A 110,670-nucleotide genomic window follows, 5' to 3' on the forward strand; every position below is an offset into this window, starting at 1 on the left:
TGTATGTACTGTTCCTCCAAAATCTTTTTTTCCTTCCCTAATTCCTCTAAACGTTCCTATTCTACCATCTGCCCATATTCCTGTTACTATATCTGTACTTTCTGTATAAGCTCTCGTAACACTCTTACATCCCGTCCCCATAATAGCAAAGAGCATCTCTACACCATGTATCCCATACCAAAATAAATCAGGATGTGTTAGTTCTATCATAGCAGGACTATAAGTATCAGCACCTATAACTTTACCTGTTTTTCCTGCTGACAATTCTGATATTCCTTCTATATATCTTAATGAGGATGCTGAAAATAACGGGGTTTTATATTTTTCTGATACTTCGAATATCTTTTTCGCATCCGACAATGATGCCGCTATTGGTTTATCGATAAACATCCGTTTACCTGCTTTTAAAACAGGTAAAGCTTGCTCTAAATGTAGGCGGCCATCATTGGTTTCCAATAACACCACATCTACTTTTGAAATTAATTCTTTAATGGATTCTACTATCTCTACTCCATATTTTTTAACCTCCTCAATATAGCCTGGAATCCTTTCATAACTGGATTTAATATCTTTACTACCATAAGGATAAGCTGCCACTACCTTATAGCCTGAATATTCATCGCTTGTTGTAGTATTCAACGTTTTGGTAAAAGCAGTTGAGTGTGAAGTATCTAGCCCTATAATCCCCACCCGTTTACCCTTCGGTATTGATGTTTGCGCTGATAACGGTTTTAATATTCCTGACATTGCTAAACCAACACTTGTTAGCGAAGTCGCCCTTATAAATTCTCTACGCTTATATTTCATATTTTCTTTTTATGTTCTATTTAGCTTGTTAACTGGTTATATGATATTCTTTACTTAACCGTAATTCCAATATTGTGTTACACCTGTTTCTACTGCTGCATTCCCCATGTGTACTGCTATTGCTGTATCTTTACCTGTATGTACATCCGAAAATGGCTTTTTACCGTTTTTGATACAGTCAGCAAAAGCCATCAGAGAATAAACCGTAGGCTCCTGATTTAGTCCATCAGGACTACTATATTTTATTTCTGTTTTCCCTTTAGATTTTACGGCTTCTAGTGTCGCTCCTGTTACACCATCTACTTCTCCCAATATAACTTTGGAAGGTTCAGGAGAAAAATACGCTTTATTCCTGCTTATTTCTATTGTCCCTTTTGAGCCCAATATTCGCATGGCATAGCTATTATGCTGATTGCTCAGCACCGAGGTAACACTTGATTTCACTCCATTATCGTACTCATAAATAGTACGGATATTATCAAAGGTTTCTCGTCCGTCTTTCCAAAAATCCACTCCACCCAAACCAACTACTTTTTTCGGATGACCGTCCAGCAGCCAGTTTACCACATCTATCTGGTGGGCACAGAGCTCCGCTATTATCCCTCCCGAATATTCTTTATACATCCGCCAATTTACAGCTCGTTCGAACTCTCCGGAGCCAACAGGTCGCCTCCAATTATTATTCATATTATACTGGCTTTCTATATGTGTTACTTGTCCCAGCCAACCTTGCGATACAATCTCCTTTATCTTATGATACATATCATAGTACCTATATTGATGACCTACCTGTAGCACCAGATTACTGTTTTTCATTCTCTTTTCTAGATCTAGTGCTTCCTGTATATTATAAGTCATCGTCTTTTCCACATAGAGGTGTTTTTTTGCATCCAATGTATCTACCGACATGCGATAGTGGAGATACAATGGTGTGGCTATAATTACTGCATCCACCTGTCGGTTAACTAACAGATCATGATAATCGGTATAGAACTTGGCATTGCTTTCTGCAAATTTCTTTACTTTTTCCAATGCTGTCTTCGATATATCACAAAAACACACCACTTCCATGTCTTTTATGTTTTTAATGGTACTCGCTATTCCTTGACCTCTCTGACCGCAACCTATGATACCTATACGTATTTTCCCTTCTTTACCAAAGGTACTCATGGGTATTCCAGACAAAGTTATTCCTGCTAGTGACATCGCACTTCCTTTTATAAAATCCCTTCTATTAAAGCTCATATTCTTATATTAATTTTGCACTATCTTTATCCAGATAAAGCGTTGCATTTGGATGTTTTCTCAAAATGGTAGATGGAAAATTATCCTGAATATCCTCGTTCAATGTTTGGTAAATTGCCTGTGCTTTCTTCTCCGAGGGCACCATGCAAAAAACATATTTTGCCTTTACTAATGCCGGCACCGTTAATGTTAGTGCATGAGTGGGTACGTTTGCTATTTCACTAAAACATCCATCGTTTACTTGCTGCTGACGACAGGCTAGGTCAAGATCTACTATCTTAACTAATTTTTTATCATTAAAATCTGCCACATGTGGATCGTTGAAAGCTATGTGTGTATTCTCTCCTATACCCATCAATACAATGTCTGCCGGATATTCTGCTAATAATGCTGAGTATCGCCTTGCTTCTTGCTCTGTGTCTGCAGCGTTGCCATCCAAACAGTTTACACTTTTGAAAACCACCTTACTGAATATCTTTTTCCTTAGGAAATTAGCAAATCCCTGAGGGGCGTCTGGATGCAGGTCTACATATTCATCCATATGAAAGGCGTTGATTCGGTTCCAATCTATAGTTTCTTTCCGAAGAGTTTCAAGAAACTCGTTCTGGGAAGGTGCTGCAGCAAATATGGCATTAATACTTTCTTTTTCTTTCAACAACTGGTTGATAATCGTTGTGGCATCTTTCGCCGCCGCCACCCCCATTTCTGCCCTTGTGCTATGTACTTTTACTTTCAGTTTGTCTTTCTTAAATTCTTTCAGCATGTTGTCATATTTTTAAATAGCCAGCGTATCTTCTTTTACTGATGAGCGATATTTGACATCACCCTTTACTATGGTCATTTCTATATTTATATTATCGTCAAATAGCACTATATCTGCATCCTTACCTACTTCTAGGCTACCTTTTTTATCTGATACACCCATGATACGGGCAGGAGTCTGCGTTATCATTTTTATAACATCTACCAAAGGTACCTCTCCCTGGTTTATCATGGTTCTTACCAAACGGTCTGCCGTTGCTACACTTCCTGCAAATGCTGTTCTATCTGGTAATTTAGCTACACCATCTTCTATGATCACTTTCAGCCCTGTATGTATATTCCCTAATATACTTTCCCCTTCCGGCATGCCTGCTCCTCGCATGGCATCGGTAATCAGAGCTATCCTGTCTGGTCCTTTTATTTTATATATCAGCTTCAATAGTGGAGGCGGCAGGTGTATACCGTCTGCTATTGCCTCTACATCCATATCATCTATCAGGTAACCGGCCTCTACTGCTCCGGCATACCTGAAAGCATTCCTTCTGGTTACTCCTGCCATAGCCGAGTAAAAATGGGTAGCTAGGCTATAGCCATTATTATAGCCTTCCAACACTTCTTCATATATCGCATCGGTATGGGCTAGTGCCAACACTTTTCCCTTCGATTTCACATAACGTCCAAATTCTATAGCTCCTGTCAACTCAGGCGCTGCACTCCATCTTACAATGTCATCCGAGTAATCGAGTATCTTTTTATATTCTTTAGGGTCAGGATTGCGAATGTAACGAGGGTCTTGTGCACCACGCTGACTGAGTGCAAAGTATGGTCCTTCAAGATGTACACCTAAGAATTGTGATCCTTTGGTGTTCTGTTTATTAGCTTCTCTGTAATTATCTAATGTATTAAACAAATCGTCTACTTCGCTGGTCAAAGTAGTAGGATTCATAGCTGTAGTACCGTATTGTACGTGTGTCTCGGCTATCTTTAAGAACGCCTCTATCGTTCCGTCCATAAAATCATACCCTCCACCACCATGCACATGAATATCTATAAACCCTGGTGAAATGTACTTTCCTTCTGCATCTATGACACATGTATCTTCCGATATTTCAACATCTCGCCTACTAACCTCTAGTATGGAACCGTTATTAATCAAAATAGTTCCATTTTCTATAATTCCATCAGGAGCAATGATCTTACCATTAACTATTTTTATTTTCATTCCTTTTTATATTCTGTCTTTTCTATCTAATAGTTGTTTATGCAATCTTATTTCTTCAAAAAATAATCAAAAAAAAGATATGCTTGTTCATTTGAGTCTCGGTTAGGAGAATGTTCGGAACGGTTTGTCATGGCCACCCTATTTTCATAACCTAATAATTTATTAACCTGAATAACATGATTTAGGGCTACCCATCGCTCAATAGGATCAGACGAGCCGCCGGAAACAAGAAACGGACGTGGCGCCATCAATGCCATAACTTCATGTAAATCGTATCCATGTCTTAAGAGTTGGGGATAGCTCCCCTCAGCTCCTGCTATATTTCCTTTTTTTCTCCATGTATTTTTCCATGGAGGCTGATAATAACCCAGATACCAGGGCTCCCAATAATTGACTGCACCTGCCTTAGTTTCATCAAACACCACTCCCGGATCTGACCATACCCCACAAGCAAACTTATCGAAAAAGCAAGAAGCAAACATGGCCCATTTCCCCCCGAAAGAATGCCCCATAATCCCTATCTTCTTATTATCAACATACGGCAAATCCGACAATATATACCAGGCATTTCCCGCCGCATATGCCAGCATCGATAAGGGCTCTACCTCTGCTTTTTCTATAGAAGGATAATAAATAGAATACGTTTTCGCTTTCGAAGCTTCTGCTGTACCAATAGACAATGTTACATACCCTCGTTTTGTCAACTGATAGGCGAAATCACGATTCGATTTACCCAATCCAATTGCCGATTCTGGTTCATAAAAAGTGGTAATAACCGCAGGACGCTTCCCTTTTCCTTCTGGGACGAGTAGATAAGCTATCGTTTTTTCATTGGGTGTCCAATTAAACCGAATACGGTACTGAACAAACCCTGTTCTTTGGGTAGTTTCCAACACTTCCATCTTCTGCTTCTTAATAAATGGCGGCCATTTCCCCATCATTCTATGCCATTGGGATTCAATTTCTGTTCTCCTTTTATACCAATCTTTTTTTGTTACAACAGTATCTCCATTATAAAATCTCAAAAGGGGACGGTATTTACCATAGACATCAAGAAATTCGAAATCCGGAAGGAAAAAAGGAGATATTTTATGCCAAACATCTTCTTTCCCTATCTTCTGCCCTTTAGTCAAAAAAGGAAAAACACCTAATAGTAATAGTAAAATTATTGTCTTCGATTTCATTTGCTTCAAACCCCTCTTATTATATAATTACACTTAGTTCTATTTGAATTATTTCATACTAAATGGCCTTCTGATGTATTAATAAATCAGAAAATCACCATCTAGATTAGAACTTTTAATATTAGAGTCCCTTTTTTCTTTAACAACGCACATAGATTTTAAGAATAGTTTAGTTTTTCAACATCTATAATTATTTCATCGAGCTCAGATTAGCATATTTTGAATATTATATACATTTCTGTATAATCAATTAATCTAAAAATGCTCCCATAGGACTTTTACCTGGTTGCAATGCTTTTCCTCCCAAGTCTTTATCTGCAGCAGGTAACCAATAAGCATCCTGCTCTAATACTTTTACATTGATACCTTTGTTTAAATAAGGACTTGTGCTCTTTAATTTGAAATTTTTAATATTTTCCATCCCTATTTGTATGTTAGATGGATTAACGATAAAAGGTTCTTCTAAAAACGGACTAGGATCTGGAATATTTGAAGCTTGTCCATATCCTATATAAACATTATTCTTAAATAGAGCGGTTGTATTTTTCGATTCAATAAAAAGTTTTCCTTTTCCTGCTTTGTTGTAAAAAATATTATTATAAAATCTACTGGTTTCTAAAGCCTCATTTACTACTACACCGTCAAGTCCTTCAGGAACAATAACTGTATTATTATGAAAAATACCCGATCCACGTGGTGCTACCCATATAGGAAAATAAAAAACATGCTTTTTACCTATTTGCCCATCGTTTACGCTAACATTATAACGCACAATAGCATCGTTGGCCGATCCTGTCATCAATAAAAATCCACCTTCATTACCGTGACTGTAGTTGTATTGTACAATAGTCCTATAAGCATCTAAATCTGCATCAAATGCTTGTCCATCCATACTTCCTCTTGTATTATACACTTCATTATATTCAAAAAGGGCTTCGTCTGTACTTCTACACCATAATGCAACACCTGCTTTTACAAGCTCTTCCGGCCCGTTATGATTTTCCCAGGCAATATTGTGAGATATTATTGGTTTATGCGCTCCACGAATAATTGCCCCATCTCCGGTACAATGATGAATTTTATTTTTCCGCACCACTAAATTGGTTATAGGTCGTTTCCCCTGAACCGAATTTAGCTGTATAGTATTGGCCTGGTTCATCATGGTAGTATATATTCCTACACGGTTAATATGCCCAATCTCGTTACCTTCTATTAAAATATCGTCAAACTTTGTTTCTTCTCCGCCTATTACACCTATACCTCCGGTATTTTTTCCTTTTGTCAACATAGAATAGTCTCCCATTACATCATGAACATAACAGTTGGTAATATGGAAATGTCTTCTTAATCCCGGCTGAAGACACTTAACTAAAATACCTATTCTATTGCCTATTTCAGTAGCCTTATTACTCACCTCTATACCATTGACTACCCAATAGTCTACTTCTTCCAATAAAATAACCTGGTCTACTTTTCCATTTCCCATAATATGAGGCATAGTTCCTTTTCCGTACGCTGTTAATACGATAGGTTTACCCACAGAGCCAGAGCCCTTTAATACCAAGCGGCTTTCCCAGGACGATTCTTTTTTTAGAAAAATAGAATCTCCGGGCTGATATGTTCTCAAATTCACATTATACAACGTTTTCCAAGGAGTTTTTTCTGAAAAACCATTGTTTTTATCATCTCCGCTTTGGGAGTCTACATAATATTTGCCTGAAGGGCTATTCTTTAAAGGATCTTGTTTATCTGTATGAGCAGGCTTGCTGCAAGCCATTGTTAAACACATACTAAGTATGATAGTACAGATTGGGATTTTTATTCTTAACATGATATTTTATTAAAATTTATACTTTTTAAAGTGTTTTTTCTATTATAAAATTATCTACAGCAAAGCTTGGTCTGCCATCAGAATGCTCTACTTTTCCTGATATGTATTTTGTTATCCACCTAAGTTGAACTACTGGTTGATTACTACATTCTTTAGGTAACTCAAATGTGAAATTCTTTATATCAGCTGGTTTTATTCCTATTGTTTGTTTATTTTCGCCATTCCTTATTGTTTCTTTTAAGTTGATAAAGTCTCCTGTTTCTCCAATCCTATACTGTAAAACAAGTTCATTTATCAACGTATTATTTGTTCCATCATACAGATTACGCATTACCATAGCGTCAAATTGGCCCTTTATACTTTTCGAAGTTTTTACTGATTTGGTATTTAACGACACTAAAAGTGCATAGTCACTGCTACTTCCATTTTTAAAGCCTAGTTTACCTCCAAAATTGTAAACAAAGTTTCCTTTACTGGCTGCTGTACCCATCATCAATTTTGGAGCATTGGCTACAGGAGCTTGTGTACGTGGATTTTTATTTGGATCTGTTCCAGTTTGTCCTACCCGGGCTACCATAGACATAGTCCAACCTGCTGGATAGCTATTCTCGATATTATCAAAATGCTGTGCATATCCATTAGCTATATCAATCGCTGCTGGAACAAAAACTTCTTTATCCGGATTAGACTGCTTTTTCATCAGTCTATTTTCTAGCCAACGGTAAGATAATGTTCTTGAATCGTCAGTAAAATCATGCCCTTGACCATGGAAATAAACATTATAATCTATTTTTTTGGTACCACTAATAGAACTATAATAATTGTAAATTGCTCTGTGAGCTTCAACTATATTTGGTTCCCAATATGCTGGATCTGCTATTGAATACTGATAAAGTACTGATCTTGGTGCGGCCATCATGACATAAAAATTCATGTGTTTATCCAATCCTCCCTTTATATCTGGATTTTGTAGATATGTTCTCAATTCATTTGAGTTCATATCCCACCAGGCGGCTTCGTATCGTATTGGAGAGCCCGAATTTACAACCGCTGCTTTTACACGCTGATCAAACCCTGCAAGCATAATTGCATCTATGGCGCCTAGAGAATGTCCAATAATTCCTATATTTTCTGGATCAACAAAATCCAATTTTTCTAATATACTTAAGGCTATTTTAAGATCGTATACACTCTTTCCTGATAGTGTAAAACCTGGATATTTGGCAGATAAATATTTTTGGAAAGCATTCATTTGCAATGTAAATCCTCCGTCTTTCTCCAAACGTCTTTCTCCGTAAGCGGCTCTATCTGGAGCAAAAGTCACAAATCCTTTTTTAGCCAGTTCAACAGCATACAACCTATTGGCTCTACTTTGTTCCTCAGCTGGAGATTGTGCTGGTCCTTGATAAATCCCCACTACCCTATCCTTACCTATATTTGCCGTAGGATGCGGGCATAATACCGCTGGTCGTTTAACTCCTTTAGGAATATTATTAGGTATTAATAGGTATGCGTAGCAATATTCATTTTCATCTACAAGATACTTTACATGCCAACGTTCATAACCATCTTCCTTAAACTTCTTTATCACCTCCATTTTGGGATGGGCATATTTATTATAATCCGGTCCCATACTTAAAAGATGCTTCTCCATAGAAGCTCTTATATCATCTTGTGTAATGGGTCTGTTTTGTGCATAAGTTAATGTTATAGATATTATACTCATTAAGCTAACCATTGCACAGTAGTTCCCTAGCATTTTTAATTCAGAATGACTTATTTTAAATTTCATTTGACTATTATTCTTTTTCTATTAACCTATTATTTTGTTTTTCTATAACACTTGTAGTTTGGCTGTTTTCATTACGTTTGTACCCTGTATTTCTATAATATATTGACCTGCAGCTAATTTTGGTTTTAAATCAAGAGTGATGGTATTAGTTTCTTTTTTCAGGGTATATTGTTTTTTATAGACCATTTTCCCAGACGTGTTATACACGCTTATTTTTGCTTCACTAATATCTAGCTCTCCTAAATCTATATTCACGATATCATACGATGGATTAGGAAATACCAGCAAAGTATTGGAAGGCTTATTCAAATTGTAATTGATTAACACAATTCCTTTTTGTTCTGACTTACTGTCATTATTATATTGAATAAGTTTATAATAATTGGGTCCTATATAAGGCGTATAATCATATATAAAATAATCCTGAGGTCTATCAATCGTATTCTTTCCGTTTACTCTTTCGAAAAAGTTATAGTTTTTCCCATCTTCTGATTTAAAAATTTCGAAATGGGTATAGGGATTCTCTGAAGAAATACTCCAATTTAATTTTATAGCATTTCCGTCTATGCTTCCTGTAAACCCTGTTAAATCAACTGGTAAAGGATTAATAGGTGCATCTACTTTGAAATTATCTATGGCAAAACTGGGATTATTGTTGGAGTCAGCTGGATAAGGTCCTGAAATAAACTTTGCAATCCATCTTAACTGTACTACTGGCTTATTACTGCATGCTAAGGGTAACTCAAAATCAAAACGCTGAAGCCCCACAGGGTTTGTACCTGACGTTTGCTTGATTGCTCCATTTCTAACTGTTTCTCCTAAATTGATAAAATCACCCTCTGTCCCTATTCTGTATTGTAAAGCCAATGCTATTACCAACTTATTATTTACCCCATCATACAGGTTACGTATAGTCATAGCATCAAAAGATATTTTCACTTTTTCTTCGGGCGGAACAGAGCTGGTTTTTAAAGCTACTACAAGTGCATAATCATGACCTGTACCGTTTTTAAACCCTAGTTTACCTGCAAAATTATATGGATAATTACCTGTTGATGACGCACTTCCATAACTTAATGAAGAAGCATTCGCAGCTGCAGGCTTAATACGTGGGTTTAACTCTGGATACCCCCCTGATTGACGAGCTGTTTGTACCATCCATGTAGTCCACCCTAAAGGATAGGCTGTTCCTGTTCTATCAAACTGCTGTGTATAGCCTGCTGATATATCTATAGGTTCTGGATTATATATAGCTTCTTCTGCAACAACATCTAAGTTTTTCAACTTTTCATCTAGCCATGTACAAGATAAATCTCTGGATACTTTATTAAAATCATGTCCTTGTCCATGTATAAAAAAGTCATAATCTGTTTTTGTTTTACCTGTTAATGAGCGGTAATAAGCATCTATCTTTCTATGTGCTTCTATTTGGTTTGGTTGCCAATTTGATGGATCGGCAGGTGAAACCTGATACAAAACAGGTCGTGGTGCTGCCATCATCATAAACAGATTTACATGTTTATCCAGCATACCATTTTTGGATGGTTTTTTAAGATATGTAGCCAGTTCATCTGAATTCTTATCCCACCACGCATCCTCAAAACGCATCATGGCACCCGAATTTACAACTGCTGCTTTTATGCGAGAATCAAATGCAATCAGCATCAATGCATCCATAGCACCTAAAGAATGTCCCAGTATGCTAATTTTGTCTTTATCTACAAAATCAAAGGACTCCAGTACATTCAAACCTATTTTAAGGTCATAAACATTTTTCCCAGTTAAAGTAAAACCCGGATGTTTTTCTGTAAGATAGTTCTGAAATGCAGCTGTTTGCGCTTCGTAATTTCCGTCTGGTAAAAGCTGTCTTTCTCCATAACCTGCTCTATCAGGCGCAAAGGCTATATATCCTTTCTTTACTATATCTAATGCGTACATCCTGTTTTCCCGTGATATTTGTTCGGCAATAGTTGTTGCCGGACCGGGATAAATGCCTACAACTTTATCTTTTCCTATTTCGGTAGTAGGATGCGGACATATAACTACCGGCAACTTTGCTCCCTCTTGCATATTAGCAGGAACCAACAGATAGGCGTAACAATATTCGTTTTCGTCTACTAAATATTTTATATGCCAGCGTTCGTACCCTTCTTCGGTTATTTTTGAAAGAATATGTACCTGAGGGTGTTCATAGTTTGCATAATCTGGTCCCATCGCTATATACAGTTCTTGCATAGACAATCTAATATCATTTTGAGTGACAAGTGGTTGCTGTCCTAACACCATCTTCACACTGCTCAATAAAATGAGTAAACAAATTGTTATTCTGTAATAGTTAGGCATTTTATGTAAAACCTCACTCATTTTTATTGATATAACTTCATCATTTATCTCTTTCTGAGAAAATGGATAACTGCTCTGGATATTGTTCATAAGTTGGTTATTCATTTAATCTGCAGCTATTATTCGCTATTTTTTAAGACCGTGGTTACTACTGTACTTCGTTTTCCGGAAGGGCTTATGGTAACTGCCTTTAGTTTTCTTTCTTCGCCTTTTGGCACCCATACATTAAAAGGGCTTTGATATTCATTATCAAAATCATGAGGTGTAAAACCGTCTATCGTATAATAAATTTTAGCTCCTTTAACTGGTTCTTTCAATGAGAAAAGAAATTTTTCACCTGTCACTGTTCCTTCTTTCAAACCTAATGGTTCGGGAACATTGTACCTTTTACCCTCTCTATCTCTTATAGCAAGATGTTCTGGCACTCTGTTTTCAGAAAAATCAGTCCAGTTTTTATTGGCCAATGGTGTCCATGCTATTTCTGAAAGGGCGTATACTCTTGGGAACAACATATACCAAACCTTCTCTGGTGTTTTCGTATATTCTGCCCACAGATTTGCCTGAACGCCTATTATATACTTCTGTTCTTCGGCTGTTAATTCGGTAGGTGTAGGGTCATAAGAATAAACTTTTTCCAAAGGAAGAAAACCGCCCTGTAATACTGTTTCTTCCCCTCCTTTTCTTTCTTTATGATCAAAATACAAATGGGTATGTGGTGTCATAATCACATCATGCTTTTCTTTTGCTGCTGCTATTCCACCTTTTGTACCTCTCCAACTCATTACAGTAGCATTTGGTGCAATTCCACCATCCAATATCTCATCCCAGCCTATTATATATTTTCCTTTAGCATTAAGATGTTTCTCTATTCTTGTAATAAAATAAGATTGGAGATCATTTTCATCTTTTAAATTTTCGTCCTTTATGCGCTTTTGACAATGCTCACAAACTTTCCATCGATCTTTGGGACATTCGTCTCCTCCAATATGTATATAACGCGATGGAAAAAGAGGAATCACCTCATCCAATACATCTGTTAAAAAATTAAATGTTTCTTCTTTTCCAGCACAGTACACATCTTTTATGACTCCCCATGTCTCATGTGTTTTAAATGGACCTGGATTATCTCCGCATCCTAAATAGGGATAAGCTGCCAGAGCTGCCATAGAGTGTCCCGGCATCTCAATTTCCGGAATAACAGTTACATATCTAGAAGCCGCATAAGCCACTACTTCTTTAATCTCTTTTTGCGTATAATAGCCTCCATATTTTATTCCGTCATAACGTAAAGGAGGTATTCTGGAATGCCCCACTACAGTTTGTGCCCTAAAAGCTCCGGTTTCGGTAAGTTTAGGATATTTCTTTATTTCGATACGCCACCCCTGATCATCTGTTAAATGCCAGTGAAAGGTATTGAGTTTATAAAATGACAGTATATCTATATATTCTTTTATAAAATTGACAGGAAAAAAGTGTCTGGACACATCGAGATGTAGCCCTCTGTAACTATATCTGGGATAATCTTTGATTTCTACAAATGGAAATGCATGCGAATTATGATCAAACAGCTGTATCAAAGTTTGTATTCCATAGAATATTCCCTGTTCCGTCGCAGCTGTAATACTAATACCTGTCTGATTTACAGAAAGCTTATAACCTTCTGTCGGTAAATCCATCTTTTTATCAATAGCCAACAATAAACTTCCGTTCTTTTTTTTATTTCCATTTCTAAAAACAACAGTCTTAGCTCCTGCTGACTCTAATAAAGATTTTGAAAAATTTAATAGGTTGTTACTACTAAAACCTATTGTCTCTAAAACAGCGCTTTCTTTCAGTTTATAACTACCCGATAAAACCTTCACTTCTGCCGGATAAGGAATAATACTTACGGTTCTATTTTCCTGCGCTTTTATATCGGCTTGAAAAAAACTCCCTATTCCCAAAAACAAGACACACAAAATGCCCCTGTTAAAAAATAACTTAATCATAGTATATTTACGTTCAATTTATATCTCTCAAATAGAGCTATCTTATACAATACAGATAGCCATGTGGGGTATCAGCTTATTTTTTACGTAGTTGGTACATGGCTTCAGCATATCTTTTCCCTAATTCTCTTGCTGATTTGGTATCCAAATGCACTCCATCGCTTATGGGAGTAAGTCCTTCTGCTGTTACTAATGCAGAATTTTCTATTTCTTTTGCTACATTCTGAAGAACACTATTAAAATCTTTGAAATTTTCTTTGTAATACCCTAACTCTCCTACTACAAATGGAACTCCAGGAGCATTCAAATCTTTACGAAAATCGGCAACCAATTTTTTCAAACGATCCATATATTTTGCTTTCCTTATTTCATTGGTATCACTTTCTCCCTGATGCCATAAAATACCTTTAAGAACACCTGATTTTAAAGCTATCTCTGCTCTTTTTATGGCATCATCGTAAGGATAATCAGGAAAGTCTTTTGAAAACCTAATCCCTTCTCTCCACGACTCTATACCAGATCCTCCAACGGCACAGGGTATCAATCCTATTTTTATTTTTTTGTTATTCTCCAGACCCAATAAAGTATTTGCAAAACTCAATCCTGGGCCAACACCTACGTAGCCTGGCCTGTCAAAATGTATAGGATCTTGCGCTACAACCCACTTTCCCTCCTTATTCAAGGACAGTATATGAGCATTTGTTTGTTTGCTTATCTCATCTATCGAACCTCTGCCAGCCATATTAGACTGACCAACCAGTAAATACAAATGAAAATTTTTATCTATTCCATTCGTTTTACCCTTTGTAGGTGCCTCTTCTTTTTCAACTTTAGCAAGTGTTGCCTCTTTATCTTTAACAGCGCTGCAACTTGATGATACAGTACTAATGCCTATAAGCATCAGTACTGTATATTTAATAAATCTTAGGTTCATGTTAATGTATGTATCGTCGGTTTTAATATTCTTAGCTTAACTGTAAACTATCTCTTCGCTAAACAGTTTTATACCTATTAACCATATAGCTATTCTTCCCAGATTGATTTCAATGTATATATATACATGTCTTTTATTTCTAAACCTCCAGTCCATGAATGAAAACGAAAACCCTCTTCGTTTTTCATTAATTTTTGATTATAAAATGAAAAAGCTCCACCATCAATAAAAGTTTCTATAGAAGCTTTATCAATAATGATATCAACATCTATTTCTAAGCTTGTAGGGTCAGACGGTGAATAAAAAACATCATTTACAAAACTATTTCTTAAATCAACTTTTAATAGGTCCTGCCCATTTAAACTAAATGTTCCAGCTTGTGTAGTTGTTATTCTTGATGCCAGTTTAAATTTCAATCTTAAAGGTGACTCATTATTAAACTTTTTTAAAATCGTATTAGCCTCATTCTGAGTAATATTCTTATAAACATGCTTTTGATCATATAATTTTTCTATTTCCTTTACAGGATAACTATATAATCGAACTCCACTCCTAGTTGTACGCAATGTCAATTCTGTTGGGAACATCATTTGCTGATTAAAAGGACTTCCTTTCGTATTAATCCCCTTTCCCCAGCTTATTTGAACCCTACGATTGGGATCTTCCATATTATTAAATGTCTGTCCTCCATAAGATGTACCTTTAACATAATTCAATCTTTCTGATTCCGGAATAAACACTTTCCCATCAAAGTTTCCTACCATATAGACTCCCGACCCTCCAGACATAACCCATTTCTTATTTTTAATATTTCCATCTACAGGTAATTCATAAAGCTCTGGACACTCGTAAAATCCAGCTATATGACTTTGGTAATTCCAATTTTTTAAATTTCCAGAGTTATATATAGAAAGACCGTCTTTTTCATACAAAACCATAACCCATTTTTTTGATGGCTCATGCCAAAACACTTTAGGATCGCGGGTCTGTACCGTATTCAATTTTTCACCAGAATTCAATATTGGATTTTGATCATATTTCGTCCAAGTACGTCCATCATCAGAGCTATAAGCCATACATTGTGTTTGTATATCCTTTCTATTCCAACTAGTATAAAAGACTACCATAGATGGTTTATTATTTTTATTGAAACCTGCTGTATTATTATTATCCACTACGGCTGAACCAGAAAAAATCATTCCTCCTTCATCTGGATAAAGAGCAACAGGAAGCTCTCTCCAATGAATTAAATCCTTGCTTACTGCGTGTCCCCAATGTATTTCAGTCCACCTGGTATCATAAGGATAGTGTTGATAAAACAAATGATACTCTCCATCATGGTATACTAATCCATTCGGATCATTAAGCCATCCCCTCATACTTGTATAATGAACTTGAGGTCTATTTTTTTCCTTATACATACTATCAATTCCTGCAATTTTTCCAGATTGATAGATTTTCGTTAAATTATCATCTACAGAAGATGATGACACCTCTATATCTTTCCCTTTAAACTGTGAAACATCAGTGAAAATCCAGTAATCCGGTTTTTCATTTGTAAATCGAGCTTCGAAACTACGAACAGTCTTTCCGCCTATTTTAATATCCAATTTTTTAATATTACCTGCCATTGACACAGGGATATTTAAATAATTGTCCTTTAATTTCATTTTTAAAAGTGATGGTTCCTTTTCTGGAGCAGGTGCCTTAACTACAACCTCAAAATTATCAATTGCAAAACTCGGTATGTTGTTAGAACTTACAGGATATGAACCCGAAATATATTTGGTTATCCATCTTAAATGAACAATAGATTTATTGCTGCATACTTCCGGTAATTCAAAGCTAAAGCGATTACTAGCAGCAGGTTCGTTACCTGAAGTTTTCTGAAACTCACCATTTCTTATAGTTTCTCCTAGGTTAATAAAACTACCTGTATCACCTATTCTATATTGTAATGCCAAAGCCAATATAAGATCTCCACCATCGCCTCCTAAAAGGTTACGCATAATCATTGCATCAAAAGAAACATTAACCCGCCGATTATTTGGTATTCCTTCAGTATTAAGAGCTGTATAGATTCCATAATCTGTTTGGTTACCATTTTTAAAACCAATGGCCTTATTAAAAGTATAAACAGAAGCCAAAGTAGTATTAGCTCCTCCTCCCATATTAAGTTTAGCTATATCAGAATCCTTTATATTTACTTCGATAACACGAGGATTTGTTCCTGTTTTCACTGCAGAAGCGACAACATTCCATGCACCCCAACCGGAAGGATATATTCCACCCTTTATTTCATCAAAACTCTGAAGATAGGTTTTCGACTCTATTATCTTTATAGAGGATAAATTATTCGGTTTAATTTGTGAATAAAGAAAATTACTTACAAATAGTAATAAAATCGGTATAGTACTTTTCTTAATAGATTCTTTTTTCATACATATTAAATATTATTTTACTTGTAATTTCCCAGTCTTGCTGCTGCCATTGCCATCTACTTTTATAAAATATTGCCCTGCCGGAATTTGACCACCTAAAGCAAGTCTTAATGTATTATTCCCCTTATCTAATGAATGTTTTTGATGGTAAACTTTTCTGCCAGAAACATCATACAGCTGAATACTAAAAAGCCCTCCTTTTAGATCCTCTATTTTTATATTAACCTCATTATAAGCCGGATTTGGATATATTATTAAATCTTTTGAGGAGTTAATTAAACCAAAATTTACAATGGATATTCCTTTCTCCTGCGCTGTACCATCTCTATCGTACTGAATAAGTTTATAATAATTAGCCCCCACTTGCGGTGTTTGATGGTAAACAGAATAAGTATTTACATTAGCAGTTGTAGCATTTCCTTCTACTCTTTCTAAAAAGTTAAATGTTTTTCCGTTTTTTGAGTAGAATAGCTCAAAATGGCTATTATTACTTTCTGACAGCGTAAGCCAGTTTAAACGCACTTTATTTGCCTCTACTTCTCCTTTAAAATACTTTAAGTTTACAGGTGTTGTTGTTACTACCTCGGCCATAAAATTATCTATAGCGAAGCTGGGGATATTGTTAGAACTTAAAGGATATGAACCTGAAATATATTTAGTTATCCATCTTAAATGAACAATCGAATTACCACTACACTCTGCAGGTAAAACAAAAGAAAACGTTTGCTGACTAGCCGGAATTATTCCCAAATTCCGCTGTATTTCCCCATTTCTTATAGTTTCCCCTATATTAATAAAATTACCTGTATCACCTACTCTATATTGTAATGCCAAAGCCAATATAAGGTCTCCGCCATCACCTCCTAAAAGGTTACGAATAACCATTGCATCAAACGAAACTTTAACTCTCCGATTATTTGATACCTCCTCAGTATTAAGAGCTGTATATATTCCGTAATCTGTTTGATTACCATTTTTAAAACCTATAGCCTTATCAAAGGTATAAACAGAAGCAAAAGTAGTGTTAGCCCCTCCTCCCATATTAAGTTTAGCAATATCGTAATCCTTTATATTTATCTCGATAACACGAGGATTTGTTCCTCCCATTACTGCGGATGCGACAACATTCCATGCACCCCAACCGGAAGGATATATTCCACCTGCATTAGGTGTTGATTCAATTATTTCATCAAAACTCTGAACATAAGATTCCTCCTCTTTTATTTTTATAGGCACAAGAGAAGTGGGTCTGGTTTGCGAACTCACAAAAGTTGCAGTACACATCATTAACGTAAAGGATAAAAAACTCTTTTTCAGCAAATTACTTTTCATACATTTCAGTATTATATTATCTTAACTGTAATTTCCCAGTTTTACTGCTACCGTTACCCTCTACTTTTATAATGTACTGCCCTGCGGATATTTTCTCTCTTAAAGCAAGTGTTAATGTATTGCTTCCTTTATCTAATAAATATTGCTGACTGTATACTTTTCTTCCTGAAATATCGTAAACCTGAATATTGAAAGTTCCTCCTTTTACATCTTCTAATTTTATATTCAACTCGTTATAAGCTGGGTTTGGGTATAAGATTAAATCTTTAGAAGAAGAAACCAGGCCAAAGCTTACAGCGATTAAGCCTTTCTCTTGGGCCGCTCCATCTTTGTCATACTGAATAAGTTTATAATAATTTATCCCGGTTACAGGTTGGTTATGGTAAATAGCATAGTTATTTACCTGACCGGAGGTACCTTTACCTTCTATTCTTTCCAAAAAATCAAACGATTTACCATCTTTTGAGTATAATACCTCAAAATGGCTATTAGTGGTTTCTGATAACGTAACCCAGTTTAAACGCACTGTATTGTTTTCTACTTCCCCTTTAAAATACTTTAAATCTACAGGTGCGGTTGTAACTACTTCAGCTATAAAATTATCAATAGCAAAGCTGGGCATATTATCTGAAGGATCAGGACGTGTTCCTGAGATATGTTTTGTGATCCATCTTAAATGAACAATAGCTTTACCGCTACACTCGGCAGGTAAAACAAAAGAAACCGTTTGCTGATTTGCCGGAATTGATCCTGATGTCTGTTGATTGGTACCGTTTTTTATTGTCTCATCAATATTTATAAAATCTCCTGTGTCGCCAATTCTGTATTGAAGTGCTAAAGCCAACATAAAATCGTTGGTAGTACCATCATATAAATTGCGTATCACCATTGCATCAAAAGAGATTTTAACGCTTTTCCCTGTAGGCACAGATGTAGTGCTTAAAGCTGCATAAATAGCAAAATCTGAGCTGGTACCATTTTTAAAACCTAATCTCTGACCAAAAGTATAGACAGAGGCTGTTGTTGTAGCTGCCGATCCCCCTATATTAAGTTTAGCAATACTATTAGTCGTCGGGCTCTCTATAATACGAGGATTAGGTAATCCTCCTTGTTGAACGGCACCTATATTCCATACCCCCCACCCAGAGGGATATATATCAGTTCCGCTTGTCCCAGTTATCCCATTAAAATTCTGTACGTAAGGTTCCTCTTCCGTTATTTCTATAGGAGAAAGAGAAGTTGGTCTGATTGTTTGCGAACTCACAAAGCTTGCGGCACCTATTATCAACACAAATGATAAAACACTCTTTTTTAGTAAATTAGTTGTCATAATTTATCTTTTTAGGTTCAACAATAAAAACAATATAGAAGCAAGGCTGGTTAAAAACCTTGCCTCTATAACTTAATTTTATAAGCAGTTATTTTTGTACTTCTGCGACAAAGTTGTCTATAGCAAAGCTTGGTAGACTTGCTGTATCTTCTGGAATTGCACCGGATATATGCTTAGTAATCCAACGTAGCTGAATAACTGGTTTTCCTGCACATTCATCTGGTAAAATAAAGGAAACTGTTTTTTGTACGGCTGGTATTCCTCCGGTCTCTCTTATAGTTGCATTATTTTGGATAGCTTCATCAATTGTTTTGAAGTCACCTGTGCTTCCTATTCTGTATTGCAAAGCCAGCGCATTGATAAGATTACCTCCTGCAGCACCATATAGGTTACGCATAACCAATGCATCAAACGTCACTTTTATCTTTTTAGAAGCAGGAACAGACGAAGTATTAAATGACGCATAAATCCCTACATCTGAAGAACGACCATTTTTAAATCCCAATCGTTTGTTAAAAGTATATACTGAAGCTACTGTAGTAGCTGCACTGCCAGACATAAATAGTTTAAGCATATTCTCTTTTTCAGGAGCTTCTCTAACACGGGGATTGTTGTTTTGTTGATGTCCTTGCTGTATAGCACCTACATTCCAAGCTCCCCAACCTGACGGATATTTCCCATCTCTTACCCCATCAAAGTTTTGGACATATGCTGCATTTTCTTTTATTTCAATAGGTTCGAGTGCATCGGGTCGTATTGTCTGAGCATACACAAAACTTGTTAAACCTGATGTTAACACAAGCGCCAACGCACTTTTCTTAGAAAAAATAGATCTCATAAAAGTTATATAATTAAATGATTAATAAGTTTAGAATTAGAAACAGTTGGTTATTTGATAGCCACTGCCATATTTATAATTTGATCGTATATACCTCCCTGAAAGTCTCTTGCTTCTAAAGAGAAAGCATCAGCAGCAGCTATATCATCGTTATACAAATATTTCACTACTCCCTTACGAATTTGTTCTTGAGTAAATGAGGTATTTACGGTTGCTGGTAAACTATTAATCACCAGAAATCCTTTTTGTGGCAGAGTAGTTACTGCATAAGAAATATTCTTATCATCAGTCCCTTTAAAACGCAGATCATCTAGTGTAAGTACCTTAACTTTACTATTTAGTGGTACCTCTACTGTATTGATATTTTCTGGAGACAGAATAGATATACCCGGATTATACATGATGATACGGGATTTAAATTTCCCATTATTAAATTCTTTGCTTCGGAAAGAGATTCCATTATCAGCAACAGTGTAGGCTCCTATATTTATAAATGTCTTCCCCTGTTCCAGATAGGAAATATAATGTGACGAGATATCAACTTTCTGCCAGGTATTTAGCTTTCCTTTTGCATCTAATCCTCCTATGGGAACTGAACCAAATGCCGGAGCATTCCCCCAGTTGACTGCCATTTCATTAAAATCATCATTATTGCATTCATAAAAATTCACATAAGAATCTCTTGAAGAAACTTCTATTTTGTTAATGTACACTTCTAATTTAACAGAACCTATCCTACCACCGGCATAAGTCGGAGCTTTAACGGGTAGCTGTACTAGCATTTTTTTGGCATAGGAGATGTTCACACCAGTTTCGTTCGCTAATTTTGAAGTAATCATGTCCTCGCTACCAAAGTTGGTAGATTTTCTTGCGCCATTACCCAGATAAGTATCCTTTGACACATATAATGTATCTGTTAAATACCCTACAGCAGATTCATCAGGTTTATCTGGAAAGCTGGTACTAGCAATATAATGGGTAACCATCTTAACAACATGAGCCACCCCGTTTTTAAATTCCAGGTTTTGTGATCTTACCCCTGTACTTTGAGAATTGGATGTTTGAGAAGCATTTACTGTCAGTATATATTCATCCGAAGATGATGCTGTTCTTCTAAGATATAAACTGTCTCCACTTAAGCTGGGATATGAGTTTGTTTGCCCAATATTCAGGTCAAAAGACCTTACTCTTGTATCTATTATAGTATTGAGTAAAAAATTCTTAAGTACAATAGGCGGAACATCACCGATATTACTGTACCCCAGATTATTGATAAATGTTTTTAAACTGGCATTTTGAGGAATAATAACTGTTAGATTGACATTATTATCATCAAATAAAGACCTTAAACCGGCTTGTTCTACTGCCCTTCCGTACAAACCTATATTTGTCGAATCGTTTTCATGGAAATTATTCTCTGATAAATACTCCCACATAGTTTTGTCTAACAATTGGTATCCGGCTGGATTATGTTCTGTTTTTGCATCTTTTAATAGAGAAAACTTCTCACAAGAAGACATACATACAATTATTACCGCAACAAAAACACTTTGTATAAATTTTAATCTTTTCATAACGCTTTCGTTTATTTGTAATACTCATTTTGTTCTATTAGGGGGTTTTGCCTAATAATATTCAGGTTAATAGGAAACAGTATATTTTCCTGACTTTTAAGCCCGTTAATAGATTCCATTTTAGAGATAGCTTTACCTGTTCTTACCAAATCAAACCACCGTTTTCCTTCAAAACAAAGCTCTTTTCTACGCTCCTCAAGTATAACCTCATGCGCATCAGCAATTGTCATAGCCTTAAAATTAGATTCTGTAGTACTTCCAGTTGGACCTGTCAAATTATTATTAGAAGTATTTGTAGCACTAGCTACGCCAAAAACTCTTTCTCTTACTCTTTTTAACAATGTCCAGGCTCCATTTAAATCACCTTTTAAAACCAATGCTTCTGCTCTTAATAAAATGATATCCGCCAAACGGTATAAAATCACATTTTTATCATTCTCTTTTGCTCTGTCAAAGGTGCCCTTAGGAAACATCTTGAATATTTGGCTTTCTGATTTAAAATTGTTTCTCAGCCTTAAATCAGTTGATGAAAATATAGAGACAAATGCAGGGTGCACATAGTAAAACACTACAGCAGAACCACCTCCAAATAATGATGCTAACCCTGAGTTTGTTCCCTCAGCATAACTAAAGGCTATTTCAAATATGGACTCTGCGCTAAATCCTTCAATAAACATTTTAGCATATTCCGTATTGTCTATATCTACATGTGGTTTTGAGAAAAAATCGATAGACGAATCATAAAGATTGGCCAACTTGTATTGAGTGGTATTACTTAAAATTCTATTCGAGGTTATTAATGCACTATCCAGTTTATTTCGCCACATATAATAATCTGTGAGCATAGCATCTATAGCTCCTTTAGTTAAAGTTGCCCTTGTTTTTCTGTTATCAGTATAAGAGGCGGGTAACAGCGGTTGTGCTCTTAATAAGTCTGTAGAGATTTGATTGTACACCTGTAAAGTATCTGTACGAGTTCTTTTAAAAGCATTAATATCTCCATCGTACTCTACCGGATCTGTTACCAATGGTACATTCCCCCATACTTTTACCATCCACAGATAACATAATGCTCTTAAACCTAAAGCCTGACCCAAAATTCTATTATATTCTGCATCTTTATTTACATACAAACCTTTAGCTTTCATCTCCTGCACATTTTTAATTATAAGATTCACCTGTCCTATAACTCTATAAAAATTCCCCCAGTCTGTATATGCATAATCTGCATTTAATGTATTATTGGCTAATGCATAAGTACCCGCATTATATAATTTAACATCCAGGTTATCTGCTCTGGCTTCTCCATAAGTTATAAACTCTGTATTAAGTGTTGTTTGCAATCTGAAATAAGCTCCATTCAACGCTGCGCTTGCTTGCGCCGGTTCATTCCAGAAGTTCTGATACGAGTATCCTGTTATAGGTTCTTTATCTAAAACAGATTCACAGGAACAACAGATTAACAGACATACACTTAAAAATATATTCGATATCTTTTTCATTTTACTAAAACTTTATGTTTAGAGATAGGTTATACGATCTGCTTTTAGGAAAAGCACCGTTGTCTACACCAAATCCAAATGGATTAACACCAGCACTCACTTCAGGGTCATAACCTGTATAGCTTCCAAAAGTCAACAGGTTTTGTGCGTTAATTCCAATGTTGGCACTTGCCATGTTCAGCTTTTTTGTGATACTGGTCGGCAAATTATAGCTTAGTGCTATATTCTGTAACCTGATAAATGAGCCGTCTTCGATAAAAAGACTACTTACCGCATAATTCTGCATCGGGTCTCCTAAAACCAGTCTTGGTATATCGGTAACATCTCCTTGTTTTTTCCACCTGCGCAGTTGTTTGTCAGAATAATTTGGTTCCCATTGGTTACTATCCTGGTTTCTCCACAACTGATTAAATATCTTGTTGCCGAAAACATAATTAACAAAAACGTTTAACGTAAATCTTTTGTATTCAAACTTGTTTTGTAAACCGCCAAAAGCTTTAGGAGTAGGATTACCTATAATTTGCCAATCGTTAATATCAATAACACCGTCATTATTAACATCTTCAAATATGACATCTCCTCCTTTATAAATATCTCCATTCACAGATCCTTTCCTATATTGGGACGAAACCCCATTATGGTCTATGTAGACATTATCTTCATCACGAGCATACACTCCAAGAGCCTTATAACCATAGAAAACACCTACTGCTTCCCCTACTCTTGCTAAACTGTAGGCATTCGGACGATAGTCTTCTCCGCCCGGTAAAGAGGTTACCGTATTTTTATTGGTGCCAAAAGTAAATGTTGATGTCCATTTTACGCCTTTATTGAGGACTACTCCATTAATATCAAATTCAAATCCTTTATTACTTAAATCACCTAAATTAAAGGGCATACTATTATACCCTGTTTGGGAAGGTATTAGCACATTAAACAACAAGTCATAGCTATTCTTTACATAATAATCTGCTGTAAAATTTAACCTTCCTTTTAGAAAAGATAAATCAGCTCCTATATCCAATTGTCGGGTAGTTTCCCATTTAAGATCCTTATTGGGCATAGTATTAACTGTTAAAGCAACCTCTTCCAAATAAGAACCAGCTCTTCCAATAGCCCCTTGTGATGCATAATTACCTATAAATTGGTTTCCTGTCACCCCATAACTGGCTCTTATTTTACCATCATATAACCATTTATAAGCTTTCATGAATTTTTCCTGAGAAAACCGCCACCCTCCTGATACTGATGGGAAATATGCATTTCTGTTATCTTCTCCAAAACGAGATGAACCATCTCTGCGCATTACAAATGAAGCAAGGTATTTTCCTTTATAATTATAGTTAAGTCTTGTGAAATAAGAGAGCAAGGCATTTTCTTGCATATTTTGACTAAAAGTCCTGATTCTTGCGGAACCATTTATAGAAGTAATTTGATTATCAATATTGTCAAGCCCCCTTACATAAGTAGAGTTAGTTTTAACCAATCTGTAAGACTGACCTAATAATGCTGTTAAATTATGACCCCCTTTTATTTTTTTAGTATAGGTCAATGTATTAGACTGATCAAATAAAGTGGTCATTTCTGGGCGATAATCACTATAAGTTGGTGTTGCAGAAGAACTTGGTGACAGTATAGGAGGCCAATAATAAAATGCCTCTGTATCACTAACATTTAATGCAAAAACAGTTTTGAAATCTAAGCCTTTAATAATATTTACTCCTACTTCTTGTCGTCCTATAAAATTCCATCGTTTTATATCGTTGGTTTCATATTGTACCCTGGCAATAGGATTGGCTTTAGACCCCTCAAATAGAGGTATTAATTGCCCTGTAATAGGATCATAAGGCGAATAAACCGGCATAGTGGTGAGATACCTAAAAACAACCCCATTATCCTGCCTATTGTATTGGAAATTGGAAAGATTAAAACTTGTTGTCCCACGGATAGACTTATTGAGTTTATAATTAACCTTTGCTGTTCCAAAAACCTGCCTATATTTTGTTTCTATCATCACAGGAGGTAAATTTCTGTACCCCACACTAACAAAGTAGTCTACATTTTTTTCTTTCGAACTCCCCCCAATACTAAAATCAAATTTTTGCTGATAAGTGGTTCTGTACATAATATCCTGCCAGTTATAGGAATTACGGTAATAGGGATGTAACGAGTCATATAAAGGAATACGATCTTTAGGGGTCCCTCTAGCATTCAGATTAGCTTCATAGTTAGCTTCACGAAACTGCGCAGCATTAAGAACTCCTATTTTTCTGGAAATTTCAACAAAACTGCTATTATATGAAAAATTAATAGTTGGTTTTTTAAATGTTGAACCACTTTTTGTAGTAATTAAAATTACACCATTAGAAGCCATTGCACCATAAATAGAGGCTGTTCCGGCATCTTTCAATACTTCAATGGAGGCTATATCTGATGGGTTGATATCATTTAATGGACTAAAACTGGCGCCGTCTTCAGAGAGAGACGTAAAAGCTGTATTTTCCATAATTACTCCATCAATAATATACAAGGGTTGGCTTGCCCCATTTATGGATGATACTCCCCTTAATGTTATATTAGCTCCAGCTCCAGGTTCTCCTGAATTGGTAGTTATCTGTAACCCTGCAATTTTCCCCTGCATACTTGTTACCAAAGAACCTCCGGCAAATTGGTCCATTTGTTCTTCTTTTATAGAAGATACCGCTCCCGTAAGCTCTCTTTTAGATTGAGTACCATACCCTACTACTACTACCTCTTCCAATTTTTTAAAGGTTTTTCTCATGGATACATTAATCACATTCTTGTTTCCTACAGTGACTTCTGAGTTATCAAAACCCATAATTGAGAAAACCAATATGGAGCCTTCCTCAGGCACTTTTATAGAGTATCCTCCGTCTACATTAGTTTGAGCATAAGTCTTTGTATTTTTAACTGCAATAAGAACTCCTGGCAAAACCTCTCCCGTATCGTCAGATACTATTCCGGTTATAGTTTTTGGTAATTGCTTGATACTGTTTAAGGTGTTTACCTCTGTTTTTATCCCTCGCTTGTAACTAATTGCTATAGTTTTTTCCTTCATAAAATAGGTTAACGATAGCGGAGTTAATACACTTTCTAAAACATCTTCCAGAGATTTATTATCTGCATTAACGGAAACTAATGTATTAGGTCTTACATAACGATCATTATATATAATCAGATATCCTGTTTGTTTCTCTATAGTTTCCAGAATTTTGGTTAAAGGTTGGCTTTTAACTTTTAATGTAACTGTTTGCGACAGTGATGCAGCACTTATATGCAAGCAAAAACATAGCAATAACAATGATGTTAGCTTCATAATTCGCAATAATTGGTTAGACTCACTAGATCTTTTTTGACAGCCTAATGAGCGAATAACATAATTTATCATTACGTTTGTACGTTTGGATGGTTTAAATAATATTTCGTTTAATACTTGGTCTATCCGAACAATAGGGGAAGTGTTAGCCGCACTTCCCTTTCTTGTACTGTTTGTTTTGGTTAATACTTTATTCCCCCATACTCTATATATTTTAAATACCTATTAAATATGTTAAATGATTATTTTTTTAATTTACAATGAGCTTCTTCCCCTCTAAACGAACACTAATATTCGAAGCATTTAGCAATTCAACGATTGATTGTATAGGTAAATTTTTACTCATCTTACCAGTAAAAGTCTCTTCAGGAATCCCCTTAGTGTACACCACTTTTAAATCATACCAGCGAGCTATTTGCTTCATCATTTCATCTAAAGGAGTATTCTTAAAGTGGAATAGGTTCTCTTTCCATGCAATAAACGAGGTAACATCTACTTCTTTTACCTGAATAGCTCCATTTAGACCTTTCTTACTTTGTTGATTAGGTTTTAATATAATTTCTTGCTTATCAATTTCACCTGATTCTTTGGTAGTTACTGGGCGAATAGCAACTATCCCTTCCACCAAAGTGGTTGTTATATCAGTATCTCCCTCATAAGCCGACACATTAAACTGGGTGCCTATGACTCTTAAACTTTGTCCGTTAGTTTTAACTATAAAAGGAACTTTACTTTTTGTTACTTTATTAATTTTTGAAGCCACATCAAAATATGCCTCTCCCTGTAACTCTACTATACGTTCTTCATCCTCAAATTTTGCTGGAAGAGACAATGTAGTTCCCGCATTAAGCCAAACCTGAGTCCCATCTGAAAGAATTACTTTGTAACTCACTCCTTTCGGAGTTGTAAGAGTCAAGTATTCTTTTTTTGAGTTATTTTTAAGATCTCTTTTTCTGTTTATAGAGTATACATCATTATCTAATACCATAGAACTATCCTGATAAAGGATATTGTCGCTGATAATTATTCCTTCTTGTTCTGTATTCAGACTAATCTTTTGCCCGTCAGCCAATGTTAAAACTGCACCGTTATCTATAGAAGGGATCTTTTTAAGATTAATACTTATAGGTTGCTTTTCCCTCGTTAAATGATAATGATTTAGCATCCAAAGCCCGACACACACGGTAATACCAACAAGAATAGCAGCATAAGGCAACCACTTCTTCCAAATACTTTTTACGGGAACAGATATACGGGATAATACAACCTGTTCCATTTTTTTGGACTTTTTTGCACCATCTCTATTTTTCCACAACTCATCAAATAACTTTAAATCAGCTACCAACAGTTCTTCGTTAGACAATTCATCCAACAACGTACGGTTCTCTGGTGCCACATTTGTCCACTCTTCCAATACAGACAGTTCTTCAGAGGTAATCGTTCCTTGAAGCTTCCTAAAAATCAATACCGAAATTTCAGTCCGTACGTTATGCATCTTTTCTTTTTCGTATTTTCTAATAGAAACAGGAAAAGTCAAAGAACCTGTCTTAAAATTTTATTTTTTTTTATTAGACCGAATTTTAGGGATAGAAATGGAATAATAAGTACAGCAGATTAACTCATTAACACACAAATAATAAATAAAATAAACCTATCTAACAGGGGTAGAAAGAATATATAAGAATATAATGTAATACAACAAACCTTTATTCTTAAAGAATTTTTGTAAAGTTTGTGTCGCTCTGGAACGAGCTAGAAATACGGCATTTGGAGAAATACCCAACTCTAAACAAATTTCTTCTGTAGAAAGTCCTTCAAAATAAGACAACCTAAAGACCTTAGCTTGCTGTGTAGGTAACCGTTCTAATTCCTGATAAATAAGGGCTATGGTTTCTGTATGAATAATTCCTGTCAACACATCATTACCTGGCTGTAAAATTTCTTCTGACAATTCATCATAGTTAGTACGCCGGCGTGTATCTGCTAATTCTAAATGATTAAAACAGGCATTTCTGGTAGATATGTATAAAAAAGCCTTTATATTCTCTAAGGATTTAAAATTCTTTCTCGCCTCCCATACTTTTACAAAAGTGTCTTGTACAATTTCTTCCGCGACTTCTTCCCTTTTCACAATACGTTGTGCAAAATAGGTTAGCTCACGCAAATGTTTTTGCATAAAGTATCGAAGCCCTTTTTGCTTTCCTTCTCTTAACAAATTTAAATGGGAATCTATAGTCGTCATTGTAAACGCAATTTAATGCAAAAAAAATCAAAAAACATACTACATAAATAAAATACCTAATAAGCAATAAAAATCTAAATTACACAGATTGTCATGAAATCTCTCTCTATAACATTATTCAATAAGTTAGAGGTACTACATTTTCAATTAAAAATAACATTGTGTATAAGTACACTTGCTACATTTACTAAATGTAAATTGATGATATACTAAAATAAAAAAAGGCAAAAGATTATTAAAATCTTTTGCCTTTTAGCGGGTAAGCAATGGGGCTCGAACCCACGACCCTCAGAACCACAATCTGATGCTCTAACCAACTGAGCTATGCCTACCGTGTTTTGTGACGACAAAAGTATAACAAAAAAGCAGATTAAACAACTTTTAAAGCTTTTTTTTCATTTTTTCAATTAATCATCTGATTATAAGACTAAAAAACTTTTACCCTACAGATTTTAATAGCAATGCTTACCTTCGCTACATGATTCAATTGTATACAGACGGTGCTTCAAGCGGTAATCCGGGTCCTGGAGGATATGGTGTAATCCTACGTTCAGGTCCTCATTATAAAGAAATTTCTGAAGGATTTAGGATAACCACCAACAACAGAATGGAGCTACTTGCAGTATGTATTGGACTGGAAGCAATTAAGAAACCTAATCAGACGGTTACTGTATATTCTGACTCTAAATATGTGATTGATTCAGTAGAAAAAAAATGGGTATTTGGTTGGTTAAAAAAAGGATTTGAAGGAAAAAAGAATAAAGATCTTTGGTTAAGATTTTTACAACTTTATAAAATTCATAAAGTAAGCTTTATTTGGGTAAAGGGACACGCCGGGCATCCTGAAAATGAAAGATGTGATCAGTTAGCGGTTTTGGCTTCTAAAAGCAAAGATTTGAAAATAGATACTGTATTTGAGGCTACAAATGGGAATACTTAAAAATAAAATTCAAAAAACCTGAAGACAGTTTACTATACCATCTTCAGGTTTTTCAAAAAAGCTTATACAGATTTTTTACTCATTGCAATTCCGTGCTCCAGCCCTCTCAATTCGGCCAAACCTCTTAAACGCCCAATAGCAGAATAACCCGGATTAGTTGTTTTATTCAAATCGTCCAGCATTTGATGTCCATGATCTGGCCGCATAGGAATACACTCTCCCCTCCTTTGCATTAAATCTACAATTTCATTTACTACGGCGAACATATCTACATCTCCTTCTAGATGATTGTCTTCATAGAAATCACCAAATTCATTTCTCCTGGTACTTCTTAAATGCAGGAAATTAATGCGGTCACCAAATTGTTTTACCATTTCAGGAAGATTATTATCTGCTCTAACACCAAATGATCCGGTACAAAGACATAATCCATTACTTAATGAAGGTATTGCATCTACCAGAGCCTGAATATCCGAAGCTGTGCTTACCACCCTTGACAATCCCAAAATACTATAGGGAGGATCGTCAGGGTGTATTACCATTTTCACACCACATTCTTCTGCTACAGGTATAATCTGCGAAAGAAAATAAATCAGATTTGCCCTCAGCTGCTCAGCATCAACACCTTTATACTGATCTAAAGCATTTTGAAATTTCTCTAAAGTAAAGCTTTCCTCGCTTCCCGGCAAACCGGCTATAATGTTTCTTTGCAGAAGCAACTTCTCATCCTCTGACATGAGCTTAAAACGCTCTTCTGCCCTCTTGATCTCCTCAGCGGTATAATCAGACTCCGCTCCCTTTCTTTTCAGGATAAAGACATCAAAAGCAACAAAAGCAGCTTTCTCAAATCGTAAAGCCTTAGATCCGTCTTCCACTTCGTAGGCCAGATCGGTTCGGGTCCAATCTAAAACAGGCATAAAATTGTAAGTCACAGTACTGATACCACAACTCGCCAGATTTCTGATAGACGTTTTATAATTTTCTATGTGCAGAATATAATCTCCGGTTTGTGTTTTTATAGCTTCCGAAACCGGCACACTTTCTACTACATTCCATACTAAACCTGCATTTTCTATTATCTCCTGACGTTTTTTTATCTCTTCACAAGTCCACACTTCTCCATTAGGAATATGATGTAAGGCACTTACTACTCCTGTACAACCCGCCTGCAAAATATCAGATAAACTAACGGGATCATTAGGTCCATACCAACGCATGGTCTGGATCATTCTATAATTCATTCTTTTTCGCTAAATCTTAAACACCACCAAAAACGGCAAAACCTCCGTCTACATTAACTACCGTACCTGTCACAAATTTAGAAGCATCGCTTAATAACCATACCAATGCACCTTCTAATTCTTCTGCTTTTCCAAAACGTTTAAACGGAGTTTGCTTAACCACTAAATTTCCTCTTTCTTTATATGTTCCATCCGGATTGGTCAATAAATCTCTGTTTTGTTCAGTAAGGAAAAATCCCGGAGCAATAGCATTCATTCTGATAGCATCTCCGTAACGGTTTGCTAACTCTACAGAAAACCATTTTGTATAACTATCTATAGCTGTTTTTGCCATACTATAGCCTAATACTTTTGTTATTACTCTTTGGGCAGACATAGATGAGATATTAACAATAACACCATTGCCTGTACTTACTATATCTGGACCAAAAACTTGTGTAGGTATTACAGAACCAAAAAGGTTAAGGTTTAATACTTGTTGCAATGCCGGAATATCCAGTTTAAAAATATCGGCTCCTGGCTCCACTACCGCTCCTGGCATGTTACCTCCGGCTCCATTTACCAAAGCATCTATTTTTCCAAACTCTTTAAGAATAATTTCTTTAGCTTGGATCATACTTTGCTCATCTAAAACATCTGCGGCAACACCTATTGCCTGGCCTCCACTGGCATTAATTTCTGCTGCCCTGTTTTTAGCAACATCTTCTTTTCTGCCTAGTATGGCTACTTTACCTCCTGCCTGTGCTATGGCACTTACAAAAGATTTCCCAAGTACACCGGTTCCTCCGGTTACGACAACGACTTTCCCTTCTAAAGAAAATGGATTATTATTCATATATCTATAGTTTTTTATTTTTGAAATAATGGTTCTTTTTAACGGAACAGATAATATTATCGATGAATTTCCTTATTTTTTAGGTATTTTAGCCTATATTTTTAGTATTTTTTTACGTAATCCATTACGTTCTTTTTTCAGATGAAAAATATAACGCTTAAAGAACTTGCTAAACAGCTTAATTTATCGGTGCCAACTGTATCCAGGGCACTCAATGATAGCTATGAAATTAGTCAGGAGACTAAAGATAAGGTTAATGCTCTTGCTCAGGAACTTAATTATCGCCCTAATCCTTTTGCTTCCTCATTACGTAAAAACAGAAGTAAAACTATTGCTCTTGTAATTCCAGAAATATCCAGCGTATTCTTTTCTCAGATAACCAAAGGTGTAGAAGCTGTGGCCAACAACAAAGGTTACCATGTAATTATTTGTTGTTCTGATGAAAAAATTGACAAAGAAACTGAGATTGTACAACATCTTATTGATGGACGGGTAGACGGTATTTTATTATCTACGTCTGCCGAAACTACCGACGGCAAGCACCTGGAAAGCTTTGTTGAACGAAAAATACCTGTGGTATTATTTGACAGAACCATAGAAAATATGCCTTTTTCTTCTGTTACCAGCAACGATTACGAAAGTTCTTACGCTGCTACAGTACATTTGATTGAAAATAATTGTAACAGTATTGGTTTTTTAAAGTTTGGCAAAAACCTTCAAAATATTGAAAAGCGATTAAAAGGTTACCAGCAGGCTTTAACTGATTATAACCTGAAACCAAACAACAATCTGATATTAACTTTGGAGCAGGATGCTGATGAAAATATTGAAAAAATCAAAAGGTTTATCCTAAATAAAAAACCTGATGCTTTATTCGCTTCTGTTGAACACCTTGCAATGGCTACTTATGATGCCTGTAAACAGATTGACTTAACAATTCCCAACAACCTTAAATTACTGGCTTATTCTAACTTAAATATTGCCCGACATTTTAGCCCTCCATTAACAACAATTGTGCAACCAGCCTACGAAATTGGAGAAAGTTCGGCTACTTTACTACTTAATTTACTTAAGAACAAGCATCTTGACGAAATTGAGGATCTGATGATAGATTCTGAAATATCGTTCAGAGCATCAACAGAAAATTAAATAATCTAAATAGACTATTTTCTATTCCCAACTTCCTGTAATCAGACTCCCCTGATTGGCGTCATTCATCACTTTTAAGAATACATCTATCTCTTGTTGTAAATCTTCTACGTGTGAAATGACCCCAACTACTCTATTTTCTTTTCTTAAAGATTTTAAAGTATCAAACGCTACCTGTAAAGCTTCTTTATCTAAAGATCCAAAACCTTCATCCAGAAAGAAAAAATTCTGTTCTGACTTGTTTTGCTTCTGCACACTTTCTGCCAATGCCAGAGCTAGCGAAAGCGAAGCCTGAAAGGTTTGCCCCCCCGATAACGTTTTTACACTTCTCAATTTCCCGTCGTTTAAATAATCTCTTATTAAAAAATCGTTCTTATCAGAGAGTTCTAATTTTAATTGCTGACGGCTTAGTTTATAAAAACGTTCATTAGCAGCAGCACATAATTGTTGAAGGTAAAAACTTGATATATAATTCACAAAACCACTAGATCTAAATAAATTCTTTAGTTTATCTATATTTTCTGAACGGATCTTTAATGTTTCCAGATTTGCCAGCAAAACCTGTTTCTTTTCAAGATCTTCTTCTTGTCTTTTCAAAAAAACGTCTTCTTTTATTTTCTGCGCATTCTGTGTTTCAAAAACCTCGGTAACAACTTTTAACTGTTCTTTTTCTAATTGGTAATTCTCTTCATCAAACAATTTCCCTTCCAGTTCTTTAGCCAATCTTTGGGTGTTCTGTTCTGCATTGTACAGTTGCGCATTAAATTGCTGAATTGCTTTATCTTGTTCCTGAACATTCATAACCTCAGACAGCACTTCTTTTACCTGATTAATATCTGCAAATGGAGAATTAGAGAGATTTTGTCCTAATTGTGCAGCTATGTGCTCCAGCTCATCGTTAATCACCTTCAGCTGAGTAGATAAATTATGCTTACGTTCTGAAAAAACTATCTGTTGCTGTTTCTGTTCCTCTATCTGTTGAGTCAGTTTTTCATACTCGGTTTGTATGGTTAAGATACGCTGAGTCAAGGCAGATTTCTCTTCTTCTAACTGAGTTAAGCTATAATTAGCATTTAACAAATCTTTAGTAACCAATTGTTGCTTTAAAAGTGCTACCTGCCCCTCTTTTTCCCTGTAACTTAGCAATATTTTATCCAGCGCAGCTCTGTATTTACTTATCGTGTCTTCCTCTGCTTTTAATTGCTGTCTCTGTTTTTCCAATAACAATTCCTTACTATCTAATACACGCTGTAATTCTTCGACCTCCTGTTCTTTCTTTTCAAGTAAGGCTTCATCATCTGCATTAAAATCCTTCCATATAAAAGTTTGTAAATGCTTTTCTAAATCCAGGTTATGTTGTTTAAACCTCAATAAGAGCTTTTCTTTGGCTTCTTGTTGATTTTTTAAAGCATATTCCAAGTTTTGAAAACTAATTAAAAGATCTCCTAAAGTTTTTTTGTTTTTTTTGAGCTCTACTAATTTCTCTTGTTCTTCCTGCTGATGCGAAGCAACGTCCTCTACATGTAACGTTTGCGGATGATCCGACGAACCACAAAGAGGACAAGGTTCATTAGGTTTTAAATTAGCAACATATTCACCCAACTTGAGTTGTAACTGATAATGATTAAACTTTTCGTTGATTAAAACCTCTTCTTTTTCTAGTAATTCGAGCTTATTTCGGATTAACTCTAAAGAAAAAACAGAATTTAACACACTATTAATCAACAACTCACCTTTACTTATCTCTAGTATTTGTTCTTTTATATTATTAATCTGATTCTCGACAATATGCAATTCAGAAGCATCCTGATCTACGAAACTTTTCAGATGTTTTTTATTGAGATACCATTGCTTTAATACGTTTAGATAGCCCAAATCAAGCAATTGCTTTTTAACATGCTTCTCCTCTTCTGCAAGCATATCCAGAGATGCATTCAACTGAATACGCTCGGTTTCCTTATCCTGGAGAAGCTTTTTTCCCTTATCTACTCTTATAGCTAATTCCGCAGTTTCTTCTTCTAATTTTCGCACTGCAGACAATCGCTCAACATCCTGTAATTGTATCTTTAAATCATCTACTTTATCGTATGACAATTTGACATTTGACAATTTCAACACATTATTATTCAGCTCATTTAAAACTTTATCTAAACTTATTATTAGCGAAGATAATTCCTGATTTATCTGACCTTCTTGCTGTGTTAATTTCGACTGCTGTACCAGATCTGTCTTAAAATATTGAAGACCATAACTGTATTGTTCAAGCTTTTTTTTCAGATTTTCAAAGTATGCTCTCCTACCTTCCAGTTCTTGCTGATGACGCAACTGAGATTGATACTCTGTATAGGTTTGCCTTAATTTCTCTAAAGACTGTACTTGCAAAACTTTGCTTTCCATTTGTAATTTAGCTTGAGACACTTGCTTAGTCAATTCTACCAAACGTTGTTTGCTATGTTCAATCTCTTCAACAGACACATTTTGATAATTTGCAAGCTCTCCATTCAAATGCTGTACATTTTCGGTATTCTTTTTCTCTAAAGAAGCTGCCTGATAAAAGAACTCATATTTTTCCAACTGAAATATCTCCCGCAGCATCACAGTTCTGTCCTTATCGCCCAATTGCAAAAACTCCTGAAATTTACCCTGAGGAATGATAATAGTTCTTCTGAAATTATCGTAGCTTAATCCAATTACTTTTTCACCATTAGCCCCTTCTAAAGGTTGCCAGCTACCATCTTTTTCCAACTTATAAGACGTACGTTCTAACGTCCCTACCTTATCATGTTGTTTCGAATTCCTTTTCCCCCTAACCACAAATCGATACTGATGTTGATCATAATTGACAAAAACAAAATCTATCAGTAACTCGTTAGATCTTAGGTTCATCATATTATAACTTCTGTTATCAGTACGGTTCAATCGCTCTGTATCACCATATAAAGCATAAGAAATAGCTTCTAAAACAGAAGACTTACCCGATCCTACTGAGCCAAATATCCCAAAAAGCTGACCTTCCAGCAGTTTGGTAAAATCTATGGTTTGCTCTTGTTGATAAGAATATAAACCTTTTATTGTTAATGAAACGGGAATCATTCGTTAATCTGCTCTGCTTTAATCTCCTTAAATAAATTCATTAAATCCTCATTTGGGGCTTGACCATTATTACGGGATTTAAAATAAGCAACAAACAGATCATCCATTTGAAGACTTAAGTCTATTCCCGACTCATTTTCTACTTCGTTCGCTGATGCTTTCTTTCTGATTTCGGGAATTAACGTTATAATACCATCATGACTCTGATAAAGCAACCGTCGTTCTTCTGCCTTTAAAAAATCGTCACTTATCAAAGTGAGCTCTACTAAAGCATTAGGATGATCTACAAGCCAATTTACCGCTTCCTGAATATCTTCAAATCTTTTTCTGTATAACGTTCTACCAGATTGTAATTCTATTTTCTGATAGTTTATAGGTTTGTTTGTCTCCGCCTCTATATAAACCAGGTATTTTTTTTGTTCAGCTTCCGAAAAACTATAAGCTAGTGGGCTACTACTATAAACAATGGGACACGGCTCATTATCTATACGCTGAAAGCGATGCAAATGCCCCAATGCCACATATTGCATTTGTGATGGTATATTCTCTGAAAAAACAGCTTGTGCACCTCCCACATGTAATATTGGCTTTTCATCTTCCGGCTCTTCTGGAGGTACCGTTCCTTTTTTCATAACAAAAAGATGTGTCATCAGCATATTAACCCCTTCATTATCACAATAAGTTTCTGCCAGTTTACCCCAATGTTGTTCTAAAACTTCTCTTAAAGATTCATCTGTATTTTCTAATCCTAAATAGGTTTTCAAACGATATTCATTAGCGTAAGGTGTCACTAACAAACGAATGGGATGGGCTATATCAGGAAATAATACTTCTAAAAAGCCAGGTTCGCTCTTAGTAATTGCTATACCGCTTTCTAGCTTAAAGGGAGCTACTTGCGAATAAGGATAACCAATAAAAATAATTCCACATTCTTTAGCCAAAGGATCTGGCGCTTCTATACGGTCTGGCGAATCGTGATTACCTGCAATAGCTATCACTAAACGTTTTCCATTATTGGTAAGCTTTTTTAGTGTTTTGTACAGTAATTCTACAGCTTCTGTTGCCGGATTAAAATTATCGAATAAATCTCCGGCTACTAAAATCAAATCGACATTTTTTTCATCAGCAACCTTTACAATTTCTTCCATTACGGATAATTGTTCCGACATTCTGGAAAACTTTTCTAGCTTTTTACCTAAATGCCAATCTGCTGTATGTAGAATCCTGATCATGCTCTAAAGATACTAAATGCTTCTGTTTTGGTTACGAAAAGTCATAAATACACAACTTGAAACCGTAAACTAAAAAATAATAGCTTTGTTTTGAATGAATTGCGATTTTAGGTTAAAAAATATTTTAAGATATGCTTAGAATTCCCTAATATTGCATCGCAAATCAGAAATGATTTCGGCTCCTATAGCTCAGTTGGTTAGAGTAGAAGACTCATAATCTAACTGGTTAAGGCGTTGAAAGTCAGGATTACATAGTAAAAAAAGTGTTCTGATTGACATTGAAAAGTTAGAGTTTGAAAAAACTCAACAAGTTTAAAAAAATTACCTGTTTGACGACAGGTAAAACAACATAAGCGCCTATAGCTCAGTTGGTTAGAGTAGGAGACTCATAATCTCTTGGTCGCTGGTTCGAGCCCAGCTGGGCGCACAAAAAGCCGTTTCAGAAGAAATTTTGAAGCGGTTTTTTTTTCATTTCTTTGAGCCGATTTCTTCGGCGAGACGGTCACGGGTAAATCGCCCCTATGGCTGGTTTTACATAGTTTTTTGTTGAACTTCACGCAAAACCGAAACAAATAGGTAACGGAAATTTTTGCGTGCTAATTGAAAAAATTATGGCAACCGTAAGCGCAAAGGTTTATGAACACCACAAGAAAGCAGATGGAACTTACAATGTAAAAATTTGTGTCCATCACAAAAGTGAAAGAAAGTTTATTGACACCAATCACTTTGTTGTCAAGAAGCAACTGACAAAGGATTTTAAAATCAAAGATCCTTTTATTGCAGACAAGGTCGAACAACAGCTAAGAGATTATCGGAAGATGATAAGCGACCTCGACGACCGACTTGATTATTTTACAGCTACATCACTGCGAGATTACTTGCGTGATAAGGACGAGGACATCGACTTCATTAAGTTTTGTACTCAACACATCGAACGCCTAAAAAAAGAGGGACGCGGTGGATCGGCCAAAAATCAAGCAGTAATCCGTAACAGCCTTGTCGATTATTTTAAACGGCCATCCGTTTCCATTAAGGAGATCAACTCCAATATGCTAATGGCCTACGAGCGTTATCTACGATCCGAGCGAACAATGACACGCTACAATCAAGACAATAAGCCAGTAGTTACCACCGAAAAAGGTTTATCGGATAGTGGATTACATAATCACATGCGCGACTTACGGACATTATTCAATGCTGCACGAGAACTTTATAATAACGAAGACCTCGGAATATACCGTATCAAGCACTATCCATTCAAGAAATATAAGGTTGGTTCCCCGCCCCTCACTAAGAAAAGGAATAATACACTTGAACAGGTGTTGATTATTCGGGATTGTGTCACTAAACCCGGAAGCCGTGCAGAATTGGCCAAAGAACTTTATATGCTTTCGTTCTACCTCTGCGGAATGAATGCTGTAGACCTTTATCAAATAACAGAACGTGATATTAGGAACGGTCGTGTAGATTATAATCGCTCCAAGACGGAGGGTAAACGCAAAGACAATGCCTTTATCAGTATCAAGATTGTTGACGAGGCAAAACCTTTATTGGAGAAATATTTAGGAAAATTGCGTGAGCGTTATTCAAGTGCCAATTGCCTTAATTGGGCATTGTCAAAAGGCATGGAGCAATTGCGTAAGTTGACGGGAATACCCGAACTCACTTTATATTGGGCAAGGCACACTTTTGCGAATACGGCTCGTAACGATTGCCGAATGAGCAAGGACGATGTGGCTCTTGCGCTCAACCATGTCGACGAGGGCAACCGTACGACGGATATTTATATTGCCAAAGACTGGAAGATTGTGGATGACGTACAACGCAAAGTCATTGCACAGCTAAGAAAAGTCGAAATCAAGGTGATGAAGAAAATACAAGCAATGGACGAAACGGAAAGCATCGCCGCTTAATTATAATAACCGGATTACATGAGGTTAACTCCTCATGTAATTCTTTGTAATATTTTAAAATTGTAAATTTGATTGATTATGAAAAATGTAATTTGGTTTTTTATTACCTGCATCATTGCAACGATAGGCTTCTTTGCTGCTTTGTCTATGAAAACACCGTGGATTGGATTTGGGGTGGCTTTTGGTGTATGGTTGATCTTTTTATGGACGACAACAAAGCCGAGACGACGATGAAAGGATTTGTTTGGAATCAAATTAAGCGTTAAGAATGTAAAGGAAATAAAGATTTTAAGCCACCATTCTTCCAATACTTTATAATTTCTATAATTATCTTTTCCGAACTTTTTATATCTTTGCTGTAATGTTGCGTAAGTACTCTGCCATATTATTTTTAATAGTTGCCCAAATTGTTATTCTGGGTCATGGCATTGTATCGCACCACCATCACACCGATATTGTCAATGATGGACATCATAAAGACAATGATAATCATCATAAAAACAGTAAGGAAACTCCTTTGGAGATTGCGTTTTCGGGTTTTATGCACACTGGTGAACATGCAGCATTTACCACTGCTGATGCCACTAAAATTGTAGTTTCCAAAGATGCAGAAAAATCAATAAAGGCATTGCCTGCCGATTTCAAGGCTCCGGTTGCATATATTGTCATCTATCAAAGACATACCTTTCCACCGGATAGGCATACAGTTTACCAATCACCGCTCTACGGCGCATATTCCCTCCGAGGTCCTCCCTTTATCATCGTTGCTTAACTTTCATCCTCGAAAGTTAAAATTTGACTTTTGCTCTTGATATCACAGGGCAAATAATTTCTTTTTTACAATCAAATTTTTAAAACGATGAAAAAATCATTCATAATAGCAGCATTCGCTGCCCTTACTCTTACAGCTTGCAATAACAGCGAAAAGTCTTCGACTGACAACAATTCCAGTTCAGCACCATCTTCAACCGCTCCTGCGATTAATCAGGATAGTATTGATAAGGCTCATGGACATTCCCACGACCCGGCAGACAATCAAACCCCTGCTGTTAATAAGGATAGTGCGGATAAGGCTCATGGACACTCCCATGATGCACCTGCTGTAAATCAGGATAGTATTGACAAAGCTCACGGGCATAAACATTAATTAATCCCCGGAACATTCTTCTACCACTTATATTATGGCATTCCATCGCTATAATATAGGTGTGTGCATTCTTATAAGCAGTTCCTTGAAGTTTGTACCGATTTAAATTCACTGTTCTAAATGAGATATATAAAAATAGTCTTATCAATAACCTTGTTATTATTGATAACAGGGTCGGTGTATGCTCACGGAGTTGATGAGGATACCCAGACCTTTCTAAGCGGAAATTCGGGAGTAGCCTTTGTGCCGTTTCTCTATATCGGGGCAAAGCACATGCTTACCGGATATGACCACCTGTTGTTTCTTGTTGGTGTCATCTTTTTCCTTTACCGACCAAAAGAAGTATTGCTTTATGTGAGCTTTTTCACCATTGGACACAGTATAACCCTTTTGTTGGGCGTACTGGCAGATATGGCAATCAACGCTTATCTGATTGATGCAATCATTGCACTGTCCATTGTATATAAAGGCTTTGACAATTTGGGGGGCTTCCAACGCTTTTTAGGTTATCAGCCTAATACAAAAGCAGCAGTTCTAATTTTTGGTCTTTTTCATGGTTTTGGATTAGCCAGTAAGTTACAGGAATTAAGTTTTGACAGGACGGGACTTCTGACAAACCTTATCGGCTTTAATATTGGCGTAGAAGTAGGTCAATTTATAGCCTTAGCCCTTGTGCTTTTCATCATAACCAATTGGAGACGGTCGCCAAGTTTCATGAAGTTTTCAACCCTCACCAATACCCTGCTTATGGCAGCAGGCTTCTTATTATTCGGCTATCAGTTAGTCGGTTATTTTAACTCTTAAAAAAAAATCAAAATGGCAGAAATAACGCATCAAATATTAGACAAAAAATCCATAGTCAAGCAGGTACTAATTGCTTTGGTTGTAGGAACGATACTCTTGGTAAGTGCCGTACTTCCGGCTGAATATGGTATAGACCCCTTGGGTATAGGCAAAGCAACAGGATTTAGCAAGTTGTATGTTGGAGAGGCAAATACGGAGACGTTGGCTTCGGTACCGCATAAAATATTGCAACTTGAAAACGTTGGTTCAGGTGCAGAGGTACCCAAACCTGCAGCCGCAGACAATCCGGCTCCTGCTACGCAACTTGCAGAACGCACAGACGAAGTTAATGTGGTCATACCAGCAGGAAAAGGACTGGAATATAAGGTGGACATGCTGAAACACGGAAATCTTCGCTATGAGTGGATTACGGACAAAGGAGAACTGTACTTTGATTTTCACGGTGAAGTAAAGAATAACAATAACTACTTCGAAAGCTATACCATTGCCTATTCAAACAATATGGTGGGGTCATTGCTCGCACCGTTCGAGGGTCCACAGGGATGGTATTTCAAAAACAATTCAAATGAGGACATAACTGTCAAAATCAGAATGAAAGGACAGTATCTCCTTAAACAATAAATTCTAACAACATTATGACATGTTAAATAAAATCATTCATTTTTCAATTAAGAATAAGTTGGTAATAGGACTATTTACCCTGGCATTGATATGCTGGGGTACATATTCCCTTACCAAACTTCCGATAGATGCCACACCTGATATCACAGACAATCAGGTCATGGTCATCACGGTGTCGCCTACGTTGGCGGCACAGGAAGTAGAACAACTGGTAACCTTTCCCGTGGAGCAAACGATGGTCAGTATTCCGGGGATTAAGGATATGCGTTCCTTTTCACGTTTCGGACTATCCATTGTCACCATCGTATTTGAAGAAAAGGTGGACATCTATTGGGGCAGACAACAGGTGCAGGAACGTCTGACCATAGCCTCAAAGAATATTCCAGAGGGGGTTGGGACACCTGAAATGGCACCTGTTACAACAGGTTTGGGCGAAATATTCCAATATGTAGTCCACCCCAAGAAAGGCTATGAAGATAAGTACGATGCAACGGAATTGAGAACCATTCAGGACTGGATTATCAAAAGGCAGTTATTGGGAACACCCGGGGTTGCCGAAGTGAGCGGTTTCGGTGGTTTCGTAAAACAATATCAGATAACCGTTGACCCCGATAAGCTGGCAAGTCAAAGTATAACCATATCCGATATATTCACTGCACTGGAAAAAAATAACCAGAATACAGGGGGAGCTTATATTGACAAAGGTCCGAATGCCTATTTTATTCGGAGTGAGGGTTTGGTAAAGAACATTGACGAAATTAAAAGCATCGTTGTCAAAAAAGAGAGCGGTACACCCGTGTATATCCGTGATGTCGCCGAGGTGGGTTTTGGCAATGGTCCACGCTACGGTGCAGCCACCAGAAACGGACAGGGTGAAACGGTTACGGGTATCGTTATGATGCTGAAAGGAGCCAATTCATCGGAAGTTATTTCCAATGTAAAGGATAAAATCGAGGAAATACAGAAAGGTCTTCCAGAGGGTGTTGAAATCGAACCATTCCTTGACCGTAAAAAATTAGTAGACGGGGCTATTTCAACGGTTTCTACCAATCTTATCGAGGGAGCTTTGATTGTAATCTTTGTGCTGATTGTATTTCTTGGCAATCTTCGAGGTGGGCTTGTCGTAGCATCGGTCATCCCTTTGGCAATGCTGTTCGCTATTTGCATGATGAACCTTTTTGGCGTTTCCGGTAACCTGATGAGCCTTGGCGCGATTGACTTCGGGATTATTGTCGATGGAACGGTCATTATAGTGGAGGCGGTCATGCACCGTATAACGGGAAGCAGAGCCCGATATGGAGGGGTGGAAAAACTTACACAAGACCAAATGGATGAGGAAGTGTATGAAAGCTCACGCAAAATCCGAACAGCCGCCGCTTTTGGCGAAATCATTATCCTCATCGTTTACCTCCCACTGTTGGCTTTGGTTGGTGTTGAGGGCAAGATGTTCACGCCTATGGCGCAGACGGTATCCTTTGCCATTTTAGGAGCGTTTATTCTTTCTTTTACCTACGTACCGATGATGTCGGCTTTGGTATTGAGCAAGAAGACATCGCATAAGGAAAATTTTTCTGATAGGATGATGAACGCTATACAAAGAGTGTATTCCCCTATTATCAACGGTGCGATGAAACGGAAACTTTTAGTGGTATCGGTTGCGGCAGTATTATTCATCATCACGCTTATTACATTCAACAAAATGGGCGCTGAATTTATCCCGCAATTAGACGAGGGCGATTTTGCCGTGGAAACAAGAGTTCCCGTCGGAAGTTCCATAAACCAAATGATAGACGTTTCCCAAAAAGCACAAACTATTTTATTGAAGAATTATCCCGAAGTAAAACAGGTGGTTAACAAAATCGGCTCGGGTGAAATACCTACTGACCCGATGCCTATTGAAGCGGGTGACATGATGGTGGTTTTGAAACCAAAGAAAGAATGGACAAGTGCAGAAACAAGGGAAGAACTCATTGAAAAGATGCAACAATCCCTGTCAGTTATTCCAAATGCAACATTCAGCTTCCAACAGCCTATTCAAATGCGTTTCAACGAGCTTCTTACCGGAGCAAAGCAGGATGTGGTATTAAAAATTTATGGTGAGGACTTAGATATACTTTCCGATTTGGCTTCGGATGTTGGCAGGAAAATCAAATCCATTGATGGCGTTGAAGACCTGTATGTGGAAGAAATAACAGGTTTGCCACAAATCAATATTCAATTTAACCGTGACAAAATTGGTCAATACGGCATGAATATAGAAGATGTAAACAGTGCCATTTCAGCAGGGTTTGCAGGCGAGGTTGCAGGTCTGGTTTATGAGGGCGAACGCCGATTTGATTTGGTGGTCAGGCTTGACAGTGCTTCCCGTGTAGATATTACCGATGTACAGAACCTGTTTGTAAGTACACCGGAGGGGCAACAAATTCCGTTGAGCGAGGTTGCAGAAATCAGCTATAAGCCGGGTCCTGTGCAGATACAGCGAGATAACGCAAAAAGACGGATTACAGTAGGCTTCAATGTCCGTAACCGGGATGTTAAGAGTATCGTAAATGACATTCAGGATATTATTGCCGCTAAAGTAAAAGTGCCTGCGGGTTATTATGTTACCTATGGCGGTCAATTCAAAAACCTCGAAGAAGCCAATGCCCGGCTCGCAGTAGCGTTACCTGTAGCCCTATTGCTGATTTTGGTGCTTTTATATTTCACGTTCCATTCCTTAAAACAGGGATTACTGATATTCAGTGCCATCCCACTGTCGGCTATCGGTGGAGTGTTCGCTTTACTGATACGGGATATGCCATTCAGTATATCTGCCGGAGTTGGGTTTATCGCACTTTTTGGCGTTGCCGTATTGAATGGGATTGTATTGATTGCAGAGTTCAACCGATTGGAGAAAGAGGGTGTATCGGATATCTACGAACGGGTGCGTATAGGTACACGGGTAAGACTAAGACCCGTATTGATGACGGCAAGTGTGGCTTCGTTAGGCTTCCTGCCAATGGCGTTATCATCTTCATCCGGGGCGGAAGTACAACGTCCTTTGGCTACGGTGGTAATCGGTGGATTGATTACGGCAACGGTTTTGACTTTGGTCGTACTGCCTGTACTCTATATCTATTTTACCCGACCATCAAAAAAAGTTAAAAGTTTACCTGCCGCTATCCTAATTTTAGGCTTTTTCCTGTTACCATCATTGGGCAATGCCCAAAATATTGGCGGTCAACCTACGAGGTCACTTACCTTGCAGCAATCCATTGATGAAGCCTTGAAGAGCAATGCACAGGTAAAAATTGCCGATTATGACATCAGCTTGCAGCAGATGCTCAAAAAAGGAAGCGTGACCATGCCCAAGACGGAAGTTTCTTATACGCAGGGCGTAGTCAGTAATCCTACCATAACGGATAACCTGCTCGTCGTCGGACAACGGATAGATTTCCCAACCGTGTACGGCAACCAGTCGAGACTGGCACAGGAGAAAATAAAGAGTAGCGAAGCCTATAAAGCCGTGACAGAAAATGACCTTGTACGTAGTGTAAAACTGGCTTACGTTCAGTACCAGTATGCGTTGGAACGAAAAGCACTTTGGGTGGGGCTTGACAGTATTTATGTAAAACTAAGCAAGGCAAGCAATATAAGATATAGAACCGGAGAAGCGACCAGTTTGGAAAACATCACTTCATCGGTGCAGTCAAAGCAGATACAAAATGAACTTGGAAAGAGTGATGCCGATATAAGAATCGCCAAACAACTTCTTCAGACACTTTTGAATACATCGGATGATATTACCATTAAGGACACATCATTGGTGGAGAGGGAGCTTTTATTGTCTCAACAAGTTGTGTCATCTACGGATAATCCATTGCTAAGCTATCTGCGACAGGAAATAGCAGTAAACCGACAGACTACCTCTTTAGAGAGAAGCAAAATGTTGCCTGACATCATTCTTGGATTTAATAGCCAAACCTACAAAGGGCTACAAACCATAAATGGCGTTGACCGTACCTACACGGGCAAAGACAGGTTCAACTTTTTTCAGGTTGGAGTAGCTATCCCTTTATTTCCGGGCGGTTATAGGTCGAGAATAAACGCGTCTAAAATCAACGAGCAGAAATCACAGGCGGAGGTTGAACTTGCGACCACGAACCTGAACGGCAGACTGAAAGAACTTGTACAGGAATATACCAAATTCCAGAAGTCGCTTAGCTATTATCAGCAAGAGGCATTGCCACAGGCTAATCTGATTATAAATAACTCGGATAAAAGTTTCAGGAGCGGTGATATATCTTATACCCAGCATTTACAGAACCTCACCCTATCGAGCAATATCCATTCGGAATATCTGGATAACCTGTACAACTATAACCGGGTAGTAATTTCAATAGAAGCGATTTTAGGCAACAAGTAATTAAAAATTTTAAAGAAATGACAAAATTATCAATTAAATATTTACCGTTACTGCTCGTTGCGATGATGGCAGTATCTTCTTGTAAAGACAAAAAAGACGGTGATACGGAAAGTCAAGAAGTCCCTGAACAGGTTACGACCGATACTGCGGCAAATGGTATCAAAACCATGACGTTTACGGATGACCAATATAAGCTATCTGATATTCAGACAGGCAAAATAGAAAGCCGTAACCTAAGCAGCATTATAAAAATGACGGGTGTCATCGATGCCGAGCCAGAAAGCGAAGCCTCCGTATCCGCACCTTTGGGCGGATACATCAAAACAGCCGGACTGTTACCGGGGCAACAGGTAAAAAAAGGACAGCTATTAGCTACATTGGAAAACCCTGAATTTATTGTTATCCAACAACAATATCTGGAAAGCCTCGGTCGGCTTGAATATTTGGAAGAAGAATATAAAAGACAGCAAGAGTTAAGGGATGAAGATATCAACGCTACCAAAACTTTTCAGCAGGTCAGTGCTGACCTGAAAGTGATGAAAGCCCAAATTTCAGGTTTGGAGCAGCAGATGGCATTGATAGGGATTAGCAGCTCGGCTTTGAAGAAAAGCGGAAGCATTTCAAGAACTGCAAATATCTATGCCCCTATAGGTGGATACATAAAAGCCAGCAATGTTAATATCGGGAAATACGTGGCAGCCACCGATGTGCTTTTCGAAATCATGGGGACAAATAACCTGCATCTTGCATTGAATGCCTTTGAGAAAGATTTAGGCAAAATCCGTCCGGGACAATCGGTTAAGTTCTCATTATCCAATGAAAACAGGTACGACAGGACAGCCAAAGTATTTCTGGTCGGACAGGCTGCGGACAACAACAAAATGATACCCGTACTTTGTCGTTTTTCCCAAGAAACCGGCTTGCTTCCGGGTATGTATGTGAAAGCACTACTTGAAACCTCAGCGGAACAACAGAATGCTGTCCCAACTGATGCTCTCGTTCAGTTAGAGGGAATGGACTATATTATTGTTCAGACAAATCAGGCAAAAGAAAGCTATACGTTCCAATTAATTCCGGTTTCAAAAGGTGTTGAGCAAGCAGGCTACACAGCTATTGAATTGCCATCAACGGTTAATGAAGATGAGCTTACAGTCGTTACCAAGAATGCTTATACCATTCTTTCAGCAATTAGAAACGCCGAAGAGGAAGAATAAGACCATTCATTAAGTCTACTGTATGAAATCAGGAAGAAATAGAAGCAGGAAAACAAGAAAGAGGAAGAAATTTGTACCTCCTCCAAAAATGAAAGGAGGTACAAATAATAAACGCTTATCAACGATGACAAAGTGTTTGCTGATTGCTTTTGGAGTACTCGTGTTTATTGTATTGCTCATGCTATCGACGGTGTTGTCAAACATAGGGGTATCGAAAGAACATGTCCCTTAATAGCACAACAATATGAACTATTTACAAATATTTTTTCCCGGCAATTCTTTGGCTTCCTGTCATGTTGATAAAGGCTTTCCCTTTTTGGGAAACCGCCATCGTGGAATTTAATTTAATATAATCAATGAAAAAATATTTGAAAGAAACACAAATTCTTGATTACAATCACCCATCGATACAGCGTATTGTTAACCAAAGGTATTGGAAAGATTTTGATACAATTTTTAGAATTAAAGCAATATATAACTATGTAAGGGATGAAATAAAGTTTGCGTATGAAAGCCATTCAACATCAAGTTCCTCCCAAGTGATTTTGAACGGGTATGGAGACAACAATACAAAATCAATTCTATTGATGTCATTTTTAAGGGCAGTCGGCGTACCAACTCGTGTACATGGATTTATTGTCAGCAAATCGCTAATGGCGAGTGTGCCGAAAGACATCTGGTATAAAGTTCTGCCAAACAAATTCAGACATAGCTTGGTGGAAATATATGTTGAAAGTGATTGGTACATTTTAGAGGGGATAATGTTAGACAAGGATTATTTGGACGGATTAACTAAAGTATATAATGAACCAGAATGCGAAAACCTGTTCTTGGGTTTAAAGGCGAGCCAAGAGGATATAGATTTCGAAAATCTAAAAGTCAACCCGTTATTGAAGAAATCCATTATCAAACAAGAATACATATTGGAAGACTTGGGCGTATTCGAATCTCCTGATAAATTCTATTTTCAGTATCCAAAACAGGGTAATACCATTAAGAATTTTTTCTTCAAAAACCTTGTACGACACTTACTAAACAAACAGATTGATAAAATAAGAAAGCAATAAGGTTCAAAGACCCTAAATTTTTAAAATGATAGACGGCGGAAAATGTAAAATACATTAGTTACTGCCTGTTTTAATTTGAATATCCAATGTCAATATTTATTATAAAAAATATCGTCCACTATTCATTACACTTCCTCTTTCCGGGGTTGGTTGCCTTTGTGTTTTACAAAAGGGGATGGAAAACCGTCTGGATAATTCTACTACTGACAATGATTGTTGACGTTGACCACTTGATTGCAAAACCGATATTCGACCCAAACAGATGCAGTATTGGTTTTCATTTTCTGCATTCGTATTACGCAATAGCTGTATATGCTTTAGCATTCCTGTTTGGCACTAAAATAATCAGAATTATTGCACTTGGACTATTACTACACATGGCAACCGATTTTCAGGATTGCCTATGGTAAAAACAATATTATAATATATGAAAATAATATCCTCAATAAAAATAGTTACAGAGCCTTTTAAGACCTTGCGAAATGAGACTTTCGCAAGGCTTTATTTTGCGCAAATCGCAAGCCTTTTTGGTGATGCTTTTACATGGTTGGGGTTAGCATTGCTTACGTATGAAATTAACCCCGATAATGCGGTCGCTATATTGGCATCGGCACTTACATTACGGGTTACGGCGTATATTATATTTTCACCCTTTGCAGGCGTTGTATCGGAAAGGTTTCAACGGAAACAAATATTGCTGATAACACAGTTTGCAAGAATGGCAATCGTGTGTATGCTTCCTTTTGTCAATGCTGAATGGCAGGTGTACGGATTGATATTTGCGCTCAATATATTTGCCGCATTCTTTACACCAACATACCGGGCTATCATCCCACAGATAGTGGATAAAGAAATATACAGGGAAGCCAACGGCCTGTCAATGGCAACCTTTCAGTTGTTGAGTGTATTTGGTCCTGCATTGGCGGGCATTGTAGCGGTATGGTTAGGGGCGAAACAAATATTCTTCGTCAACGGCACAACCCTTTTAATTGCAATACTATTCATTATCACCATCCCTAAAGCAGCCTTACAGAAAGGAGTTGATATCGCAGATAATACAGTGCCGAAAAAGACGTGGGGAGAAGTATTAAAAGGCATCCGCCTATTGTTCGGAAATAAGATTGTGCGTTTCGCATTGAGCATCGAATTTATATCAGCCATTGCAGGTGCAATGGTGTTGGTCAATACGGTTGGCTTGGTAAAAACATCCCTGCAATTGGACGATAAGCATTATGGATGGATAATGGCGGTATTCGGAGTGGGCGCAGCTATTACGGCATTTTTGTTGGGCAGTTTGGACAAAACCAAAACACGCAGTATATCACTGATAAGCGGTGCTGTTTTAATTGGCATAGCCATAAGCCTTGCCAATTTCGTTCCGTACACAGGATTGTTGTTTTTATGGGTTTCGGCAGGTATCGGACAAACACTTGCCGATATGCCATCCGAAACGCTGATAGGCGAAAACATACAACCCCAAGACCAGGGCAAAGTATATGGAGCTCATTTCGCATTTTCTCATTTATGGTGGGCAATAGCCTATCCAATAGCTGGTTTTTTCGGTACAAAATTTCCCGATAAAGAGTTTTTATATGGGGGTATCCTTACCCTAATCTTAGCTATGATAGCTGTTGTTCTTTTTAGGGTATCAGCAAAATCTCGAAGCGAAATAGAGATAGAAAAAGGATTAAACAAAAAACAAAGTTGATACAGTTGAAAAAAGAGTATAAGAATACTACTGTACAAAAAGAAGCCCAAAAACAAATATCTCCTTGAAGATGGAAGACATAGATATGACTGGGTAATAGTAAAAAATAAACTTATGCAAAACAAATATCAGATAAAATCAACGGTTCAATTTCCAGAACAAACAACGATACCGAGAGATCAATCGGATAATATCATGTTTGATATTTTGCAGGAAAACGTTGTCGATAACAAAGTTTATTGTGAGGAATTGATAAATAAAATTATGAAACTTCCTTATGCAAAGCTACCCGATTTCTTTTCACACCATTGCGTTTTTGTAGCGGACCCCATCAAGTGGCTTAATAAATTTGAAAAACTTATAGCCGAAAACGAAGAACTGTTTGTCAACTCTACCAACCGAGGTAGAATGATAAAATGCTACACCATCATTGAAAGTAAGCGGAAAGAAATAGAACAGACAGGCTATAGACATACGGCGGCTAAATTACCAATGCAATATGTAAATGCTGAATGTGAAACACGATACTTTTCATTTAAAGAAACCAAAAACAGATTGATCGAATTGCAGGACTATACTGAAAAAATTATGTTTCTCACCAAAGAAAAATTTGATTACGAACAAGCCAGTATTGACTTTATTAATCCCAAATTGCCCGATTATTCGGATCAATGTCAAAAGGAAATAGATCAAATACAGCACATCAACCGCCTGACAAACGAATTTTCCATTGAGCAAATGCAAAAAAAGAAAGATATGCTTCCATTCAGCAAACTAAAAATAAATTGCAACATCAATCAGTTTGTGGATATTTTCTATCAATTAAACAGAGAGTTGTTTACCAATGGTAAACCCGTCATAGACGGCAATGTAAATGACTTTGTTGCTATCCTTGTAAATTCATTTGTAGACAAGAATGGTAAAGAACTAAGTCCTCAAACCATCAAAACAATATTTACTCCATCCAAAGCCGATAAGCGACCTAAACCTCATAAGAGAATAGATATTGACAAGATGCTATAAAGCAAAAGTGTCCTATAAGACCATTTCGGGACTTTTTGACTTTTTAATGTTTCTGATTTTTGTTTCTCGTATGTGCAAAATTAATTTGATTTCAACGCTATTCAATATCATGGACGCATTAAGAAGTATTAATTATGAGGGGAAATTTTATAAGTTGGCTTTATGTATTGGAAAAGAACTTACATCCAAATGTACTAATCAAGACTGCCGAGCATCATTTAGGATTCACTCGCTATTTTGATGACCTAAAGGAAAGCACACAGCGATTTAGACCCTATTTTTTAAGTTTGGTCGGTAGTTCTAAATCCGAAAAAAAAGCAATTCTATTGCAGTTGACAATTGTTAGTAACACCATACATAATTATATGGTTGGTATGACAGGATCGTGGAATGAATATCCATTTTCCACCCAAGTACACCAGCTTTACCGCCAAACGCTGACCACACTGGAATCGCTTTTGGAAGCCTGCGAGAGGTTCGACAGGCATATTTTATCTGGTCTACCCTTGACGGCCTATTCCATTCCAAGTATCCGTATGGAACTAAGGAGAAGGTTACGTGATTTACACAGTCTGGTTTCCAAATCAGATGTTGATCCTGTATTGGGAGAATTGGTATTAAATAAACTAAAGTTATTAATCGAACGAAAGGGAATGAACCGATCGGATGCGGAGTACGCATCAATGATTTTGGAAGAACTGAAAAAGTTACAGCCCTTTACCACAGTTGAGATGGAAAACCTATTGTATCAGTACGATTTCAATACCCCGGCTTTTTTCAACTATTGCGCAAAATGTTGCAACCGTCTAATGGTGGACACACCAAGTTTACATGAACAATTAGAAATACTAATTGGATTGGAAGACAGAATCAGCAGCCTACCGGCACGGTGTACATCAAGATGGATGACAGAAGATGAATCCATTAGAGAACAAATAAGGACACTCCTTGCAGAGAAGAAACAATATATCCAACAGCGAATTGAATTACGAAGATTGGAAATACAAGATAGTAAACTTAGTGAACAAACAGACCGGATGCAGGTTAATCTACCCGTGGCTCAATTTGGACTTTTTATAAGGTTATTCATGGAGAAAGGATTATTGCCCAAAGAAGAGGTAGGCAAAACCTTTGCCTATTATGCCCGGCATTTCAGCACTCCAAGAACACCGTTCATTTCTGCCGAAAGTTTACAAAAGAAATCAACCGATGTGGAATTTTCTACCGCAAAGAAAATGAAAGGCCATCTGATCGGTATGGTCAATTGGCTGAACAAGCATTATAGCGTTTCCAATCATCAAGATTCATAACTGCCTGCGTTCAAACTCGTCAAGAAGCCCCTGTCTTTCCAATATCTCCAATAAAGTAGCATACCAGATATAGTTGAAGCCTTTTTTCTTTCGTAAATCGGGCAATTTCATATCCATAATGTCTCCGAGCGTTTCCAAGCCCATACCTTTAGCTTGCTTAACGAAATCGGTATCTATGTTCAATGCCGTAAGGGATATGTCAGAGGATGTCATCTGTTGATCTGAATTATAAAGTGAAAATTAATCATAAATATTCTTATCCCCACAAATTTAATATACCAAATCTTAAATATGAAATATACTTCATAACATGGCAGGTAATTATGTCGCAATTTCGTTATGTGAAGCACATACGAAATGACGATATAATTAAAGCTCTTGGCCAACGGGTTAGAGACCTAAGGTCGGAAAGAAAGCTAACGATGGAAAAGTTAGCCGAACTTTCCGGCATTGACTACCGACAACTTTCCTACATCGAATTAGGCCAGACCGACCCCGGTTTGAGTACCCTACATGCCATAGCCAAAGGGCTCGATATTACCCTCTCCTTTTTGATGGATTCGGAATCTCTCCGCTAAAATCCACTCCCTTTAATTTTTCAAAAAAACACACTTTATTTTTAATTACGCCTACATTTTGACTTGGGGGTGAAACGTTTCTTTCACCCCTTTTCACTGTTTTTGCCTTATGCCGTTTTCGTGCTTTGTACCCGAATGGGAGAATAACCCCATCTGGAAGTATGAGGTACATGGAATTGGCAACGCTGCTAAAAAATGCAGCCGAACAAGGAACAGCAAACGCAATCAAAGAAGAACGCCCCGTTCCAGATCAGTTGACCAAAGCCGATGCTTACCGCCTGTACGGTCGGAGCAATGTGGATAGATGGCTCCGTGAGGGGCTAATCTCCGCCCAACAACCTACCGACACTTCCCAAATCTTTCTTGACAGATCAGAACTCGAAGCCGTTGCGGCTTCGAGCAATCGGATCACCTACCTGCCTGTAACGGACAGGTAAGCGCATCTGCTGCGATAGCGGAGCATGGACGGTCTTTGACATTGAGGAGTGAAGCATTATCCCGTGAGGAATGGGAAATTTTGCGAAAGTGAGGTAAGCCAATGCTTGGCGATACCAATATGCTGAAAGCGCATTGGCAGGCAATAGCCCGGTCCGTACGGACTGACGTGAGTAGCTCCGACAACTTACTATAAATCGGCAAGAGCGGATCATTTCGGGTTCGTTGCCCGTTGCCGGTTCCAACACGGGAAGACCCAATTCCCTTCATTAGTAAACCATTAAATCCCCAAGAAGCTATGAATATACTATTGACACCGCTGCAATTGCAGACATTGCTTTCTTATGCTGCCGAAATGGGCGCAAAACTGGCCCTGTCCAAAACTGGCCATATCCGGCCATACCTCAAAAAATCAGAAGCATTCAAACGGTATGGACGAAAAAATGTAGAGCATTGGATCGGTCTGGGACTGATTACCCCGCGCAAGGACGGCGACCACTCCGCAGCATGGCGGATCGACCGCATGGAGATCGAAGCCGTAAGCAAATCCCGCGAAGCCATGCGCTACCTGTAAAACCTATCCATCACATCAAAAAAATTTCTTATGACATCTTACAAAAGCAACACACCATCCAATGAACCGTTGACCCTCGTAACCCTGCTCAAAGCATTGGGGCATGAACCCGTATCGATCAATGGCGATGAATTTCAATACGCCAGCGTATTCGGAAAGCGAACCAATAACAAAGTAGTCCTAACGGTCAATCAACAATTTAAAAGCTGGTTTGACAGCTCACTTGGCAAAGGTGGAAACCTTATGGATTTTGCCCGTACCTATTGGCCCCATCTTTCCCCCGAACGGATCGAAGAAAAACTTCGGGAAATACAACTCCAATCAGCTAAAAAAGATAGACCCCTACGCAAGCGCAAAGCGACCAAGATACCCGATTACCATGTCGCCCGTACCCGCCCTTTGGGATACAACAATGAGGTTACCGATTTTCTGATGGAAAGCGGTCTTTGGGAACTTGCCGATCTGAACATCCGAGAAGTCTATTATTATGTCATTGACCAAAAAGGCAACCGCAAGGATTTTTGTGCCGCAGGTTGGATGAACGAAAATGGAGGTTGGGAAGTGCGCGCCCAAAATTATACGGGCTGTATCGGTACAAAAGGAATGACCTTTATTTCGGCGAGTGAAACCGTGCTTGCCATATTCCCCGAATATGTGGACTATCTGAAAAGACGGAATGACAAGCATCTGCACTACGCATCGGTACTGATATTAAATCATCCCGATTTTTTGTCTGCGGCTCTGAAACGTGCAAGCCATTTTGAAAAGGTACTGCTTTATATCGATGAAACGAGGAACGGCTACCAATCGGCAACGGAAGCATTCACGGAAAAACTACCGCACACCGAAGTTATATCCCTTTAATTATCCAATCCACCTGCTTATGTCAAAATATGTAAACGTGGACGATCTCCGAGAAATCCCAATTTCGGACTTCCTGGCTCGGCTCGGTCACCATCCGGCACGAAAATCCGGCAAGGAACTTTTCTACCACAGTATGTTAAGGGAGACCAAGCAAGATACGCCATCCCTCACGGTTTGGGATGAGGGTGGCAAATGGATCGACCGAGGTGGCCCGAACTCGACAGGCATACAGGGCGGTAGTATCGTACAGCTCGGCCTTGCCTATTGGCCACAGCTTTCCTTTGTCGAAGTACTCAACAAAATAAAGGACACCTGCGATATGCAGGTGTCCATGATACCAGCCTATAAACCCGTCCGATCTCCTACGGAACAGGAACAAAAAGGCTACACCTTTGAACTTGTCCGAACGCAACCCATCGGCAGAAACTTTGTCCTGACCAAATACCTTGAAGCACGTGGGATATTGGACGTTGCAAATGGACACCTGCATGAAATCTATTACAGAAACCGTCTTGACAACGAAAATAAAAGCATTTTCTACGCCATTGGCTGGAAGAACGATTTGGGGAATTGGGAATTTAGCAATGCCAAAGGCTTCAAGAGCAGTATCGGTAAAAAGGGAATTTCTGTTATACCCGGCAATCCAAGCCATGCCGTTCTATTTGAGGGATATATGGACTACCTAAGCTGGCTCAAAGTAAACCGCCCAGACCCTACACCCACCGCCATTGTCCTAAATTCCATTGTCCAATTAAAGAATGCCATCGAACGGGTTAAGGGCATACCCATCGTGGACGTGTATTTCGACAATGACGATCCCGGCCGTAACTGTACCCAAAGGTTGATCGAAGCCGTGCCACAGGCTAAAGACCGATCCGGTGTATATCAAGGGTACAAGGATTACAACGATATGTTAAGAGATGCCATAAACGAGCATGAAATCCAGCACCAACGGGCAGGCCCCAAACGGTGATTTTCGGAGGGGCTGAAAACGGTTATTCCGATATATTGATAATCACATATACACATAAATGGATATACCGACAGCTATCTATGTAACTATCCGAATATACAGTTATACGGATAGACCTATATACCGATATTTCGATAGCCACCTATGCAGATAGCAGTACATACAGATATTCATGTATCCCGATATATGTATATCCAAACAGGTAGCGATACGGATATATGTATAGGTACGTATCGGTTTATCCATATAGGCACATATACAGTTATTCACATAGATACTGATACCGACATACAGCTATCCGTATAGATAGCTGTATTTATAGCGATACAGCCGATCAGATATATAGATCATCAATTGCTATCCCCAAACCTATGTGCCAAAAACACACCCAATCCACTTTTTTGCCCGTTGCGGTATAACCCCTCTTTTTTGTTTCGTATTGTGCAAGTTGTGTTTTTGTACGTACGGCTCTCGTACCTCGATGCCGTACCCACAAAAACCAACTTGCCCCGGAACAGACCAACTCCGATGGAGCAGGTCCGCACCAGGGTAGGAAAAAGGTCGCAACTCCCTTTTTCTCCTGCCAAGCGCACCACATCCGCCGACAACGGCGAAACATCCATAAACCTTTAAAACCATTACCATGCTAAGACACGGTAGCCTTTTTTCGGGCATCGGCGGTTTTGACATCGCCGCTTCATGGATGGGTTGGCAAAACGTTTTCTCCTGCGAGAAAGACCCGTTCTGCCGAACTGTTCTCAAACACTATTGGCCAAATACAGCACACTATGAAGACATCTACGATTTTCGGGCAACTCACTTTCGAGGACACATCGACATCATCAGCGGAGGGTTTCCCTGCCAGCCGTTCAGTCAGGCCGGACGGCGAAAGGGGGCGAAAGATGACCGTTACCTCTTCCCGGAGACTATCCGAATTATTAAGGAAGCACGGCCGGAGTGGATCGTTCTTGAAAACGTTACTGGACTCTTCACCATTCTCGAACCCGATAGTCTTTCTCAAATGGAGATCAAAGCGATTGAGCTTTTTTGTCAGGACGGTGAACAACCTGCAACAAGCACCATCATCCGACTCCAACGACGAGTTATCGGAAGCATCATTTCAGAAATCGGGTCAGCAGGATATGTACTACCGACACTTGAAGACGGCACGCCAATCGTTCTGTGTATTCCGGCTGCTGCCGTTGGCGCTCCACACCAACGGGATCGGGTTTGGTTTGTTGCCCACGCCAACCGCCACCGAGATAAGCAACATAAAAACGACAATCGAGCAGGCAGAGGACAGGCGACGGCTAAAGGACAGGAAGAACGAGAGGGGCAACGGCGGTCAGGTCTCCTTGACGGATTTTCTGGTGTACCATGCCCTGATCTCCCTATGGAGCCCGGCAGAGGACTTAGCCGAGAGGATGCCCCAAGAAATACAGAAGCGTTTGCTAAAAGTACTACCGACAGCGGAGCAGATCGATGGCACGAAATTCCCCTATGGACGGGATGGCCAACTGAATCCCCGTTTTGTGGCCGAGATGATGGGCTTTCCGAAAGACTGGACGGAGTTACCTTTCCGACATGGCGTGCCGAAAGCATAAAAGCCTACGGAAATGCCATCGTTCCGCAGGTCGCCCTTGAAATCTTTAGGGCGATACAGTCCGTCACCCTGAACCAAAAAGCACCATGAAGAACAGAATAAAAAAGAGAAAGTCCGCATCCCATGAACAACGATCCCGACGTTTTGAACTCCGGTTGAGCGAAGCAGAACGCACGCAGTTTCTTGATCTTGAAAAAGCACTTGGTCTAAGCCGTGCAGACATCGTGCGTATCCGAGTACTCCAACATTCCAAAAAGATGCTGGTCAATACCGCCGAAATCATGAAACTACTGGACGGTATCGGTACAGAGATCGGCCGATCCGGCAACAACATCAATCAATTGGCAAAGCACGCCAATACCCTGCAACAACAGGGAATGTTACATTCCAACTTGATCCGTGACCTTGCGCCATTGCTTACCGAATATATCAGATTGCAACGGAGGTTGGAACAATCCATTCGGCAGCTCATTAGGCTTATAAGGGGGCAGACATGATCGTTAAGATACTCGACCCGTCCACCACATTCAAAGGAGTGCGTTACAACACGAACAAAGTGGATAAGGATAAAGGCGAACTGATGAAAGTGGCAAATTTCGGTGCTTTGCAAGCCCTGCAAAATCTCCGTCCAAGAGATTACGTCAATTATCTGGAAGCCCAATCCGCAGCCAGTAGCCGCACGAAATACCCACAGCTCCACGCGGTCATTTCCTGCAAAGGGCGTTCGCATAGCAAAGAAGAACTAACCACCATCGCAGAGCAATGGTTGAGCGGTATGGGCTACGGTGAACAACCCTATCTCTTGGTATTCCATAAGGATACGGCAAACAATCACATTCATATCGTCTCCACACGGGTAGGCCGGGACGGCAAAAAGATAAACGACAGTTTTGAGAAAATCCGTGCCTACGAAGTGTTAAACCGTGTCGTTGGCGTGGACGAAAAGCAACAAGCCAATAAGGACATCGAAAAGGCTCTGGATTATAGTTTCTCCACACGGACGCAATTCATGATGGTGCTTGAAGCGCAGGGTTATTCCCTCAAACTGTCAGATGGGAAATATCAGATCAGCCGTTACGGCAAAAGACAAGGCACGGTTTCTTTGGAACAAGTGGACACCAAAATTGGTACTTTCAGCAAAGACATCAATCGGTTGGCACAGCTCCGAGCTGTCTTTGCTAAGTATCAAAGCCAATACGATCCGGCGGTGGTTCACACTCCGGCTCCACTTCCCGGCAATAGGCCGTCCGCACCATCGGGCTATACGTCGGCAATGGCACAAATGCTATCGGACAAATTTGGGGTACAGATCATATTCCACGGTAAGGACGGGAAACCGCCATACGGCTACACCGTGATAGACCATTCGAGGAAGATGGTCTACAAGGGCAAAGACCTTATGCCATTGGCTGAATTTATCGCACCATCGGAAGATAGACCCAAAATATCGCCTAAAGCGGATATAACGAACCCTACTCTAAAGGGGTGTGTATTCCGGCCCGAAGAAACAATCACCGAAAACGGTTATGTGCAATCAGCCAAAGACGACTTCGCAGAACCGAACGAAAAAGAACGGAAATCGACATCCGAAGAAACCACCATAGTTGCCGATTATGTACATGGAACAGCCGAGCAATGGATACCGAATATCCAGATCGATATTTCCGACGACATCGACGACGAGGCGATCCACGGGCGCAACCGTAGACGTAAGCGCAAAGCCCGGACGAATACCCGTTGACGCCCCCTTATTAACAACACCATTAAACCCAATGCACTATGCTCATACTTATAGGAAACCAAAAAGGCGGAGCGGGAAAAAGCACGCTCACCCTGCTGCTCGCCAACTACCTGACCCAGCAACAAGAACGGCGGGTTACGGTGCTCGATATGGACTATCAGCAATCACTTTCCGCTAAAGCCGAGAAAGCAAAGATTCTGGAAAATGAACCGCTGTACGAAATCGTTCCAGCCGACCTCAGCCATTTTCCGGCAATGCAACGGAAATTGGGAAAAGCACGGAATGAAATCGTACTGATAGACCTGCCGGGCAAGATGGACGACGACGGGTTGATACCCATATTCGCCGCCGCCGATGCGGTGCTCTGTCCGTTTGCCTTTGACGAATTTTCCGTGGATTCGACATTGCTGTTTGCAATGGTCATCGGCAAGATCAACAAGAGAGCGCCCCTCATTTTTGTACCGAACCGTATCAAGAACACCGTCAAATACGAAACCCGGACGGAAGTCGAAAAGGTACTGCGAGGCTTTGGCACGGTCGCCCCCGGTCTGCCGGATCGCATAGATTTCCAGCGGATAAATACGTTCCAGACACCGATCATCCTGTATCCCGTTGTGCTACCGCTCTTAGACCTAATCTATGAACAATACATTGCTAAGGAGGAACCATCATGAGCGGAATAAAAAGCCTTGCCGATGAGCTTCGGGATTCCATGCGGAAAGACAGACAGCCGCAGACTAAAGAAATCCCCACGGAACAGCCCCCAAAGGATACGCCAAAGAAAAAAGCGGAAACGTTGGAACACTTATTTGACAGTATCCTAAACCATGAACTGACCGGACGGGAAAGATTATTGATCCGCTTGGACGACAAAACCCTTTTCCTGCTCAAACAACTGAAAGTTGCCAAAGGCATCGATATGAACAAGATCATCGCCTACAGCCTGCACCTGTTTCTAAAAACCCACCCCGAAATTTCCCGATACATCAAAGAACACATTAAAACCCTTGATCTATGAACTGGACACAATTCCTGCTCGGCGTTATCGCCGTCTATGGCATCTACTATGCCCTAAACGTACTGTATGACCTGTTTATCCATCGCCGTGCTCCGACTACGGGCGATGGAGGAAACGAATTGGTATTCGATGAAGATTCACCGCCCGAAAGGGTTGTTTCCGAACCATCCAAAGTAGCAATAGAACCGATGGTAAAAGACGGAAAATCCGTTATCTCGTCAGGCCCCCTGCAATCCACGGGGGGCATAACCATAAAGGAACTTGTTTCGCTCGCACAAAACAACGTAATCGAGTACACCAAAGCCATCCCCTACTAAATCCAATTATGCAATCCATCCGTTTTTTGACAGTATTCCTTACTGTCATTTTTTTTGCCCTGTACGCCACCGCCCAGCCCGGTCTTGCCGAGTTTAGGGAAGTGCGCAGGGAAGTCAATACTTGGTATTACAACTTCTCTGACCTTGCCTTTGTCATCGGTGCTGTATGCGGACTGCTCGGAGGACTACGGGTGTACAGCAACTGGCAATCCGGCAAGCATCACATCGATGCGCAGGTCATGGGGTGGTTCTTTTCCTGCCTGTTCCTGTCGCTCGTCGGCGCCGCACTAAAAGCCCTGTTCGGGGTAAACTAATAGCCAATCATTTTTCATTCACTTTTTATCCATTATCTCTATGACAGTAAACACTAAAAAACTGTTTGCCGTGGCCGCACTTTCATTGTCAGCGGTCCAATCAACATTCGCACAAGGCGGTACAGTAGGTATCGATGCCGCCACATCTTCGCTTACCAGCTATGTCGATCCAATTTCGACGCTCATTCTCGCCATCGGTGCGGTGGTCGGGCTCATTGGGGGAATACGGGTGTACATCAAGTGGAACAGCGGAGATCAGGACATCAATAAGGAACTGATGTCGTGGGGCGGTTCCTGTCTATTCTTGGTACTCGTGTCGGTGGTCATTAAAGCGTTTTTCGGCGTATGACACACGGGCGTTATCCGATCTATAAGGGGCTTCAAAAGCCCCTTATCTACCGAGGTTTCAAGGGAAAGTTTATCTATTGGGGCATAGGTTCCCTTATCGGCGGTCTGGCCATCGGCGGACTTATCGGTGCAATTACCAATCTCTTTCTCGGTGGCTTCGCAACCCTTGCCCTGATGGGTGCAGGACTTGCCTACACATTCATGAAACAAGGTGACGGTCTCCATGACAAAACCCGCCACCGTGGCGCATTTATCCATCCTGCCCATTTATCGATCAGCTATGAAACCGAACCCGATTTATCGGGTGAGCTCTCATCAGCCATTAAAAACAGACAAACCGATGAAAACAGAGAGAAAGACAACCTTTGAAATGCCCTATGTGGGTATTGACCATTATCAGGGAATGTCGGTACTGTACGGCGACCGTGGTGATTTTTCAGTCGTTATGCGATTGACCAATCCCGTCTTACAGTATGGCGCCGATCCCGAAGCCTATACCGTTTTCCAACAAGTCTTGCTGAACGTCATCAAGATACTTGGCGAGGGGCATATCATCCAAAAACACGACGTATTTATCAAACGGAAATACCGCCCCAAACCCGCATCCGAATTTTTGGAACAGAAATACCAGGAACATTTTGAGGGTCGGGAATACACCGAGATCAGAACCTACCTAACGGTGACCCGTCAGGTCAAAAAAGGGGCATTCTATACCTATGACAAAAAAGTGCTTGTCACTTTCGGGCAGAACATGGCTAAAGTCTTTGACCTGCTTTCGGGTGCTGCCCTTAATCCCTCATATCTTACGGAAGCCGAAATAAACCGCTTTGTAAACAGGGTGCTCTGCATGGAGTTTGAGCAACCCCACATCACATTGGACAATCTCCGCTGCGGAGACCGTGAGTTGCAAATAGGTGACCGGGCCGTCCGCTGTATCAGTATGGTCAACACCGATTCGGTTGACCTGCCCGAAAAGGTCGGATCGTTCACCGCCCGAACCGAAACAAACGGTATGCGTGATTTTCCGGTAGACAACCTTTTTTTCCTGCACAATGTTCCCGGTTATCGCACCATTATATATAACCAGCTATTGGAGATACCCAGCCAACAGATCACGTTGGGTAAACTTGAAGTAAAGCGTAAAAGGCATTCGAGTGTACCCGATCCGGCCAACCTCATGTGCGTGGAAGACATTGATCGATTGCTTGTAGACGTGGCCCGTGACAATCAACTATTGGTACACGCCCATTACTCCATGATCGTATGTGCCGATACGGACAGGATCGACAAGACGGCCAATTTTATTGAAGCCGCATTGTTCCAACAGGGGATCATTCCCTCACGCAATGCCTACAACCAATTGGAGCTGTTCCGGTGTGCCCTGCCGGGCAATGGCGTGGAACTGAAAAAATACGATTGGTTCCTGACTACCGCCGATGCCGCCCTTTGTTTCTTTTTCAAGGAACGGCTGCCGACCGACGAACCATCGGAATTTCTGCTAAGGTTTACCGACCGTCAAGGGGTGCCCGTGGCGATAGACCCATCGGATTTGGTTATGCGCACTGGGCGCATAAAAAATCGCAATCGCTTCGTTTTGGGGAGCAGTGGTACGGGTAAAAGTTATGCCATAAATGCGATCTGTCAGCAGTACCTGCAATACAACACGGACGTGGTGATCGTGGATGTGGGGCATTCCTATTCCGGTCTTTGCAGTACCTATGGGGGCAAGTACATCACCTATTCGGAAGAAAAGCCCATCACGATGAACCCCTTTGCGATCAGCGAGGAAGAATACAACATCGAGAAAAAGGATTTCTTGATAACGTTGATCTGCCTGCTCTGGAAAGGTTCCGAGGGTACGGTGACCACAGTAGAGCGAGACGTAATTTCCAATGTCATTTCAGCCTATTACGCCCATCATTTCGATAAGGCCATCGAAGACCGAGTAGACAAACTGGACTTTAATTCCTTTTATGAATTTGCTGTTCGGAAAATCCCCGATATAAGGAATGAGGAAAGCATTGCTTTTGACGTGGAGGAATTTCGGTTCGTGCTAAAGAAGTTTTACCGAGGAGGCGAATATGAAGCCATATTGAACGAGGAAGCCGACCAATCCCTGTTCAACGAGCAATTCATAGTCTATGAAATTGACAATATACAGAATAACAAGACGTTGCTGCCCATTGTCACGCTCATAATCATGGATCTGTTCGTGCAGAAGATGCGCCACCGGAAGAACCGCCGGAAAACGCTGATCTTGGAGGAAGCATGGCGGGCCATTTCGTCGCCCATGATGGCAAATTTCCTTTTATACCTGAACAAGACCGTACGGAAATTCTGGGGGGAAATCATCGAGGTGACACAGGAGATCAACGACATCATCGGCAACCCCATCATCAAGGACAGCATCATAAACAATTCGGACACCATCATCCTGCTGCAACAGAACGAAGCCGACTTTAGAAAGGTTGCCGAATTGCTGTCCATCAACGAAGCGGAGCAAAAAAAGATTTTCACGATCAACCGTCTGGACAACAAGGACGGACGTGCCCGTTTCAACGAGTTCTATATCCGTCGGGGAAATACGGGCGAAGTGTACGGTGTGGAGGTTAGCATTTACCACCACTTGGCATTCACGACCGAAAAACCCGAAAAAAGTGCCGTGGAGATTTACGCCAAACATCATGGCAGCTACCCGGCCGCCCTAACGGCGTTTGTCTCCGACATGGAAAAGAGCGGTCTTGCATTGGGCGATTTTGTGCAAAGGGTGAACGAGAACAACGCGCCCGTTGAAACACAAAGAGAATATTTTAAACCTGATTTTACATGAAACGATTTATTGCAATAACGATCCTGTCCTTTGCCGTTTTTTATGCAAGAGGACAGATTTACATCGACCCCGCCGTGGCAGCCGCGACGGGTGTCCATGCAGGTGTGATGAACAGCCAGCTCAACAATGTGAATAGTAATCTTACGCTCATCCAGCGCGGCCAGATGGCCGTAACGGGCCAGCTCCTGATCGTGAACGATTTGCAGGATAAGATTTACAAAGGATTAAGTGAAGTTTCCGGCGTTGTCCGTTCCCTGCTCACCGTAAAGGACATTGCCAATATTTCCCTTGACATCGTTAACGACGTGGAAAAAGCAATGAACATCGCAAGGGGAAATCCGGCACTCCTATTATTTGCCGAAGCGGGCGCACGGGAATTTAAGACAAGGGCGACCAATCTATCTGCCGAAGTCAGCGCCTTTGTACTGAAAGGCGGAAAGGACAACCTAATGGATTCGGGGGAAAGGGCAAAACTGTTAAACCGGATACGTACGGAATTGACCATCCTGCGAGGCGTAGCCTTTGGGATGCACAGAAGTATGTATTGGGCAAAACAACGCGGTATCCTTAATTCCCTTAATCCATACGCAGGTTTTATCAATATCGACAAACAGATTGCCGATGACATTATCCGTAATTCAAGATTGCTCAAACGATGAGATACATTATCCTAACTCTACTGCTTTTGGTCATCACCTTGACCAGAGCAAATGCACAGCTCAATGTGGAACTGATCCACCAATTGGTCGAACACAGCAAAGATGAATACGACCGCCAGATCACCGCAAGAAACCGACAAGCCATTACCTCGGCTAACGAGGAAGTAAACAAAGAAGAAACGTCAAAACTCAAAACCCGTTATCGGCAGTTGCACAGCCGTTTCCAGACCCTCGGTATGGCATTGCAGGGGCTTAGTATGGGGCTTGAATCCGCGCCAATAGTCACCGAGATCATAAACCAACAAAAAAGGATTGTAGGCATTGTGTCCACACACCCCGAATTTCTTTTGCTTGCCATCGATGCAGAAAAAGATATGGCAGAAAAAGCCGTGCAGCTTGCACGTTACCTGACCGGACTTTTTATCAGTATTAACGACCTCAACCAGATGAAAGCGAGCGACAGGAGAATACTTTACGGACACGTCCTGCAGGAGCTTAGGAAGATCGCAGGAGCATCACGGGGGCTTGCGGCTACCCTATACTATTCGACACGAAAAAAGCTGCTCGATTCCCTCAATCCGTTTTCCGGTTATATCAATGAGGACAGGCGTATAGTCGATAATATTTTAAGGCAATTGGAGGAATTTAAACCATGAAGAAGCAACTCATAATCCTGCTGTTTATCTGTCTTTCAAAGATGACTTTCGCCCAAAGTTATGTGACGATAATCTACGATGCCAAGCATCTTGCCATTGTAAACGAAAACGGTGCGGTAAGGCTCGCTTCCGAACAGACCCACAACAATATGCTCGGCAACATCCGTGGACGCATCGACGATATTAACGTCAACCTATCTTCCGTGGTGTTGGTGCAGAACATGATCCACCGATCACTCGCCGAAGTGGATCGGGCATTGAAGTCCGGCCGCTCCGCGCTCCATATTTCGAGGCTTGTTCAGGACATCGCCACCCACAGCACGAAGATGCTTGAAACTGCCAAAGGCGAACCGTGGCTGCTGCTCTTTGCCGAGGCCGCCAGCCGCCAGCTCAAAGACAGGGGCATAAACCTTGCCGCCGAAGTCTCCGACTTCGTTCTACAGGAGGGAAAAAACGTGCTGATGGACTACGAAAAAAGAGACCACCTCATGCGGAAGATCATTCTCGAACTGAAAGTCATACGCGCATTGGTGTTCAGTATGGAGAGGTCAATGTACTATGCCAAGATCAACGGCGTAGTGAAAATGGCGAACCCATACCGAAACTTTATCAACATGGACAAACGCAAAGCGGACGAGATCATACGGAACTATTATCTACTAAAGGACTGAACATGAAACCATCATGATTTATTCAAACCATCTAATGGAATGAATAAATCCGATAGCTTCATCACCATTTAAAAACAATTATTTCGATGAAAAAGATAAATATCATTTGGCTACTGCTGTTCCTATTTTCCACGGGAACAATGGCGCAGAACGTGAAGCGACAGACCGATAAACATATCGTAAATCAACAGGAACGCATGGTTCATAAGCAATGGGATCGAAAGAAGTTTACGCCAACAAGTGGTTTTCTCGGTCTAAACTATCAATATTGGCTCACCTGGGCGTGGCATCCAAACTACAACAAGACCGACCGCCGACCGTTGAGCGGTACAGGGCCACAGACCTTGCGCATGGGTATGGTACTGGCCATGCAACAAACGGACGAAGCCTATAAAAAGCATACGGACACCATCCGCAATGTAGCGGTGACCGAAGCCCTCAATTATTCCGGTCTGGTCACGGATGCCGACCCCTTATGGTTACTTTATTACCGCAGGGAGTTTGGAAACCTAACGGGCGACACGGACACCGATCCGCTCGCCGGACTTTCACCGGACGTCGGGGATTATTTGAGGAACAAAGGTCTATTGGAATGGTACAACGAAGAACGTGCGGAACTCAAAGAACGGTTGGAAGCTGCCCGAACGACCACGCTCGACCGTGGTAGCCGTATCATGGCTTACCACCGTTTGCTTGGGGAACACCGGAAACTTCTGTCCGCATGGGAAGCAAAAAAGAACTATGCCGCCAAATTCCTTTTATTGAGCAAAAGCCGTGACCGTCTGCAAAGTGAGAACCCCGATCTGCCGGAGTTTTCTGGCGGTCGTTCCGATGTACAAATTGCAGAGGACATCCTAAAAAGAAACCAATAACCAAAATCAGATTACTTTATGGACTTTATCAACATGACGGGGCTAATGCCCCGTTTTTTATTGCAGGGAAATCCTGTAAATGTGCCGGACTCGTTTAAAGATACGTTCAATTTTTTACAGGGGAACGGTGTCTATGAGGAGGGTGTTATGCACTTTCTCAAAGGCATGAAAAACACGATATGGACGCACTTCGATACATTCATCACCGATGCACAGGCCCTTGCCGCCATTTTCATGCTCATATTCTTTGCCATCAAATCATACGAAATGATGGCGGGCGACAAAAAAATGGAAATCATGCCTTTGTTACGCCCGTTCGGGCTTGTAATGGTCATCATCTGGTGGGGAACGTTCACCCGCATACTTGCATATCCCACGGACATTGTTGCCACCAAAACGGAAAGCCTGTTTGACAGCGGGCAGATCGAAGTTAACAACCTACGCCTGCAACGTGCAAAACTCATGGTTGACGTTGCCGATCAACTGACCACCATACAGGCCGAAACCGAGATCGCCGAAAAAGAAGCGGATACGTGGTACGGTCAGGCGTGGGATGCGGTCACCTCAACGGTAAAGGAGGGTTTTGCTTCGGTATGGAACCCAATCGTTGAACTTAAAAACCGTATGCAAGTGGGGTTACAGCTACTGGCGACCTATACCTTAGAAACGTTGGCCGTCTGGGTATTGCGCATCTGCGTTTATATCATCTTCATTATCCAGATTCTCTATTCGACCATCCTCATCATTTTAGGCCCGTTTAGTGTTGCCGTAAGTATCCTGCCTGCCTTTAGGGACTCCTTTGGTACGTGGATAGCCCGGTTTATCGCCGTTAACCTGTATTCGGGCATTGCCTATCTGGTCATGCACGTAGCCAGTCTATTCCAACAGTATGCAATGGAAGCCGAGATTACAAGGTATCAACAACTCCTTGAAAGCACGGGCGACACATTGGAGAAAATGGGCTGGTTTGCGGGCAACGGGATTTTAAGTTTCGGTATCGTCATCGTGACATTCCTGATCGGAGGACTGACCATGCTCACCGTACCGAGTATCAGCACATGGATTGTATCGACAAGTGGTATCACTTCGGCCGCAAGCACAATGGGGCGTGGAGCATCCAATATGGGCCGTGCCGCAAGAAAGATAATCGCCAAGTTTTAACCCCTTTTAAACACGCAATGCTATGATAATAAAAAATATTGAAGCCAAGATCAGGCTTGCCACCTTTATTGCCGGGGCAAGTCTGATTGCCGCCGTGCTCATGGTGATGACAGTATCTTTTTTTGCCTACAAACAGGTAGGCAATGCACGTAAATCCGTGTATATACTTGACGCTAACAACGTTCCCATGTCTGCAAGCCAGACCGATGTTGAAGTAAACAGACCCATCGAGTACCGTACACATATCAACCTTTTCCATTCACTATTTTTTACGCTCGCACCGGACGATAAATTCATCGAATACCAGATGCGAAAAGCCATGTACCTGATCGATGAATCCGGTGCATTGCAGTACAACAACCTGCGGGAAAAGGGATTTTTCAATTCCGTGCTGTCGTCCAGTTCCGTTCTCACCATCCAGACCGATTCCATCCATGTCGATCCGGTGAAAAAGTACTTCCGCTACTATGGTAAACAGACCATAGATCGGCGTAGCTCGACGGTAGTACGCACATTGGTCACGGAGGGCTATTTGCGAGACCTTGACGTGCGTACGGAGAACAATGGTCACGGTATATTGATAACCCGATGGAAAACGCTCGAAAACAAAGACATCAGCTATGTTCAAAAAAATAACTTCTAACCGCTCGCCCGACACAACGGTGTGGACAGCATTTTACAGGGAGTTTGGCAAGTATATCGATGGTGGCATCGTACGTTCCAAACGGTTCCTTGAAGCCCGACCACGTACGGTATTTTTTGCAATGGTGGTAAGCATTCTCGTTTCCGTTGGATGCTTTCTTTTTCTCCCAAAAGAAACACCACAAAAAGACAACGTACAGCTTTCCGTACAACAACCCTTAATGGATGGAATGGGCGGTATTGTCACGACCGTTTCAGCTCTAAAGGAACTGCTGGAAATCCGTACGATCCTCGACAGTCTGATGGAAAAAGAAAATTTGGACAGCTCCGACAGCCTGCTAATGGAGAGAGCCATCGACAGGATGCAAATCCTCGAAAAAAGATTGGCCGAAACAAACAAACCCCAAAATTCACCCTAATACAATCCAACAAACATGAAAATCAATTTCAGACAGCCGCGTTATGTGCTACCCCTCATAGCGTTGCCATTTCTATGCCTGTTCTTCTATGTCTATCAAACAGGTTTTGCAAAGGAAGAAGCACCACAGCAAGAGGGCGATCCTTTGCAGGGCCAGATTGCCGATGTATCGGAGGACGTGAAGAACCGCGCGCTATCCGACAAACTTGCCGCCTACCGTGAGCAGTACCGTCGAGGTGACGGTTATACGGCAATAGGCCAGTTACAGGAAGAAAGAGCCGAACAATTCCGTTTTGATGAACTGTACAACGAAGAAGAAAAGCGAAAACTTGATTCCATCGAGCGGGCGCTCAAAAACCAGCGACCTGTTTCCGTTAGCGGAGATTCGGAAAATGACGACCAAGACCGAGCATTGCAACAGGCCCTTTCCTCATTACAGCGAAAACCCGAACCGATCAGGGAGACGCCGGACAAGACCGATCCGATGGAACTTTTCCGTAAGCAGATGGCCTATGCGGACAGCATGGCAAGGGCAAACGATCCCGACGAACAGGCAGCCCGCATGGAACGTGAACGCATGGAGGAAGCGAAAAAAGAACTCGAAAACCAGCCCCGTCTGTCCGTTTCCAAATACGGTACAGGTCAGGGAACGTTCAACACCATCCGCCCTGAAAATGACAATACTTTCATTCAGGCTATTGTCGATGAAAACATGACAGGGTATGCCGATTCCCGTTTGCGCATTCGGCTCATGGATGACCTATTGGTCGGCCCGCACGTGGTCAAGAAAGGTACCCACGTATTTGCAAAAATTTCCGGTTTTTCAGGGCAACGGGTACTGCTTACCATCACTTCCATTATGTACGGCAACAACATACTGCCTGTCCGACTGGAAATCTATGATAATGACGGCTCACCCGGACTGTACGTGCCCGCTTCGGCATTCAGGGAGTTTAGCCGGGAGCTCGGCGGTAACACCACGCAGGGAGTTACCCTGCAACAACAAGCGGAAAACAACAGCCAATTGGTCATGAGCGCCATCCAGCGGATGTTCCAATCCACAACGACCGCCGTATCAAAGCATATACGGAAGAACAGGGCGAAACTGAAATACAACACGATGGTGTACCTCATCGATCCACAGGCACTCCGCCAAAGCCAACAGAATTACAAACAGTAAAACCATTTAAGATTCCATCATGAAAAAGAAACATCATTTTCTAATCCTTTTCCTTTTATGTTTTGTAGCATATTCCGCCCACAGTCAACAAGCTACGGAAACCCGGTTGGGAACACTTCCCGAATTAAGCCTGCACCGTGGCCATACGGTGCATATCCTTTCACCCGAACCCATCCAATACGTTGACATCGCTTCGCATCATGTATCGGGCGACCTGCCCCTTGAAAATGTACTACGTATCAAATTGCACGAGGATACCACACAGACAGAACACCTCGATTTTGAACTTGGAACAATTACCATTGTCGGCGATAACTTTGTGGCGCAATACCGTCTGACGGCCCCATTGTGGATGAACGATACGGGTATTCCGGCCATGCTCGAAATCAAACCGGAGCACACCCGTCCTTTGGAAATTTCGGAGATCGGGTTGAGCCGTAGCCAGATGAAAAACCTTGCACTTGGTCTGCTTACAAAAAACGCCCATCGGCCTGTACGGAGTACGAGGGATTACGGTGTAGGTATTGCGCTTAACAGCATTAGCACATTGGGCGATTATATCTTTCTTGACGTATCGTTTACCAATACATCAAACCTTTCTTACAATGTAGACGAACTCCGGTTTTTCATTGAGGACAAGAAGATCACCAAAGCAACCAACGTGCAGACCGTTGAAATCAAAACCCTATGGCAATACCAGCCCCTTACCGAATTTAAGAAAAGGCACCGTAACGTGTTCGTGCTGAAAAAGGCAACTTTTCCCGGCAGTAAGGTACTTCGGGTAACGCTTACCGAAAAACAGATTTCCGGCCGCACGGTCAACCTAAAAATAAAATACGGCGATATTCTGAAAGCCGACACCTTTTAGGTCGGCTTTATCTAACCTCTAATAACAAATACTTATGGAAGAAACCAAAGAGCAGCAGGGGCTTTACCGCTCCCTGCAATTTGGCATATACCTATCCGTTGTCCTCGAAGTCTTTCTGTTTTTCTATGTAGATAAATTTCTTTTGGCAGGGGTAGCAAATAACAGTTTGCTACTCTTTGCAGAGAGGCTTTCGAGAGTACCATTTTATGCCGAACTGATAAACAGCAAGCTCTTTACACTTGTGCTGATCTGTCTGGTCTCCATCGGAACATTAAGCCGAAAGAAAAAAGACCTCAATCCCAAGACCCAGATCGTTTACCCTTTGGCATTGGGGATGCTCATTCTTTTTTCGGGCTTATGGTTGCAGGGACATGAAGCAGCCCCGATATGGCGGTCGGTCAATTGGTATGACCTTGCCTATGTCACAAGCGCTTTTGCCGGAGCCATTTTGGTACACGTTGCAATAGACAACGTATCCAAGATCATCAGCTCCAACTTGGGAAAGGATCGCTGGAACATTGAGGAAGAATCCTTTATGCAACCAACCGAACCCGTGATAACACCGTACTCGATCAACATCCCGACCTTGTTCTATTACAAAGGGAAAGTCCGTAAAGGGTATATACCGCTTGAAAACATTTTTAGGGGGTGTCTCATTTGCGGGGTTCCGGGAAGTGGAAAATCGTTCGGGATCATCATGCCGATCATACGCCAAATGCTGGCCAATTCGTTCACGATGTGCCTATACGATCTGAAATACCCCGATCTTGGCAAGGTTGCTTATTACCATTATCTGCTTGCCAAGCAGGACGGTCGATGCAGGGATTACAAATTCCATGTTATCAATCTCAACGATCCCGCAAAGAGCAGGCGGGTAAACCCGATGAAACGGGCTTACCTAAACACGCTTGCCGATGCTTCGGAAACAGCCGAAGCGCTTGTCGAAGCCTTGAAAAAGGGAGACAAAAGCGGTGGTAGTGACCAATTTTTCACGCAGTCCGCCATCAATTTCCTTGCCGCCTGTATCTTCTTTTTCAGTAGGTACGAAGATGGCCGTTATTCCAGCCTGCCCCATGTACTTGCCTTTCTTAACCTGTCGTATGAACAGATTTTTACGGTGCTGTTCAGCAACGGGGAGCTTAGTTCCCTTTTATCGCCATTCATGTCCGCCTACAAAGCAAAGGCATTTGACCAACTTGAAGGACAAGTCGGAACGCTCAAAATCTTTATCAGCCGAATGGCCACCAAAGAAACGTTTTGGGTTTTCGGTGCGGATGATTTTGAGCTTCAAGTCAGTAACCCCAAGCACCCCGGTGTTTTGGTGCTCGCCAATGACCCCCGTACCCAGAGCATTAACTCCGCTTGCCTGTCGGTGGTACTTAATCGGGTTACGAAACTTATCAATACGAAAGGCAATTTACCCATCGGTTTAGTGGTGGATGAGGCCCCCAGCCTGTATATTCACCGTGTAGACCTATTGGTGGCACAGAGCAGATCCAATTTTTCTGGGGTCGTTTTGGGGCTTCAGGAGTTGCCTATGCTGCGCCAACAATACGGCAAGGAAACAGCGGAGGTTATCACGTCCATCATGGGCAATGTACTGTCCGGTTCGGTCAGGAGCAAAGAAACTTTGGAGTGGTTGGAGCGCCTTTTTGGTAAGGTGAAACAGACGGGTGAAAGCCTAAGCATCGACCGTACGAGAACCTCGCTATCCTTGAATGAAAAACTCGAACCGCTGATTCCTGCCGGAAAGATAGCATCGCTAAAAGCTGGTGAAATTGTTGGCATCCTTGCCCGTGATACGGTAGACACCTATACGGGCAAATACCAGACTTCGGCGGTTAACTGCCGTGTCAATCTGGACATGGATGCCCTCAAAAAGGAAGAAGCGAATTATCGGGAACTGCCGACCTATTACGACTTCGGTAATCGAAAAGAAGAAATCCTATTGGACAATTTTTTCCGCATCAACAGAGAAGTTGAGGAAATAGTTGAACAGTTTATTCCTATCCAAGACAATGTTCAAATTCCCGTACCAACCGAGACGACGGAATACAACAAAAGAAAATAGTCAATCGACTTTTTAAGGGAGTTAATTCCTACAAATCACAACATTATGAACAACACTCGACGTTCTGCATATCTGCGGATTAGATTTTTTTTCGGTTGGTTGGTGCTTGTTCCCTTTATGCTTTGTGGACAAGACATAGATTACAGTCCACCATTAGACAAGCTAAAGGTCACATCGCCATTCGGATACCGTATCCACCCGATCAGCGGTAAGGCTTCACACCACAGCGGTGTTGACTTTGCCGCGCGTTCCGATCCTGTATTTAATGTACTTAATGGTTATGTCAAAGCAACAGGAAGACATAAAGCACTCGGCAAGTACATACTGATAGTACACGGCGAAGTAGAAACCATTTACGGACACCTTTCCCATATACTCGTTTCATCGGGTGATACGGTAATAGCGGGGCAACCTATCGCTATCACCGGAAGCACGGGCAGGGTGACAGGAGAACACCTGCATTTTTCGGTGAAATTCAACGGTAAATTCCTTGACCCCTTGAAATTCCTACGCAGGTTAAGAGAACAATTAGACCAATCCTTAAACATGGAATAATATGGACTATCATTTAAGATCACTGCAACAAAAACTAAGTGTCCTGGCCAGTGGTGAAGACATTGGTCTGACCCCAGCGGAAGCCGCCATTTATGGCGTGGAATACGCAGACGAATGGCCAGATGACGAATCCCCGGAGGTGGATGAAGATGAGCAGTAAAAATTCTAAATCCCTGCATGAAATAGTTGCGGAGAATATCATCAAGAAACTCGAACAAGGTACAGCACCGTGGCAGAAGCCGTGGAATAGCAATAGCCCAGCTTTTGAATTACCGTACAATGCAATCACCGGAAACCGATATAAGGGTATCAACAGCTTATCACTATTATCGGCCGATCGTGAAGACCCGCGTTGGATGACGTTCAACCAAGCATCTGCAAAAGGCTGGAACGTAAGAAAGGGAGAAAAAGCAACCCTGATCCAGTTTGTCAAGACCCATGAACTTGTTTCCAAAAGAGACGAAGAGGGCAAACCAATTTTGGACGAACAGGGTAAGCCCGTAAAAGCTAAGGTAGGTCTTGACAGGGCAATTATCACCACTGCTTGGGTATTCAATGCGGAACAGATCAATGGTATCGAACCTTTGGTGAAATCCGAAGCAAAGCAATTCCAATGGGATTCTATCCAAAGAGCAGAAAACATCATTCAGGCTTCGGGAGCAGATATAACCCACAAAACAGGTAACCGAGCGTATTACAGTTCGGCACTCGACAGTATCACCATGCCTTTGCGTGAACAATTCGATGCACCGGATAAGTATTATGCCACCGTGCTCCATGAGCTCGGTCACTGGACGGGCCATAAAGACCGTCTGGACAGAAGCATGGTTGACAGTTTTGGAACAGAGGGCTATGCCCGCGAAGAACTTCGTGCCGAAATCGCTTCGATGCTTATCGGTCAGGAACTCAACATTGGCCATGATCCCGGCCAGCACATTGCCTACGTGGACAGTTGGATACAGATATTGCGTGATACACCTTTTGAAATACACGCTGCCGCCGCCGATGCGGAAAAAATTCTTAATTATCTATTGGCATTTGAGCAAAAAAGGGAAATCAAGGCCGCTGCCAATGTTCAGGTCGAAGCCCAGACCGAGGCAAAACCACAAAAGGTAAAAGAAGCCACCCTTTCGATAGGTGATGAAATCGCCTATAACAATACTATGTACAAAGTGCAAGGGCATTTGAAACGTGGACGTATGCGTGTGGAAGACCTATCGACTGGAAACACGTTTTCGCTATCGAGAACTGACGGGCTGTATGGTTCCCTGCTACACGCCAAGCAGAACCCTAACAGTATCAAGCCAAGTGAAGACCTGCACCGCCCGGTACAAGCCGAAATTGAGGCTGTTGCCGCCTATGGCATCAGAAGATAAAAATTATAAAACTTAACAAACAATTACATCATGAAATATCCTATCAACGAAAACGAAATGCCCCTAAACGAACTTGAAAAATTGGGGCTTTACAAAGACGGAGGGTTCAGCATCAGTCCGGAGAATATCGATGCCCTGCTTGCAGGGAGAAGAACCGATATGTTGAGCATGGCAGGTCTGAACATCGATGGGTTTGCCATCCGTCAATTGGATGCAAAGTTATTCCTTAGCCGAAATACAGATGGCACAGTACAGCTAAACATACATCCTATATATCGTGAACCGCAATGGCATCCATTGTTGAGTGATGACGAGGAAAAAGCCCTGATCGCAGGAGAAAAACACGTGGTAAGCAAGGAACAGGAGATTGACGGAAACAAAAAGAAGAAAGTCATCATTGAATATGACGACTTGACAAGGGAGTTTGTGGCTTATGAACCCGACGAAGTGCAGGCCCCCATCCGAGTAAATGGCGAAGAACTTTCGGAACAGCAACAGGAGGTTTTCCGTAACGGTGAAGTAGTGGAACTCAAAGACGGAACCAAAATCCAACATTCGGCAACAGACAATAAGGGTATCCGTTCAGACCGAAAACGACTTATCCTATCGGTGCTTTTGGATGGCGGTATATCTTACTTAGTTTTCCGAGGTATCAATAACCTAAAAGGTAGGGTTGAACCGCAGAGCGAGGGATATAGCGAGGGATATAACCGCGCATTGACCGACATGATGATGGCCGATAAAAAACAAAAACACGGTAACGAGAAAACCGTTCAAGACCTTGTGCAAAATCTTCGTGATAAGCAAGAAAGTAGAGGTTACGGACGTACCGTTGCGAGGTAGTGGTATTTCTCCAATTAAAGCCCGAAGTACGGAACTTCTTTGCACCTTATATCCACGTTGTCGAGGATAAAATTCTGTTTCCTTATACATTGGAAAATCAGATTATAGCCCAAGAGCATTGGAGTGAAAATGGTGTCCGTATTCCGGTCTGTAAAGGTATGTGGTTGGTGACGGACAGCTTGCCTATATCTGTCACCAATCTTTTTATCGGTCATTCTGCAAGCGATATATTGTGCTTTTGCCATTATTACCCTAATTGGGTTAATTCACCTTGTTTGAGCGCATTTGTTTCATTGGGTTTGTTGCCAACAAAAGAACAGTTTACGTGGTTGAAATCCCTTTTCCCAAACGCTAAAACACATACGGTATTTGATGGGGGAATAAGTGGCCGTGTAGCCGATTGTAAAGTAGCGACGTGGCAACTTGGTAAGAACGCAAGGTTTAGTCTTGTTGATGACCACGGAGAGTTTTACTGCAACAAAAAGAAGTATCGTATTCCAGTCAGTATTTTTTCATTGAACCGTTTTGAAAAGTTATCGGGTATCCGTGCAGGTATCAGAACCCATAAACCAAAACCACCATTTGAAACGTTCTATCAATCCTTTACAAACGTGGGTTAATCTGAACCAGCCTACCCAAACCCCTGATCCTTTATTGGGTCAGGGGTTTTTGTCATTTATGACCTAATAAGCTGTATACGGGTTTTAAATTGACTCTTCAACAAAATCCAGCTCACCGTTTAAAAAGCAGATGAGATCATCAAGAATTAGTAATGAGCTTTCTAATAACTCTTTATCTCGTCCATTGTCTGCATTCAAAGATTTATTACCGTGAAAAAGATTATTTCTTATGGTACGGATGTTTAAAGTTAAAATCTCAAGACGATCAGTATTCGTTCTTATTATATCTTGCCAAATATATTGACCATCGTTTTTAATAAGCTTTTTAGGTGGATTGGATTGAATATATTGGATGGCATTCTCAAGTTCTTGCTTTAAGCCTTTATTTTGCCAAGTAACGTATCTTGTTTTACAATTCTTCGTGAAATCATTCCAATTAACGAGGCCCTCAGCGGTGATGAAATCGTTGAATTTTAGGAGAAATTCAAATCGCGAAAAGGATAGGAAAAACTTTATAATTACTTCCTGATGCGAATGATTTAAATTGTCTCTGAATTTTTGATAAAGTTGATCAGTTGGTGTTGGCATTTTTATTTTCTATTGACTTTTCAAGAATAGTTAAAAGCGTGTTAAATACAAAATCAAGTAGTATATTTTTTGAAAGCTGTAGTCTTAAGCTCTTGTGTTTGTTGAGAAACTCAATAGGCTTCAAAAATATTTTGGCACTTTGCAAAATGTAATTTTATTGTTGCGCATTATTGCGTAGCTTTAGAGGCAAAATTATGCGTATATAATGTGTTGGTTCATCAAATCAACACGTTTTAGGCCTATCTTCACTCCTGATAATACATATTTATCATGGTTGCTTTCTAACAACGGACACCATATACACCGGGAGTTTGAAGTATGAATTTAAAGGAAATCTATGAGGTACTTTGAATGGAACGATATTGTGTCAGAATATTTTTTCAATCCCAGCAATGCAGGGAAGGATGTCTACTTATACCTCACCAAGAACGATATTATTGGTTTAGCTCGACATTGTTTCGAACAGTCATCTGACGAAGAAATTTGGAACGATTTCGTAAATAAAGTAAGGTTTGGATTTTCTGGTGGAAATGGAAACGTAATTGCAAAAGCAAGAAATGCTTACGAGAAAAGAAACTTACAAAGCGTTGTAATCAATGAAGTAAAATATGAAATAAAATACCCTCCCTATATCACTTACTTGGTTTTTCTCGTACTCCCTTTAATTGAGATTAATCACGATCAGGGTCAAAGAACAAATAATTATTACAGTAGACTGAATTATTTCTTAGAAATCAACAAAATAAATCAAAAAATTGGAACAGTTGATTTTGGTAGTAATCAAATTAATTTACTATGGGAACATCTTGAACATTGGGCAAATGTAAAAAATAACGGTGATTTGGGTTTGTTCAATGTTATTCCATTTACAAATGCGAACTGGGTTTATGTAGGAAAAGTATTTTCACAGTGTGTTTTGCCTCCCAAGTTTCTAAATCGCCTACCTAAATTATTTGAATCTCTTGGTTTGGTTCCCAATACTTTTTACGAAGACGGATTTCTAAAATATAAAATAAAGAATAGTAGAACGGATTTAATTCCAAAAAGCACGTTGGATCATTTGAAAAAGGAAGATGAGTTATCAAACTCTATCATTCAAACTATACAACGACAATATAAAAAATGGACAGGTGAAACCCACGAAGAAATAGAAGAAGGAACAACACTACGACAGAGAAGAAATTACACTGTTGCACCTTTATTTCTTCAATTTAAAGTAAATACCAATGACGAAGAGATTAAGTTTTCGTACAGAATGTATTCTTCAAATGACTATCCCGAAGATTTAAAATTTGGAGAACACGAGAATTTGTATGAAATCAATGGATGGTCAAAAACGTTACCTGTTGAATTCAAAGAAAACCTTGAACTTAAGGACAATTTCAACAAATGGATCGCGAAGTTTTCTAACCGTGATGTGAGGTTATTCATAAGTGCCGGGACATTTCAGTTGAGCAATGATTATTGGATTGAGACAAGCGTTCTCTCAAAAACAGAACGAATGTATTTGATGTGCAAAAACGAAAAGCAAGAAATAATCAAAGAATGGGGAAGTACATTTGTCAACGGAGATTTCAAACAAGAAGATTTTGAAGGCTTGCCGGAAAACTATTCATTGTTTTGGTTTCGCAATCCTACACAAGGACTTTCTGAAATTCCACTTCTTACATTGTACACAGAAAAACGGATTGAATTAATTGGTGGACTAAAAGTGAATTTCAGAACGTATGTAAATGATTATTTGCCAGAAGTTGAAATTGTGAATGCGGACGGTAACGAAAAAGTTTATTTGCAATACAAAGAAACACATGAGAAAATTTTCCTTTCAAAGAAGCAGTCACTAAATAATCGCTGGTTATTACCCGAAAAAACTTTAATAGATACCGATTTCTATATAAAGGTAGAAAACGAGAACTTTTCTGGAAATGAACTTGCATACAACTTGGTTTCGTCAGACAACACGGCAATTCAAGTTGATGATTCTAAATTACCGAAAAGAGATTCCTTTGGTAGAAACATTACAACTAATTTGGGGCAATACTGTATAGGTAGTAATATTGTTAATCCTGATAAGTCAAGTCAAAGATATTTCTGCCATTTAAGTTCAATGTTCATTTCCACTAAAAAGGAGGTTGCAGCTAATATTTCAAGTGCCACACTTAATAATCATACCGGAAATAAACTTTGTAATTTTCTCTCTATAAAAGCTAAACTTTCGACCGAAGAATTTTTCAAAGCATTTGAGTTTTATTATTCAAAGGAGTTTCCGGAGCAACAATTAAACTCAAATTTTAATCTCACAAGACTTAAAAGAGCCTCGCTGAATTATTATGATTTCATCGGAATACTTGATTATGATTATGAGACTAAAAATGTCATTTTAAGCCCGCCCCAGTTTATTTTCATTCCGACAACACGAGGGAGAAAAGTTTTGCTAATAGGTGCAAGAGATTCTGCCTTGGTTGAAACAATCGTAAATACTGCACCTAAACACAATTTACAAGTTGAAATAACAAGGCAATTTGTTTCAAACGAACGATTGCTTTTACCTGATGTAGTCACAGTTAGGGCATTTGAACAAACATCAACAGATAATTATGGAGAGAATTGCTTGAAAGCTTTTGCAGATGAATTGAGGGTGAAGTTTTCAAATGATTACTTCCCGCAAGTTGCACTTCAAGATTTTTCAGCAAATATTGTAGACTACGAAAGGACATTACAGCAGACCAACGAAAATGACTATGATTGGGCGAGGTATATTTTCAATCCTGAAACCTTAATTTTTGAAAAGAGCGAGACACCAATTTTCGACAAATCATTTTCGTTGATAAAATACAAATTGAATGAATATACTCATCAATTCAAACTTTGGAAAGACAATAAGAGCTATCAAATTGATATGAATTGGGGACGGTTTATTGCATTGAAACATTGCAATAAAAATGTGATTTTGTTTGATAGCACAAGTAAAAAAGTTGCTATCCCAATCGAAATGCCTTTGCCAAGATTAATGTCGGAAGCTATTATGTTGTTAAGTGGATTAGCCCCCGATTTCAAAGTGATAGATGGGAAGAAATACAGAGTATATGAAAATGTAATTGGGATTTTCACTCAAAATTTGTTCAGATTAAAATTAGGCCAGACTCCAATAGATAAAACATTATGAAAGACCCAATAGGTTCGTTTGAAACCATAAAAGAGAATTTTATTCGTTATATAAAAACTGCGTTCAGAACAAAGTTTGAAGGCATTGAAAAGGAGCGTTATGACTTATTGAACTACGACAGAGTACTTTATCGTAAGCCTTGGATTGAGCCTTTGCCCGATTATGTCTCAAGTGGAAAAAAGATAAATGATTTAACACTTGAAGATTTAGGAAATGCGTTGAGTGATGCAGAAGTCAAACTATTTAAAGGGCTTGTAAATACGGGACTTGTTGGGGATTTCCCTTTACATTTGCATCAAGCAGAAATGTTGAAACAAACCTTGCTTGGAAATAATTGCATTATTACTTCCGGTACAGGTTCGGGAAAAACGGAATCATTCTTACTGCCACTATTCGCCCAGCTTTCAAAAGAACTTTCCAATTGGCAAGCCCCAAACCCAAAATCCACAAGTATAAATAATTGGTGGTGTGATAATGGTGGACTTTCTGCAAGGGAAATTGTCAACACTTCGAACTTCACTTTAAGCAATGCGGTAAGGCAACGCAACCACGAAACAAGAAAAGCTGGAGTAAGAGCATTGATACTCTACCCAATGAACGCTTTGGTAGAAGACCAAATGAGTCGTTTGCGAAAAGCATTGGATTCAGACGACACAAGAAATTGGTTAAGTGAAAATACTGATGGCAACGCAATTTATTTTGGAAGATATAACGGGAGTTCGCCTGTTGCCGGAGAAATGAAAAAAGTAAAAGATGACGGGGCTTTTGCAATAAACACAAGGAAAGTAAATCAACTTAAAGAACAGTTACAACAGATAGAAACAGATTCAAACCGTGTAGCAGAATACATTCAAAAAACGGGAAAAATAGGAAGCGAGGCCAAGGATTTGAAATCATTTTTCCAACGTTTAGATGGTGCAGAAATGAGAAGCCGATTTGATATGCAAGTCGCACCGCCCGACATTATGATTACCAACTATTCAATGTTGAGCATAATGTTAATGCGTGATATTGACAAAGGAATCTTTGACGAAACAAAACAATGGTTAGAAGAAAGTGAAAACAACATTTTTCACTTAATCATTGACGAGTTGCATTTATACAGAGGAACGCAAGGAACAGAAGTTGCGTATTTGCTCAAACTTGTTCTTAATCGATTAGGTTTAAATCCTAATCACCCACAATTACGCATTCTTGCTTCCAGTGCTTCGTTGGAAGCAAAAGAAGAAACAAAAGAAGGAAAAGAAAGTAAACAATTTCTGAAAGACTTTTTTGGAACAGAAAAACCGTTCAAAATCATTGAAGGAAAAAATAATAAAATTACAGCGTTTCCCGAAAACGGAAGAAAACTTCCAGTAAATCCTTTCAAAGAAATTGCGAAAAAGTTTTCAGAAGTAAAAGGAAATATAGCTGACGAAAATTTTATTTCAACTTGCGAAGCAACAGCAACGCAACTTGCAACAACTTTCAATTTATCACAAGACGGAGATGGAATTTCAAAATTACTATCGGTAATTACTAATCCAAACTTTCAATTGAAAGAACGTTTGTTTTCGCCTTGTCAGGATTACAAAGCTGTTTGCTCAATACAAGCAAATGGCGATGATTTAAACGGAAAATATTTTGCTGAAACAATTTTTGAAAACACAACTAACAAAGAAGATTTAGAAAACGCTTTGCGTGGTTTATTGATTGCAAGAGCAATGTTAGACGAACCAGAATTCAAAATTATTGTAGATAAAATTCTTGATGACAGAAAGTTGCCTCGTTTCAGATTTCACTATTTCTTTAGAAACATTGAAGGCATTTGGGCTTCTGTAAAACCCGATGACGTTGATGAAATATATTCTGATGGAGAACGTACAGTTGGAAAACTTTATTCTAATACACGAATAAATTCAGAAAACGGAAATCGTATTTTGGAGCTACTCTATTGCGATAATTGCGGAACAACGTTGTTTGGAGGAAGTCGATTAGTAACAAGAAATGAATCAGGAAATAATTCTTTTGAATTACTTCCAATCAGCCCCAATATTGAAGGCATTCCGGAAAAAACACCTGCAAAATTGGTTGAGAAAAGAGGCTACCAAGAATATGCCGTTTTTTGGGCCTGTGGAAATCAAGAATTTATTCAACACGATGCCGAGCCGGGAATTCCTCAAAATTATTGGCGACAACCTACTTTAAATGGGTTTAATCAAGGTGATTTTGAAGCAAAATGGATTCCTGCATCGCTCAACTGCATTTCGGGCGATATTGACAATTCTCACAACAAAGCAGACGAAAAACCTGAACAATGGATTAAAGGATATTATTTCATCATTACAAACAATTCAAATCGTGATATTGCTTTCCCAGACGCAAATGGAAATATTTCCACGATAGAAACACACAAAGCATTGCCAAGCGTTTGTCCGGGTTGTGGTGTAAATCACCAAAAAAGAAGGCAAGATTGGAACAAAAGCAAAACTTCTACTATTCGTGGTTTCAGAACCGGTTTCGCCAAAACAACTCAAATGTTTGCAAAAGAGTTGATGTATCAACTTCCAAGCAACGAAGAGGAAAGAAAATTAGTTGTGTTTTCTGATAGTCGTGAAGATGCGGCACAAGTTGCAAACGGAATTGAACGCAATCACTTTACTGATTTAATGCGTGAAATTTTAGTGAATGAACTGCATTCAAGTTTAATGTTACGCTTCCAAATTTTGTGTGCTTTTGATAATGGAGATACTGCCAAACAGGAAGAACTGAAACAGCAATCGCAAACAACTTTTGATGAGATAGAATACTTGGTTGACAATTCAAGTTATAATGGGAGTAACACAAATAAGTTGCGAGAAAAACAAGAAGCAGAGGCGAAATTGAACGAAGTTCGTTTACTTACTCTCAATGTAAGAAGTTTAGTTGATATTACTAATTCAATAAATCTCGCACCGCTTGTAAAGCGTTTTGTTGAGTTGGGGATAAATCCAGGAGGAAACGACATTTCTTTACAAACAAGAGTGCTGAATAATAATTTTGTCCCTTGGTTTGACCTTATTGATTTTACAGATTTTCAATGGGCAAACGGAGCAGATCAATCATACATAAACGATTTGAAAGAAGGTTCTTTTGACGGACTCGCATCGATGTTCTTTGGTTCACTGTTCTATTCGTTTGAATCTTCTGCATTGGGTTATGTGTGTATAAATCCGGAATTAGAAGTTGTAGCAGACCAAGCGAGAGCGGTTGCTTTAGCAAAAGATGAGTTTTTCCAAATTGTAAATTCTACCATTAGGATTTTAGGGGACAAGTACAAACATAACAAAGTTGAAGATGCAAGTCCTTTCAATTTCACACAATACAATGATTTTCCGGGACAAGTAAAAAAGTACATTCGTGCCGTTGCAAATAGGTTTTCAAAACAAGAAAATGAAATAGGAACAGCTGTCTTCAATACACTTTCAACAAGTAGTGTATTGAGAGGCGACACAGGAATTCAAATTGAAAACCTTTTCATAAAAATTGCACAAGCAACCGATAAAGTATGGACAAGTACAAGAGGAAATAGGCCACATTTGCATTTTAGTGGAGGCATTTGCACTCATTCTGTGACAGCGTTACAAACGCCACATAGCAAAATTTGTGATGATATTTGGAAAGAAAATTACCTTTCTTACAATGCAATTAAACAACAACGTCCGCCAATCCGTTTGCATTGTGAAGAACTTACCGGACAGACAGACGACCAATTTGAAAGACAACGGCATTTTAGAAATATCATTTTGCCAGATGAAGGCAATAGACAAGTAAAAGCAATTGATTTGTTGAGCGTAACGACAACACTTGAAGTTGGGGTTGATATTGGAGCATTACAAGCCGTGATGTTGGGAAATATGCCGCCTCAACGTTTCAATTATCAACAAAGAGTTGGTCGTGCAGGTCGTAGAGGGCAAGCCTATTCCGTGATTTTGACTTTTTGCAGAGGTAGAAGCCACGATGAATTTTATTTTGCAAACCCTCAAAAAATCACAGGTGATGCACCGCCAACACCTTTCTTGACAATGGGACAAGAGCGGATTTTTAAACGTTTGCTTGCGAAAGAAATTTTAAGGAGAGCATACGTTGAAAAAGATATTGATGTTAGTTCTGATGAAAAATCAAGTGTTCACGGAGAGTTTGGCTCTACTGATAGTTGGGACACATACAAAACAGAAATTATAGATTGGATAAACAATAACAAAGTGGCGATTGGATCAACGGTTGATGCTTTGCTAACAGAACAACTAAAAGAGAAAAGAGAAGAATTTATCAATTGGGTTGTAGACACAACAACCCCAAATGGATTGATTGGGAAAGCTCAAAGTATAAGAAATAACGAAGAAATTGCAACAAACGATATTTCTGAAAAGTTTGCCGAAGGCGGGATTTTACCAATGTTCGGGATGCCAACTACAGTTAAAAACTTGTATCACGGTATAAACAGAAAACTTGAGCCACTTTCAATAGACCGAGCGCAAGCAATGGCTATTTATGAATTTGCACCGGGTGCACAGAAAACAAAAGACAAGGCAATTCATCAGGTTATTGGTTTTACAAGTGATTTTATCAATACACGTAGAAACGGAAATCAAATTGTAACAAATGTTGAAACCAACAACTTGCTTCCGTTTTCATTAAACCGTTGGTTTGTTCGTTGTAGGTCTTGCGGATTTTTTGAAACATATTCGGAAGAGCGAAAAGTAGAATTGGAAAACCAAAACCAATTTGATGTTTGTCCAAATTGTGGTGAAGACAACCCCAATAAATATCAACGACCTTTTATGCTGAAATCACCAAGAGGATACAGAACAAATCTTTCAGTAGGAAGCGACACCAAAGATGATTCAGAATTTTTGCTTTCACGGCCACCAATTTTTGCAGAAAAAATCGGTTCAGCAAATACGGAAAAAATAAATAATGCCTCAATTTCCATTTCAGATAACGATGTTACTTGGAGAGTAAATACAAATTCCGATAAGTTTTTCACGGGAAAACTTTACAACACAAACAACAAATTTCCTTTCAATCAAAACGGATTTTGGTTTAATAATCAATGGCTCTTGAATGATTTAGCCGTACCGACAAATGACAGCAATGGTTATTCCATGTTTGTTCAACAAAACGCAACAAGTACAGACGAGCAAATTGCGTTAGCAAGCAATAAAAATACAGAAATATTCAGAATAGCACCTTCGATTATTCCTTTGGAACTTGACTTGAATATGTTTTTTAGTGAAACAGATTTGCCACACGTTAAAGCACAAAGCAACGGTGTTCGCTCAGGATATTATTCAGCCGCTTTTTTGCTTCAACGGATTTTGGCTGACAGACTTGATGTTGACCCAACCGAAATTGAAATTGCTGACATTTCAATGAAAGTGCTTGAAGACGGTACAAACAGAAGAATTGCAGAAATTATTTTGACTGATGAATTGCCAAATGGTTCGGGCTTTGTGAGATTTTTATACAACGATTTTCAAAACATTCTTTCGGAAGCAATGGAACCAAGTAATATGAATAGTTATTTAGGAAAAATTCATTCACAAATACATCAGACAAAATGTGATGATGCTTGTTACGATTGCTTGAAAGTATATAGGAATATGAATTATCACAGTTTGCTTGATTGGCGATTAGGTTTATCAATGCTCCGTGTGATGAATGATTCAACTTTCGTTTGTGGTGCTGATGGAAATTTCAACTTTGTCGAATTACAAGATTGGCTTGCTTTTGCAAAAGAGTTGAGAAATGGTTTTGCTCAAAGTTTTGGCTTCTCACATACAGCAGAAATAAAAGGTTTGCCAACTATCAAATTTGGAAAAAATCAGAAACACATCATAATGATTGTTCACCCATTTTGGGATTTGAGAAATATCAGGGAAGCAAATTGGTTAGCAGAAACCAAAGCAGAGATTGACGAATATGTTGCTCAAAGTGGTGGCTGCATTAGCATAATTGATACATTCAACTTGCATCGCAGACCCGGTTGGTGTTACGAAAGATTAGTAATCAGATGATGAACAAAATTGGAGATATAAATTTTAAAGAAATCAAACGTATTTCGCCAAGCCAGTTTTATTCAATGAAAAATTGTGCTTACAAATCTTTATTGGCAGAAGCATTTGATAAGAAGCCTTTACTTCCGCTTTCGCCTAATGCCTATTTCGGTACAATATTGCACAAAATACTTGAATTGATTACAAAAGGAATTGTAAAAAATGAAGATGATTTTAATACGGAGTTTGATAAGCAATTGAAAATTGTTGAAGATGATTTGCAGGAAAATGGTTTTGGATTTTTCGTTCCACTCCAAAAGAAGTTAAGAAATTTCGGTCTAAAAAAAATCCAATTAAAAAAACATTTAAGAAACAAACCTAAACAACAAACGAATTTAGGTGTCGTAAATTTTTATTCTGAAAGATGGTTTGAATCTGAGGATAAATTGATTGGAGGGAAAGTTGATTTAATAATTGAGAATAACGATAATATAGAAATTATAGACTTTAAAACCGGAGCGATTACACAAGATTGTTTAGATGATGAGGGAGAGTTATATTCTGATGTAAAAGAAGAATACAAAGAGCAACTTAAAATTTATGCCTATTTGTATTTTGAAAAAACGAATAGGTTTCCAACGAGTTTAAGCTTAGTTGATTTAGCAAATCAACAGTTTATGGTTGCGTTTTCCGAAGAAGAATGTAAAATAATCTATGACGAAGCAAAAAAACTTTTAAAGGCAACGAATAACTGTATAAGTACAAAATCATTTTCAGTTACTCTAACAGAAGTAAACTGCAAGTATTGTTTATATAGGCCAGCCTGTTCTTTTTTTGTCAGAAAACTTGAAACTGATTTTTCATTCAATGATGTTTTCGGCGAAATTAAAGACGTAAAGAAATTCCAAAATGGAAATGTTAGTGTGTTTTTACAAAATGGAACAAAACAATTAACCATAAAAAACTTTAATTCTGAAAAATTTGACGAATTAAGCGATAAAATAAAGAAAAAAATAAGTATTTACAATTTGAGAAAAGAATCAACAGATTTTGTCTATTCTGTTACCGACACGACAATGATTTATGAACAAATTTAACGAACATAAAATTCCCGTTCTCTCCTTTTATTCCGGGGGAGGATTTATGGATATGGGCTTTGAGAAAGCTGGTTTTGAAATTGTTTGGACGAATGAGTTCGATAAAGTGTTTGCAAAACTTCATGCAGCTGGAATTACTTCATGGAGAAAATCTCGAGGAAATGGAATTAAAGCAGAAATTTTTAATACGAAATCAATTACTGACGTAAAATCAAACGAAATAATCAAAGAAGCATTTCCTAATGGAAAACCAGAACATTTTGGAATAATTGGTGGTCCACCTTGCCAAGACTTTAGTATGAATGGTTCGCGAAAAGGTTTTGAGGGAGAGAGAGGTAAACTTACGATTGTTTTTTTTGATAAGATTTTGGAATTGAAACCTACCTTTTTCGTGATGGAAAATGTAACAGGTTTAACAAAAAGGAAAGAAACAAAGGAATTTTTGCAAGCGCTGTTGAAAAGAATCGAGAACGAATATTACGTCGACCATGCGAAGTTAAACTCATTGGATTTTGGTGTTCCTCAACACCGAGAAAGAATTTTTTTTGTTGGAATTAGAAAAGAATTTCTTGATGGAAAAATTGTTGAACAAGGTTCTTTTGGTAAATGGTTCCCTTTTCCAATAAATGAAAAATATCAAAATGCTTTAACCAAATATAATTGGGGCAAACAAGTTGAATTTGGTGCGCCCGTGATTAAATCTAAAGATGTGCCAATTGAGCTGTGTGTTGAAAAATGTCTTGTGCCACAAAACCAGATAAATTTGACTCCTAACGCAAATGAATTTTTCAATTTGCACGTGAGCGAAGAGAAATTATGTGCAATTAACGAAGGTGAAACAAATAGGCCCTCCTTTAAGCGTCTTCACCGTTTCAAATATAGCCCTACAACTTGTTACGGTAATAATGAAGTTCATTTACACCCTTACGAGCACAGACGTTTGTCTGTACGTGAAGCATTGAGGATACAAGGAGTGCCTGATGAATACGTTTTACCGGAGGAATTACCCTTGACAAAGAAATTCAAGATGATAGGAAACGGTGTCCCTGTTCCGCTCGCAGAGGCTGTTGCGGATGCGGTATTGGAGTTTATTTATAAGAACATAATCAAAATGAAAGTGATCGATCAAAGTTTTAGAAATATCTAACTTGAAACTCTTTGTGCATGTGACAACTATAATGTTAGAAAAGCATAAACGAGAAGAAAACCGTAACAAATACGTAACGGAGCAAAATTTTGTGATTTCAAAATTTGTTCATATATTGCTTCTGTAAAGCAGAAATGGCATTTTTCAACCATTTCCAAGTTATATGACCATCAGACTCATAATCTTTTGGTCCCTGGTTCGAGCCCAGGTGGGAGCACTAAAAAAAGCTTCACAGAAATGTGAGGCTTTTTGTTTAATAGCCAAACACACGTACTTGTATAGTAATAAACATTAATCAATACCATCTTCGACCTACATTTCTTTCGTAGCACCACTTGTTTTTAATTAACTTTGCTTTATTCTATACAAAAACTATTAAATGAATCTATACCTATCTTCTTTTTTGTTTGGAAATGATCCTAATCAATTAAAAGACTTACTTCCAAAAGGTTCTAGAATTGGGCATATAAATAATTCTAAAGATTGGGTTGGAGCAAGCGAAAGTATCAGACAAAAAAATCTGCAAGAAGAAATGGAGTTTTTAAATCATCTGGGTTTTAAAAATGAGCATTTAGATCTAAAAGCATATTTTGGAAAAGAAAATCATCTGTATAATAAACTTGAAGGGCTAGACGGAGTTTGGGTTAGCGGAGGTAATACTTTTGTATTAAGGCAAGCTATGAAGTTAAGTGGGTTTGATAATATTTTCGACAAACTGCGTCAACGTGAAAACTTCTTATGGGCTGGCTATAGCGCTGGAGTCTGTATTTTGTGTGATTCTCTAAAATATATTGAGACGGTCGATGATCCTTATAATTTTCCTTATAAAGGGATTAACCAACCTATTTATGACGGATTAGGCCTTTTTAATTATGGTATTTTACCTCACTATAATTCTAATCACTTTGAATCAGAAGCCATAGATAAGGAAATAAAGAAATGCATAGAAAACAAATGGCTGTTTAAAGCCCTGAAAGATGGAGAAGTAATTATCATGAAAAACATAAAGTAACCCACTAACTCCCCAAACATTATTAAAACTATGTCAATATAAATTTAGAACAATCTTAAATCACTTCTCATTATAGAAGTTTGAATATTATCTTCACTTCTTTATTAAAACTCTACGTTAATTTTCTACCGCGTACCGTTTTTCATCATTTATATAAAGGAGCTGTTCTTTAGCATCAAATTTATAGTTCTCATTTTGATAGAGATCTGCAATACCCTCCTTATTTAAGACAATAGAAGCTTTTGCATTATCCGGCAAAAACAGCTCTATTTTTGATTTATCATCATTATATATTATAAATGCACTAATAATGGCACTTCCTTCCTTAACCTTTATTGGATTAAGTCTTACTCCTGCTTCGAATAACCGAATACAGTTTTGATTTAACCGGCTCCATGTTTGCCCTGCAGCAACAATACACCCATGTTCATCTTTTTCTCCTCCAACTCCTATATTATCGTCTGTTTTGGTATTCGTTTTTTGGGTAGTATTACAAGCCACTAAGGCCAATAGACTTAAAGAGAGTATGATTACTTTATTCATTGTCTTTTTATTTTTCTATAATAACATCAAATTAAATACCATAGTTAACTGAACACGGCAATAACTTATCTCTTTTAAGAAGGCTTTACTTTTTCATAGAACCTGTTTCAGAAAATCTTATATGCCAGCTAAATGCTTCTTCTAATAAATGTGGAGTATGTCCTCCCCTTTCACAAGCTCTGTCAAAATACGATTGTAACTCATCTCTATAATCAGGATGGGCACAGTTATCTATAATGGCTTGTGCTCTTTCTCTTGGAGCCAAACCTCTTAAATCTGCAAGGCCAATATCTGTGACCAAAATATCAACATCATGCTCAGTATGATCTACATGCGAAATCATGGGTAAAACATGCGAGATGGCATTTTCCTTCGATGCTGCCTGAGTAACAAAAATACTGAGGTAAGCATTTCTGGCAAAATCACCCGAGCCACCTATCCCATTCATAATTTTGGTACCTGATATATGCGTTGAGTTCACATTGCCATAAATATCAAACTCTATAGCCGTATTAATGGCAATAACGCCCAACCTTCTTATCAGTCCGGGTGTATTGGATATATTTTGAGGACGCAGCACAAACTTTTCTCTATATTTCTGTAGGTTTCCAAACACCCGCTCATAACATGCTTCTGACACTGTGACTGATGATGCTGAAGCAAAACTTAGTTTACCCGAGTCTATCAGATCAAAAGTACTATCCTGTAAAACTTCTGAGAACATGGTCAGGTCGTAAAAATTACTATCCTTAAATCCCATCAGTACTGCGTTGGCAACTTTCCCTATTCCAGCCTGTATAGGAAGCAACCTATCGCTTAAATGCCCCAAATGCACTTCGTTTTCAAAAAACTGGAGTATATGTCGGGCAATAGCAGTAGTTTTAGCATCGGGCTCTGCAATATCTGCCGGACTATCTTTTTTAGCTGTAAAAACTATTCCAATGACTTTATTGGGATCCAGCGGAATCGATCTTCTTCCTATTTTATTCCAGGGAGCCACTATGGGGATTACATTTCTATGGGGGTAATTTTCTGCCTGATAGATATCATGTATCCCATAAACATCTTCGGAAACTGCCGTGTTTATTTCAATAATTACATGTTTGGCTAAGGCTGCAAATGTAACAGAATTGCCTACAGATGTTGTAGGTACAATACTGCCATCCCTATCTATAAATGCAGCTTCTATGATGGCAATATCTACCGGTGGTAAATTTTTATTATGTAACAACTCGGCACTTTCGCTTAAATGCTGGTCTATAAATAAAATCTCCCCTTTGTTTATTTTATCACGTAATGTTTTATCTACCTGAAAAGGCATTCTTTTGCTTAATACTCCTGCTTCTGCTAATTTCCCATCAGTACCATGCCCTAATGAAGCTCCGGTCATTAGCGTTATTTTTATTTTCTCGTTTTTCGCTTTCTCTGCTAGTGCGGGTAACACGGCTTTACTATCGCCAGCTTTTGTAAAGCCGCTAGAACCTACGACCATACCGTCCTTGATCAAATCAGCTGCTTTTTCTGCTGATATTACTTTATCTCTTAAACTTTCTAATCTTATTCTATCGTAACCTGTCGTCATGCGCTCGTTTTATATATTAAAAATCCTGTCTAACATTTATAGATGCTCTCTTTAGTTAAACAGTTTTAGTACAATATCTATTATTTGTTTTGGTACAATTATAACCACAATAAAGCAAAAGGGTTCTAATAAAAGCTACTTAAACAAATGATTATAAACACAAATCTCCTAAAATCTGTCCGATATTTTCTTTGTTTCTGTGAATCTATAAGTTTTATTACGCTTTTTAGATAAAGCTATCAAAACGGGGTTGCCCTAAAATTAAAAAGGGATTATTAACTGTACAGCTAACAATCCCTTTTAATATGGTGTAAGGTATAATTTGATTAAATTTCCCTATCTGTATCCCATTGTTCTAAGTAATCTGCAACCTTGCGTAAGAAAGAACCTCCCAAAGCCCCATCCACAATTCGATGGTCATAAGAGAGCGACAGATACATCATGTGACGAATAGCTATTACATCACCATATTCTGTTTCCATCACCGCAGGCTTTTTCTTTATAACACCAATTGCCAATATAGCTACTTGTGGTTGATTAATAATGGGTGTACCCATGATATTACCAAACATACCAATATTGGTAATGGTAAATGTTCCACCTTGTATTTCATCCGGATTTAGCTTATTAGCTTTTGATCTTTTTGCCAGATCGTTAACGGATTTAGCCAAACCAACTAGATTCAACTGATCTGCATTTTTTATAACCGGTACAATGAGGTTTCCATTTGGTAATGCAGAAGCCATACCTATATTAATATCTCTTTTCTTAATGATTTTATTATCGTCAAGAGAGATATTAATCATTGGAAAATCTTTAATAGCTTTTGTTACCGCTTCTACAAAGATTGGTGTAAATGTTATTTTCTCGTTTTCCCGCTTCTCAAAAGAACTTTTAACCTTATCTCTCCATTTCACCAAATTGGTAACGTCTGCCTCAACAAATGATGTTACATGTACTGCTACATTTTTACTGGACAACATGTGATCCGAAATTAACCTTCTCATCCTATCCATTTCCACTATTTCGTCACTACCCGATACTTTCACAGGCGGTTGTTGTATTTGCGCAGATTGACTGACATGATTTTTAGGAGAGCCAACTTCTATCTGTTCTTTTTGGGGCAGCACTTCTTTATCTGCTTTTAACGAAGTTTTTTGTGCGTTTATATAATTTAAAAGATCGTCCTTAGTTAATCGTCCATCTGCACCGCTACCTTTTAAAGTATCTAATTCTTGTAAAGATATTCCCTCTTCATTGGCTATGCTCTTAACTAATGGCGAATAAAAACGAGTGGAATCATGATTAAGAACTGGCTTGTTTACGGGTTCTTCTTTATTTTCTTCGGGTAAGTAAGGAATTTCTTCCGGCTTATCTTCCGGTTCTTCTATAATAGCAGTTTGTTCTTCCTGTTCCTCTTCTGTTTCGATAATAGCAAGGACTTCTCCTATCTGCACTACATCGTTTACATTAAATAATGTTTCTAATATTTTTCCTTTTACTGGAGAAGGAACGTCTGAATCTACTTTATCTGTAGCTACTTCTAATATTGAGTCATCTACTTCTACGGTATCTCCGGGTTTCTTTAGCCAATTGATAATAGTTGCCTCTGCAACACTTTCCCCCATTTTCGGCAATATTAATTTATACTGAGCCATACAGATTTTCTATCGATTTATAACAAAAATAACAATATTGATTAATAAACTTTGTTCTTCTTCAATAATGTTAGTAACATGTGCAGGCTTTTTATTGCACTGCTTTCGATTATTTGGAGTCTTTTATTATTAAATAAAAACTTTTGTACAACAGTTTCATGCTTATTTGCCACTGCTATACAAACAGTTCCAACTGGTTTCTCTATGCTCCCACCATCAGGACCAGCTATTCCGGTAATGGCTATAGCATAATCACTTCCAAAGTTTTTTATTGCTCCTTCTACCATTTCTTTGGCTGTTTCTTCACTTACAGCGCCAAACTGGTTTAATGTTGCTTCCTTTACTCCAAGAATTTGCTTTTTTAGTTGGTTAGAGTATACAATTCCTCCGCCTAAAAATGCGGCAGATGAACCCGCATGTTGTGTAAAAAGATGCGAAAGATACCCTCCAGTACAGCTTTCTGCTAATGACAAAGTTAAACCATGTTTTTGCAACAAGTCTAACATTGCTTTTTCTATATCAACATCTTTATTGCCTGCCCAATATTCCGGTATTTCTTCTTCTATACGTTTAGCAAAATGCTCTACTTCGGCAATAATCTGTTCAGTAGTATCTTTAGTACAACTTAATCTTAATTTCACCAATCCCAGCTTCGGCAGATAGGCCAGCTTAATATAAGAGGGTAATTCGTTTTCTATATAAGATATCCTGTCTGCTAAAAAAGATTCTCCTATACCTACTGTCAGAATTGTACGATGATATATCGATACCAGCTCGTATCTTTTCCTGATTTCAGGTAATACTTTAGAAAGCATCAGGTTCTTCATTTCGAAGGGTACACCAGGCATAGACACAAAAATTTTATGGCCTTGCTCAAAAAGCATACATGGTGCTGTACCTACTTCATTTAGCAGAACCTCACAATTATCCGGAACTTCTGCCTGGGCTGCATTCAAAGGCGTTAATGGTAATCCTCTCTTTTTAAAGAAATCTTCTATAACAACCAAACTATCCTGATGAACAACCATTCCCTTACTTCCAAAATACTGTGCCATTGTTTTCTTGGTCACATCGTCTTTGGTTGGGCCCAATCCGCCAGTAATCAGAATAATATCTGCCCTTTGTTCTGCTTCTTTTAATGCAGCTAAAATATGTCCAACCTCATCAGAGATAGACGTTATCTGATGAACATTAACTCCTATTTTATTTAGCTCTACAGCCATCCAGGCAGAATTGGTGTCTACAATTTGCCCTATAAGGATTTCATCTCCTATTGTAATAATTTCTGCGTTAATCATATTAGTAGAATGATTGGTATCCGCTTCTTTTACTCAATTTTAAATCTTGCAGAATACTTGATTTCACTCTTAAATTTATACCGTAGTATTTATAAGATCCAAATGGACTCCAGTTAATAGATAAATCCCAGCAATGCAAGTCTCTGTATATTGAAAATGAAGTGGCACTGATTTGTTTTCTTTCAAAATCGTATCCTGAGGTAAACTGAACCTTCCACTTAGGTGTAAGACTAAAATCTCCGTTCGCACTTAAAGTCTGAGAGATAGTATTACGGACTACGGTATTTGAGTAAGTAAAGTTATAGTAGAAACTAAAATTCCATGGTATGGTAAAGTCTACAAAAGAGTTGGCGTCTCTGCTTATCTGTTGAATTTGCGCCAGTTCAGAGGCATCCAGTCTTTCAAATAAATTATTATTACCTCCTGGATTAGGAGGGTTATTATTTTTGTTATTCTTACCTACAGTACTTGAATTAAGACTATAATCAAATGAAAAGTTAAAACTAGCCAAACGTGGTAATTTACCGCTCTCCCATTGATATTTATCAATTTTACGAGCTTCAACAACCCCATTCCTTATACGTTTTTCGTAAACATAAGGGTCTAAAGTTCCTCCAAAATTAACTCCCAGTTTTTCAGTAAAGAAAGTTCTTCCACTAAAATTAAGCAAAGAGAGCTTAAAACTATCCGCTACAAAATTATATGAACCATTTAAAGATAAACCTTGCAAGATGGGTATCTTCTTAACACCATTTCCCGTAGTATCTTTGGAACTCCTCACCTTCATTTCTATATTGTTATCCAATCCGAAATTAATAGCTGCCGATCGGCCACCCGAAGGTCCACCATACATACTTTGTTCAAAGATTGAATATTTACGGATATCCCCTGCTTCGTTAACAACCATTTCTTCGTAATATCCGTATTTTGGCTTGCTAAAATCAGGACGGTAAGAGAAACCTATATTGGGAGTAAGCACATGACGTACCGCCATTACTTTCCCTTTTTTAAAGTTTACCATACCATATATCTTGGTTGATAAAGATCCACCCACAGAATATTCTCCAGCTCTTCTAAACCCTTGTACCGTATCTATAGATGTTGAATCTTTGGTTCCGGTTGGAGTTGGTGCCAATGCATATCTCTTTCTGATAGTTTGGAAATACCAGTTTTCTGTATAGTTTATGCTTTGACTAAACTGAAAATACTTCATCACCTTTGACGACAATGAAATGGGGATATTATGTTTTATACCACTCTGTATTTTGTTCATGGTCTCTTTTTTGAACAACATAGAGTCGGTTGTATTAATCCTGTTATCAGCCATTAAGCTATAACCTACTGCTATTCGCTGATACCATTTTTGCTCGCCCACCCTGTCTTTTTTATCGAATGGGTTTAACGTAGACATCCCAAAACTTAAACTCGGAAAACCAAGATTAACTGTTCTTCTGGAAAGATCCTGATTATGGGTTAAACCTGCACTTAAATTAAACGGCGAATTAGCCCAGGTTTTACTGTAGGATATACTGGAGTTAAGGTTATTCTGGCTAATCTGATTAAAATCGTAAAGTCCGTTACCGTTATTCTTATAATAACTGGAGGTTCCGGCATTTACCGATGCACTAAACACAGTTCCCGGACGGGCATTAGGATTTTGGGAATGCGACCATCTTAAATTAAAATCTCTTTGCGGATGCTCATATTCCGGCGTTCCTTCTACACCATATTTTCTGGAAGCAAATGAAAAAGATAAATTACCTGTGTATTTATATCTTTTCATGTAACGACTGGCTACATCTGCCTGATAAGAACCTTTAGAGTAAATACCACCTCTTAAAGTCATATCCCAATAATCGCTTAAACCTAAATAATAACCAAAATCTCTCAAATAAAATCCCAACGTAGCATCCTCTCCAAATTGTGGAAACAATATACCAGATGCTCTTTTATTAGGTTTGGGGAAGAAACCAAAAGGTAATACTATAGGCAAAGGCACATCTTCTATTACTATATATGCCGGCCCTGTAATAATTCTTTTTTCTTCGGCAATACCTTTAGTGATGACAATTCCAAAATGTTGATGCGGATAAGGATTACTACAGGTAGAATAAACCACTCCTTTCATGTGCATCTCGTTATCTTCCTGTTTTTTAATTTTCCCTCCGGTAATATAACCTCCCTCCTGTTCAGTATAAACCTGATAGATTTTTCCTTTAGAAGTCTTAAAATTATAATAAACCGAATCTGCTGTTAATGCTCCCTGAGATGGATCTTTGAAAATAACCGGACCAGAAAACATACCTAAAGAATCTCTTGTTCCTTTTGCAAAAATGGTTTTATCATTAAAGTTTACCCGAATATAATTTGCATCAATGGTTTTATCGCCGTAAACCACTCTTGCTTTTCCATAGTAATGCCCTATATTCCTTTTATTATCTATAAAGCTGGAATCTTCGGCTGTAGCAACAATCTTATCTGTGATTTCAGACTTGTTGGGCTTTTTCTGTGTAGTGTCCTTTTTTATTAATTGGGTACTATCTATAGCCAAAGAATCGGATGATACGATTGGATTTCTTACTTTTGCGATTGAATCTGATTTTTGAGCCATCACAGCGGCATATTGTATACAAATTTGTACAATTGACAAAATACAGATAAAAAATATATTAGAAGCTCTCAAAATTCAATATGAATATTATTTTTGTAAGCAAGGTTAACAAAAAACGTCCAAAATTAATGAAAATTACAACAAGGTTTATCAGCTGTTTAATTATTTCCTTTAGTTTAGTACTTATTTGTCAAGAATCCCTCCTGGCCAGCGATATTCTTAAATCAGAAAAGAGTAAGGTAAAGCTAATTGTTATTGACCCTGGACATGGTGGTGAAGATGGTGCGACAAGAGGTGCATTTTCCAAAGAAAAAGATGTGGCTTTACAAGTTGCATTAAAATTAGGAAAAGCTATAGAGGCAAAACTACCCGATGTAAAAGTAATTTATACCAGAAAAACTGATGTCTTTGTAAAATTATACGATCGTATCGGAATTGCCAATCAGGAAAAAGCAGATCTTTTTATTTCTATCCATTGTAACTCCATGCCTTTAATTAAACAAAAATATGTGGTAAGATATTCTAAAGGCAAACCTATTTATGGTTATAGAAGTATTCCCAACCCCGGTCCAACCGGAACCGAAACACTGATATCTGGTTTCGGTAGATTAGCTCAACAAGATGCAGCCATAAGGGAAAATGCTTCTATTTTATTGGAACAAAACTATAAAGACAATTACGAAGGATTTGACCCTAATGATCCTGAAAGCTATATTATCTTTTCTTTAATGAAAAATGCCTACAGAGAACAAAGTATCAAACTGGCATCATTAATGCAAGATGAATACACAAAATCGGGACGAATTAACAGAGGTGTTAAAGAACAAAGTTTAGCCGTTTTGGCAAAAGCCGGAATGCCCGCAGTATTGACTGAAATTGGTTTTATCAGCAATCCGGAAGAAGAAAAATACATTAACTCTGATGCCGGACAAGCTGAAATTGTTCAAAATATTTTAAACGCGATTATTACTTATAAAAAACAAATTGAATCTTAGAGCGTATCTGATACTTAAGTGCTATACTCTCTATAGATTTTGGACTTTAACTTAAAAGGATTTGAAAATTTCTAACGAAACTAAAGTAGGTATTCTGGCTTCATTTGCCATTGCCATATTTATTGTCGGTTATAATTTCCTTAAAGGGAACGACATCTTTACCAATGAAAATGACTATTATGCAATTTACGATAAAGTAGACGGTCTGGCTGTCTCTAAACCTGTTTTGGTAAATGGTTATCAAATTGGACGTGTTGCAGCACTAACTTTGCAACCAAACGGTAAAATACTGGCCAACTTTAAAATAAATCCAAAGTACGAAATCCCTAAAAACACCATTGCCAGACTTGAAAGTACAGATTTATTAGGTAGTAAAGCCGTTATTTTTGATCTGGGCTCAAGTACTTCTTTTGCATCAGATGGCGACACATTAAATGCTAATATTCAGGTTGGTATTTTAGATCAGATGGAACCTGTTCAAAAAAAGGCTCAAATGCTGATTTCAAGAATGGATTCTATTCTTTATACGGTGAACCAGATATTGAATCCTAACTTCCAAAAAAATGTTGACAGAAGCTTTAATAGCATTGCAGGTACATTGCAAACTTTAGAATCTACTTCTAAAACTTTAGATGGAATGGTTTCTGTACAAACCAAAAGAATTGACAATATTTTATCGAATGCCGAATCTATTTCTGAGAACCTAAAAAATAACAACGCTCAAATTACGGGCATTCTGTCAAATCTGAATCAGGTTTCTGATGAAGTAGCCAAATCTAATTTCAAAGAAACTATCAAAAATGCTAATCAGGCAATTTTAGAATTGCAAACCGCTATTGCTAAAACTCATCAGGGGAATGGCTCTTTGGCTTTATTATTAAATGATGATAAGCTTTACAATAACCTTAATAATGCTTCTAAAAATCTGGACAATCTGATGATAGACTTAAAAGCTAATCCAAAAAGGTATGTAAGCTTCTCTGTATTTGGTAACAAAAAAGATTAAAGCAATTTTATTAAAATCAAAGTATTAAGAAAACCGTTAACATTTTAGCTGATTGACGACTAAATACCTTTATACTTTGATTTTTTCCAGTAAGACGAGAATAGTATTATATGGTAAAAGTTTCTCCCTGCTCTGCTATAAACGTATCCTCAAATACGGTTTTGGCTTCCAGCAACAGTGGAGATAGGTCTTTATATCTGGCTGAAAAATGTCCTATCAATAACTTTTCTGCATTTATTTCTTTTGCTATCTGCGCTGCCTCTATAGCAGTGGTATGATGTGTTTCCTTAGCTCTGTCAATCATATCATGCATAAAGGTAGTTTCATGATACAGAGTATTCACATCCGTTAAGCGCGAAATATAGGCCTTATCATACATCGTATCTGAACAATAAGCGTAAGATTTTGGTGTTTCTGATTCTTCGGTAAGATCCAATGCTTTAAAAACCTTCCCTCTGCTATCAGTACAATCTATACCTCGCTTTAATAAAGGAAAATACTCTGGTGGTATTTGTAATTCATCCACTCTATCTTTCAGTATTTTACGTTGTCTTTTCTTTTCCCTGAAAATAAACCCCGTACAGGGTATCCTATGGTTTAAAGGAATAGTTTCAACAGTATAATCTCTGGTTTCTAGAATTAATCCTGTATTTTCAGGATCCAGAGGAAAGAAATCTATCTTGAATGACAAATGGGTATCTGATGACTGAAGCTGAAGATGGATAATGTCCATCAATTTTTTAGGACCAAACAGTTTCAGATCTCTTTTACGACCATTAAGGCTCATAGATGATATTAAACCAATAAGCCCAAAGAAATGATCGCCATGTAAATGGCTGATAAAAATGTGGTGTATTTTATTATAACGGATTCCGTAGCGGAGAAGCTGCTGTTGTGTCCCTTCTCCACAATCAATCATCAACAAATGCTCATTGATGTTTAACACTTGCGAAGTTGGGTTTCTATTGAACATAGGTGTGGCAGAACTATTACCTAAAATCGTAACCTCAAACTTCATCTACTGTTTTTTATTTTAATTCTCTATTGAGTTCTTTCTCTATTTCTTCCATAAAGATAAGATCTATAGCCTCCTCTACTTTAGGTACTACAGTAATAATATTATCTAACTGCGAAATATTCAACAGCCTGGAAACGGCCTCGTTCAGTCCGGTAATAACAAAAAGACCTTCTGAATTTTTACATAGCCTATGTCCCACCAGTAAACTACTTAAACCCGATGAATCGGCGTATTTAACCTCAGACATATCGATAATAATATTTCTCTGTCCTTCCGTATTCGTTAAAATCAACTCCGATTTTAACTGCGGAGACACCAAAGTATTTAACTTTTGTTCATCCAGCTTGATAAGGACATATTTCTCATGCTTGTCGACAGAAAACTTCATATTTTTCTCAATTTCTTGTAATTTACAAATTTTACTCGAAAAGTTATAAATTTACAAAAAGTAATTTAATTTAAAGAAAACCTATTTTTATAAATCTCTTAACGCTTTGTTAATATTACTTTCTATCCTATCAGACATATTATCTGCCTTTGATCTGATGAAAGATTCACCTGTAATTTGTTCAAATAACTCAATATATCTTTCTGATATTGAGCTCACTCTCTCTTCATCCATCAAAGGTATTTGCTGCCTTTCTTTGCCCTGAAAGCCATTTTCTATCAGCCATCTTCTCACAAATTCTTTTGATAACTGCTTTTGTGGCTCTCCTTTTTCCTGAAGCTCCTTGTAACCTTCTTTATAAAAATAACGGGACGAATCTGGTGTATGTATTTCGTCTATCAAATAAATAACCCCATCTGCCTTACCAAACTCATATTTTGTATCGGCTAATATTAACCCTTGCTCTGCTGCTATTTCTGTACCTCTCTGATAAAGCTTTCTGGTATAATCTTCCAGCTTGGTATAGTCTTCTATCGAAACAATTCCACGCTTTAATATTTCTTCTTTAGAAATATCTTCATCATGCCCAAACGCTGCTTTTGTAGTAGCGGTAATAATAGGTTCTGGTAATTTATCATTCTCTTTTAAGCCCTCTGGCAATTTCACACCACAAACCTCTCTCCTCCCTGCCAGATACTCTCTTGCCGCATGCCCTGCCAAATATCCTCTTATGACCATTTCAACTTTAAATGGTTCACAAATTCTGCCTATAGTTACATTTTCGTCCGGTACAGACACAACCCAATTGGGAACTATATCTTTGGTAAGGGATAAAAACTTTGCCGCTATCTGGTTTAACACCTGTCCTTTGTAAGGTATAGGTTCTGGTAAAACGACATCAAAAGCAGATATTCTGTCTGTAACTACCATTACAAGGTATTTATCTGCAATGGTATATACGTCTCTGACTTTGCCTTTATAAAAATTTGTTTGTCCTGGGAAGCTGAAATTTGTTTCTTTTATTGCTTTCATTGTCGAATTAATTCGTATTTGGGACTTCTTCTATAATTTATTTGGTGTGAGAGTCAGCTGCAAATTTACGACAGAAATTACTGAATATCACCATACGCTTCCAAAATTCTTTTCACTAATTTATGTCTTACAACATCTTCACCAGTCAAATAAATGATACCTATACCTTTGATATTTTCTAATATTCGTAATGCATTAAATAAACCCGATTGTTGTTTTTTTGGTAAATCTATCTGGGTAACGTCTCCGGTAACAATAAATTTAGCAGTTGGCCCCATTCTGGTCAGAAACATTTTCAATTGCATATCTGTAGCATTTTGGGCTTCGTCCAGAATTACAAAACAATTATCCAATGTTCTTCCACGCATAAAAGCCAACGGAGCTATTTCTATAGTCCTGTTTTCTATATAGGTTTTCAGCTTTTCAGCCGGAATCATATCATCCAGAGCATCATACAAAGGACGTAAATACGGATCTACCTTTTCTTTTAAATCTCCCGGAAGAAATCCCAGATTCTCACCCGCTTCCACTGCTGGTCTGGTAAGTATAATTCGTTTAACCTCTTTATTTTTTAAAGCTCTTACTGCAAGCGCTACTGCTGTGTAAGTTTTTCCAGTTCCTGCCGGGCCAATTGCAAACAAGATATCATTGGTATTAATACTGCTTACCATCTTACGTTGGTTAGCCGTTCTTGCTTTTATCAATAAACCATTTTGCCCGTAAACAATAACTTCTGATGATCCGGTCTGAACATCCTTATTTTGTTCCGTACTTTTTTCCTGCTCGCTTTTAGCAGGTATACTTATACCTAGTATGCTTTCGAGGTCATTGTTTGATAAATTCTGGTACTTATCTAAATGGTTAATAATAGCTGTAATTTTCTTGTTAAAATTATTCAGCTCTGCCTCATCTCCTAGTGCTTTAAGCTCATTGCCTCTTGCAACTATTTTTATTTTTGGGAATGAACGTTTGATTAATTCAAAGTATTCATTGCTGGGACCCCACAGTATCAATGGGTCTACGTTTTCTAAAGTAATTTTAAGTTCGTTCAAGCTCTACTTTTTATTGATTTGAGTATGTTATCTAAATTAAAAACTTAATTTTGCGCTACTCTTCTTGCATTGCAAGAATAAGAATAAATATTCACAAATTTAATGGCAATTATCACATTAACCACGGATTTAGGTTATAAGGACTTTTACCAAGCGGCGTTGAAGGGCAGTATTTTAAGTACATTGCCAGATGTGAATATCATTGATATTACTCATGAGATACAAGCTTTTAATATTTCACGCGCTGCGTTCATTTTAAAGAACTGTTTTTCGTACTTCCCGAAAAACACAGTACATCTTATCGGTATAGATACGGTTTATAGTGAACATAACAAATATATTGCCGTAAAATACAGAGATCATTATTTTGTAGGATCTGATAACGGTATTTTTTCTTTAATTTTTGAAGAGCAGCCTCAGGAAATTGTAGAAATCAATATTATGCAGGACCTTAAGTTTCTTCACTTTCCTTTAGCTGATATTTTTGTAAAAGCTGCCTGCCATTTGGCTGCCGGAGGTGCATTAAAAGAAATAGGTATACCTACAGATTCTGTTGAAGAAAGAATGAGCCTGCATCCTATTGTTGAACCAGATCAGATTAAAGGAAGTGTTATTTTCATAGATTCTTTCCAGAACGTTATTACCAATATTACTAAAGATCTTTTCATTAAAGTTCAGCAAGGAAGAAAGTTCAATTTATCATTTCGTCGTAACGAAACCATAAACCAATTAAGCTGGCATTATAACGAAGTTCCTGAAGGAGAAAAACTTTGTCTTTTTGGTATTTCCAATCATTTAGAAATTGCCATAAACAAAGGCAATGCGAGTGGACTATTGGGATTAAACATCAATGATATCGTCCGTATAGACTTTCAATAGTTATAAATAATTATTTCTTACAGCATCAGGTTTTGTTTAACCTTTGACAAGGCACAAAAAAAGGTCTGTATCAAAATAAAAACGTTGTCATTTCTGATGAGAGTACAGCGAAGAGAGATCTCTCCCTAAGTACTTTTGAAAGAGATCCCTCGTCTGAGCTCGGGATGACAAGATCCTTTTGATACAGACCCTTAATAAGTTTATTTAAAAAAATTATCTGCTATAATTAGGAGCCTCTTTGGTTATAGTTATACCATGAGGGTGTGATTCTCTTATTCCTGATGCAGTAATTCTTACAAATTGGGCTTTTTGTAATGTAGCTATATCTTTTGCTCCACAATACCCCATACTAGCTCTTAATCCTCCTGTATATTGGTGCATTACTTCTGCCAATGTACCTTTGTAAGGAACTCTTCCAACAATACCTTCCGGAACCAATTTTTTAATATCGGCCTCAACATCCTGGAAATATCTATCTTTAGAACCTTGCTCCATCGCTTCTACAGACCCCATTCCTCTGTATGATTTGAATTTTCTACCCTCGTAAATAATAGTTTCTCCGGGTGCTTCTTCAACTCCTGCAAATAAAGATCCTGCCATAATGGTACTTGCTCCTGCAGCTATAGCTTTTGCTATATCTCCGGTTTGTTTAATCCCACCATCTGCAATAAGAGGTACACCTGTACCTTCTAAAGCTTTAGCTACTTCGTAAACTGCATATAATTGTGGTACACCAACACCTGCAATAATTCTGGTTGTACAGATAGATCCCGGTCCTATACCTACTTTTACACCATCTGCACCAGCTTCTACTAAAGCTTTTGCAGCAGCCCCTGTAGCTATATTTCCTGCAATAACATCTAATCCCGGGAATTTAGCTTTTACTTCTTTCAGTTTGTCTATAACACCTTTTGAATGTCCATGGGCAGTGTCTATTGTAATTACATCAACGCCTGCTTTAACCAAAGCCCCTACACGCTCAATAGTATCATGGGTAACACCAACTGCAGCACCAACTCTTAATCTTCCGTGTTCATCTTTACAAGCTGACGGATAGTTTTTAAATTTCTGAATATCTTTAAATGTAATCAATCCCGATAATGTACCATCTTCACGTACAACCGGAAGTTTTTCTATTTTATAATCCTGAAGGATAGATTCTGCCTGTTTCAAAGTAGTACCTTCTGGTGCTGTAATCAGGTTTTCTTTAGTCATAACAGCAGCAACACTAATAGTCAGGTCTTTCTGGAAACGTAAATCTCTGTTTGTTACTATACCTACCAGTTTATTACTTGCAGATACAACCGGAATACCGCCTATCTGATACTCTTTCATGATTTTGAAAGCCTCACCTACTGTTGCTTCTTCTGATAAAGTTACCGGATCTTGTATCATTCCACTTTCAGAACGCTTCACCTTTCTAACCTCAGCAGCCTGCGCTTCAATAGTCATATTCTTATGAAGAAAGCCTAAACCTCCAGCCTGCGCAATGGCTATGGCTAAATTGGCATCTGTAATAGTATCCATTGCCGCTGAAACAATAGGTACATTTAAACGGATGTTTTTAGTTAAAGAACTGGAAGTATCAACTTCTCTCGGTAAAACTTCTGAATAAGCCGGTATTAACAGGACGTCATCGTAAGTAAGTCCTTCGGCAACAAATTTATGTGGATCTAATTGCATAGCAAATAAATTAAGGGTCTTTATTTGCGATACAAAAGTAGTAATTTCCACCAATAAATGAAAGGTATTTGTATTTTTAATACAAAGATTACATTCAGTAAATAAAAAGTATTAAAATCAGATAAGCTCATTCATAAGTACAAAAACAATAATTATAGTTATTTCTCCTTATATCAAGCGACTCGAACTCTTATGATTCATTGTATAAAATATCTTTCTATTTATTCCTAAAACTATTGTTGACGAGTAATGTTAAAAAAAATTATAGTCTCTTTTAAAGTTTTTCGATAATAAAAAAACCATAACATGGGTATCAAAGAGTTAATTTCCTGATATTCCATTAACAAAAGTGTCTACAAAATCTAAAATTTTATTTAAGATACGATCTCCTGTTTGTTTAAATTTCAAAACACTTGGTTTACCTTCTTTTCTAAGATTTAATAACTCATCCCTTAAAGGTTCTCTTTCTGAAAATAAATAATTTTCTATTAACCTTTCAGTTTTTTCCAAATACAAATTCTCTTCTGCAACCAATTCTTGAAGTGCCTTTTCTTGCTCTACAGTCCAGAATTTCTCGAACTCTTCGGGAATTGCATCCGTATCTTCAATATGTGGTAAGCTTTCTTGAATAAATTTCTCAATCAATTCCCTTTTACTTCTTAATGAGACTTCGGTATTCAGTAAATTGAAAATATCCTTTTCGATACTTTCTTTGTCTTTTGCACTATGTTTCGAATTGAATTTAATCAATAACTGAAGTATGTAAGTTACATTGATTGTATCACGTCTAATCAATTCCAATTCAAAATCTATATCATTAAGAATAGACGCTTTTTTAGACGGGTCAGTAGGATCAAGTCTTTCCTTTAAATCCAAATATTTGCTCGTGTAATCTGCAAAAAGCTGTTCTTCCATCTGTAAATCATCCCAAGTAAATTCTGTATAATGGCTCATTTTTTTGTGCAAACGCATCATGGCACGGAAAGCCAAAATAAATTGTAGCTGATCTTCTTCCGAATATAAACCGTCAACAGATACTACTTGTGGAACGATTTCTAATAATTTCTGCGTGGCTTCGTTAAACTTTTCTACATACGCTTCATATGGTTCCACTATGATTTCGTCAATTGCTTCTTTATTGCTGAATAAAGCGATGGCTTCGTCTGTTTTGTCTTTAAGATTTCGAAAACACACGATATTTCCTTGTGTTTTATTCTTATCCAGAATACGATTGGTACGGCTAAATGCTTGTATCAATCCATGATATTTCAGATTTTTATCAACGTATAAGGTGTTTAAATATTTACTATCGAATCCTGTCAAAAACATATTGGCAACCAACAAAATATCTGTCTCATTTTGTTTTGATTTTTTGGCTACAGCATTGTAATAGTTATAAAACCCTTCGGTATCTTTTACGTTCTGTTTCTCTCCAAATAATTCATTAAAGTCTTGTACATAGGTTTCTAGTAATTCTCTACGATGAGGTTTGTAGCCGTAAACTGCTTGTGGTTCGGCAACCATTCCTAATTGGGAATAAACAGCATCTTCCATATCCTCTTCATTCTGGGCATAACTAAAAATTGTGGCTATTTTTAAATTGTGCTGTCCCTCTTGTTTTTTACGCTTGAAAATTTCATAGTATTGAATGACCGAATCAATATCCTGTACACACATCATGGAACAAAATTTTCTATTTTGCGTTTTCTGATCGTGGTATTGAATGATGTAATCTACAATGGCTTCCTTTCGTTCAGGAGCTTCAAAAACTTCAGTTTCATTGATTTGCTCTACTTTTAAATCAATGATATGTTCTTTCTGTTTGAAAGTCTGAATGTATTCTACAGAAAACTTCAGTACATTCTCATCACGTATGGCATCTGTAATAACATATTTATGCAGACATTTTCCAAACAAGCTTGCGGTTGTTTTTTCTCCATCTGCATTCTCTGCCAAAATAGGTGTACCTGTAAAGCCAAATAGTTGAATATTGGTAAAATAATTGACGATGTTTTTGTGGGTATCACCAAATTGTGAACGATGGCATTCGTCAAAGATAAAAACCATCCTTTCGTGCTGAATGGATTTGATTTTTGATAAATTTCTACCTGAAATCGCATTATTTAGCTTTTGAATGGTGGTAACAATGATGCGAACAATCGGGTCGTTGAATTTACGAATAAGGTCATCCGTATTAGTAGCAGAACTTACCGAGCCCTTACTAAATTTATCATACTCTTGGTTGGTTTGATAATCCAAATCTTTTCTATCTACCACAAAAACCACTTTTTTGATAGCTGGAATTTTGGATAGAATCTGACTGGCTTTGAAACTAGTTAAGGTTTTTCCACTTCCAGTTGTATGCCAGATGTAGCCATTTTTTTCAATATTATAGCCATTCAGTATTTCGTTTTCTTTTACCTTTTTGATAATACTCTCTACCGCATAATATTGGTATGGGCGAAGTACCATCAGACGTTTATCGGTTTCATTCAGAACGATGTATTTACAGATCATTTTACTGATATGACAAGGTTCCAAAAAAGAATCGGTAAAGCCATTTAAAATATTATTTAATGGATTATTTTGTTCATCTGTCCAATGGAATGTCTGCAAAAATTCCTGTTTGTGTGAACCGAAATTACTGAAATATTTGGTATTTACACCGTTACTGATAACGAATAACTGTACAAAATGAAACAATCCTTTACCTGCTCCGAAACTGTGTTTTTGATAGCGGTTGATTTGGTTGAATGCTTCTTTCATTTCCAAGCCTCTTCGCTTCAGCTCGATTTGCACCAAAGGCAACCCATTCACCAGTAAGGTTACATCATAACGGTTTTCATATTTCCCTTCTTGCGTGATTTGATTGGTCACTTGATATTCGTTTTGACACCAATGTTCTACATTGAGAAATTCAAAATACAGGTTATCACCATTATCCCGAATAATGTGATGTTTTTTTTCACGCAATACTTTGGCTTTTTCGAATACAGAACCTTTATTGAGTATATTTAACACTTTTTCAAACTCAGCATCGCTAAACTGGATATGATTGTGTCGCTCTAATTGTACTTTGAGGTTTGCCAATAAAACTCTTTCATCTTTAATAGTAATATATTTATAACCCAATTTTTGTAATTGGGTAACTAGCTGCTCTTCTAAAATCTGTTCCGATTGTTTGCTCATGTCTATTGCCAAACAGGTTCTTGCTGCCAATTTGCAGGAAATCCCATTCTGTTTAATTGAATTGCCGAGAATTGAGAAAATAAATTTAATAATTCTTGTTTAATGTGATGGCCCGGACTAATTTTATTGTTCATATAAATAATAGCCGAAAGTATAGGGAATATTTTTCTACGCTGATAGTTATTAGGGATATATGATAGTAGTGATTCTGGGCTTGAAGGAGGCCAATCATATTTATTAATGATTACACGGTTCCATAATCGACCATGATGTGCAATAATATTTCTTATAACCGTTATAGTCAGCAACCAACTAGCTAAATATTTTTGATTATTAATTCCAAACTCTTTTGCAATAATATTCTTCTCGGGCAATTGATGTTTTAAATTGCTATATAACTTGGACAAAGTTCCAAGAGTTAGCACCTCTAAAGATTTCCAGCTTTCAGGTAATTCATCAGGGTGGTTTTCAAAATGCTTTATTATGAATTCCTCACTGCTATTGCTCATGTCTATATTTATTTTTGATAGAAAAGAAGCAAACCTTTTTGGATCTTGAAAGATACCAGGATTGAGGTACCAATATGGCCCATAATTAAGAGATAATTGATAAATCAATTTTGTTCTTAAAGCGATTTCAATCCTTTCAATGGCATTAAAAACAATTAATCTAAAGTTCCTGTCAAAATTATAAATGTCGATTACATCTTCAAAATAACTGCCATTGGCGAAATGATGATTTATTTTATCATCCTGCATTTCCCACCAATATCCTTTAAGTCTGTAATAGCTGATGTTGGCTAAGAAATGCGGAGCGTTGACGATATTGCGAAAAGTCATATTTCTGCTTTGTAAGAGTGCTATCTGCTCTTGTATGGTTCTTTCTGGTTTTGCCATTGCAGTTTATAAAACTGATCTTGTTGTATATTTAGGTTTTAATAATAAAATTAAAAAGTCTATAAAAAAGAAAGACCCGCGAGCTGTTCTAATGGGAAGCAACACGGGTACGGTTAGAACAAATATAAGTATTCCTTTTTAAATCTGCAAGTGATTTACTGCAAACGAAACAACTTATCTTAATCCCTTAAACATCTGCTCAATAGCTTTTTTCTTTTGCTCCATATTGGGATGAACATAAAGATTCAGCGTTGTACTGATATTAGAATGCCCTAATAGTACACTTACCGTTTTATAATCACAATTACTTTCAATACATCGGGTTGCGAAACTATGTCTTAACCCGTGAAATTTAAGTTCAGGCATTTTTAATTCTTTCATTAAATTTTTGTAATAGCTTCTATAGGTTCTGGGTTCAGTTGGTTTAGCATCGTTTGTCAATACAAAAAATAAAGGATTCACAATCTTTTTAAATGGTTTCAATATTCTTAATAAATCCTTACTTATCGGAATTTCACGAATAGAATTTTTAGTTTTCGGGGTATCCAGAATCAATTCCGTTCTACGAGTTCCATCCTCTATCACATAAATACGCTGGATAGTTCTGTTAACACTGATAATTCCGTTATCGGTATCAATATCTTCCCAAGTTAAGGCACATACTTCCCCAATACGCATTCCTGCACTTAAACATATATATACACCTAAATTTCTAAATGTAAAATGTTCTTGTATATAGTTCATTATTTTTTTCTGATCAGCCTTAGTTAGCACTTCAATATTATGCTTTTCTCGTTCAGTAGGAAACTGAATATCAAAAGGGGTATACTGTAACCATTTGTTTTTAGCTCCAAATTTCAAAATCATTTTCAGAACAATTAAAATATCCTTAATTGTTTTATGACTTAAACCCGTTTCCAATTTTTGAAAAACAAAGCTTTGAACATCAGCTTCCTCAATCGCAATTTTGTTCCCGAAATTAGGCAGTAGATGATTTTCAATCAATAGCGTATAAGCTGAGAAACTTGATTTTTTTACATACTGTTTTTTGTCTATTTTCCATAGATCGATAACTTCTGAGAGTTGTTTTTGTTCATTCATTATAATTTAATTTTTTAAAATCTCAAAGGAAAGCAATTGAAGATTAAGGATTATTAATCTTTCGGATAGATTTGGAACTAAGGTTCCTAATTTGAGATTTCCTGGATTTGAGGAGGAAT

90 protein-coding genes and 3 tRNA genes (1 of these 93 running past the window's edge) are annotated in these 110,670 nt (G+C 38.5%); 54 read left to right on the forward strand and 39 right to left on the reverse strand.

Going from position 1 to position 110,670, the window contains the following annotated elements; translation table 11 throughout:
* The 20 genes from ACFSAH_RS18065 to ACFSAH_RS18160 all read right to left on the reverse strand — a co-directional run.
* On the reverse strand, positions 1-807 hold the 5' portion of the coding sequence (locus ACFSAH_RS18065) for a Gfo/Idh/MocA family protein (RefSeq protein ID WP_379664151.1). It extends 198 nt beyond the left edge of the window; the window shows 807 of its 1,005 coding nt (coding positions 1-807); its start codon is at positions 805-807; the stop codon falls past the left edge of the window.
* A gap of 54 nt (positions 808-861) precedes the next feature.
* Complete coding sequence (locus ACFSAH_RS18070) at positions 862-2,052, reverse strand: Gfo/Idh/MocA family protein (RefSeq protein WP_379664152.1); 1,191 nt, start codon at positions 2,050-2,052, stop codon at positions 862-864.
* Positions 2,053-2,056: 4 nt separating this feature from the next.
* Positions 2,057-2,815 (reverse strand): glucosamine-6-phosphate deaminase, encoded by a 759-nt coding sequence (locus ACFSAH_RS18075; RefSeq protein WP_379664153.1) that lies wholly within the window; start codon positions 2,813-2,815, stop codon positions 2,057-2,059.
* A 12-nt stretch (positions 2,816-2,827) separates the two neighbouring features.
* The gene (gene nagA / locus ACFSAH_RS18080; RefSeq protein WP_379664154.1) at positions 2,828-4,036 is read right to left on the reverse strand and encodes an N-acetylglucosamine-6-phosphate deacetylase; all 1,209 of its coding nucleotides are present in this window, start codon (positions 4,034-4,036) and stop codon (positions 2,828-2,830) included.
* Positions 4,037-4,083: 47 nt separating this feature from the next.
* A complete protein-coding gene (locus ACFSAH_RS18085) occupies positions 4,084-5,220 on the reverse strand; it encodes a dienelactone hydrolase family protein (protein ID WP_379664155.1) in 1,137 nt (378 codons plus the stop codon).
* A 250-nt stretch (positions 5,221-5,470) separates the two neighbouring features.
* The gene (locus ACFSAH_RS18090) at positions 5,471-7,051 is read right to left on the reverse strand and encodes a right-handed parallel beta-helix repeat-containing protein (protein WP_379664156.1); all 1,581 of its coding nucleotides are present in this window, start codon (positions 7,049-7,051) and stop codon (positions 5,471-5,473) included.
* A 25-nt stretch (positions 7,052-7,076) separates the two neighbouring features.
* Positions 7,077-8,843, reverse strand: coding sequence for an alpha/beta hydrolase (locus ACFSAH_RS18095; protein WP_379664157.1), 1,767 nt, complete (start codon positions 8,841-8,843; stop codon positions 7,077-7,079).
* Positions 8,844-8,885: 42 nt separating this feature from the next.
* Positions 8,886-11,291 (reverse strand): T9SS type A sorting domain-containing protein, encoded by a 2,406-nt coding sequence (locus tag ACFSAH_RS18100; protein ID WP_379664158.1) that lies wholly within the window; start codon positions 11,289-11,291, stop codon positions 8,886-8,888.
* A gap of 14 nt (positions 11,292-11,305) precedes the next feature.
* Positions 11,306-13,174, reverse strand: a complete 1,869-nt coding sequence (locus ACFSAH_RS18105) for a beta-N-acetylhexosaminidase (protein WP_379664159.1) — start codon at positions 13,172-13,174, stop codon at positions 11,306-11,308.
* A gap of 76 nt (positions 13,175-13,250) precedes the next feature.
* Positions 13,251-14,108, reverse strand: a complete 858-nt coding sequence (locus ACFSAH_RS18110; protein WP_379664160.1) for a sialate O-acetylesterase — start codon at positions 14,106-14,108, stop codon at positions 13,251-13,253.
* An 89-nt stretch (positions 14,109-14,197) separates the two neighbouring features.
* The gene (locus tag ACFSAH_RS18115) at positions 14,198-16,549 is read right to left on the reverse strand and encodes a glycoside hydrolase family 32 protein (protein ID WP_379664161.1); all 2,352 of its coding nucleotides are present in this window, start codon (positions 16,547-16,549) and stop codon (positions 14,198-14,200) included.
* A 12-nt stretch (positions 16,550-16,561) separates the two neighbouring features.
* Entirely contained in the window at positions 16,562-17,881 is a 1,320-nt protein-coding gene (locus ACFSAH_RS18120) for a T9SS type A sorting domain-containing protein (RefSeq protein WP_379664162.1), read from the reverse strand.
* A gap of 16 nt (positions 17,882-17,897) precedes the next feature.
* Positions 17,898-19,211 carry a T9SS type A sorting domain-containing protein gene (locus ACFSAH_RS18125; RefSeq protein ID WP_379664163.1) on the reverse strand — a complete coding sequence of 438 codons (1,314 nt, stop codon included), beginning with the start codon at positions 19,209-19,211 and terminating at the stop codon, positions 17,898-17,900.
* A gap of 88 nt (positions 19,212-19,299) precedes the next feature.
* Positions 19,300-20,049 (reverse strand): hypothetical protein, encoded by a 750-nt coding sequence (locus ACFSAH_RS18130; RefSeq protein ID WP_379664164.1) that lies wholly within the window; start codon positions 20,047-20,049, stop codon positions 19,300-19,302.
* A gap of 50 nt (positions 20,050-20,099) precedes the next feature.
* Complete coding sequence (locus tag ACFSAH_RS18135) at positions 20,100-21,623, reverse strand: CBM96 family carbohydrate-binding protein (RefSeq protein ID WP_379664165.1); 1,524 nt, start codon at positions 21,621-21,623, stop codon at positions 20,100-20,102.
* An 11-nt stretch (positions 21,624-21,634) separates the two neighbouring features.
* Positions 21,635-23,125 (reverse strand): RagB/SusD family nutrient uptake outer membrane protein, encoded by a 1,491-nt coding sequence (locus ACFSAH_RS18140; protein WP_379664166.1) that lies wholly within the window; start codon positions 23,123-23,125, stop codon positions 21,635-21,637.
* 4 nt (positions 23,126-23,129) lie between these two features.
* Entirely contained in the window at positions 23,130-26,462 is a 3,333-nt protein-coding gene (locus tag ACFSAH_RS18145; protein WP_379664167.1) for a TonB-dependent receptor, read from the reverse strand.
* Between the two features lie 250 nt (positions 26,463-26,712).
* Positions 26,713-27,957, reverse strand: coding sequence for a FecR family protein (locus ACFSAH_RS18150; protein WP_379664168.1), 1,245 nt, complete (start codon positions 27,955-27,957; stop codon positions 26,713-26,715).
* Positions 27,958-28,113: 156 nt separating this feature from the next.
* Complete coding sequence (locus tag ACFSAH_RS18155; RefSeq protein ID WP_379664169.1) at positions 28,114-28,704, reverse strand: RNA polymerase sigma factor; 591 nt, start codon at positions 28,702-28,704, stop codon at positions 28,114-28,116.
* Between the two features lie 258 nt (positions 28,705-28,962).
* Positions 28,963-29,036 (reverse strand) — tRNA-His (locus ACFSAH_RS18160).
* 146 nt (positions 29,037-29,182) lie between these two features.
* On the opposite strand from ACFSAH_RS18160, the gene rnhA reads away from it, so the two are divergent.
* Entirely contained in the window at positions 29,183-29,644 is a 462-nt protein-coding gene (gene rnhA, locus ACFSAH_RS18165) for a ribonuclease HI (RefSeq protein ID WP_379664170.1), read from the forward strand.
* Between the two features lie 62 nt (positions 29,645-29,706).
* Here rnhA and uxuA read toward each other — a convergent pair whose 3' ends face one another.
* Both uxuA and ACFSAH_RS18175 read right to left on the reverse strand, forming a co-directional pair.
* Positions 29,707-30,885, reverse strand: coding sequence for a mannonate dehydratase (gene uxuA / locus ACFSAH_RS18170; RefSeq protein ID WP_379664171.1), 1,179 nt, complete (start codon positions 30,883-30,885; stop codon positions 29,707-29,709).
* A 16-nt stretch (positions 30,886-30,901) separates the two neighbouring features.
* Entirely contained in the window at positions 30,902-31,720 is an 819-nt protein-coding gene (locus ACFSAH_RS18175; RefSeq protein WP_379664172.1) for an SDR family oxidoreductase, read from the reverse strand.
* Positions 31,721-31,861: 141 nt separating this feature from the next.
* On the opposite strand from ACFSAH_RS18175, the gene ACFSAH_RS18180 reads away from it, so the two are divergent.
* The gene (locus ACFSAH_RS18180; protein ID WP_379664173.1) at positions 31,862-32,869 is read left to right on the forward strand and encodes a LacI family DNA-binding transcriptional regulator; all 1,008 of its coding nucleotides are present in this window, start codon (positions 31,862-31,864) and stop codon (positions 32,867-32,869) included.
* 21 nt (positions 32,870-32,890) lie between these two features.
* Here the strand turns inward: ACFSAH_RS18180 and ACFSAH_RS18185 are convergent, their stop codons facing one another.
* Together ACFSAH_RS18185 and ACFSAH_RS18190 are read right to left on the reverse strand one after the other, a co-directional pair.
* Entirely contained in the window at positions 32,891-35,962 is a 3,072-nt protein-coding gene (locus tag ACFSAH_RS18185) for an AAA family ATPase (RefSeq protein WP_379664174.1), read from the reverse strand.
* Positions 35,959-37,194, reverse strand: a complete 1,236-nt coding sequence (locus ACFSAH_RS18190) for a metallophosphoesterase family protein (RefSeq protein ID WP_379664175.1) — start codon at positions 37,192-37,194, stop codon at positions 35,959-35,961. The genes ACFSAH_RS18185 and ACFSAH_RS18190 overlap by 4 nt, the downstream gene beginning before the upstream one ends.
* 353 nt (positions 37,195-37,547) lie before the next feature.
* Between ACFSAH_RS18190 and ACFSAH_RS18195 the strand changes: the two genes are divergently transcribed.
* The 13 genes from ACFSAH_RS18195 (at position 37,548) to ACFSAH_RS18255 (ending at position 52,406) form a co-directional block, all read left to right on the forward strand.
* Positions 37,548-37,621 (forward strand) — tRNA-Ile (locus tag ACFSAH_RS18195).
* Positions 37,622-37,805: 184 nt separating this feature from the next.
* On the forward strand, positions 37,806-39,107 hold the full coding sequence (locus tag ACFSAH_RS18200; protein ID WP_039989860.1) for a site-specific integrase: 1,302 nt from the start codon (positions 37,806-37,808) through the stop codon (positions 39,105-39,107).
* 361 nt (positions 39,108-39,468) lie between these two features.
* A complete protein-coding gene (locus ACFSAH_RS18205) occupies positions 39,469-39,879 on the forward strand; it encodes a hypothetical protein (RefSeq protein ID WP_003005586.1) in 411 nt (136 codons plus the stop codon).
* Between the two features lie 87 nt (positions 39,880-39,966).
* Positions 39,967-40,254, forward strand: a complete 288-nt coding sequence (locus tag ACFSAH_RS18210) for a lipoprotein (RefSeq protein WP_003005583.1) — start codon at positions 39,967-39,969, stop codon at positions 40,252-40,254.
* A 120-nt stretch (positions 40,255-40,374) separates the two neighbouring features.
* Entirely contained in the window at positions 40,375-41,058 is a 684-nt protein-coding gene (locus ACFSAH_RS18215) for a HupE/UreJ family protein (RefSeq protein WP_003005581.1), read from the forward strand.
* 12 nt (positions 41,059-41,070) lie between these two features.
* Positions 41,071-41,679, forward strand: a complete 609-nt coding sequence (locus ACFSAH_RS18220; RefSeq protein ID WP_115171646.1) for a hypothetical protein — start codon at positions 41,071-41,073, stop codon at positions 41,677-41,679.
* A 19-nt stretch (positions 41,680-41,698) separates the two neighbouring features.
* Complete coding sequence (locus ACFSAH_RS18225; protein WP_201679247.1) at positions 41,699-46,084, forward strand: CusA/CzcA family heavy metal efflux RND transporter; 4,386 nt, start codon at positions 41,699-41,701, stop codon at positions 46,082-46,084.
* A 62-nt stretch (positions 46,085-46,146) separates the two neighbouring features.
* A complete protein-coding gene (locus tag ACFSAH_RS18230; protein ID WP_379664176.1) occupies positions 46,147-47,298 on the forward strand; it encodes an efflux RND transporter periplasmic adaptor subunit in 1,152 nt (383 codons plus the stop codon).
* 356 nt (positions 47,299-47,654) lie between these two features.
* The gene (locus tag ACFSAH_RS18235) at positions 47,655-48,365 is read left to right on the forward strand and encodes a transglutaminase-like domain-containing protein (RefSeq protein ID WP_003005571.1); all 711 of its coding nucleotides are present in this window, start codon (positions 47,655-47,657) and stop codon (positions 48,363-48,365) included.
* Positions 48,366-48,451: 86 nt separating this feature from the next.
* Positions 48,452-48,775, forward strand: coding sequence for a DUF6122 family protein (locus ACFSAH_RS18240; RefSeq protein ID WP_003005568.1), 324 nt, complete (start codon positions 48,452-48,454; stop codon positions 48,773-48,775).
* 17 nt (positions 48,776-48,792) lie between these two features.
* Positions 48,793-50,073 carry an MFS transporter gene (locus ACFSAH_RS18245; protein WP_003005565.1) on the forward strand — a complete coding sequence of 427 codons (1,281 nt, stop codon included), beginning with the start codon at positions 48,793-48,795 and terminating at the stop codon, positions 50,071-50,073.
* 114 nt (positions 50,074-50,187) lie between these two features.
* On the forward strand, positions 50,188-51,096 hold the full coding sequence (locus tag ACFSAH_RS18250) for a hypothetical protein (RefSeq protein WP_003005564.1): 909 nt from the start codon (positions 50,188-50,190) through the stop codon (positions 51,094-51,096).
* A gap of 167 nt (positions 51,097-51,263) precedes the next feature.
* Positions 51,264-52,406: a hypothetical protein gene (locus ACFSAH_RS18255; RefSeq protein ID WP_147284255.1), complete on the forward strand. Its 1,143-nt coding sequence runs from the start codon at positions 51,264-51,266 to the stop codon at positions 52,404-52,406.
* Here ACFSAH_RS18255 and ACFSAH_RS18260 read toward each other — a convergent pair.
* Entirely contained in the window at positions 52,401-52,619 is a 219-nt protein-coding gene (locus ACFSAH_RS18260; protein ID WP_003005560.1) for a hypothetical protein, read from the reverse strand. The genes ACFSAH_RS18255 and ACFSAH_RS18260 overlap by 6 nt on opposite strands.
* Before the next feature lie 110 nt (positions 52,620-52,729).
* Here ACFSAH_RS18260 and ACFSAH_RS18265 point away from each other — a divergent pair, with 110 nt between their 5' ends.
* The 30 genes from ACFSAH_RS18265 to ACFSAH_RS18410 all read left to right on the forward strand — a co-directional run bounded on the left by ACFSAH_RS18265 (position 52,730) and on the right by ACFSAH_RS18410 (position 76,593).
* Positions 52,730-52,984: a helix-turn-helix domain-containing protein gene (locus ACFSAH_RS18265; RefSeq protein WP_258862631.1), complete on the forward strand. Its 255-nt coding sequence runs from the start codon at positions 52,730-52,732 to the stop codon at positions 52,982-52,984.
* Between the two features lie 170 nt (positions 52,985-53,154).
* Positions 53,155-53,421: a hypothetical protein gene (locus ACFSAH_RS18270; RefSeq protein WP_003005556.1), complete on the forward strand. Its 267-nt coding sequence runs from the start codon at positions 53,155-53,157 to the stop codon at positions 53,419-53,421.
* 296 nt (positions 53,422-53,717) lie between these two features.
* Complete coding sequence (locus ACFSAH_RS18275) at positions 53,718-53,993, forward strand: hypothetical protein (RefSeq protein WP_003005553.1); 276 nt, start codon at positions 53,718-53,720, stop codon at positions 53,991-53,993.
* A gap of 30 nt (positions 53,994-54,023) precedes the next feature.
* A complete protein-coding gene (locus ACFSAH_RS18280; protein WP_003005550.1) occupies positions 54,024-54,857 on the forward strand; it encodes a hypothetical protein in 834 nt (277 codons plus the stop codon).
* Between the two features lie 19 nt (positions 54,858-54,876).
* Positions 54,877-55,830: a toprim domain-containing protein gene (locus ACFSAH_RS18285; protein WP_039989854.1), complete on the forward strand. Its 954-nt coding sequence runs from the start codon at positions 54,877-54,879 to the stop codon at positions 55,828-55,830.
* A gap of 643 nt (positions 55,831-56,473) precedes the next feature.
* Positions 56,474-57,523: a DNA cytosine methyltransferase gene (locus ACFSAH_RS18290; RefSeq protein ID WP_003005544.1), complete on the forward strand. Its 1,050-nt coding sequence runs from the start codon at positions 56,474-56,476 to the stop codon at positions 57,521-57,523.
* On the forward strand, positions 57,520-57,930 hold the full coding sequence (locus tag ACFSAH_RS18295; RefSeq protein ID WP_003005543.1) for a hypothetical protein: 411 nt from the start codon (positions 57,520-57,522) through the stop codon (positions 57,928-57,930). Before ACFSAH_RS18290 ends, ACFSAH_RS18295 begins: the two co-directional genes overlap by 4 nt.
* Positions 57,927-59,174: a relaxase/mobilization nuclease domain-containing protein gene (locus ACFSAH_RS18300; RefSeq protein WP_003005542.1), complete on the forward strand. Its 1,248-nt coding sequence runs from the start codon at positions 57,927-57,929 to the stop codon at positions 59,172-59,174. Before ACFSAH_RS18295 ends, ACFSAH_RS18300 begins: the two co-directional genes overlap by 4 nt.
* A gap of 38 nt (positions 59,175-59,212) precedes the next feature.
* Positions 59,213-59,848, forward strand: coding sequence for a ParA family protein (locus tag ACFSAH_RS18305; RefSeq protein WP_003005541.1), 636 nt, complete (start codon positions 59,213-59,215; stop codon positions 59,846-59,848).
* Positions 59,845-60,192 (forward strand): hypothetical protein, encoded by a 348-nt coding sequence (locus ACFSAH_RS18310; protein ID WP_003005538.1) that lies wholly within the window; start codon positions 59,845-59,847, stop codon positions 60,190-60,192. Before ACFSAH_RS18305 ends, ACFSAH_RS18310 begins: the two co-directional genes overlap by 4 nt.
* Entirely contained in the window at positions 60,189-60,509 is a 321-nt protein-coding gene (locus tag ACFSAH_RS18315) for a hypothetical protein (protein ID WP_003005536.1), read from the forward strand. Before ACFSAH_RS18310 ends, ACFSAH_RS18315 begins: the two co-directional genes overlap by 4 nt.
* An 8-nt stretch (positions 60,510-60,517) precedes the next feature.
* The gene (locus ACFSAH_RS18320; RefSeq protein WP_003005534.1) at positions 60,518-60,823 is read left to right on the forward strand and encodes a DUF4134 domain-containing protein; all 306 of its coding nucleotides are present in this window, start codon (positions 60,518-60,520) and stop codon (positions 60,821-60,823) included.
* Between the two features lie 40 nt (positions 60,824-60,863).
* The gene (locus tag ACFSAH_RS18325) at positions 60,864-61,172 is read left to right on the forward strand and encodes a DUF4134 domain-containing protein (RefSeq protein WP_003005532.1); all 309 of its coding nucleotides are present in this window, start codon (positions 60,864-60,866) and stop codon (positions 61,170-61,172) included.
* Positions 61,169-61,540 (forward strand): hypothetical protein, encoded by a 372-nt coding sequence (locus ACFSAH_RS18330; protein ID WP_003005530.1) that lies wholly within the window; start codon positions 61,169-61,171, stop codon positions 61,538-61,540. Before ACFSAH_RS18325 ends, ACFSAH_RS18330 begins: the two co-directional genes overlap by 4 nt.
* Complete coding sequence (locus ACFSAH_RS18335) at positions 61,512-64,001, forward strand: TraG family conjugative transposon ATPase (RefSeq protein ID WP_003005528.1); 2,490 nt, start codon at positions 61,512-61,514, stop codon at positions 63,999-64,001. Before ACFSAH_RS18330 ends, ACFSAH_RS18335 begins: the two co-directional genes overlap by 29 nt.
* Positions 63,998-64,660, forward strand: coding sequence for a hypothetical protein (locus ACFSAH_RS18340; RefSeq protein WP_201679250.1), 663 nt, complete (start codon positions 63,998-64,000; stop codon positions 64,658-64,660). The genes ACFSAH_RS18335 and ACFSAH_RS18340 overlap by 4 nt, the downstream gene beginning before the upstream one ends.
* The gene (locus tag ACFSAH_RS18345) at positions 64,657-65,316 is read left to right on the forward strand and encodes a hypothetical protein (RefSeq protein WP_003005523.1); all 660 of its coding nucleotides are present in this window, start codon (positions 64,657-64,659) and stop codon (positions 65,314-65,316) included. The genes ACFSAH_RS18340 and ACFSAH_RS18345 overlap by 4 nt, the downstream gene beginning before the upstream one ends.
* Complete coding sequence (locus tag ACFSAH_RS18350) at positions 65,313-65,987, forward strand: hypothetical protein (protein WP_003005520.1); 675 nt, start codon at positions 65,313-65,315, stop codon at positions 65,985-65,987. Before ACFSAH_RS18345 ends, ACFSAH_RS18350 begins: the two co-directional genes overlap by 4 nt.
* Positions 65,988-66,073: 86 nt before the next feature.
* Positions 66,074-66,859 (forward strand): hypothetical protein, encoded by a 786-nt coding sequence (locus ACFSAH_RS18355; RefSeq protein ID WP_003005518.1) that lies wholly within the window; start codon positions 66,074-66,076, stop codon positions 66,857-66,859.
* 18 nt (positions 66,860-66,877) lie between these two features.
* Positions 66,878-68,020: a TraJ family protein gene (locus ACFSAH_RS18360; RefSeq protein ID WP_236582162.1), complete on the forward strand. Its 1,143-nt coding sequence runs from the start codon at positions 66,878-66,880 to the stop codon at positions 68,018-68,020.
* A 22-nt stretch (positions 68,021-68,042) separates the two neighbouring features.
* Entirely contained in the window at positions 68,043-68,663 is a 621-nt protein-coding gene (gene traK / locus ACFSAH_RS18365) for a conjugative transposon protein TraK (RefSeq protein WP_003005512.1), read from the forward strand.
* Positions 68,641-69,081 carry a hypothetical protein gene (locus tag ACFSAH_RS18370; protein ID WP_003005509.1) on the forward strand — a complete coding sequence of 147 codons (441 nt, stop codon included), beginning with the start codon at positions 68,641-68,643 and terminating at the stop codon, positions 69,079-69,081. The genes traK and ACFSAH_RS18370 overlap by 23 nt, the downstream gene beginning before the upstream one ends.
* Before the next feature lie 15 nt (positions 69,082-69,096).
* Positions 69,097-70,260: a conjugative transposon protein TraM gene (gene traM / locus ACFSAH_RS18375; protein WP_003005505.1), complete on the forward strand. Its 1,164-nt coding sequence runs from the start codon at positions 69,097-69,099 to the stop codon at positions 70,258-70,260.
* Between the two features lie 19 nt (positions 70,261-70,279).
* Positions 70,280-71,128 (forward strand): conjugative transposon protein TraN, encoded by an 849-nt coding sequence (gene traN / locus ACFSAH_RS18380; protein WP_003005502.1) that lies wholly within the window; start codon positions 70,280-70,282, stop codon positions 71,126-71,128.
* 34 nt (positions 71,129-71,162) lie between these two features.
* Entirely contained in the window at positions 71,163-73,199 is a 2,037-nt protein-coding gene (locus ACFSAH_RS18385; protein ID WP_003005498.1) for a type IV secretion system DNA-binding domain-containing protein, read from the forward strand.
* Between the two features lie 45 nt (positions 73,200-73,244).
* The gene (locus tag ACFSAH_RS18390) at positions 73,245-73,754 is read left to right on the forward strand and encodes a M23 family metallopeptidase (protein ID WP_003005495.1); all 510 of its coding nucleotides are present in this window, start codon (positions 73,245-73,247) and stop codon (positions 73,752-73,754) included.
* Between the two features lies 1 nt (position 73,755).
* On the forward strand, positions 73,756-73,914 hold the full coding sequence (locus ACFSAH_RS18395; protein ID WP_003005492.1) for a hypothetical protein: 159 nt from the start codon (positions 73,756-73,758) through the stop codon (positions 73,912-73,914).
* Positions 73,904-75,130: an ArdC family protein gene (locus tag ACFSAH_RS18400; protein ID WP_157600423.1), complete on the forward strand. Its 1,227-nt coding sequence runs from the start codon at positions 73,904-73,906 to the stop codon at positions 75,128-75,130. Before ACFSAH_RS18395 ends, ACFSAH_RS18400 begins: the two co-directional genes overlap by 11 nt.
* Positions 75,131-75,160: 30 nt before the next feature.
* On the forward strand, positions 75,161-75,973 hold the full coding sequence (locus tag ACFSAH_RS18405; RefSeq protein WP_003005488.1) for a DUF4099 domain-containing protein: 813 nt from the start codon (positions 75,161-75,163) through the stop codon (positions 75,971-75,973).
* A gap of 89 nt (positions 75,974-76,062) precedes the next feature.
* Entirely contained in the window at positions 76,063-76,593 is a 531-nt protein-coding gene (locus tag ACFSAH_RS18410) for a hypothetical protein (RefSeq protein WP_147284257.1), read from the forward strand.
* A gap of 84 nt (positions 76,594-76,677) precedes the next feature.
* Here ACFSAH_RS18410 and ACFSAH_RS18415 read toward each other — a convergent pair whose 3' ends face one another.
* A complete protein-coding gene (locus tag ACFSAH_RS18415) occupies positions 76,678-77,181 on the reverse strand; it encodes a hypothetical protein (protein ID WP_003005483.1) in 504 nt (167 codons plus the stop codon).
* Positions 77,182-77,545: 364 nt separating this feature from the next.
* On the opposite strand from ACFSAH_RS18415, the gene ACFSAH_RS18420 reads away from it, so the two are divergent.
* From ACFSAH_RS18420 to ACFSAH_RS18445, 6 genes are all read left to right on the forward strand, one after another.
* The gene (locus ACFSAH_RS18420) at positions 77,546-80,347 is read left to right on the forward strand and encodes a hypothetical protein (RefSeq protein ID WP_379664177.1); all 2,802 of its coding nucleotides are present in this window, start codon (positions 77,546-77,548) and stop codon (positions 80,345-80,347) included.
* Positions 80,344-86,385: a DEAD/DEAH box helicase gene (locus tag ACFSAH_RS18425; RefSeq protein ID WP_201679254.1), complete on the forward strand. Its 6,042-nt coding sequence runs from the start codon at positions 80,344-80,346 to the stop codon at positions 86,383-86,385. Before ACFSAH_RS18420 ends, ACFSAH_RS18425 begins: the two co-directional genes overlap by 4 nt.
* Positions 86,382-87,461 carry a PD-(D/E)XK nuclease family protein gene (locus tag ACFSAH_RS18430; protein ID WP_003013188.1) on the forward strand — a complete coding sequence of 360 codons (1,080 nt, stop codon included), beginning with the start codon at positions 86,382-86,384 and terminating at the stop codon, positions 87,459-87,461. Before ACFSAH_RS18425 ends, ACFSAH_RS18430 begins: the two co-directional genes overlap by 4 nt.
* A complete protein-coding gene (locus ACFSAH_RS18435) occupies positions 87,448-88,608 on the forward strand; it encodes a DNA cytosine methyltransferase (RefSeq protein WP_003013192.1) in 1,161 nt (386 codons plus the stop codon). Before ACFSAH_RS18430 ends, ACFSAH_RS18435 begins: the two co-directional genes overlap by 14 nt.
* A gap of 117 nt (positions 88,609-88,725) precedes the next feature.
* Positions 88,726-88,825, forward strand: a tRNA-OTHER gene (locus ACFSAH_RS18440).
* Positions 88,826-89,011: 186 nt separating this feature from the next.
* Positions 89,012-89,620, forward strand: a complete 609-nt coding sequence (locus tag ACFSAH_RS18445; protein WP_379664178.1) for a Type 1 glutamine amidotransferase-like domain-containing protein — start codon at positions 89,012-89,014, stop codon at positions 89,618-89,620.
* Between the two features lie 117 nt (positions 89,621-89,737).
* Here ACFSAH_RS18445 and ACFSAH_RS18450 read toward each other — a convergent pair whose 3' ends face one another.
* The 5 genes from ACFSAH_RS18450 to ACFSAH_RS18470 all read right to left on the reverse strand — a co-directional run bounded on the left by ACFSAH_RS18450 (position 89,738) and on the right by ACFSAH_RS18470 (position 97,312).
* On the reverse strand, positions 89,738-90,163 hold the full coding sequence (locus ACFSAH_RS18450; RefSeq protein ID WP_379664179.1) for a hypothetical protein: 426 nt from the start codon (positions 90,161-90,163) through the stop codon (positions 89,738-89,740).
* Positions 90,164-90,248: 85 nt separating this feature from the next.
* Positions 90,249-91,745, reverse strand: coding sequence for a succinate CoA transferase (locus tag ACFSAH_RS18455; protein WP_379664180.1), 1,497 nt, complete (start codon positions 91,743-91,745; stop codon positions 90,249-90,251).
* A gap of 326 nt (positions 91,746-92,071) precedes the next feature.
* A complete protein-coding gene (locus ACFSAH_RS18460) occupies positions 92,072-93,403 on the reverse strand; it encodes a dihydrolipoamide acetyltransferase family protein (protein WP_379664181.1) in 1,332 nt (443 codons plus the stop codon).
* Between the two features lie 41 nt (positions 93,404-93,444).
* The gene (locus tag ACFSAH_RS18465; protein ID WP_379664182.1) at positions 93,445-94,701 is read right to left on the reverse strand and encodes a competence/damage-inducible protein A; all 1,257 of its coding nucleotides are present in this window, start codon (positions 94,699-94,701) and stop codon (positions 93,445-93,447) included.
* Between the two features lies 1 nt (position 94,702).
* On the reverse strand, positions 94,703-97,312 hold the full coding sequence (locus ACFSAH_RS18470) for a putative LPS assembly protein LptD (RefSeq protein WP_379664183.1): 2,610 nt from the start codon (positions 97,310-97,312) through the stop codon (positions 94,703-94,705).
* A gap of 128 nt (positions 97,313-97,440) precedes the next feature.
* On the opposite strand from ACFSAH_RS18470, the gene ACFSAH_RS18475 reads away from it, so the two are divergent.
* The gene (locus ACFSAH_RS18475; protein ID WP_379664184.1) at positions 97,441-98,307 is read left to right on the forward strand and encodes an N-acetylmuramoyl-L-alanine amidase family protein; all 867 of its coding nucleotides are present in this window, start codon (positions 97,441-97,443) and stop codon (positions 98,305-98,307) included.
* A gap of 61 nt (positions 98,308-98,368) precedes the next feature.
* On the forward strand, positions 98,369-99,313 hold the full coding sequence (locus ACFSAH_RS18480) for an MlaD family protein (protein ID WP_379664185.1): 945 nt from the start codon (positions 98,369-98,371) through the stop codon (positions 99,311-99,313).
* Positions 99,314-99,419: 106 nt separating this feature from the next.
* Here ACFSAH_RS18480 and ACFSAH_RS18485 read toward each other — a convergent pair whose 3' ends face one another.
* The 4 genes from ACFSAH_RS18485 to ACFSAH_RS18500 form a co-directional block, all read right to left on the reverse strand.
* Complete coding sequence (locus ACFSAH_RS18485; protein ID WP_379664186.1) at positions 99,420-100,331, reverse strand: ribonuclease Z; 912 nt, start codon at positions 100,329-100,331, stop codon at positions 99,420-99,422.
* Positions 100,332-100,341: 10 nt separating this feature from the next.
* A complete protein-coding gene (locus tag ACFSAH_RS18490) occupies positions 100,342-100,719 on the reverse strand; it encodes an STAS domain-containing protein (RefSeq protein WP_379664187.1) in 378 nt (125 codons plus the stop codon).
* Positions 100,720-100,806: 87 nt separating this feature from the next.
* Positions 100,807-101,751 (reverse strand): phosphoribosylaminoimidazolesuccinocarboxamide synthase, encoded by a 945-nt coding sequence (locus tag ACFSAH_RS18495; protein ID WP_379664188.1) that lies wholly within the window; start codon positions 101,749-101,751, stop codon positions 100,807-100,809.
* A gap of 77 nt (positions 101,752-101,828) precedes the next feature.
* Complete coding sequence (locus ACFSAH_RS18500) at positions 101,829-102,803, reverse strand: PhoH family protein (protein WP_379664189.1); 975 nt, start codon at positions 102,801-102,803, stop codon at positions 101,829-101,831.
* Positions 102,804-102,905: 102 nt separating this feature from the next.
* Here ACFSAH_RS18500 and ACFSAH_RS18505 point away from each other — a divergent pair, with 102 nt between their 5' ends.
* On the forward strand, positions 102,906-103,682 hold the full coding sequence (locus tag ACFSAH_RS18505) for an SAM hydrolase/SAM-dependent halogenase family protein (protein WP_379664190.1): 777 nt from the start codon (positions 102,906-102,908) through the stop codon (positions 103,680-103,682).
* Between the two features lie 213 nt (positions 103,683-103,895).
* On the opposite strand, the gene guaB is transcribed toward ACFSAH_RS18505, so the two are convergent.
* The 4 genes from guaB to ACFSAH_RS18525 all read right to left on the reverse strand — a co-directional run bounded on the left by guaB (position 103,896) and on the right by ACFSAH_RS18525 (position 110,551).
* A complete protein-coding gene (guaB, locus tag ACFSAH_RS18510) occupies positions 103,896-105,365 on the reverse strand; it encodes an IMP dehydrogenase (RefSeq protein ID WP_379664191.1) in 1,470 nt (489 codons plus the stop codon).
* Between the two features lie 321 nt (positions 105,366-105,686).
* The gene (locus ACFSAH_RS18515) at positions 105,687-108,554 is read right to left on the reverse strand and encodes a type I restriction endonuclease subunit R (RefSeq protein WP_379664192.1); all 2,868 of its coding nucleotides are present in this window, start codon (positions 108,552-108,554) and stop codon (positions 105,687-105,689) included.
* A gap of 2 nt (positions 108,555-108,556) precedes the next feature.
* On the reverse strand, positions 108,557-109,450 hold the full coding sequence (locus tag ACFSAH_RS18520) for an Abi family protein (protein WP_379664193.1): 894 nt from the start codon (positions 109,448-109,450) through the stop codon (positions 108,557-108,559).
* A 174-nt stretch (positions 109,451-109,624) separates the two neighbouring features.
* A complete protein-coding gene (locus ACFSAH_RS18525; RefSeq protein WP_379664194.1) occupies positions 109,625-110,551 on the reverse strand; it encodes a tyrosine-type recombinase/integrase in 927 nt (308 codons plus the stop codon).
* Between the last annotated feature and the right edge of the window lie 119 nt (positions 110,552-110,670).

It is taken from the genome of Pseudopedobacter beijingensis, assembly GCF_042678145.1.
Lineage (GTDB): Bacteria > Bacteroidota > Bacteroidia > Sphingobacteriales > Sphingobacteriaceae > Pseudopedobacter > Pseudopedobacter beijingensis.

What these genes read in the sequence shown, in the direction of transcription:
- ACFSAH_RS18485 (WP_379664186.1), bottom strand. Translation starts at nt 100,331, where the DNA reads ATGAAGTTTGAGGTTACGATTTTAGGTAATAGTTCTGCCACACCTATG.
- ACFSAH_RS18150 (WP_379664168.1), bottom strand. Translation starts at nt 27,957, where the DNA reads ATGCATAACGTACGGACTGAAATTTCGGTATTGATTTTTAGGAAGCTT.
- ACFSAH_RS18315 (WP_003005536.1), top strand. Translation starts at nt 60,189, where the DNA reads ATGAACTGGACACAATTCCTGCTCGGCGTTATCGCCGTCTATGGCATC.
- ACFSAH_RS18120 (WP_379664162.1), bottom strand. Translation starts at nt 17,881, where the DNA reads ATGAAAAGTAATTTGCTGAAAAAGAGTTTTTTATCCTTTACGTTAATG.
- ACFSAH_RS18405 (WP_003005488.1), top strand. Translation starts at nt 75,161, where the DNA reads ATGAAATATCCTATCAACGAAAACGAAATGCCCCTAAACGAACTTGAA.
- ACFSAH_RS18210 (WP_003005583.1), top strand. Translation starts at nt 39,967, where the DNA reads ATGAAAAAATCATTCATAATAGCAGCATTCGCTGCCCTTACTCTTACA.
- ACFSAH_RS18335 (WP_003005528.1), top strand. Translation starts at nt 61,512, where the DNA reads ATGAAAACAGAGAGAAAGACAACCTTTGAAATGCCCTATGTGGGTATT.
- traN (WP_003005502.1), top strand. Translation starts at nt 70,280, where the DNA reads ATGAAAAAGAAACATCATTTTCTAATCCTTTTCCTTTTATGTTTTGTA.
- ACFSAH_RS18205 (WP_003005586.1), top strand. Translation starts at nt 39,469, where the DNA reads ATGTTGCGTAAGTACTCTGCCATATTATTTTTAATAGTTGCCCAAATT.
- ACFSAH_RS18360 (WP_236582162.1), top strand. Translation starts at nt 66,878, where the DNA reads ATGGACTTTATCAACATGACGGGGCTAATGCCCCGTTTTTTATTGCAG.
- traM (WP_003005505.1), top strand. Translation starts at nt 69,097, where the DNA reads ATGAAAATCAATTTCAGACAGCCGCGTTATGTGCTACCCCTCATAGCG.
- ACFSAH_RS18285 (WP_039989854.1), top strand. Translation starts at nt 54,877, where the DNA reads ATGTCAAAATATGTAAACGTGGACGATCTCCGAGAAATCCCAATTTCG.
- ACFSAH_RS18350 (WP_003005520.1), top strand. Translation starts at nt 65,313, where the DNA reads ATGAAGAAGCAACTCATAATCCTGCTGTTTATCTGTCTTTCAAAGATG.
- ACFSAH_RS18435 (WP_003013192.1), top strand. Translation starts at nt 87,448, where the DNA reads ATGAACAAATTTAACGAACATAAAATTCCCGTTCTCTCCTTTTATTCC.
- ACFSAH_RS18085 (WP_379664155.1), bottom strand. Translation starts at nt 5,220, where the DNA reads ATGAAATCGAAGACAATAATTTTACTATTACTATTAGGTGTTTTTCCT.
- ACFSAH_RS18305 (WP_003005541.1), top strand. Translation starts at nt 59,213, where the DNA reads ATGCTCATACTTATAGGAAACCAAAAAGGCGGAGCGGGAAAAAGCACG.
- ACFSAH_RS18385 (WP_003005498.1), top strand. Translation starts at nt 71,163, where the DNA reads ATGGAAGAAACCAAAGAGCAGCAGGGGCTTTACCGCTCCCTGCAATTT.
- ACFSAH_RS18075 (WP_379664153.1), bottom strand. Translation starts at nt 2,815, where the DNA reads ATGCTGAAAGAATTTAAGAAAGACAAACTGAAAGTAAAAGTACATAGC.
- ACFSAH_RS18175 (WP_379664172.1), bottom strand. Translation starts at nt 31,720, where the DNA reads ATGAATAATAATCCATTTTCTTTAGAAGGGAAAGTCGTTGTCGTAACC.
- ACFSAH_RS18470 (WP_379664183.1), bottom strand. Translation starts at nt 97,312, where the DNA reads ATGGCTCAAAAATCAGATTCAATCGCAAAAGTAAGAAATCCAATCGTA.
- ACFSAH_RS18125 (WP_379664163.1), bottom strand. Translation starts at nt 19,211, where the DNA reads ATGACAACTAATTTACTAAAAAAGAGTGTTTTATCATTTGTGTTGATA.
- ACFSAH_RS18220 (WP_115171646.1), top strand. Translation starts at nt 41,071, where the DNA reads ATGGCAGAAATAACGCATCAAATATTAGACAAAAAATCCATAGTCAAG.
- ACFSAH_RS18270 (WP_003005556.1), top strand. Translation starts at nt 53,155, where the DNA reads ATGGAATTGGCAACGCTGCTAAAAAATGCAGCCGAACAAGGAACAGCA.
- ACFSAH_RS18230 (WP_379664176.1), top strand. Translation starts at nt 46,147, where the DNA reads ATGATGGCAGTATCTTCTTGTAAAGACAAAAAAGACGGTGATACGGAA.
- uxuA (WP_379664171.1), bottom strand. Translation starts at nt 30,885, where the DNA reads ATGAATTATAGAATGATCCAGACCATGCGTTGGTATGGACCTAATGAT.
- ACFSAH_RS18095 (WP_379664157.1), bottom strand. Translation starts at nt 8,843, where the DNA reads ATGAAATTTAAAATAAGTCATTCTGAATTAAAAATGCTAGGGAACTAC.
- ACFSAH_RS18515 (WP_379664192.1), bottom strand. Translation starts at nt 108,554, where the DNA reads ATGAGCAAACAATCGGAACAGATTTTAGAAGAGCAGCTAGTTACCCAA.
- ACFSAH_RS18225 (WP_201679247.1), top strand. Translation starts at nt 41,699, where the DNA reads ATGTTAAATAAAATCATTCATTTTTCAATTAAGAATAAGTTGGTAATA.
- ACFSAH_RS18400 (WP_157600423.1), top strand. Translation starts at nt 73,904, where the DNA reads ATGAGCAGTAAAAATTCTAAATCCCTGCATGAAATAGTTGCGGAGAAT.
- ACFSAH_RS18215 (WP_003005581.1), top strand. Translation starts at nt 40,375, where the DNA reads ATGAGATATATAAAAATAGTCTTATCAATAACCTTGTTATTATTGATA.
- ACFSAH_RS18180 (WP_379664173.1), top strand. Translation starts at nt 31,862, where the DNA reads ATGAAAAATATAACGCTTAAAGAACTTGCTAAACAGCTTAATTTATCG.
- ACFSAH_RS18145 (WP_379664167.1), bottom strand. Translation starts at nt 26,462, where the DNA reads ATGAAGCTAACATCATTGTTATTGCTATGTTTTTGCTTGCATATAAGT.
- ACFSAH_RS18495 (WP_379664188.1), bottom strand. Translation starts at nt 101,751, where the DNA reads ATGAAAGCAATAAAAGAAACAAATTTCAGCTTCCCAGGACAAACAAAT.
- ACFSAH_RS18525 (WP_379664194.1), bottom strand. Translation starts at nt 110,551, where the DNA reads ATGAATGAACAAAAACAACTCTCAGAAGTTATCGATCTATGGAAAATA.
- ACFSAH_RS18100 (WP_379664158.1), bottom strand. Translation starts at nt 11,291, where the DNA reads ATGAATAACCAACTTATGAACAATATCCAGAGCAGTTATCCATTTTCT.
- ACFSAH_RS18140 (WP_379664166.1), bottom strand. Translation starts at nt 23,125, where the DNA reads ATGAAAAAGATATCGAATATATTTTTAAGTGTATGTCTGTTAATCTGT.
- ACFSAH_RS18450 (WP_379664179.1), bottom strand. Translation starts at nt 90,163, where the DNA reads ATGAATAAAGTAATCATACTCTCTTTAAGTCTATTGGCCTTAGTGGCT.
- ACFSAH_RS18260 (WP_003005560.1), bottom strand. Translation starts at nt 52,619, where the DNA reads ATGACATCCTCTGACATATCCCTTACGGCATTGAACATAGATACCGAT.
- ACFSAH_RS18355 (WP_003005518.1), top strand. Translation starts at nt 66,074, where the DNA reads ATGAAAAAGATAAATATCATTTGGCTACTGCTGTTCCTATTTTCCACG.
- ACFSAH_RS18460 (WP_379664181.1), bottom strand. Translation starts at nt 93,403, where the DNA reads ATGGCTCAGTATAAATTAATATTGCCGAAAATGGGGGAAAGTGTTGCA.
- ACFSAH_RS18200 (WP_039989860.1), top strand. Translation starts at nt 37,806, where the DNA reads ATGGCAACCGTAAGCGCAAAGGTTTATGAACACCACAAGAAAGCAGAT.
- ACFSAH_RS18300 (WP_003005542.1), top strand. Translation starts at nt 57,927, where the DNA reads ATGATCGTTAAGATACTCGACCCGTCCACCACATTCAAAGGAGTGCGT.
- ACFSAH_RS18295 (WP_003005543.1), top strand. Translation starts at nt 57,520, where the DNA reads ATGAAGAACAGAATAAAAAAGAGAAAGTCCGCATCCCATGAACAACGA.
- ACFSAH_RS18245 (WP_003005565.1), top strand. Translation starts at nt 48,793, where the DNA reads ATGAAAATAATATCCTCAATAAAAATAGTTACAGAGCCTTTTAAGACC.
- ACFSAH_RS18275 (WP_003005553.1), top strand. Translation starts at nt 53,718, where the DNA reads ATGAATATACTATTGACACCGCTGCAATTGCAGACATTGCTTTCTTAT.
- ACFSAH_RS18185 (WP_379664174.1), bottom strand. Translation starts at nt 35,962, where the DNA reads ATGATTCCCGTTTCATTAACAATAAAAGGTTTATATTCTTATCAACAA.
- ACFSAH_RS18330 (WP_003005530.1), top strand. Translation starts at nt 61,169, where the DNA reads ATGACACACGGGCGTTATCCGATCTATAAGGGGCTTCAAAAGCCCCTT.
- ACFSAH_RS18280 (WP_003005550.1), top strand. Translation starts at nt 54,024, where the DNA reads ATGACATCTTACAAAAGCAACACACCATCCAATGAACCGTTGACCCTC.
- ACFSAH_RS18490 (WP_379664187.1), bottom strand. Translation starts at nt 100,719, where the DNA reads ATGAAGTTTTCTGTCGACAAGCATGAGAAATATGTCCTTATCAAGCTG.
- ACFSAH_RS18235 (WP_003005571.1), top strand. Translation starts at nt 47,655, where the DNA reads ATGAAAAAATATTTGAAAGAAACACAAATTCTTGATTACAATCACCCA.
- ACFSAH_RS18155 (WP_379664169.1), bottom strand. Translation starts at nt 28,704, where the DNA reads ATGACGACTATAGATTCCCATTTAAATTTGTTAAGAGAAGGAAAGCAA.
- ACFSAH_RS18240 (WP_003005568.1), top strand. Translation starts at nt 48,452, where the DNA reads ATGTCAATATTTATTATAAAAAATATCGTCCACTATTCATTACACTTC.
- ACFSAH_RS18130 (WP_379664164.1), bottom strand. Translation starts at nt 20,049, where the DNA reads ATGAGATCTATTTTTTCTAAGAAAAGTGCGTTGGCGCTTGTGTTAACA.
- ACFSAH_RS18190 (WP_379664175.1), bottom strand. Translation starts at nt 37,194, where the DNA reads ATGATCAGGATTCTACATACAGCAGATTGGCATTTAGGTAAAAAGCTA.
- ACFSAH_RS18135 (WP_379664165.1), bottom strand. Translation starts at nt 21,623, where the DNA reads ATGAAAAGATTAAAATTTATACAAAGTGTTTTTGTTGCGGTAATAATT.
- ACFSAH_RS18090 (WP_379664156.1), bottom strand. Translation starts at nt 7,051, where the DNA reads ATGTTAAGAATAAAAATCCCAATCTGTACTATCATACTTAGTATGTGT.
- ACFSAH_RS18105 (WP_379664159.1), bottom strand. Translation starts at nt 13,174, where the DNA reads ATGATTAAGTTATTTTTTAACAGGGGCATTTTGTGTGTCTTGTTTTTG.
- ACFSAH_RS18475 (WP_379664184.1), top strand. Translation starts at nt 97,441, where the DNA reads ATGAAAATTACAACAAGGTTTATCAGCTGTTTAATTATTTCCTTTAGT.
- ACFSAH_RS18290 (WP_003005544.1), top strand. Translation starts at nt 56,474, where the DNA reads ATGCTAAGACACGGTAGCCTTTTTTCGGGCATCGGCGGTTTTGACATC.
- ACFSAH_RS18115 (WP_379664161.1), bottom strand. Translation starts at nt 16,549, where the DNA reads ATGAAAAAAGAATCTATTAAGAAAAGTACTATACCGATTTTATTACTA.
- ACFSAH_RS18390 (WP_003005495.1), top strand. Translation starts at nt 73,245, where the DNA reads ATGAACAACACTCGACGTTCTGCATATCTGCGGATTAGATTTTTTTTC.
- ACFSAH_RS18465 (WP_379664182.1), bottom strand. Translation starts at nt 94,701, where the DNA reads ATGATTAACGCAGAAATTATTACAATAGGAGATGAAATCCTTATAGGG.
- ACFSAH_RS18430 (WP_003013188.1), top strand. Translation starts at nt 86,382, where the DNA reads ATGATGAACAAAATTGGAGATATAAATTTTAAAGAAATCAAACGTATT.
- rnhA (WP_379664170.1), top strand. Translation starts at nt 29,183, where the DNA reads ATGATTCAATTGTATACAGACGGTGCTTCAAGCGGTAATCCGGGTCCT.
- ACFSAH_RS18250 (WP_003005564.1), top strand. Translation starts at nt 50,188, where the DNA reads ATGCAAAACAAATATCAGATAAAATCAACGGTTCAATTTCCAGAACAA.
- ACFSAH_RS18340 (WP_201679250.1), top strand. Translation starts at nt 63,998, where the DNA reads ATGAAACGATTTATTGCAATAACGATCCTGTCCTTTGCCGTTTTTTAT.
- ACFSAH_RS18110 (WP_379664160.1), bottom strand. Translation starts at nt 14,108, where the DNA reads ATGAACCTAAGATTTATTAAATATACAGTACTGATGCTTATAGGCATT.
- ACFSAH_RS18370 (WP_003005509.1), top strand. Translation starts at nt 68,641, where the DNA reads ATGTTCAAAAAAATAACTTCTAACCGCTCGCCCGACACAACGGTGTGG.
- nagA (WP_379664154.1), bottom strand. Translation starts at nt 4,036, where the DNA reads ATGAAAATAAAAATAGTTAATGGTAAGATCATTGCTCCTGATGGAATT.
- ACFSAH_RS18325 (WP_003005532.1), top strand. Translation starts at nt 60,864, where the DNA reads ATGACAGTAAACACTAAAAAACTGTTTGCCGTGGCCGCACTTTCATTG.
- guaB (WP_379664191.1), bottom strand. Translation starts at nt 105,365, where the DNA reads ATGCAATTAGATCCACATAAATTTGTTGCCGAAGGACTTACTTACGAT.
- ACFSAH_RS18425 (WP_201679254.1), top strand. Translation starts at nt 80,344, where the DNA reads ATGAAAGACCCAATAGGTTCGTTTGAAACCATAAAAGAGAATTTTATT.
- traK (WP_003005512.1), top strand. Translation starts at nt 68,043, where the DNA reads ATGATAATAAAAAATATTGAAGCCAAGATCAGGCTTGCCACCTTTATT.
- ACFSAH_RS18310 (WP_003005538.1), top strand. Translation starts at nt 59,845, where the DNA reads ATGAGCGGAATAAAAAGCCTTGCCGATGAGCTTCGGGATTCCATGCGG.
- ACFSAH_RS18415 (WP_003005483.1), bottom strand. Translation starts at nt 77,181, where the DNA reads ATGCCAACACCAACTGATCAACTTTATCAAAAATTCAGAGACAATTTA.
- ACFSAH_RS18395 (WP_003005492.1), top strand. Translation starts at nt 73,756, where the DNA reads ATGGACTATCATTTAAGATCACTGCAACAAAAACTAAGTGTCCTGGCC.
- ACFSAH_RS18345 (WP_003005523.1), top strand. Translation starts at nt 64,657, where the DNA reads ATGAGATACATTATCCTAACTCTACTGCTTTTGGTCATCACCTTGACC.
- ACFSAH_RS18265 (WP_258862631.1), top strand. Translation starts at nt 52,730, where the DNA reads ATGTCGCAATTTCGTTATGTGAAGCACATACGAAATGACGATATAATT.
- ACFSAH_RS18520 (WP_379664193.1), bottom strand. Translation starts at nt 109,450, where the DNA reads ATGGCAAAACCAGAAAGAACCATACAAGAGCAGATAGCACTCTTACAA.
- ACFSAH_RS18455 (WP_379664180.1), bottom strand. Translation starts at nt 91,745, where the DNA reads ATGACGACAGGTTACGATAGAATAAGATTAGAAAGTTTAAGAGATAAA.
- ACFSAH_RS18070 (WP_379664152.1), bottom strand. Translation starts at nt 2,052, where the DNA reads ATGAGCTTTAATAGAAGGGATTTTATAAAAGGAAGTGCGATGTCACTA.
- ACFSAH_RS18320 (WP_003005534.1), top strand. Translation starts at nt 60,518, where the DNA reads ATGCAATCCATCCGTTTTTTGACAGTATTCCTTACTGTCATTTTTTTT.
- ACFSAH_RS18505 (WP_379664190.1), top strand. Translation starts at nt 102,906, where the DNA reads ATGGCAATTATCACATTAACCACGGATTTAGGTTATAAGGACTTTTAC.